Here is a 115,343-nt window from a genome sequence, read left to right as displayed (position 1 = left end):
CCGAGCATCGGCGTATTCAATCTGTTGAGGAAAGCCGGCTGCCGCCGAAGTGCCGAGTTTGTCGACTTCGACAATATAGGGCACAAGCTTGACCTGCGTGCTGAGATACAGTGCATAGGCAAAGCCGATCACGGCCATGGACAATCCAAGAATGCCGACGATCCGCCATGCACGCGCGGCATGGACATAGGATCCGTATCGTTCCGTCCACTCCTGGCGTGCAGCAAGGTAGGGATTGTCGGGTGGGCGGTTTGCTGCCATTGCCGTCTGCCTTCCTGATTACAATTTGTGATTTCGTTTGGAAGGTGGTGCTGGGCTTTTCTGCCCGGTGCGGCTCTGATCAAGCTTGGCATTGGCAAGTCCCATGATCGAGCCGGCATAGGCTCCGGGCGATCCGATTACCTTTTCCTTTGCTGCCGCGCCGGTGGCTTTCCCGGCAGAGCCCACCCCCGCCCACGCTCCGCGCAATCCAGCGCCCGCCATCGAGGAGCCCGCGGCTCTTGCGGATTGGGCTGCCGCTGCGGCCGCTCCAGCAGCCGCAGCGGAAAGAAATGCGCCACCGGCCACAAACGACGCACTCTGACCGCTGTGCCGGATCACTTCCATACCGCCGGAGACCGAGACACCCTGGACCACACCCTGGATAATGTTGGGTACATACATGGCGATGATGAAGACCGCGACCGCGATGCCAGAGATTGCAAGGGCCCTTTGGAACTGATCACCGACATCGGGCCGGTTAGCGAGGCCAATCAGTACTTCGGAGCCAATCCGCGAAATCATCACCAGCGCCATCAGTTTCATTCCCACGGAGAATGCGTAAATCAAATATCGGACAGCAAAGTCCTTGGTAAACGAGGAGCCACCCAGGCCCAGCATGATCATTCCTGCGAGCAGGCCAAGATACATCTCGACCATCACTGAAACGAAAATTGCGGCAACCAGTGAGAATGCAATCACTGTCAATACCATCGCGAAAGCAGCAGAGATCGCGAGCGCATTGTCCTCGAACAAGCCAAATTGCACCTTTTCTGACATTTTAGTTGCAACTGCCAGCCCGGCGTTGAAGACATCAGCAGGCGATGCTGTTGTGCCATCCGCGCCTATCTGGAACAGACTATCGACAATCGCCTTCGCAAAGGTTGGTCCCTGCATGAGGACAAAGGCAAAAAAGCCTACGAACATGATGCGGCGAACCAGTTCCGCGAACCAGGTGTCGAGTGATGCGGCCTGGAGCGCCAACCATATGGCTGCGATGCCGATCTCGATCCCGGCGAGAATCCAGAACAACGATCTGGCTGCATCCATGATCGTGCTTTCCCACCCTTTGGCTGCTGTGGTGATCTCGTTCTGGAGGGCAGTGAGAACCGAGCCTTCTTGGGCGATTGCTGGCTGGAATGACACGATAACGAATGCCACGACCATCATTGTGCTTCTGATCTTGTGGAGCTCAACTGTCATTGGATTACCATTCGATTTTCATTTTCTCGCCGCCCGCCGCCGGATAATCCCGCGTCGATCCGAAGAACTTTTCGCGCCGCTCTTGCGCCGCCCGTCTCTCTGAAGTGATGAACCACAGCCCTGTTCCTCCGAGCGACAGGAGGGCGGCGACAAGGGTGATGATCAGTTTCGGTTTCACCACTCTATCCTCATTCTTTCGCCACCAGACGTGGATGGTGCTGTTGCCTTGAAGAAATCCTCACGGCGAGTTTGAGCCAAGTCCTTGTCCGTCTGTTCGGTCTGGAGCCAGGTTCCCATCATCGTCGTCTGCTGGGACACCAGACCGCGAAGCTTCTGCATTTGCGAGACCTGCTGGGCCGCAATCTGGTGTCCGATTTGAAGTGCTTTCATCTGGCCGTCGGCCGTCTCGGACAGCGATCGTAGCGAATTCATGGTTTGCTCTTCCGTATTGAACTGATCCGCGGTCAGGCTCGCCGCCTTCAGCGTGCCGCCGATCGTATGCCGGTTTGTGTCCGACCAGATCTGGTATGTTTCGGAAAAGGAATCCCCTTCGGGTAGGTTGGTCTTCAGATCGGCGTAACTTGCGAACCGCTGCTGCAGAATGTCGTCTGCATTCCCCATGGCAAACGAGATACTCCGTCCCTGATCGACAATGTTTCGCAATCGGTTGAGGTCGCTCTCGACTTGCCCCCAGATATGCTGCGGAAGCTGTGCCGTGTTCTGCACCATGTTTTCGTAGATTCTCAGCTGGTTCTCGATCTGCTCTGCCAGCTGCGTAATCTGAGTCAATTGATTATCGACCTGCAGCCCGGAGCTTTTGAGAAGGTCGACAAGCTGGGCGTTGTTGGCGAGCTGCGTCCATTCGGTGGCCGCGCCTGTTGCAGATCCTGCATGGAGGGCACCAGAGGGCGTCGATACGATCAGCGCCGTCATCACCGGTACAATCCATTTATTTGATGTTGAGCAGAGACGTTGCATCTTGAACTCCTCTCGTCTCAAGCCAATGGGTGGGCCAGGCCTGGCCATGTTGGACGCTGAGCGCCCGGATACGCTTCAGGTCGTCCTTTCCTGAAGCGCCGACAAAGCTCAGCGCCAGTGGCCCAAGCGACATATCGAAGAGCCGCCGGCCGTCGGGCGTTGCAACATAGTATTCGCGCTTGGGGATTGCGTTTGAGACGATGTCGATCTGGCGCTCGTTAAAGCCAATGCGCTCGTAGAATTCGCGCGTTCCCGGTTCGCGTGCAGCTCCGTTGGGCAGGCAGATCTTCGTAGGGCAGGATTCCTTCAACACATCGATGATGCCGGACCGTTCGGCATCCGAAATCGATTGGGTTGCCAGAACGACGGCGCAGTTGGCCTTGCGGAGCACTTTTAACCATTCGCGGATCTTGTCGCGAAACACAGGGTGCCCGAGCATCAGCCAGGCTTCGTCGAGAAGGATGAGGCTGGGGGAGCCATCGAGACGTTTTTCGATGCGGTGAAAGAGATAGGTGAGGACAGGCACGAGATTGCGTTCGCCCATATTCATGAGCTGATCGATCTCAAAGCACTGGAACGCCCGCAAGGTCAGGCCGTCCTCCTCCGCGTCGAGAAGCTGACCCATCGGGCCGTCGACGGTGTAATGATAAAGCGCGTCCTTGATCTCCCTTATCTGGACGCCACTGACAAAATCGGACAGGGATTTGCCGGGAGCGGTCGCCATCAATCCAATCTGGCGTGAAATCGCATTGCGATAATCGGGTGTGATTGCCACACCCTGCAGTGCAACGAGTACCTCGATCCATTCTGTTGCCCAGGCTCGATCGCTGTCGGTGGATAAATCGAACAGTGGGCAGAATGCCAGCGCCCTCCTCGCCTCCCGATCTTGGTCGTTACCGATCTCATAGTGATCACCGCCGGCCGCGAGCGTCAAAGGAAGCAGGGAGTTGCCCTTGTCGAATGCGAAGATCTGAGCGAATTCGTAGCGTCGAAACTGTGCGGCAATGAGCGCGAGCAGGGTCGACTTGCCGGAGCCGGTGGGGCCGAATATCAAAGTGTGCCCGACGTCATCGACATGCAGGTTTAGGCGGAATGGCGTCGATCCGCTGGCCACTTGCATCAATGGCGGCGACGCCGGCGGATAAAACGGGCATGGTGCGGTCGGATGACCCGACCAGACCGAGTTCAAAGGTATCAGGTCCACCAGATTGTTCGTATTGATCAACGGCTCCCGAATATTGGCGTACCAGTTGCCCGGAAGGCTGCCGAGAAACGCATCCGTTGCGTTCAATGTCTCAATCCGAGCCCCGAACCCTTCTGCCTGAACAAGCCGGCGAACGCCCTCAGCCTTTTCCTGCAGCGCCTCACGGTCCGCGTCGAAGAGAATGACGACAGGGGTGTAGTAGCCATATGAGACGAGCTGCGATGACGCCTGCGCGATGGCATCCTCGATTTCGGCAACCATGGTCATTGCATCCTGATCGACCGATCGGCTCTGGGTCTGGAAGAGCTGGTCGAAGAAGGGTCGGACCTTTTGCTGCCATTTCTTGCGCGTTCGCTCGAGTTTCTGTCGGGCTTCCTGCGCATCAAGAAATATGAACCGCGACGACCAGCGGTAGGATAAGGGCATCAGATCGAGATTGTTGAGGATACCCGGCCAACTTTCCGCCGGTAGCCCGTCAATGGCGACGATGCCAAGGAACCGGTTCTCGACCTTTGGGGTCAGGCCATGCTGAAGCTCTGCCGTGGCCAACCAGTCGAGATACATGGGAACGTCCGGCAGCCGAACCGGATGGCTCTCTCCGGTGATGCAAAAGCGGATGAATTGCATAAGCTCGTCATAGTAGGCGGTTCTGTCGCCTCCCCGTTCGAAGACCTCGCGTGTCCGCATGCGGGAGATGGATAGCGTGTTCGCCAGATATTGCTCGATCTCCCGGATTTCATTGCGGAACATTAACAGGGCAGTGTCCGCATAGGACTTTTTTCGGCTTTCTTCATCTGAGTAGATATATTTGCTCAGTGCGGTCTTCTTCGACTCAAGCGGGCAATAGGTGAGAATGATCGCATGCTTGCTTTCGAAGTGGCCATGGATGCGGCCGAAATGGCTCCTGCGTTCCGCATCGATCGCGCGTGTTACCGGATCTGGAAAATGACACTGTTCCGGCGAGGCGTAGTCGACGGTCGGGACGCGGATCGCCTCGACATGGATCATCCAGCCCGTTCCCAGACGTGACAGGATCGCATTGATCTGACGGGAAAGTTCGTTGCGTTCGCTATCGGTAGCGCTTTCAGTATCCGGACCAGCGAAATACCAGCCAGCCATCAGGCTCCCGTCCTTCAGCAGCATGACCCCGTTGTCGACCAATCCGGCATAAGGAACCAGATCTGCGAAAGAAGGACCGGTCGCGCGAAATCGTTTGAGGGCAGCCATCACGTACTCCTCAGTACTTGCGCCACGGCGCTGCTGTCGGCCGATAGTATGGCTTGTAGGAAATGTGCCGGGTATAGACCTGCCGCATGAGCGGATCGGACTTGGCCATCACGCGAAGCAGGCCGATGATGATGATCCAGACTGCCATGCCGAAGAGCGCCGAAAAGACCGTCAGCACGACGAAGATGAGGATTGTTGCGGCAAGTCCGGTAATGAGGACGAGTTCCCGGTCGGCGCCCATCAACAGGTTCGGTCGAGACAATGCTCTGTGGATAGGGCTGCGGTGGAGGGTCATAAGGTCTCCTCCGTTTCCCGGGTCAAGCCGAGCTTTGCGATCTGGTCGGTTGACAAGCCGATCGAGGCGCCGGTCGCACCAAACAGGCCGACAATGGTCGTTGCGCCGAGCAGGATGCCTGCAACCAGCACCACGTACATCAACCTGCGGGCAAAATCGTTGAGTTCGCCACCGAAGATCAACATTCCGCCGGCAATTGCCACCGCCGCCAACGCTATGTAGCCAGCGACGGGACCGGTAATTGATTGCTGGATCTGTTCGAGCGGCGCTTCCCAGGGAAGGCTTCCGCCAGAACTGGCGAAGGTCGGTGTCGAAAAACCGATAGCGAGCAGTAAACTCCCGATCTGGATAGTTGTGGCGCTGTCAGGCCGCATTGCGTGATACCTCATTGTAAGGCTCGGTCTGATATGCGCCACCAGCGAAACCTTTAACCTGCAGGATCTCCGTTACCCCTCGTCCCGTCGGCGTTCGCTCGATTGATATGATGAGATCGATGGCGTCGCCGATAACGCTGCTCATCGGCTGTTGGCTTGCCTCGGCGGTCAGCTGCTCCATCCGGCGCAATGCGGATGTCGCCGTATTGGAATGTATCGTGCAAACACCGCCCGGGTGGCCGGTATTCCACGCCTTGAGCAGCGTAAGTGCTGCGCCATCGCGAACTTCGCCGACGATGATCCGGTCCGGCCGAAGGCGCATTGTGCTTTTCAGGAGGCGGGACATATCGACCCCGTCACTTGTGTGAAGTGCGATGGAATTGGTTGCCATGCACCTGATCTCTGCGGTGTCTTCGAGGATGACAAGCCGCTCTCCTGGTGCGTTGGCGACGATCTCGGCAATGATCGCATTTGCAAGTGTCGTTTTGCCCGAGCCCGTTCCTCCCGACACGACCATATTCAGTCGGGATTGCACGGCACTGCGGATGAGCGACGCCTGCTTGCGCGTCATGATTTTTGCGGCGACATAGTCATCGATAGGAATGAGCCTTGATGCGCGCCGTCTGATCGTAAAGGACGGTCCTGCGACAATGGGCGGCAAAAGGCCTTCGAACCGGTGGCCGCCAACCGGCAATTCGCCGGATACGATCGGATGCCCGTCATCGACCTCGCAACCCAGGAGGTGCGCCACGCTGCCAATGACTATTTCCGCTGAAACCGCTGTCATTTCGCCTGCTTGAGTGATGCCGTATCCCAGGCGCTCGATAAAGAGCTTTCCATCGGGGTTCACCATCACCTCAACAACGTCAGCCTCGTCGAGGGCCGTGCAGATGCGTTTTCCCAAGGCCTCCTGGAGCTTCCGAACAAGGCGTGGCAGAGAACGGGTCTGGTTCATGGAATGGCCCCTCAGGCAGGACCGGCCGACGTGGCGAAGCCCGTCACGGGATATTGATGGTGGTCTTTATCCATTGGTAAAGCTCCTCTTCAGGTTTGCCCGAGAAGCTTTGCCTGATGAGGCGTGACTGCTCTACTGGCAAAAGTGTCAGTAACCAGGACGCGGTAAGCCGCGCCCGGTCCACCCGACGGGCTGACCCTGAGAGAGCCGGCCTGCCCCGGTTTCGTTTGCCTCTAACTCCGGCTGGTGGCTGAAAATGCAATCACCCTGCATTCTTTTCGGTGGCCGCACCTGGGAGGCTTGAAGGATTATTGTCGAGGGAATGGCGGAAATGGACGTTCAGATCACCTGATCGGCGCTCTTCGATTCGCGCCCTGTGCAGCAGGATGTTCCCTTCGTCCCTGCAAAAAGAAGCCCCGTTCGGGCGCGGATCAGTAGCAAAAGTGCTAGTAGGCGGCTTCGGTTCTGCTATGATGAACGGAGACCAAGCTAATGATTATAATAGGAAAAATGAAGATATGCGGAGTTTCGTCAGGCGGTTACGTTAAGGGTTCGTTAACCCTATTCAGCTGGACGTCCGGGCAGAATCGTGATGTATGTTTGGCGGATGAAGGTCGGCAAACCGGTGGTAGCCCGCCAAGAGGAGATTATGGCGATAGCGGAACGAGCAGAAACGGCAATGGGTCAGAAGGAAGACGCAGGCAACAAGATTGCGCGCCATGCCAGCCTGTTGTCGCAACAATTGCAGGAGCTTCGCACCCGCATGTATCCTCCGAAGTCGGAGAAAAGCCTGCGGCCGTTCCTGACCAACGAAGTCTCCAAGCTTACCTCCATACCCGATTCTACCCTGAAACTCATGTCGAGCGAAGGGCGCGGTCCCATTCCTGGCCGTCTGGAAAACAATCATCGCGTCTATACGCTCGCCCAGATCAACGAGTTGCGGGCATTTTTTGCCAGCCAGAAGCCTTCAGAGGCGCTGAGATTCTTGCCGCGTCGGCGCGAGGGCGAGCATCTTCAGGTCGTTGCCATCGCCAACTTCAAGGGCGGCAGTGCCAAAACCACGACCTGCGTTCACCTTGCGCATTATCTCGCGCTGCAGGGTTACCGTGTCCTTGCACTCGATCTCGATCCGCAGGCGTCGCTTTCTGCTCTGTTCGGTGCACAGCCTGAATTTGACGTTGGCGCCAACGAGACGATCTATGCGGCACTTCGGTATGACGACGCCGAGCGCAGGCCGCTCCGTGACATTATCCGCAAGACCTATTTTGACGGGATAGACCTGATACCCGGCAACCTCGAGGTCATGGAATACGAGCACGAGACGCCCCGTGTCCTTGCACAGAAATCAGCATCAGGTGCGATCTTCTTCGAGCGTCTTAAACTCGCGCTCGCAGAGGTAGAGCAGGACTACGACGTCGTTATCCTCGATACACCGCCGTCTCTGGGATTCCTGACGCTGAGCGCTATTTATGCGGCGACCAGCATGATTATCACCGTGCATCCGGCGATGCTCGATGTCGCCTCGATGAGCCAGTTCCTTTTGATGATGGGCGATCTGATCGGCGTGCTGAATGAAAACGGTGCCCAGCTTGACCAGGACTTCATCCGATATCTGGTTACCCGCCATGATCCGAATGATGCACCGCAGTCCCAGGTCGTTGCAATGATGCGCCATCTGTTTGGAACCGATGTACTGCTGCCGACGCTGATTGAAAGCACGGCTGTGGAGGCGGCGGGGCTTGCAAAACGCTCGATCTACGAACTTGAAATGGGCCAGATCGGCCGGGATACGCATAAACGCGCCCGTGAGGCGGTCGACGCCGTCAACGAGGCCATCGTGAAACTTATCAACACCAGTTGGGGACGCACATGACCAGCAAGTCATCGCGTAAATCCATCGTTGCAAATTTCGGTCTGCTGTCGGCGGAGCTTGAAAACCGGCTGTCGTCCGATGCTCCGGCCGTCCCGCAACAACCGGCGCCAGCTTCGCGCGTCGGTGCGGGCGTTATTGGGGCGGCCCACAGGGCGATCGATGACATCAAATCGGAGCGTGACCGTCTCAAAGCCCTTGTTGAATCGGGTGGTGGCGCGATCAGGGAACTCGATCCGTCGAAGATTGATCCCTCTCCGTTTCCTGATCGTCTTCCAGACGACCTCGCATCGGACTTCGAGACTTTCCGAAACTCCATTCGGTCCGAAGGACAGAAGGTCCCGATCCAGGTCCGCAAATCACCATTGTCACCTGATCGCTATCAGGTGATCTACGGCCATCGTCGGCTGCAGGCTGCCAGAGATCTCGGGATTCCGGTGAGGGCGATCGAAGTCGAGATTTCCGATGTCGAACTCGTCATTGCGCAGGGTATCGAAAATGCCGACCGCCAGGATCTGACTTGGATCGAGCGCGCCCTGTTTGCCCGCCGCATGGACGATGCCGGTGTGAAGCCTCGCGATATCAAGGCTTCATTGTCGATCGATGATCCGGAGCTTGCCCGGATGCGGGCGGTTTATCGCGCGGTTCCGGCTGATGTTATCGAAGCGATCGGGCGGGCAGCCAAGGTCGGGCGTCCAAGATGGGCAGAGTTCGCAAAAGCTTTTTCAGAACAGGCTGGCCTGCATGCGGAACTGCGCAGGGTGCTGGCGGCCGCTAGAGAAAAGCGGCTCGGTTCTGACCAGAAGTTTCTGGCAGCTTTTAATGCGTTGAAACCTGCAGCACCGTCCCACAAGCCTGGCCTTAAGATTTTAGGTGCGGCGGGCGAGCCGCTTGGCACTGTCTTGCGCACGGCAAAGGATATTCGCATTTCAGCAGAGACGCCGGCCGGAACAGAATTCCTGCGCTTTGTCGAAGCGGAGCTGCCGACGCTGGCTGAGCGGTTCACGCACGAGAAATCAAAGATTTAAACCGAAGCCGTCAAGCAGACTTCGAACAATTCTACGGAAGGAAAACGCGCAAAAGAAAAAGGCCCCCGAAACGTTGCCGTCATGGAAGCCCTTCTCGTCGTGTGAGAACTAGAGAATCGCATTTCCATGAATCCCAGTCAAGAGTGTTTGGCACCCTTTTGGTGAGCGTTGTTCTTTTGCCCTTTTAAAGAGGCGATGACATGGAAGGTGGACAAGTGACGACGCCCTTTGGGCGGCGGCCGGTAACTCTTGCGCTTGTGAAGCGGCAGATTGCCACGAGCAGGATCAAGGAAGGAAAGTCGGCAGACAAATGGAAAGTCTTCCGAGATGCGTCGGAGGCGCGAGAGGTGCTCGGTCTGCAGGACCGCAGCCTTGCGGTGCTTGATGCGCTTTTGAGCTTCTATCCGGAGAATGAACTGCGCCAGGAGGCCCAGTTGATCGTTTTCCCGTCAAACATCCAGCTTTCAAACCGGGCGCATGGCATTGCGGGTGCGACCCTGCGCCGGCATCTTGCTCTCCTGGTCGAGGCGGGGCTGATCATTCGCAAGGATAGCGCAAACGGCAAGCGTTATGCTCGAAAGGATGATGAGGGATCTATCGAACACGCTTTCGGCTTTGACGTATCGCCACTGCTGATGCGTGCCGAGGAACTGGCATGCCTTGCCCAGCAGGTTTCTGCCGACCGGATTGCATACCGCAGGGCAAAGGAGAACCTGACGATTTGCCGGCGGGATATCCGCAAGCTCATCACGGCAGCCGTTGAAGAAGGCGCAGCAGGTGATTGGAACGCGGTAGAAGAGCGGTATCTGGCGCTTGTCAGAAGGATTCCGCGAACCCCAATCTTGGACGATCTGAAGCATTTGGGTCTTGAGATGGAAATCTTGCGACAGGACATCCTCAAGCTCCTGAATTTCGATGATTTTTCTTCAAAAATGATCAGCAATGATGCCCAAATTGAGCGTCACATACAGAATTCAAATACCTACCCCCCTAATGAACTTGAACCTAGCTCTGAAAAGGAGCTGGGGGCGAAGCCGAGCGAAAATAGGCAGGCTGAACATGTGCCTGTTAAGGCTTTTCCGATTGGTCTCGTGTTGCGGGCCTGCCCGGAGATTTCGAACTACGGACCAGAGGGGCAAATCACAACCTGGCGCGAATTGATGACGGCCGCGGTGGTTGTCCGGTCGATGCTGGGGGTCAGTCCGTCGGCCTATCAGGAAGCGTGTGAAGTGATGGGGCCGGAAAACGCAGCGGTGACGATAGCCTGTATTCTTGAGCGCGGTGGTCATATCAATTCGGCCGGCGGCTATCTGAGAGATCTTACCAACCGCGCAAAGCGGGGCGAGTTTTCGCTGGGACCGGTGCTTATGGCACTATTGCGGGCAGCCGGGCATGCGGTGAAAGCAACCGGGTGATGTTAAGGTATTTCTTAGTGCGAGGGGCAGCCTTCTTTTGAAAACAGCAGTGCTCAGGCTGACTTTTCTACGATTTGTCGGAAGCTGCTTCCTTTTCCAGTCGTTTCAGGTGGTCTTCACATACGGTTTTCACAAGCTGAAGCAGGTGAACCGTTCGTTCGACGAGCCAGGTCAACGCTTCGTCGCTGATTTCGAAATGCTTGGAATAGCGGGCTTTGACATAGGCTTCGTTGACAGTGTTGAACCAGGAGCGTTGGCGATGATGATCGCGGGGAAAGACGAGCCATTTGCTCGTCCGTCAGCCTTAACCGCGTCCGCTTTTGGGAAGACTGGCTCCTCCCTGAGTGGCGGAAAGGAGGGCGCAAAGCAGCCAGGTCCGGCACTTCGCTCCAATGTTGGTTCAAACTTCAGGCCACATTCTAGGAAATCAGATTCGTTGGCTTGACGGGATCTGAACTCGGCGCTCCATTTCAAACTCGTTCGATAACAGCCAGCGGCCTTATGGCTGCGGCGACCAACCCCTGCAGCCGGAAGGCCTCGGAGCATTTCAGGGGTCACGAGCACTATCCCGACTTGCGCCAGATATTCACTTCCTAAATAAGTTCATACGTATGTCATTGTCGAAGAACCCGCCCTGCTTCCACGACGAAATGAACCCTCGACTCTTCAACCACGTAGCAAATTTCAGGTTCGCTTCGTTGCCTTGAAGCTTCGGCGTTACCCATCCCGGCTTGATCTCGGGTAGTGGGTCCGGAAGCGCTTTCAATATCTCCCGCACCTGGTCGTCATCGAATTTCTCATGAAGCATATTGAACAACAGTATCTGGGTCTCGAAAGGGTGGGATTTCAGGATAACCTCACGGGCGGCGTCCATTCCCAAGTTCTCCGTAACAATTCCAGTGCGAGACAGAATCTTTCCAATAAGCGCTGCACGGGCTGGTGCTCCAGCCAGTAAACTCAGGTTCATCGCGCGAATTATTTTTAGTCGACTTTCGTCGGTCAGGTTTGATTCTAACAACTTTTCTCGGAAGTTGTCCTCCAGTTCGCACTCGTCCTCGACCTTAAAGAATTCGTCGATGTTGTTCGCCGCGAATTTGACGCCCAACGAAAGGTCGTTGCCGAGATGGGAGAGATTCTTGGCTGAAAAGCTTACGCGTTTGCAATCAACCAAGATTCCTGTCTTTTCCGCGCCAAGATGTTTTGGGAATGCGCTGAAGGTCCTCGGGAGAGCCCCGACGTAAGAGGCATAAGCTTGCGCGCTCAGATGATCATTCTCGATGATGAAGTTGCGCAACGGGCGCGCCTGGTCCCCATCTGGAACCTCGTGATCCGCAAGCGCTGCCAACGTGGCGGGTCTGTTTAAGAATTGCGTGAGGATATCTGCGTCGAAGCTTTCGCTACCGAGGAAAGACAGGCAATTGCCCCAGGTCGGCTCGATCTTCTCGATCCTGAAAAGCACCGCATGGAGATTCGGGGGAACCTGATCCAATATCGGTAGTAAAACCGCCTGCTTTTCAAGGAAGGCTACCACCGGCTCATGATCGACATCTTCTCGACCAATGACACCTAGAATGGCCGAAACGCTTTCAAAGCGATTGTCCGGCAGACGAAGGAGAACATTTTCCAGATAGTTACCGAAATGGCCGTTTACCTTAGCTAGAAGCGGCCCGCTGTCTGCCTCAAGCATCAGGGTATAGCTCTGCTCCCGTGCCCTGGCATCAGCCTTAATACCGAGGACGGTTCGGAATATGAAATCTAGGTTTTCGATGGATAGCTCATAGAGCCCCCGGTCGAATATCACGCGTATGAAACCGGGATGACGGTCTATCGCAGACAGATCGGTGGCTTCAATTCCGAGAAGCTCTAACCGTTCAGGGGGAAAATCGATCCCGAGAGCCAAAACGTCGGGCAGCTTCGTAGACACAAATTCAGCCAGCGCTGGATTTTTGCCAGCGATACTCTTTAAATTGGTTTCAGTCAGATGGGTTATGATGCGGGCCACATGTGTAAGGTTGGCGGAGCTCTTTATCGCAGCCGTCACGAAATCTGGCCACGATCGCGTGAGCCTCGTGATCAGCGTTGGCACCCCGCGCCCGCGGCTATAGTAGGCCGCAAAAAAATCCCCGCAGTCGTCAAAATCGGATGCGATGAATCCGAGCAGCTTTTTTGTTTGCGTCTCATACAACAATGGATCAGAAAGCAGGCAGTCGACGACCTCAACGTTAAGCACGTAGTTCCGGCTGAAGTCCTCGTCGCGCATTGCGGCAATGACTTCCTTAGGGTTATCAATCTGAAAATCAGGATCCGGATTACTGAAGCTACGAATCCGGATCAGAAACTTATTGTCGCTCGGCGAAAGGCGTCCCGAGTGGAATAACGACGTATATTGGTAGTAGGTATCGTCCAAGAATCCTTCGAGAACTAGAAACCGAGCCAATTCGGAGCGATCCCCAAAAACTCCAAAAATGTCATCCAGTTCGTCCAAACTCTCCCGAACTATTTCATTAAATTTTGCCATCCGAACATTAGCAAGCTTGGCCCGTAGATCCTGAAGCTTCTTGGACGCGGCGCTCCTAAATGACGCGGCTTTATTTTCGACATCTTTCTTTCGCTGCTGAAATGTCCTATTCGGATTCACGTCGTTCTGGAAACCAGACAGCGATACTTTCTGCTGGTATCCGCTTGGATTTCTAACGAAAACTTGGTTCGCATTAAGGAAATCCTCAAGTCGCTCGTGTTTGACCAAATCAGCTACTGGAATGTAGTTGCTTTGATCTGACGAGATACTTCCATAGTTCGCAGGAAGCTGCTCTATTAAAGCCATCGCATAAATCCTGCGTAATTCGTTCAGGTCGGCTGGCAGTTGTTTTTCGCTCACGTCCACGAGTTTCTCAATCTCGGAGATCTCAGCGGCATAGCGGGCTTCGCTAGCAGCGATGTAGCGATCGTGCCTATGAAGAACTTGTGCAAGGTTGCCTTTGCCGCGGTGGAGTTTCTCAAAATCACTGGGGAACACGTTCTTGTAAATCAAGACTGCTAGCAGCTTGTTCGCGTTTAGATTGACTTCGTCATCTGTCTCGAGGCTGGCTGCGTATATTGCATATTCGTTGAATATGTTTTGAATTAATCTGAGATCATCTAGGTATCTCGAAACTTCCCGCAGAAATTGTTTGTCTAGCCTGCTGTCGAGCGACAGCCGCTTGCCCTGCTCCAATACCATATCGATAGAATTCGAACTGTTGATGATAGGTATGACAGGAATTATGAATTCGAAGAACTTTGTTCTATCCGTATTGACGAATATGTCATCACGAAGAGCGTAAAGGAAACGGACTTTTCTCTTCTTGCCTAAATTGGTATTTACCAGGCTGTTGATCTCGCGAAGAGTAACGAAAATATCGGCATTGTTAAATCTATCGAGATCTTCGATGACCACGAGGTCATATTTCGTCGACTGGAAAAAGTATATTATCTCGTCCATGTGACGATTTAGAATTGATTCCTCACTCGCCGCCTTAGAGGTGATTTCGATATCCTTGAGCGAGATGCTTTTGAGTGAAATCCCGAAACTCGCGACGTAGATATGGTGGAAGACAAGCCATATAAACGCTCCGCCAACCGCAAAGGTTGCCAGATTAAACCAGTTAGTCAAATCAAACGGGCGGAAGTAGTCGCCGGCTATGATTGCGTCGCGCTTCTGTATCAGGTGCCAGCAAGCGAACACGCCTAGGACGATGAAAAGTGAAGCAACAATCGACCATCGGCCAGGCGACTGGATACGCTTGAACCTAGACAGCGGCAGCCGGTTCGCGTCGGCGCCGTAGAGCATTTGTTGGAGTATGCTTCGTTCAATCTCCTGTTTGCTCACTCCGCCGCCCGTGGTTACGGCTTCGGGCAGAAATGCCGCGAGGGAGATCTGCAGAACCGGGCGCCTGTAGAGCTTTAGGAACGACTTAATTATACTGCTCTTCCCGGACCCGTACGGTCCAGTGAGAGCGATATTCATCACACGAGGATTCTCGGTCGCCTCGATCAAGGCGCTTGAATACACACCGGCCGGATCTGCTTTATCGGTTGGAGCAAGATCAACGAACCTTGGTATGTCACCTTGGTCGTTACGGTGTCGAGTAAATCTCGATGTGATCGCAGCGAGTGTCCTTGCAAATTTTATAAGATAACCAACCAAGCTCTTAAGGCTCCCAGTTCTCAAAGAGAGTATTCGCAAGATGCCGCGCGAATGAATATCAATAATTTATTTAAAGTTGCGGGAAAAGCAGCATTTTTTCCAGTGATGCCATTCTTGTTGATGGCCCTCGAAGTTTCCAACGGCGTCCGAGCAACGGATACGAAATATCCTCAAGAATGGAGCCAACGGATCAAACGCAGCAAGGGACACCTTTCAAATAATCCCCCATGCCCGAAACCTCCCCCTCCCCGTCATCTCCCGCAGACCCAGCTCTAAAACAATCCGCCGCGCCGCCTGCGGCGTCACCTCGAGCGTTTTCGCTACCATGTTTGCCGACACCAACGGTTTTGCCATCACTAGCTCAACCAGCGCCGGCAATTTTGAGGAGGTCCGTCGCCCGTCCAGCTTTCGCTCCATCATCGTCTTCGCCAGCGTCAGCCGGTCATGCTCCTTAAGCCCGATCTCGGCCGCCGCGAGAAATCCGTGGGCGATGGCGAGCAGGCGAGTCTTGCGATCGCGGCTCCGGCGCCGATCGACGGGGATGGTTTTGAGACCCAGATTGATGGCGGCGAGGTGGGCACCGGTGGTGATGCCGGCTTCCCGTAGGATCGACACAGCCAACAGCCGGCCAAGCCAGGGGGCGTGCTGCAGGACTTGCAAAGAATTCCAGGCATCGAGGGCGACGATCGCCTGCAGCATCACGGGCAGATCTTCGGCCTGGCGCAGCACGCCGCGCCACTCCTCCAACCGGGCATCCTCGTCCCAGTCGAGATCATAGACGAGAGCGTCTCGCTTGCGGTTATCGGCCACCGTCCGACCGGGCCGCTTCGCCTGTTCGATCGCTGCCTCGGATCGAGCGAGCAGCGCATCGATGGCGGCATAATCAACGCCGGGCAGATCTTTGGCGTCAAACCCTACGTCCCCCTCCCCTTCCCGCTCGACGATACTTGCGGGCCAGACACCGCTATCATCCGCGGTGCTGTCAGGACCGCCTGATGGTCCAGACCACGCCTGGGTCTGTCGCAAGGTCCGGAGACCGTCGAGCGATAGTGCCCAGTCGGGCGACTGACCGGCAATGCGCCGGCGCGTGCGGAGAACGTCGCGGGCGATAGTGAGTTCGTGGGTGGGGGTGCGGGTATCGCGAAAGGCGTCGTGGAGGACGAGGTCTTCGAGATGCACCAATTCACCGTCGATCCAGAGGGAGGCACAGGCGTCGGCGAAATTTTGCCTCTCGAGGAAGCCGGCGCCGACGGTCGAGCGGGCAATGCGCTCATCGAGACGGGCCAGCGCGACACCGGCGTCAAAAGCCGGCCGCATCAGGTCACTCATGCTGATTTCCGAAAAATCGTAAGCCATTGAAATCATGGTAAATGATTTACTAAAGGAACTCTAGTTAAATATTAGAGTTCTTCACATGGTACCGTTTTAGGTTGGACTATCTACCATCGATAAGTATCCCTTATCGATGGTAGATCGACAAAGCCAGCAAATCCAGCTAATCTGGGCCAAGTCACACTCAGCTAAGGCTCTGAAACATGGAAGATCACGTCCGCTTCGCCCTCGAAAAGCTGCTCAACGTCGCCCACCAGGATACCGGCCAAGGGTGGGCGCGTCGCCAACTTTTTGCTCGCCTAGTGGAATCTCGCCTGGTGGAATTTTGAGGTTTTGGGCGGTTTCGATCTGACCGATCTCGCCAATGTCGATCGCGAGGTCGCCGACGGCATGGCGACGGTTTTTACCTTTCTCGCCCGTGAAGACGATCTCGTTCACTCCGACGCCTACAAGCCGGAGATCATTCAAATCATTCGCCGCTGGCGACCAAATGTCGAGATCGATTGATGTCCAAGTCGCGCAAACCAACTTCCCTCTCCGACATCGAACGGCGCGCCGTCGAGCTCGACACCATCGCTTCGGTGCTGCCACTCGAGCGTCGCGACGAACTTGCCGAACTGCTGACCGACCAGGACGTCGAAACGCTAAAACATCTCGTCAACCAGGGCATGGGCGACAACACGCTGCGGGCGCTGACCTCCGATCTGGCGTATATCGAAGCCTGGGGATTGGCGGCGACCAAAAAATCCCTGCCCTGGCCGGCGCCCGAGGCGCTGCTGCTGAAATTCGTCGCCCATCATCTGTGGGATCCGGAAAAACGCCAGAACGATCCTGATCACGGCATGCCTGCCGATGTCGATCAACTGTTGCGAGATCAGAGCTTTTTGAAATCCACGGGCCCGCACGCACCCGACACCGTGCGGCGCCGGCTGGCCAGTTGGTCGACGCTAACAAAATGGCGCGGCCTCGACGGCGCATTCGCCTCCCCTGCCCTCAAGCAGGCGATCCGGCTGGCGGTGCGTGCCGTCCCCAGGCCGCGTCGTCGCAAAAGTGCCAAGGCGGTCACCGGCGATATTTTGGCCAAGCTGCTGGCGACCTGTGAAAGCGAAAGTCTGCGCGATCTGCGCGACCGGGCGATCCTGATGGTCGCCTTCGCCTCCGGCGGCCGCCGCCGCAGCGAAATCGCCGGATTGCGGAAGGAGCAACTGAGCATCGAGGCGCTGATTGAAGTCGAAGATGGCCCTCCCCTCCCCTCCCTTGCCATTCACCTCGGCCGGACCAAGACGACCTCGGGCGAAGAGGACGACATCGTCTATCTCACCGGCCGGCCGGTCATGGCGCTGAATGCCTGGATGTCAGCTGCAAAAATTGAGAGCGGCAGCGTGTTCCGGGGGATTGGTCGCTGGGGGACGGTCTCACGGCGGGCGCTCGATCCGCAGTCCATCAATGCGATCATCAAGCAGCGCGTGGAGATGGCTGGTCTCGAGCCTGGAGAATTTTCTGCGCACGGGCTGCGCTCGGGTTATCTCACTGAAGCCGCCAACCGCGGCATTCCCCTGCCCGAAGTTATGGAGCAGTCGCGTCATCGGTCGGTGCAGCAGGCTTCCGACTATTATAACAATGCGGCACGGCGTAGCGGGAGAGCGGCACGCCTATTTACATAGTAGGAATATCCCTGCAATTCTGGAGAAGATATCCATAAATGCAAGGATGATCAGAAGAAGAATTGAAGCCAGGCTCCTCGAACTCATTGATGGCAGCCCGGCAGTCGCCCTGCTCGGGCCTCGTCAGGTTGGCAAAACGACCTTGGCTATAGATAGCAGCAAAAGCCGCCCTTCTCTTCTACCTGGATCTCTAATCAGACGCAGACGGGGCCAAGCTGTCCGAACCGGAACTCTATCTAGCGGGTCATGATGACAAACTGGTTATCCTTGACGAGGTTCATCGCCTGCCAGATCTGTTCCAAGTCATGCGTGGCTTGATTGATCGCAACCGCAGGCTCGGACGGCGCGCCGGCCAGTTCTTGTTGCTCGGCTCGGCCTCCATCGATCTTCTCAAACAGTCAGGCGAAACGCTGGCCGGTCGCATTGCCTACCTTGAATACAGCCCCGTCGATGGATTGGAAGTATCCCCAGATACTCTCGCTATGCTTTGACTGCGGGGCGGCCTTCCCGATAGTTGCGCCCAGTGACCACGGGAGCATGCGCTGGAGACAGGACTTCATTCGCACTTATCTCGAACAAGATATTCCATTATTGGGACCGCGCATTACCGCTGAGACATTGCGACGGTTCTGGAGCATGCTGGCACACCACCAGTCCGAGCTTCATAACGCAGCCGAACTCGCCCGCTCCCTTGGGGTCGATGGAAAAACCGTTGCGTCCTGTCTCCATCTTCTCGTGGACCTGCTTGTGGTACGCCGCCTCGAACCCTCGCACGCTAACGTCGGTAGGCAGTTGGTCAAATCACCGAAGGTCTATGTGAGGGATAGCGGTATCGCGCAAGCACTTCTTGGACTTGCAAGCGCCGAACAACTCCTCGGCCATCCGATTGTCGGCGCGAGCGGGGAGGGATTCGTGATCGAAACATGATGGCCGCATCGCCTGACGGTACAGCAGCCAACTTCTACAGAACCTCTGCTGGCGCCGAAATCGATCTTCTACTCACCCCTTCAGGCCTAAAGCCTTGGGTGTTTGTTTCGTTCTCATCGGCGAGCACCGCCAACGCTTGGGCGCTATCGAGACGGTCCGTGCCCTGCGCGGCCAGACCAAGCCAGGCCATGAATAAACTCAAGCTTGATCGCAGGAAGGCCGGTGATTTGGGCGCCATTTCTCGCGGCGCGGACTTGTATCGCCGCTCTAAACTGCGCTTGGCAAGGATCGTTTGTCCTTCTCTTTCCTATTGAAAAAATGCCGCTTTCGACGCGTTGGTCAGAACCAATTTTAGTACGAATGCCTGTCTGGTATCAAATTTTTTGGGTACGGATTGGTTCGTGGGAAGAGCGTCTGGTGTTTCATTGAGCTGCGGAACTGGTCGAGCCAGCAATTGCAATCAACGACTGGCACCCCTCCCCTGTCTTACCATCTCTCCGCACCACACAACTCGACGGGCGGTGTGGTGAGAGAAGCCCTTTGTCTCACTTACCGCCGTCTCGGTGGGCATTGTGCCCGGTTCTTACTCACGACGGATGCCCTCGGGTACGTCGTGGTGCAGGGGAAATCGTTCGCATGGAACCGCAAAATGTTAGGTGGCTGGCACGCCTATTGCCGGAAAGCGGATGTGCGACTGGCGAGGAGTGTCGACCGTCGTTGCAGGTGGTGCCTAAACCTTGGATACGATCTTTCTCTCCCGCACAGCCAGACCTTGTCAGCTGACAAGGTTTGTGTGCGACTATTTTTCCAACGATTGGAAAAGATCCATCGCAGCGGATCGTAGGACTTGACGGACGTCGAAGTCATACCCGATGAGTAAGTTTAGACGTGAGAATAGAACTCGAGCCGGGTTTGGGCGGTTCCCGTTTCGATGTCCAGAACCTTGTCAGCTGACAAGGTTTTATCCCCGATCCGCAAAAGTTCGATATCCCGACTGGCACCACTCAACCGTTGAAGACCACGCCACGGCGGCGCCCCGCGCAACGGCGCCACGATAATTCCCGGTGGAACATCGCGCCCCACACGTGTCGACTGCGGGGGAGGTCAGTGTCGCGGAAATCCAGTTAGGATGCCGCGGGCTAGGAAGAATCGTCACAAAACTCAATGACGCCAAGGATTATGTCTGCTGGATGTTTAGCAATGGTTGCCGGTTATTACGACAACAGTCGCGGGGCGTAGGTCAATATCGGAGTTGAAGCTCCAGGCAAAAATACAGCTTTCGATTTTGGGACGATGATTTCATTTGCGAACAGGGGAGGGGCCTCTCCTGATTAGATCCTTGTATTGTGATGGCAATCCACCATCAGGAGCCAAATATTGCAATGCCTATTCAGCTGAGAAGGCGGGCAGGGCTAACGCGAAGCCCACCGAGGAACGGCAGGCGAAAGTGGCTTTTACAGCACGGACAGCCTGCCCGTCACACGAGCAAACGCATGTGTGGAAGCTGGCTCACGAGACTGATGCTGACAAGGCTGTATCTAGCGACCTGCGCCCATTACCAGCAAGCCAGGACGCGAAAGTCAGCAGGTCGGGGTTGATTTCGCGCATGAGTTTCAGATCGACCTGCTCGGCGAGCGGTCCGTCTACCAGGCTCTCCGCCATATGTGCGAGATCAGCGTTTGCAGCCAGAACATCGTCTGGAAACCGTTCATAGGTTACCGGCCGGCCGGCTGCTTCGCTGAAGGCGAACTCGAGTTCACGCCCGGTCAGGCGGTCGCTCGCGACCTTAAACGTTGTGCCGCCAAAGCGGGACTTGTCGGCAAACACGGCAGCAACAAACCTGCCGATGTCTTCCACGGCAGTTAGCTGAATGGAATGGTCCGGCCGGATCAGGGATATCAACCGGCCCTCATCCAGACCGAAACCGGGTCGCACCAGCATTTCCATGAAAATCATCGGCCGGATGATGGTCGTAGTCATGTCGAGCTGTCGAATATGGGCTTCGATACGAGGCTTGGCGTCGAAACGCGGAACGCCTGTCAGTTCATTCCCCACACTGGCGCCCGATGAATAAACAAAATGGTTGATACCGGTTTCGGCAGCGATATCCGCAATCGATATACCATGACTGACTTCGTCTTCGGCAGCCAGGTTGGCGGGCAGTACGCTAAAGACGCCGTAAGCGTCTTTCATCGCTGTGCGGATGACATCGGTCTCTTCAAATGAACCCTGCACAAGCTCGATGTCCGCATTCCGCAATTGCAGAGATGCAGCTTTGGTGGAATCCTGAACGAGTGCGCGAACAGGCCATCCCGCCTTCAACAAGGCTTTGGCGACGGATCCTCCCTGCCTTCCGGTAGCGCCGAAAACCAGAATGGGGTGCTTGCTATTGGTCACTTGAAGCCCTCGCGTTAAACAAGGACCATCTATATATATGAATGTAGTTTCGCCGGAAGACGGCACATTCTTTAGCATCAGGCACAAGGACGGTACCCTTGGACGAACAGATCGATGCCGGCACATCGCGCGGATCAGAAAACGACAGACACTTCAGGCCCATACCGCCAAACGGGGTCTGCGGCCTGCTGAGTGACAAATGGACAGTGCCGGTTCTTTGGCGTCTTTCGCTCGCTGCGGATCATCGGCTCCGCTTTTCAGCCTTGAGAAAAGAGGTCGGCGAAATCACCCAGCGCATGCTGACGCTCACCCTGCGCAATCTCGAGCGTGACGGATTCGTTATACGCCACTATTTCCCTGAAGTGCCGCCGCGTGTCGAGTACGAGCTAACAGAGATCGGCCACGGAGCTTTGCGCGCCCTTGAGGGATTTAACTTCTGGGTCCACGACAATCTGAACGTCATCAAGGCGCGCCGGCGCGCTTACGACCAAGGGGAGTTGTAAACCCAAAGCCAACTAGTCGAGAAAGAACCTTTCCGTCGTGGAGGGCCTCCTGGTCAGCCTCGAGGTGCACCCATATGATGAATTCGCGGCAAGCTATACGGGTTAATTGCGAGCAGAATTGGCCCGGAGTGGAACTCCGATCAGCACATCAATTGATTGCAGGACATGCGCGCTCGCATGGACTGATAATGGTTGTCGATAATCGCTATGAATTTGATCGCGTGGTGCAAGAATCTATGCGAAGTCGGTCGGCATCCCTGCGTCTGCGAGGGGTGGGGGAGTTCAGATGCAAATGCGTAGTTTGAACCGGGCCAGTATATTGCCTTCACACCACATCGGAAAATTGGTGCCCCACTTATTATTGTGCAAATTGAAGCGGATGCCGTCGGCGAAGCTCGGGCGTTCCCGGCAGAACGCCATGAAATCCCAGCTTGCGGGTGCAACGAGTGGCGTATCCAGGGGCTCGATGGTATAATGCGTCCCGTCCGGCAATACTGCGCGAGCAGCGGTGACCGCCTGGAGCTGAGCGCCACCGTTCTCGGCAGTATTCTCCGCCTTGTAGGGGATCGAACCAGCGACCCGCGATAGGCATGGTGGCAATGGCCAGATGGAGGGGCGTAGATTATCGCACCAATTGGTGCTATGAGCGTATCAACATCTGGGAGCTAGCTATGCGATCAACTATCAGTCTTGACGACAATCTCATAGAACGGGCCAAGTCCCTTACAGGCACAAAGGAAACGGCGGCTCTTGTGCGTCAAGCACTCGAGACTTTGGTACGAGTCGAATCCGGCAAACGGCTGATCGCCCTTGGGGGCACTATGCCCGAGGCGGAGGTAGCGCCTCGCCGCCGGAGCGAAGTGGGCAAGTGATCCTTGTCGATAGCTCAATCTGGATTGATCATTTTCGACACGGCGACTCGGAGATGATCGGTTACTTTGCCACGCTTTCATTGTCGGCGAACTGGCCCTAGGCAGTCTGCGAGATCGGGATGCGGTATTAGCATTTCTTGCAGCTCAGCGTGAGGCAGTGGTCGCGACCCATGCAGAGGTAATGACCGTCATTGATGGCTATTCAATATTCAGCATGGGGATCGGCTATACTGATACACATCTGTTGACTTCAACCCTCCTCGATCGACGATCAAGCTTGTGGACGAGGGATAAACGCCTGGCGGCTGCGGCTCAGAAGGTTGGCGCGGCGCTTTATCCTTCCGCGAATATTCCTCACTAGACATCCAGCGAGGAGCTTTCGAGCGCTGATAGCTGCTCCTGATGGGAATCGAACGAGCAACGATCAATTTCCAAATCGACTCGCTCTTGAATCGCCGACTCCGTAGTTCGTTGGGTTTTGTCGGCAGCACCTTCCCGATCCGGGCAACAGTTTGGTTGCCGGAGTGGCCTGCTTGAGGCCGGTCGCAGACTATCCGGTCCTGGAAGCCGAGGTGAGGTTGCTGCCATAGAGCGCGGGCACCTCCATGACCACTTCCGACGCCGTTGCGGCCGTTCGATGACAGGAGACGAAGACGACTAAAGCGGCCCATCTAGGGCCCCTTCAACTTGAACAATTTCTGCCACAGGTTTCGGGATTTTTTTGCGACAACTTACAAATTGCCCCCTGAAAGCCGAAACCACCAATCTCAGCCGTCACGTTTCGTTAAGTACGAATCCATTCGATAAAATTTTAGTCTTAATGCCGCGCGGGTACGCCATTAGTGGTCGACACCATAGTAATCTCAAGCGCGGAGACTTCACATGCGACGATGTTTTTTGAATATCTTGCGAATAGCTGTCATCGCCGGCTTCAGCGTTCCTAGCGCTCCGACGCACACGTACGCTCAGTCGACCCCAAAAGCTCAGTTAGGAGAGGGGCGTGCATACGAGATCATCGATAGCGAAGTCTGGGATGTGCCCGATCCGGTTTCCGGTCGCACTTACCAAGTCTTCGTCGCTTTACCACCGTCCTATGCGAAGGAACCTCAGCGGCGCTATCCGGTGCTTTACGTCACCGATGCTGACTACGCTTTCCCGATCATCCGACAAATCGGCCGCCGTCTGAACGTCGAAGGGCCCCGGATCGAGGAGTTCCTTCTCGTCGGTTTGTCTTATGGAAAGGGTGAGGACGGCAAGGTCAGCCGTCAGCGCGACTACACTCCCACGGCAAACGGTCCAAAGAGCGCACCGGCTGGTGCGATCCATGGGCACGGACGGGCCTATCAGCGGTACTTGGGTGAACAGGTGAAACCATTTATCGCTGCCCGCTATCGGACCGATCCCGCCAGGTCGCTCTTCCTTGGCCACTCCTACGGTGCTTTGCTTGGCGCACAGATCCTGTTTACCGAACCTGGCTTGTTTAGCGGCTATATCCTCGGTAGCCCCTCTCTCTGGTATGACAAGCGCCACACCTTAAAGCTCGAAACGGATTACGCCGCGCAGAACAAGGACCTGCCGGCAAAGGTCTATCTTTATGTCGGCAGCTATGAGGCGCAGCGCAAAGGCGACCGTCGCTACAACCAGACGGTAGATATGGTCGCCGACAACCGGGCTTTGGAAGCAGCGTTGCAGAGCCGAAAGTATCCGAACCTGCAATTGAAGTCTGCAGTCTTGGACGACGAGGATCACCTCACCGTCGCACCACGTGGCTTCACGCAGGGCTTGGAGTACCTTCTGAGAGTGCACTGACAAATCGCATCGAAAACTGGAACGAAGCTGTCGCACAATTCCCCAGTTTTGCGAGCAGGCCAGTCGCGCTGGATTTTCAGTAGAATTTCCGTCGCAAAGGTCAGGTGCAAAAGTCAGTCCTATGCGGCCGACCTGCCGCCTCCGGCGCCGGTCTGTCAAAGACCTTCCTGCCAAAGCTGTTGGCCGCAGAAGGCGATAGCCTGCTCCTCGCCCTGCCGACGCTCGCTACGGCCGAATATGGCGCGCCGCCGACCGTCTCGATGCGGATGGCACAGGATCAGGATGCATTGCTGCTGACATTCGTCCTGCATGAAAAACCTGCCAACCGCATGCCCGAGGCAAGTTTCCTGTCGTTTACTCCGAAGGGTGATATCGCCTGGAACCTCAAGAAGATGGGCCTTTGGCACAAGGCGGGAGAACGGTCATAAAGCTTGCCGCTTCCCCGACATTTAATTTCCGCTCATAGTTTCCGGACAGTCGCCGCCTTGGATCGGGTGGCGTGCGAACTGAATATCTTCGGCGTCAGGCTATCGGTCGCTTTTCGGACATTTAAACGATCTTACGCATACTCGTACGGCCCTCTACATTTTGAAGATATGCGCAAAGCATGTCGGACATTTGATCCACAAAAGCCTCGATCTCAGCGTTAGTCCGCGATGTCTCCGAAAGCTCCTTTCCAACAGACGTAATTGTCATGGTGATCAGTTCACCTGAAAGCTGTCGCACTTTCTCTGAACTATTTGGAAGCACCTCGCGCATAAATGCTTCGATGATGCGATCGCCTTCATCATGGATCTCCTGTGCCTCCGGGGCATCCCGATAGAGTGGCGCCGCGTCGTCGAGTGCCACCCTCAGCGGCGCTTCGTCAAACTCCGATCGGATGAAGGTGTCTACGAGGTGGCGAAGCCGCGCAAGGGGCGGGCTTGAGCTGTCGCTTAGGATCATCCGCCATTGCTCCGTGGTCTGCTTCCACTCGTCGCTTTGCAGTCGGAAAAGGATAGATGCCTTGTTTGGAAAGTATTGGTAAAGCGACCCAACGCTCACTCCGGCCCTCGCAGCCACTCGTGCAGTTGTGAATCGCTGAGCGCCTTCTTCCGCCAGAACGCGAATAGCGGCCTCCAAGATCGTTGATACGAGAACGTTCGATCGCGCCTGTTTGGGGCTCTTTCGTGAGGAAATATAAGGCTTTGGGCGGTCAACCATCGAGGTTCATTCCAACGCGAATTGAGAAATGCGACGAATTAGTCATATTTTGTCTGCAACGAAAACGCAACTCGCTAACGATTGGACTGCAATGACTACTTTGGAAAATAAGAGCGTAGCTGCCTTGCTTGACCGCCTCTTTGCGGAAGCCGAGAAGGCGACCAGCCCGGCCACGAATAGGCTTTCACGTAGCGAGCGAGACCGTCTTCTAAGCAGCAAGAAGGAATACCTGGAGCTTTACACGCTCATGAAAGATCTTTGGCTTCCGGTTTCGCGTGAGACCGGCACGCTCCTTTACTTGCTGGCGCGCAGTTCCAGTGCAAAGACCATTGTCGAATTCGGTACGTCTTTCGGTATTTCCGCATTGTATCTGGCGGCTGCCCTCCGCGACAACGGCGGCGGGCACCTAATCACCAGCGAGTTCGAGCCGTCCAAAGTGTTGGGAGCGACCCGGCACCTTACCGAAGGCGGACTGATTGATCTCGTCGAAATCCGGGAAGGTGATGCGCTCAGGACCTTGAGTGTGGACCTTCCTGAATCAATCGATCTCCTCCTGCTGGACGGGGCGAAGTCACTGTATCCGGAAATACTGGATCTGGTGGAACCAAGTCTGCGGCCTGGTGCGCTGATTGTCGCTGACAACGCCAACTACTGCCCGGAATATCTGGCGCGCGTGCGCTCGAAGGGCGGTCCTTACCTCTCGGTACCGTTTGCCGAGGACATCGAACTGTCGATCCATCTCTGAGATAGCCGGCATACCGGCCAATTGACCATCCCTACAAATCAGAAGGAAACCATCCGTGATCGTTATCACCGCTCCAACCAGCCAGATCGGCAGCAAGGTTGTCGACGCTCTTGTGAAAACGGACGAGCCCTTGCGCCTGATCGTCCGTGACGCCACGCGGTTCGGCAGCGCCGTCCGCGAGCGCGTAGAGATCATCGAGGGGTCACATGGCGACGCCTCGGTCGTCGATCGTGGCTTTGAGGGCGCAGATGCCGTCTTCTGGCTGGCCCCGCCGCCGTGGAAGCAGACGCTGAAGCAGGCATACGTTGACTTTTCAGGTCCTGCTGCAACTGCAATCCGCCGTCACAACGTGGCCCGTGTCCTTTCCATTACGGCGCTTGGTCGCCGGACAGCCTGGCAGGATCGCGCTGGTGCCGTTACAGCCTCCATTGAGATGGACAACCTTCTGATGGAAACCGGGGCTGCGTTTCGGGCCTTGGCGATGCCGTCGTTCATGGAGAACACTGCCAGACAGGCGGCGGTCATGAAGGACAAGGGAATGTTCTTTGGCCCCATTCGCGGCGACCAGAAGCTACGGTTTACCGCAACAAGCGACATGGCAGCCGCTGCGGTACGTTTCCTTTCGGATCCCTCCTGGACCGGACAAAAGGAAGCGCCGGTGTTGGGCCCTGAGGACCTGTCCTTCGATGATCAGGCGGCGATCATCTCGGAAGTGACAGGCCGCCCGATGCGTTACCAGCAGATCTCGTACGAGCAGTTCAAGCAGCAATTTCTCGATCGAGGCACGAGCGAGTCAGTCGCCCAAGGCTATGTCGACATGTATCGCGCCAAGGACGAAGGGATCGACAACGTCGCGGAAGGCACTTCGAAAAACACGGGCTCGACCAGTTTCCGCGCTTTCTGCGAGCGGTATCTGAGGCCAATCCTGGCCGCTTGAAATACGACCTTACAACGAATCCGATGACCTTCTTCTGTCTCATCAAGACGATGCCGGAGTGGCTTGCCTTGCCTCCCCATGGCGACGATGGCAATTTGCCTTCGGCAAACAGGTTCTCGATCCAATCCTGGCTCGCTACACGGCGGCCCGGATGGCTTTCTACGACTCCGGCGCATTCACGGCCGACTGTACCGACGTCATGGTTTGGACCGTAACAAGCCTGGACGACTACAATGGCGCGGTCAACGATTCGCGTGAGACGAAGTTCGGAGCCTCTATTTTATGATCGAGAACGAGTACGCGAAGCAATACAACGCCCCCATTCTCGGTCAAGGATACTCAACCGGTATAGTCAAACTCACTTGCAGGTCGGCTCCTGGCCGGCGGTAGCCGTAAGCGTTCACGTCAACCAACGCACTTTTATACTCAAAATGGAGTGCGTCCCATGACGTCATCACAGCAACCCGACCTGGCCATGCGCCGTGTAATCGGTCTGACAGCCTCTCTTTTTCTATCCTATCTTACCGTCGCCATGTCATTGCCGGCAGTGCCAGTCCATGTCGTGGAAACCCTTGGCTTCGGTAACGCGTGGGGTGGCCTCGCGGTGGGGATCGCTTTCCTTTCAACAATCCTGACACGGGGGCGCGCCGGTGTCTGGTCCGACAGGGTTGGTGGGAAACTCACGATGGAGCGTGGCCTGTTGGTCTACGCTGCGTCTGGTGTGATCTGCCTGGCCGCAGCCCTGCCGGGATTATCTGCTTCAGCAAGCTACATCGTGCTCATCGCCGGCAGACTGCTGCTCGGACTCGGCGAAAGCGTCGCATTGGTGGGAATGATGAGCTGGGCGATTGGCCTCATGGGGCCCGCTCGTTCCGGCAGGGTTATTTCTCTCGTCGGTATGGGCATGTACGGAGCATTTGCCGCAGGCGGACCCCTCGGGTTGGCGCTTCTTGAACAAACCGGATTTGTCGGGCTGATGGTTGCCTGCACAGTCCTTCCCCTCATTGGTCTAGTTGCGATCCATTGGCTTCCCGCCGTTCAGCCTCATGTCGGGCCTAGAGAATCCATCTGGAGAGTTGTGGGGCGCATCTGGCGTCTGGGCGCAGCCGTCGGATTGCAGGGTATTGGTTTTGCCGCATTGGGCGCGTTCTTCCCGCTGTATTTTCTCCGCCAGGGCTGGTCACATGCAGGACTGGGCCTGAGTTTCTTCGGTGTGGGCTTTGTTGCGATGCGCTTGATTTGCGGTCACTTGCCTGACCGGATCGGGGGTAGGCGCATCGCGGTTCTTTCGCTTATCGTGGAAGCATGTGGACAGTTTTTGATATGGCTTGCGCCTGGACCATACGCGGCACTTGCCGGCGCGTTCCTGACGGGTATTGGCTGTTCAATGGTGTTTCCATCGATGGGAGCTGAGGTGGTAAAGCGTATCCCCCCACATCTGCGGGGAATTGCAATCGGCGGGTTTGCCGCTTTCCAGGATCTCGCATATGGGGCCACCGGCCCGATCGCTGGCGTATTGGCCGATCACGCAGGTTATCCGTCAGTCTTTTTGGTTGGCGGCATTGCTGCGACTCTCGGTCTTTGTATGGCGATGTCATCCAGCTCCAGGATGTCGAGTGACGTCGACAATTAAGGCAAGCCACAGGAGGCGACTTGAACCGCCCCGGGTTTGCCGGAGACCCCAACTCGTGAGAAGTAGGGTCTATGACGAGCAAAACGACGAACAAATTTTCTCCTGAAGTCCGCGCCCGCGCCGTTCGAATGGTGACGGAGCATGAAGCCGAACATCCCTCCCGCTGGGCGGCGGTATCATCGATAGCGGCCAAGATCGGTTGCTCTGCGCATACGCTGCATGAATGGGTGAAGAAGGCCGAGGTCGACAGCTGTAAGCGTGCAGGTTTGCCAAGTGACGTGGCGGAGAAAATGAAGGCTCTGGAACGGGAGAACCGTGAACTTCGTCAAGCGAATGAGATTCTACGCAAAGCCTCGGCGTATTTTGCCCAAGCGGAGCTCGACCGCCCACTGAAGCGATGATTTCCTCCATCGACGAACACCGCTCGGTGCTCGGCGTCGAGCCGATCTGCAGACTGCTGCCGATTGCCCCGTCCACCTATTATGAGGTCGTCGCCAAGCGCACGGACGTGGGTCGGCTATCGGCCCGCGAACGCAATGATATTGCCATGAAAGTCGAGATACGCCGGGTGTTCAACCAGAACTTCCAGGTCTATGGCGTGCGGAAAGTGTGGCGACAGTTGCAGCGAGAAGGCTTCGATATCGCTCGCTGCACCGTTGCAAGGGTCATGAGAATGATGGGTCTTCAAGGCATCATTCGTGGCAAGCCCATCAAAACCACCGTATCGGACAAGTCTGCCCCGTGTCCGCTCGACCGCGTCAATCGCCACTTCAAGGCTCCCGCGCCGAATATGCTCTGGCTTTCTGATTTCACCTATGTCGCGACCTGGCAGGGCTTCGTCTACGTGGCCTTTGTTATCGATGCCTTCGCCCACCGTATCGTTGGCTGGCGGGCCAGTCGAACGGCGCACGCGGGCTTCGTCCTCGATGCTCTCGACCAGGCAATCCATGATCGGCGGCCCGTCAAGCGTGGCGGGCTGGTTCATCATTCCGACCGCGGCTCGCAATACGTGTCCATTCGCTATTCCGAACGGCTGGCAGAGGCGGGCATCGAGCCGTCTATCGGAAGCGTTGGCGACAGTTACGACAACGCTCTCGCCGAAACGATCAACGGTCTTTACAAGGCCGAGGTCATCCATCGGCGAGGACCATGGCGCAACTTCGAAGCTGTGGAGTTCGCCACACTGGGATGGGTCGATTGGTTCAACCACCGCCGTCTTCTGGAGCCCATCGGAAACATTCCGCCCGCCGAGGCCGAAGAACGATACTACGCCATGCTGGACGCGCCAGCCATGGCGGCATAACTTAAACCATACGGTCTCCGGTAAAGCCGGTGCGGTTCATGGCGTTCTTGCGGGTGTGCTTTTGAGTGAAATGGAGTTTTCAGAAAAGGTGATCAGCATCGTCACGACACATGCGACGGATGCGCCGTCGGATTATGGCGTATCGGATTTGGTATGACGCGAGACGCGCATATGCTCAATGATGTGCGCGCCCGAACCGGAGACATGTTTGGCGATGGCAGCCGATGCAGCCTCCGCATCATGAACCTTCAGGCAACGCAACAATTCCTTATGTTCGTTCATAACATCCCGCTGACGCTTCACAGAGGTGGAAAACTGGCGGCTGATCGCCCCTAGAATCTGGCGGTGACGCACCCAAAGATCGACAGCGTGCCGGTTATAATGTCGATCATACATGAGCTGATGGAATTGCAGATCGAGGTCTGAGTGCCTGGCTTCATCCGCAAAGTCGAGCTCCTCGATCCGTTGCTGCAAGTCCTCGAGCGCATCGATGTCCGCCCTGGTGGCAATTCCCACAAACCAGCGCGTCAAAGCCGGCTCAATCAAAACCTCGATCTCGCAGATGTCGCGCACGAAGTCCTCGTCTATCGGGCGCACGCGCGCGCCACGGTTGGGCGCCATGACGACGAAGCCTTCGCCGCGCAATTGCTGCAGGGCTTCGCGGACCGGATTGGTCGAGGTGCCCATTCGGTTCGCGAGGTCCGTGACCTTCAACCGCTCATTTGCCTTCAGGCGCCCGTGAATAATGTCGTCGCGCAGGCGCTCATAGACCGAAAATTCGGCCTCATCGCCCGCTGTCTCGGGATCCGGGGTGTGTGACGAAAGCTTTGTTATGGTGCTCATAAGGTTGCATTTAAGGTATTTTCCTCCCCTTTGCCAATAGGAAAACATCCTGTTCATACATTTATGTTGACAAATAATGTACGATCTGGAAGTTTTTGTGCGCAAGACGGCGAGGAGACGCCGTTTTCAGGGAGGATGCCGGTGGTGGAGCCGGCAATCGGAGGAGAAAAAATGAATTACCGGTTCACACCGCGTCGCTTTGGCCTGTCAGGCGCGCTACTTACGACTGCACTTCTTTGCGGAACGGCCCCCTTATGGGCTGCCGATTACAAGCAGGCACCTGCGCTTGATGAGCAGGTGAAAGGCGGCAAACTGCCGGCCGTCACCGAGCGTCTGCCAGAGACGCCATTCGTCGAAACCATGGTGGATGGTGTCGGCAAATATGGCGGCACGCTGCGCACGACCATTCTCGCCAATGGCGACCAGTACAACCTGACGCGCACCATTGCCAACGAGCTGCTGGTTCGCTGGGATCCGCAGTGGAAGAAGATCATGCCGTCCCTTGCGGAGGAGTTCAAAGCATCGGACGATGCGACGACCTACACATTCAAGCTCCGCAAGGGCCTGAAGTGGAGCGATGGCCAGCCCTTCACGGCCGATGACATCATGTTCTGGTATGAAGATGTCTTCATGAACCCGGCGCTGTCTCCGGCAAAGAACCCGACCTTCACGGTGGGCGGAAAGCCGGTGAAGGTCACGAAGATCGATGATCTCACCGTCGAGTTCAAGTTCGAGTCGCCCTATGGCCTGTTTCTGCAACAGCTAGCCTACGGTCAGGGGCATCTGCCGGTCATTTACCCCAAGCACTATCTCAGCCAGTTTCATGAGAAGTACAACAAGGATGGCATTCCAGCCATTCTGAAGTCCAACCCGGCTGCGGGCGACTGGGTCGCACTGTTCAACTCCAAGGTTTCGCTGACCTTCCAGCCCGCTTATTGGCAGAATCTCGAGCTGCCGACGATGAACCCGTGGGTGCTGACGGTGCCTTACGCGGATCAGGACCGCGTGGTTGCCACACGTAACCCGTATTACTGGAAGGTCGATACCGCCGGCAATCAGCTTCCCTATATCGACACGATCACCTGGGCCAAGCTCGACGATCCGCAGTTGATGGCGCTGAAGATGACGTCTGGCGAGTTCGATTTCGCGTTCCGCCACATCAACAACGCGACATTCAAGTCGGTTCTGTTCGATGGGCAGGAGACGGGCAATTACAAGTTCGTGGATGTGAAGGATCTGCCGGCAAACGATGCCACCATTCTGCTGAACCTGAATTCCACCGATCCGGTCAAACGCAAGATTTTCCAGAATAAGGATTTTCGTATTGCGCTAAGCCAGGCCATCAACCGTCAGGAAATCATCGATCTGGTCTATGTGGGGCAGGGCACACCCGCGCAGGTGGCGGTGCAGCCCGAACACGAGCTCTACAACGAGCGCGAGGCGACGCAGTACACGCAGTTCGACCCCAAACTCTCGGCCGAGATGCTCGACAAGATATTGCCGAAGAAGGATGCGGAAGGTTTCCGCCTGGATGAAACCGGCAAGCGGCTGACGATCAACTTCATGGTGGCGGATGTCTTCGGTCTGTCCTACCCCGATGTCATGCAGATGGTTCAGCAATACGCCAAGGATGTCGGCATCGATATCCAGCTCAGAACCACGGACCGGGCGCGATTGAACACCATGTGGTCGGCGAACGAGCAGGACGCCTATATCTGGAACTGCGTCGGCGGCCTTTCCGAGGTCTATACCGACCCGCGCTGCTACATGCCATTCCAGAAGGCGGATATCTTCTTCGCCATGAAGTGGAGTGAATGGTACGCCAACCACGCCACCGGCGAGGAGCCTCCGGCCGAGATCAAGGCGCTGATGGCTTCCTACGATAAGGTCAACGCGGCCGTGACGGATGATAATCGTCGCGACAAGATGAAAGCGTTCCTTGAGCTTTCAGCCGATAACTTCCTCAATATCGGTATTTCCCGGCCCAAGCCGAAATACATGATGACATCGAAGAACCTGAAGAATGTGGTGAACGGCATCCCGATCACCGGCAATCTCTGGCATCCTGCGCCGACGCTGACGCAGTGGTATTTCGACAAGCCTGCTCAATAAGGCTCTTCCCGCCGGCAGTGGCGTAAATGCCGCTGCCGGTCCCTTCGATCCATTTCACGTCGAACGGCGAGATCCATGTTTCGTTTTATTCTTAAGCGGCTGGTGTTTGCGATACCGACACTGTTTGCCGTCTCCATCATCGCCTTCATCATCATCCAGCTGCCGCCCGGTGACTACCTCACGACGCTGATGGCGGATTGGGCCAGTCAGGGCGGTGCGGTGGAAGCGGGAACGGTAGAGGCCATGCGCGAGCGTTATGGTCTCGATCAGCCCATGTATTTCCAATATTACAAGTGGATCTGGGGCATCCTCACGCAAGGCGATTTCGGCATTTCCTTCGAGCTGGGACGTCCGGTGACGGAACTGATCTGGAGTCGTCTCGGCTTCTCGCTTCTGCTCTCGTTTCTGACGCTGTGCTTCGTATGGGCAATCGCCATTCCCATCGGCATCCTGTCGGCCGTCCGGCAATATTCGATTTCCGATTATTCCGCGACTTTTCTCGCCTTCTTCTTTCTGGCCGTGCCGGACTTCCTGATGGCGCTGTCTGCCATGTACGTCATGTCCGCATGGTTCGGGCAAAGCGTCGGCGGGCTGTTTTCACCCGCATTTGTCGATGTGCCCTGGAGCTTCGCAAGGCTGATCGACTTTTCCCAGCATGTCTGGCTGCCGGTTATCGTCATCGGGCTCGGCTCGCTTGCTGCCCTCGTGCGCATCATGCGCGCCAATCTGCTGGATGAGCTTTCGAAACCCTATGTCACGACGGCTCGCGCCAAAGGCATGTCGGAATTCGAATTGTTGATGCGTTATCCGGTGCGGCTGGCGCTCAACCCGCTGATTTCCACGCTGGGCTGGATTTTGCCGGCGGTGATCTCAGGCGAAATCATCGTCTCCGTCGTCATGAGCCTGCCCACCACCGGGCCGCTGCTGCTGCGCGCGCTGCTTGCCCAGGACATGTATCTCGCTGGCTCGCTCATCCTGCTGATCTCGGTGCTGACGATCATCGGCACCCTGATTTCGGACATCCTGCTTGCCATCACTGACCCGCGGATTCGGCTGCAATGACAGATATCACTCATCTTCCGCCGGATACCGGCCCATCGCTCGATCTTCACAACAAGGACATTGCCGTTGCCGGACAATGGCGTCTCTTCTGGCTCAAGTTCAAAAAGCATAAAATCGCCCTTGTGAGCCTGGTCGTGATCATCGTCATGTATCTCGTGGCGGCCTTTGCGGATTTCATCGCCCCGGTTGATCCCAACGCCACCAATGCCCGCTTCACCTATGCGCCGCCGCAATGGATATCGCTGATGCATGACGGCTCTTTCAAGCCGCATGTCAGCCAGTTGAAGATGACGCTGAACACGGAGTCCATGCGTCGGGAATTCACGCCCGATCCGGCCAAGCCGCTCACTGTCGGCTTCTTCGTCAAGGCTCAGCAGCCCTATCATCTGCTCGGCTTCATTCCGATGGAAACCAAGCTGTTCGGTCTGACCGACCCCAAGCCCGGCGACAGTCTCTATATCTTCGGTGCAGACCGTCTGGGGCGCGATATCTTCAGTCGCGTCGTCCATGGCGCCCAGATATCGCTGTCCATCGGCCTCGTCGGCGTGTTCATGAGCCTCATTCTCGGCGTCACAATCGGTGGTATCTCCGGCTTTTTCGGCGGATGGCTCGATCTCGTCATCCAGCGTGCCATCGAGTTGCTGCGATCCATTCCGACGATCCCGTTGTGGATGGGGCTTGCCGCCGCGATTCCGATCGGGTGGCCACCGCTTCGAACTTATTTCATCATTACCCTTATCGTCTCATTGATCGGCTGGACCAGTCTGGCACGCGAGGTGCGCGGCAAGTTCCTGTCGTTGAGGAATGAGGACTTCGTCATCGCCGCACGGCTGGACGGGATGAGCGAATTCCGCATCATCTTCAGCCATCTCGTGCCGTCTTTCATGAGCCATATCATCGCGACGCTGACGCTTGCCATTCCGTCGATGATCCTGGCTGAAACCGCATTGTCGTTCCTCGGTATCGGCCTTCAGCCGCCGATCATCTCCTGGGGTGTTCTCCTTCAGGAAGCGCAGAACATCCGCGCGGTGGCGCAGGCGCCCTGGCTGCTGTTCACGCCCGCCGCCGCGATCGTGATCTCGGTGCTTTCCCTCAATTTCCTCGGCGATGGCCTTCGCGATGCCGCAGACCCATACGAGTCCGTATCATGACCAGCAGTGACGACACGATCCTCAAGGTCGAAAATCTCAAGACCTATTTTCCAACCCGCACCGGCATCTTCAAGGCCGTGGATGGCGTTTCCTTCGAGCTGAAACGGGGTCAGACGCTCTGCGTCGTCGGTGAGTCCGGCTCGGGCAAATCGGTGACGGCGCGCTCGATCCTTCAGATCGTCGACAGGCCCGGACGCATCGAATACGGCCATATCCTGCTGAAACGGCTGGATGGCAGCGTGACCGATCTTGCAACGCTCGATCCGCGCGGCAAGGAGATCCGCTCGGTGCGTGGTAAAGAGATCGCCATGATCTTTCAGGAACCGATGAGTTCGCTGTCTCCGGTCCACCGCATCGGCACGCAGATCGGCGAGGCGCTTCGCATCCATTTCGGAACGTCAAAGAAGGAGCAACGCGCCCGCGTCATCGAATTGCTCAGGCAGGTGGAAATACCGAGACCCGAAACGGCGATCGATCGCTACACGTTCGAATTCTCCGGCGGCATGCGCCAGCGGGTGATGATTGCCATGGCGCTTGCCTGCAATCCATCCGTTCTGATCGCCGACGAACCGACGACGGCGCTCGATGTGACGACGCAGGCGGAAATTCTCGATCTCATCAAGAAGCTCCAGAAGAGCCATGGCATGGCGGTTTTGTTCATCACCCACGATATGGGCGTGGTGGCGGAAATTGCCGACGAAGTACTGGTGATGTATCGCGGCAAGGTGATGGAGAAAGGCTCGGTCGAGCAGATTTTCCACGCGCCGCAGGATGATTATACCCGCCGGCTGATCGGCTCGGTCGTCAAATTGGAGAAAAAGGCGGAGGTGCGGCTGAGCCGCCCCGCGATACCGACTGAGACGCCGCTGCTTCTCGATGTCAAAAACCTGTCGCTCACCTTTGCGTCGGGCCTGAAGGCTGTCGATGACGTGTCCCTGTCGGTTCGTCCGGGAGAAACCCTTGGCATCGTCGGCGAATCCGGGTCCGGCAAGACGACCATGGGCCGCTGCCTCCTGCGCATTTACGATCCGCAGGCCGGGACGATCGGCTATCGCCGCCCGGATGGCAGCACCGTCGATCTTCGCACCGCCGGCAAGTCGACGTTGAAGGACGTCCGCCGCGAGGTTCGGACGATCTTTCAGGATCCCGTTGGTTCGCTCAGCCCGCGCAAAACCGTCGGCCAGATCATCGCAGAACCTTTGAAACTTGCCGGCATGAAAGGCGCCGAGGTCGAAGATCGCGTTGCCGAATTGATGCAGCAGGTTGGGTTGGAACCCGCATGGCGCGAGCGCTATCCGCATGCTTTTTCCGGTGGCCAGCGCCAGCGTATCGGCATTGCAAGGGCAATCGCGGTCAAGCCGCGCCTCATCGTCGCGGATGAGGCGACGTCTGCGCTCGATGTTTCGCTTCGCTCGCAGATGCTCGACCTGATGATGAGCCTTCAGGACCGGCTAGGTCTTTCCTACGTCTTCATCTCTCACGACATGTCCGTCATCCGCTACATGTGCGACCGCGTTGCGGTCATGTATCGCGGCAAGATCGTGGAGATGGGCGACACCGATCAGGTCGTCAACGATCCGCAGCATGACTACACGCGATCGCTGCTGTCGGCCATTCCCCATCCAGATCCGCGTGAGAGACGCCTTGCCCAGCGCTTCCGCTACGATCCCACCCGTACCCTTTCCACCATTGGATAAGTCATGAAAATTACCGACGTTAAAATCATCGTTTGCTCGCCCGGCCGCAATTTCGTGACGGTGAAGATATTCACCGACGAAGGCCTGACCGGCGTGGGTGACGCGACGCTCAACGGCCGTGAAAAGGCGGTCGTCGCTTATCTTCAGGATCATCTGGCGCCGCTGCTGATCGGCCGCGATCCCTCGCGGATCGAAGATATCTGGCAATATTTCTACAAGGGCGCCTATTGGCGTCGCGGTCCGGTGACGATGGCCGCCATTGCCGGCATCGATACCGCACTTTGGGATATCAAGGCCAAAGCTGCGAATATGCCGCTTTATCAGCTCTTTGGCGGCGCAAGCCGTGAGAAGATACTCTGCTACACCCATGCGCAGGGCACGGATATCAATGAAGCGGTAGAAGCCGTCGGCAAACGGATCGATCAGGGCTACAAGGCCGTTCGGGTGCAGGTCGGCATTCCCGGTCTGCCCGGCGTTTACGGAACCGGAGCGAAATCCGTCACCAACAACGCTGTCGATGACGCTGTTCCGCATGAGGAAGTCTGGTCGACATCGAAATATATGCGGCATATCCCGAAGCTTTTTGAAGCGGTTCGTGATGCCTATGGCGATGACATTGAACTGCTGCACGACACGCATCACCGCCTGACGCCCATCGAGGCGGCGCGGCTCGGCAAGGATCTGGAATTTGCGCGGCTGTTCTGGCTCGAGGATGCGGTTGCTGCCGAGCATCAGGAAGGCTTTCGCCTGATCCGCAAGCATACGACGACGCCGCTGGCCGTCGGCGAAGTGTTCAACACGATCTGGGATGCCCGGCTGCTGATCGAAGAGCAGTTGATCGACTATATCCGCATGACCTCGGTCCATGCGGGTGGTATCACGGCGCTTCGCCGTGTGATGGATTTTGCCGGTATCTATAATGTCCGCACCGCCTGCCATGGCGCGATGGACATGTCGCCGATCTGCCTTGGCGCCAATCTCCATCTTGACCTGTGGGTGCCGAACTTCGGTATTCAGGAATATTCCGGTTATCTGCCGGAAATCCTCGAGGTGTTTCCAAGCGCATGGAGTTTGAAGGACGGCTATCTGCATCCCGGTGATGCCATTGGCCATGGCGTCGATATCGATGAGAAACTCGCAGAGAAATATCCGTATCAGCGCGCCTATCTGCCCGTGAACCGTCTGGAAGACGGCACGCTCTGGCATTGGTAAGGGGGAGAGACGATATGAAAATCACAGCGCTCAAGAGCTACGCCGTCAAGGTCGGTATCCGCAACCAGCTTCTGGTGAAGATCGAGACCGATGAGGGCATTTTCGGCTGGGGCGAAAGCGGTCTCTCCGGCCGCGAAAAGGCGGTTGTCGGCGTGCTCGAGCACTATGCCGAATTCCTGCGCGGCCGCGATCCCTTCAAGATCGGCGCGCTCTGGCAGGAAATGTATCGCAGCCAGTATTTCGAAGGTGGCCGCGTCTTGCAGGCGGCAATTTCCGCCATTGATATCGCCCTGTTCGATATCAAGGGAAAAGCTCTTGGCGTTCCGGTCTACGATCTGCTCGGGGGCAAGCAGCGCGACCGCATTCCGACATTCGCCACCACGTTCGCAGCCCCCGGTGAAGCGATGATCGAACAGGCGCAGATGCTTGTCGAACATGGCTGGACCGCCATGCGTCTCTCGCCCGACGGCCACGAGAACAAGGAGATTTACGAGCCGCGCGAACACATCGCCACCACTGCGAAATGGTGCGTGAAGGCGCGCGAAGTGCTGGGCGACGATGTGGTGCTCGGCATTGATTATCACCACCGCCTGACGGTAGCGGAGGCGGCAAGCTTCTGCCAGAAAATGCCGAAGGGTACGCTGGACTTTCTCGAAGAGCCTATTCGTGATGAATCCCCCGGTGCCTACGAGGCCTTGCGGCGTCTCACCGACGTCCCCTTCGCCATCGGCGAGGAGTTCTCATCGAAGTGGCAGTTCCAGCCTTACATCGAGCGGGACATCCACCAGTTCAATCGCCTCGATGTCTGCAATGTCGGTGGTTTAACGGAGAGCATGAAGGTCGCCGCATGGAGCGAAACGCATTATGTGGACATGATGCCGCATAATCCGCTCGGGCCGATCTGCACCGCCGCGACGATCCATTTTTCGGCGACGGTTGCCAATTTCTCCTGGCTTGAAACCCGCGCCAGTCCCGCCGAAACCCATCTCGGTTTCGATAATTCCGAATTCTTCCCGGTTCAGCCAAAACTTGAGGGGCCTTTTTACCCGGTTTCGGATGCACCCGGTCTTGGCATCGAGGTGAATGAGGAGCTGATCGCACGGCAAAGCTTCGAGTTCTGGGAAGCGCCTCACCTCAAACGTCGCGATGGGTCCGTGACCAACTGGTGATGTCACAGATGCGTATCGCTCGGATAACAGTCGGCGATACGCAGTTTTTTGCCCGGAAGATTACTTTTCAACGGAATCAGATGGTTTGCGGACACGTGACAAGGCGTCCGTCATCTCGCTTCGTGCAACACCAATAAGCCGCTCCATCGCTTGGCGAGCCGCATCCGGACGCCGCATCCGTATCGCTTCAAGCACGTCCTGATGTGTTGAAATGGCCTGTTCATGGGACTGGCTGGCGCGATTGGTCAGGCGGAAGCTTGCAAGCAGGGCGGCGCGAATGGCGGTGGCGAACTGGCGGTAGACCCAGTTGCCGCTGGCATTGATGATCGCTGTATGGAAATCCAGATCGGCACGGCTCCAGTCTTCGGTATCGCGGGCATTGGCCTCCACCATGTTCTCGAACGCCCTGGAAATATGGTACAATTGCCGGGCATTGGCATTTGCCGCCGCCTGCGCTGCCGCTGCCGGTTCGAGTAACTGGCGGGCATCGATGAGCGAGGCATAAAAGGCGTCGTCAGCGCCTACCGACAGCATGACATCCAGCACGATCGGATCAAGATAGTTCCAGTTCTCACGCGGCAAAACGGTTGTGCCTGCCCGCGTTCGCGACCGCACCATGCCGAGCGCTGAAAGATATTGCATTGCCTCCCGCAGGCTGGTGCGGCTGACGCTGAACCTTTCTGTCAGTTCGGCTTCGTTTGGAAGCGTCGAGTTCTCTGGAAAAGCGCCTGAGACGATCAACTCGACAAGACAGTGGAGCAGCATTTCCCGCACGCTGCGTTTCCCGTGCTGGGCAATCGGCGTGCCGTGCTCCGTCAGCACTTGGGTAATGGGGCCGCTTTTCACGGTGCTGATATCCTTCTGTTTCTTTTCCCGACATGCGTGAAAAGCCTGCTCGCCTCGACCCGCAACCGAAAATTACGAAGGGACTCAATCGATAATATGAATGATCCTGACAAAACGATCAAATCGAAAAATAAATCGTATTTAAGTTGACATTTATCCGACTTAAATTAAGGTTTCGTTGTGCCGAATGGTGGAGAGAGACACCGGCAGTCGGGTTTTTATCAGGGAGAGAGCAGATGAAGCTCATTAGACACGTGGCACTTCTGGCTGCGGCAGCATGTGCGGGCGCAACGACCGTTGCCGCGCAGGAAGATCTGAAAGTCGGCGCAATCTATATGGATGCGCAGGGTTTTTATGCGGGTGTGCGCAAGGGCATCCAGAGCGGAGCGGCGGAAGCCGGCCGCAAGCTTGATGTTGTCGAGACAAACGCACAGGGCGATGTCAGCAAGGAATCCTCCTTCATTGATTCCCTGATCTCCGCTGGCGTTCAGGCCATTATCGTATCGCCTGTTTCAGCCGATGGCTCTTACCGGGCAATCCGCCGTGCGCATGACGCGGGCATTCCGGTGGTCTGCTACAACACATGCCTCAACGACGCCGAAATGAAGGAATATATCTCGGCTTATGCGGTCGGCGATCCATTCGATTTCGGTCGCAAGCTCGGTGATGCGGCCGCAGACTATTTCATCGCCCAGAAAAATGAAGCACCGAAGATCGCGGTTCTGAACTGCGAATTCGTCGAAGTCTGCGTTACACGCAGAAAGGGCTTCGAAGAGGCGTTGCAGGCCAAGGTGCCGGGTGCGAAGATCGTTGCCAACCAGGAAGGAGCGATCCTCGACAAGGCAGTTTCGGTCCCCAGCACGATGCTTTCCTCCAACCCGGATATCGACGCCTTCTTTGGTGAGGCGGGTGGGGCCACGTTGGGTGCGGCCCGTGCGGTTAAGAGCCAGGGCAAGACCGGCAAAGTGGTTGTCTTTGGCGGTGACATGACCACCGAAATTGCCCAGGAACTGGCTGACTTCTCGGTCATCAAGGCTGTTGTCGATATTTCCGGCCAGGGTCTCGGCAGGCTGGCGCTTGCTCAGGCGATCAAATCCATCGACGGTCAGCCGCCAGAGGGCATCAAGGTCGCTTACGATATCGATCTCTACAAGTCGTCCGAAGATGGCAAGGGCTGGCTGAAGGCACATGCTGACGGCATCCCCTGATCAACCTTTGGTCGCCGCCGCTCCGTGAGCGGTCCGCCAGATAGAGCCGCCGGGCGATCGGCGGCTTCAACAGCAATGGAAAGACCCATGACATCTGTTTTCCAGAACAGTCTGCCAGATATTTCGGCCGTCGCCTCGATCAAGGGATGTACGCGGCGTTACCCCGGTGTACTCGCTCTTGACGATGCCACATTCGAGGTGGCGCCGGGGGAGGTGAGAGCTTTGCTCGGCAAGAACGGCGCCGGTAAATCGACCCTGATCCGCATGCTGACCGGTGCCGAGACACCGGATACCGGAAGTGTATCGATCGGCGGCTCCGAACTATCGTCGTCCGGCTCTGTGCGGGCGCAGGAATCCTTCAAAAAAGGCGTGCGCGTCGTTTATCAGGAGCTCAGCCTCGTACCCGGCATGACGCTTGCCGAGAACCTGTTTCTCGGGCGCTGGCCGCGCAAGGGTGGTGTCATCCAATATGCAGCCATGGAAGCCGAAGCCGCAGAAGCGATGGCAAGCCTTGGCCTTGATCTTCCGGCGGATCGTATCGTAGCGGGCTTGAGCCCTGCGGAGCGGCAATTGCTTGAAATCGCCCGCGCCATGGTGGGCCAGCCCAGGCTTATTATTCTCGACGAGCCGACAAGTTCCCTGGCCGCAGCGGAGGCTGAAAAGGTCATGGCTGCCGTCAAAAATGTGGCAGCGAAAGGGATCGCGGTCATCTATGTCAGCCATCGCATGAATGAAATTCGCCAGATCGCTCATTCCGCGACGATCATGCGTGATGGCCGTATTATCGATACGGTCGACGTAAAAGGCGCCGATACGCGCGAGATCGTCAGGCTGATGCTCGGTTCCGAAGCCTCCCAGGCCGCGGCGCTTGAAAACCATGCGTCTTCCGATGTGGTTCTGGAGGTGCGGGATCTGGCGCTGGCCCCGAAGCTTTCGTCGATTTCCTTCGCCCTCCACAGGGGAGAGGTGCTCGGCATTGCCGGTCTGCTTGGCGCGGGCCGCACGGAGCTGCTGCAAGCCATCATGGGCGTGCGCGATTTCGACGACGGTGATGTTCTAGTGGATGGACGCTCGGTCAAGTCGGCCGGTTACAAGCAGATGGTCGGTATGGGCTTCGGCTATACGCCGGAGAGCCGCAAGGAAGAGGGGATCGTGCCGCTGCTTGGCGTTGACGAAAACACGCTTTCCACCAACTTCTCGGGCGTCAGTCGTAACGGTATCCTCTCGGCCAGCCGCATGGCGCAGGCGACACGCGACATCATTGAGCGTCTCCACATCAAGACGGCCAGCACCGACACGCCAATTGGTACACTTTCGGGCGGAAACCAGCAAAAGGTCGTCATCGGCCGCTGGGTCTATGCCGGAAGCCGCTTTCTTCTTCTCGACGAACCAACGCGCGGCGTGGATATCGAGGCGAAAGCGCAGATCTACGCCATTATCCGGCAGCTCGCCGCGGAAGGTCGCAGCGTTATTTTCGTTTCCAGCGAAATCGAGGAACTGCCGCTCGTCTGCGACCGCGCACTCGTTCTTCGTGATGGTGCGCTACGCGAAGAGTTCAAATCACCCAACATAGATCAGGACACCTTGATGGCTGCCTGCATTACCGGACATTGAGGGAGACAGACCATGTCACTCGATCAAACTGCCAAAAAGGCTGTTTCACAGAAGACTGCAAGCCGGGGCTTTGCCCTCTCGAAGCATATGAACGAGCTTAGCCTGTTCTTTGCCATTGCCGTTCTTTACGTCGTTTTTTCATCGACTGCGCCCGGCTTCATGTCGTTCAATAACCAGGTCAACATCCTGCGTGATGCGGCGACGATCGGCATTGCCGCCTGGGCAGTGACGCTCATCATTATTGCCGGTGAAATCGATGTCAGTGTCGGGCCGATGGTGGCTTTCATCTCGGTCGAGCTTGCATTTCTTCTGCAATGGGGTGTTCCCACACCCGCGGCCTTCGTGCTGGCGATTGCGTTCGGAGCGTTGCTCGGCTCCATTTCCGGCATTCTGCGCGCCTATTTCGATGTGCCGTCTTTCGTCGCCACGCTCGGCATGTGGAGCGCGTTGCGCGGCATCGCGCTTTTCGTAACCGATGCGCTGCCGGTTTCCATCGGCCGCAACGACATGCTGGATGCGCTCGACCGCTCGGTATTCGGCATTCCGCCCGCCGCCATTATCATGCTGGTGCTGTTTGCGATTTTTGCTTTCGTCAGCAGAAAAACCGCCTTTGGTCGGTCGGTTTTCGCTGTTGGCGGAAATGCACATGCAGCCTTCCTCAGCGGCATCAACGTCGCACGCATTCGTGTGGCGCTCTTTGCCATCGGCGGAGCGATGGCGGCCATATCAGGCATTCTTCTTGTTTCGCGTCTTGGTTCGGGCAATGCAACGGCGGCGAACGGTCTTGAATTTGACGTGATCGCGGCAGTGGTCGTGGGTGGGACCGCGCTTTCCGGCGGCCGTGGCTCTATGCTGGGTACGCTGCTTGGCGTTCTCGTCATCACGCTTATCGGCAATGGTCTTGTTCTCCTCGGCATCAATCCGTTCTTCCAGCAGGTAGTTCGCGGTCTCATCATCGTCATCGCCGTGCTTGCCAATATTCAGGCGATCAAGCGCAGCCTGTCGCGCAACAGGGGATGACGCGGCATGGCCATGATTGATCTGAAATCGGGACCGTTATCGCTGCGCATCTCGACGCAGTGCGGTATCATCCTCGGCTTCTGGAAGGATATCGACGTTGGCCGCGTGCCGTTGCTGCGTCCGGCAAAGTCGGACGATGCGGATGCCCTTGGTTCATCCTGCTATCCACTGGTGCCTTTCGGGAACCGTGTAAAAGACAACAGCTTCGAGTTCGATGGCAGGGCCTATACGCTTGCTGCCAACACTGCATGGGATCCGCATTACCTGCATGGCGAGGGCTGGCAGGCCGAGTGGTCCGTGGGTAAAAGAACGCCGACATCCGTCGAAATGAGCTTTACCTGCCACGGGTCGTCCACGCCCTATCATTATCGGGCGGTGCAGACGTTCACGCTGGAAGATGATCGCCTCGTGCTGACCCTTGCCGTGGAAAACATGGGGGAGCGCCCGATGCCCTTCGGGCTTGGCTGGCATCCCTATTTCCCCCTGACGCCGAAGACGACGCTGCACGCTCCTGCCAATTACTTCTGGACGGAAGTCGAGGGTTGGTTGCCGGGCGAACGAACAGTGATACCAGCCGATCTGGATTTCAAGGAGCCTGCTCCCCTGCCGGAACGCTGGGTCAATAATGGTTATGAGGGATGGACGGGAGAGGCGACCATTGTCTGGCCGGAGCGCCATGCGCAATTGCTGCTCACTGCCGATCCGATTTTCAGGCACGCCTTTATGTTCGTATCCGACACCACATTCGATCCTTCTTTTGAGCGGGATTATTTCTGTTTCGAACCGATGTCGCATCTGGCGAACGGGCATCATCTTCCCGGCCTGGGAGACCTTAAAGTGCTGGCGCCCGGCGAAAAACTGGCGGGCAGCTTCAGGCTTGAGCCGCGGGATCTATGAATATGCACATGCATCTGGAGATTAAAAATGCCCGATAAGCGGTTCGACTATATCATCGTCGGCGGTGGCAGCTCGGCATGTGTCGTCGCCGCGCGTCTTGTCTTGTCCGGGGCGCGGGTGCTGTTGCTGGAGCGCGGGCCGGCCAAAGCCAGCCCCATCATGCACTTTCCGGCGGGTTACATGAAGTTCCTGGCGAAAGATACCTATCTCGCCATGCACAGCACGAAGCCGCAACCGCAGCTCGATGGTCGCGGACCCATCGTGCCGCAGGGCAAGGTGCTGGGCGGCGGAAGCACCGTCAACGCCATGGTCTATATGCGCGGGCAGGCGGCGGATTTTGATCTCTGGAATGAACTCGTCACGACGCCCGGTTCTGACAATGACGGTGCATGGTCCTACAGTGACCTTTTGCCCTATTTCAAGGCGCAGGAAGACAACGACCATCTGGCGGGCGAATATCACGGCGTTGGCGGACCGCTGAAGATTTCGCATCTTGGTCACACAAGTCCCATGACGCGCACCTACGTCAAAACGCTTCAGGGCATGGGCATTCCCTATAATCCCGACTTCAACGGCGCCGAACAGTTCGGTGTCGGCTTCATGCAGCACACCATAGACTGGATGACCCGCAAGCGTTCCAGCGCAGTCGACGCGTTTCTGGCGCCGGTCATGAACAATCCGAAGCTAACCATCGAGACCGGCGCCACTGTCACGTCGATCCGCATGGATGGGAACCGTGCCATTGGCGTCGACTATGTCGAAAACGGCGCAAGAAAAACAGCCGATGCCGGCGTCGAGGTCATCCTCGCGGCGGGGGCCTACCAGACGCCAAAGCTCCTGATGCTGTCCGGTATCGGCCCGGAAGATCATCTCCAGCAACACGGCATCGCAACGAAAATCGCGCTTCCCGGCGTGGGCAAGAACTTGCAGGATCATTATGAATGCCCGGTCGTCGCCACGACAAAAGGGGCGTTCGGCTATTACGGGCAGGATCGTGGCTGGCCGATGATCAAGGCCGGTTTGCAATACCTGATGTTCAAATCCGGCCCTGCCTCCACCACAGGTGTCGAGACATGCGCTTTCTACGATCCGGACGGCAATAATGACCGTCCTACGATCCAGATGTTCTGTGTGCCTACCGTCTATCTGGATCGCGATGTCATGGGAACGGAACCAGGTGACGGCGTGACGATCAATTCGTTGCTGCTTCGCCCGAAAGCCCGAGGTTCGGTCACGCTTTCCTCCAGCGATGCCTCGGCAGATCCAATCGTCGATACGCAGATATTCGCTCATCCCGACGACCTGAAGCTGACCATGGCCGGCTTTCGTTTTGCGCGTCGGGTGCTTGCGGCCTCACCCATGCGCGACCTGATCGACAGGGAAATCTTCCCCGGTGCCGAGGTGACGAGTGATGAGGCGATCGCGGCCCATTGCAGGCGCACCGTGAAGACCGGCTATCATCCTGTCGGCACGTGCAAAATGGGCCATGACAGTGACCCGGAAGCGGTTCTGGACGCCACGCTCGGGGTGCGCGGCACGCGCTGCCTTCGGGTCGTCGACGCCTCGCTAATGCCGGCAATCGTCAGCGGCAATACCAATGCCGCCGTTCTTGCTGCCGCTGGCAAGGCAGCTGATCTTATTCTTTCTTGATTGGACTGATCTCATGAAAATTACCAGGCTGACCACCTACATCGTCCCGCCACGCTGGCTCTTCCTCAAGATCGAAACGGACGAAGGTATCGCGGGGTGGGGCGAACCCGTCGTCGAAGGCCGCGCGCTGACTGTCGAGGCGGCAGTGCAGGAAATGGCGGATTATCTCATCGGCAAAGATCCGTTCCTCATCGAGGATCACTGGACGGTGCTTTATCGTGGCGGCTTCTATCGCGGTGGCGCCGTGCACATGTCCGCGCTCGCCGGTATCGATCAGGCGTTGTGGGATATCAAGGGCAAAGCGCTCGGCCAGCCGGTTCACTCGCTTCTCGGAGGCCAGCTTCGCGACCGTATCAAGGTCTATTCCTGGATTGGCGGCGATCGGCCCTCAGACGTCGCGCAAAATGCCAGAGACGTCGTAGCGCGCGGTTTCAAGGCCATCAAGTTGAACGGCTGCGAAGAGATGCAGATCGTCGATACCAACGAAAAGGTCGAGAAGGCTGTCGAGACGATTGCCATTATCCGTGAAGCAGTCGGTCCGCATATCGGCATCGGCGTCGATTTCCACGGTCGGGTTCACAAGCCGATGGCAAAGGTGCTCGCCAAGGAGCTTGAGCCTTACAAGCTGATGTTCATCGAAGAGCCGGTGCTTTCCGAAAACAAGGAAGCGCTGAAAGAGATCGCCAACCATACCTCGACGCCGATTGCGCTGGGTGAGAGGCTTTATTCACGCTGGGACTTCAAATCCGTCTTCGAAGGCGGCTATGTCGATATCATCCAGCCGGACCTGTCGCACGCCGGCGGCATTACCGAATGCCGAAAGATCGCCGCCATGGCGGAGGCCTATGACGTGGCGCTCGCGCCGCATTGCCCTCTGGGGCCGATCGCACTCGCCGCCTGCCTGCAGTTGGACGCCGTATCCTATAACGCGTTCATCCAGGAGCAGAGCCTTGGCATTCACTACAACAAGAGCAACGACATTCTGGATTACATCTCCAACAAGGATGTGTTCCAGTATGCGGATGGCTTCGTCTCTATCCCGCAGGGGCCGGGCCTTGGTATTGAAATAGACGAGGCTTATGTCATCGAGCGCGCCAAGCAGGGTCACCGCTGGCGCAACCCGATCTGGCGTCATGCCGATGGCAGCTTTGCCGAGTGGTAAGTGGGGTGAACAGCATGGTTGGAAGGCTTTCCGGCAAACGCATCTTCATAACAGGCGCGGCGCAGGGTATCGGCCTTGCTCTTGCCAAGGCATTTCTTCGCGAAAATGCCGCCTTGTTCCTGATTGATCGCGACGCCGATCTCCTCGAACGCGAGGCGCGCGCACTTCAAGATGGCGGGGGCAAGCTCGGCTGGATGGCGGCGGACATTACGGATGCAAAGGCGATTGAAGCGGCTGTAGAAAAAGCGGCAGGTGGGATCGGTCGGATCAACGCACTCGTCAACAATGCCGGGGTCAACGTCTTTGCCGAGCCGCTGGAAACCAGCGACGAGGAATGGCAGCGCTGCTTCGATATCAATCTCAAGGGGGCGTGGTATTGTTGCCGGGCGACGCTTCCGGGCATGATACAAGCGGGCGGTGGCGTGGTGCTGAACATCGCCTCGACGCATGCCTTCACGATCATTCCGCATACGTTTCCCTATCCGCTGGCAAAGCATGCGCTTATGGGCATGACCAAGTCGCTTGGCATCGAATATGCGTCCAGAAATATACGGGTGAACGCGCTGGCGCCCGGATATGTCGCGACTCAGAAGGTCATCGATTACTGGAATAGCTTCCCCGATCCCGTGGCGGCGGAGGCGGAGACCATGAAGCTTCATCCCGGGGGTCGTATTGCCACTCCGGACGAAATCGCAATGGCAGCCGTCTTCATGATCTCCGATGAATGCCCTTTCATGAACGCGACATGCCTGACCGTCGATGGCGGCCTGGGCATTCAGCAACATCCTGCGTGATCGTAAGCAGACGATCCATCTTAAGAGGACTGCGGTTTCGAAACCAAGCAGCTTGAGGACCCAGCCCCGACTAAAGGCTTCCTCGAAGCTCAACCCGGGGTGGCATTGCCAAGTTGTTTGACTTGACTGTTTCGGGTATCGATGCCGCATGAAATTACCCAGTTCTTTTCCCCGGTTGAAGGGGTTTCGATTTCCGCGTGAGATTGTTGCTTATGCGGTATGGGCCTACTACCGGTTTGCGCTGAGCACGGCCGATGTTGAAGACCTGCTTGCTGAGCGTGGCGTGATCGTCAGCCGGGAAACCGTTCGCCTTTGGATCAATCGCTTTGGCCGCCATTTTGCCAATTGCATTCGCAAGGACCGGCCAAGGCCGAATGACAAGTGGCATATGGATGAGGTCGTCATCACGATCAGCGGGAGGACATTCTGGCTCTGGCGCGCAATTGATGCGCAAGGCGATGTTCTCGACATCCTGGTTCAAGCACGCCGCAATACCAAGGCCGCCAAGCGTTTCTTCTCCAGACTGGTCCGATAATTTGGCCAGCCTCGCGTCGTCGTGACGGACAAGCTTGGCAGCTATGTTAAGCCGATACAGGCTATCGCGCCAAATGCCGATCATCGTGCTCATAAGGGCTTGAACAATAGAATTGAAAACTCACACCGTCTAACCCGAAAACGGGAGAAGATCATGGGGCGGTTCAAGTCGGCGAAACAGGCGCAAAGGTTTCTTTCCGCTCATGATCAGATCAACCTGATTTTCCGCCCTCGTCGCCACAAACTCACGGCTGTCTCCTATCGTCATGCGCGCGCTGACGACTTGATGCTATGGCATGACTACACTGCCGAAATGGCCGCCTAACCGCTGGCTTGCTATTATCGTCAGACCTGATTCAAACAACTTGGCAGTACCTTCACGCGCATCAATTCCAGGACCATTGGGCCCGGCCAACGCCCGGCACTCGCAAATCCCATGGCTTGCCGCTGACCCGCCCCCGCGTGGTCGACGCCGTGGACTGACCAAGATCACTCGCCTCGGTCTGCCATTACGACGGTAAGCGCCAAACTTTGCCAAAAATCCCCAATAATTAGAAGATTTTTGCTTTCCGGATTTCCGCTTCTGTGTTTCTTATAATGCTTAAATAGAATTTTTAACACCTATTAATTCAGAAATAACATGATGGAAGATCGCAAAATCGAGGCAGTGTCTGTGAATGCGGGCGGCTTGCCCGCGCTGGAGGCGAGGCTTGCGCAGGAACTCGCCCTGCTTGAGCGACCGGCAAAGCCGTGGGTGCCGCGCACCTCTCTCAACGGTTCCGAAGTGCTGGATGTCGCCGTTATCGGCGCCGGGCTCTGCGGGCTGACCGCGCTTGCTGCTCTTTCATTTGCCGGGATCGACAATATCCGCGCTTTCGACAGGGCGCCCAGCGGGCGGGAGGGCCCGTGGGTCACCAGTGCGCGCATGGAGACATTGCGTACCCGCAAGGAACTGGCCGGGCCGGCGCTCGGCATACCCTCCCTGACATTCCGCGCATGGTTCGAGGCGCAGTTCGGTGTACGCGCTTATGAGGACATGCATCTTATACGGCGTGAAGCGTGGATGGCTTACATGGTGTGGTATCGCAATGTGTTGGCGCTGCCGGTGAGCAACGACACCGAACTTGCCGGCCTCGGTTTGCGTGAGGATGGTCTGCTCGATCTTGAGTTACAGGGGCCGGAAGGCCGTAGCAATGTTCTGGCGCGTCGGGTGATTTTGGCAACTGGGCTGGATGGTCTCGGTGCGCCGCGCCTGCCGGATGTGGCGAAAATGGTGCCCGCCCGCTTCGTGCGCCATAGCGGTGATATATTTGACGTGAGCGCACTGCGCGGCAAGCGTGTTGCTGTGGTCGGCGCCGGGGCTTCGGCGATGGACAATGCGGCCGCAGCGCTGGAAGCGGGGGCCGCCCGTGTCGATCTTTTCATTCGCAGGCCCGATATCCCGCGCGTCGAAAAATTCGGTGGCATCGCCAGCCTTGGTATGACCCATGGTTATATCGGCCTGCCCGATGCCGACCGCTGGGCCTTCATGGTCGAGGCGGAGCGCACACAGATCCCGCCGCCGCGCCATAGCGTCCTCCGGGTCTCGCGCCATGACAAGGCGTTCTTCCATCTCGGCAGTCCCGTTCTCAGCCTGACGGAAGTGGGTGATGCGGTGGAAATCGAGACCCCGAAGGGGCGCTATTTCTCCGATCTCATCATTTTCGCCACCGGCTTCGATGTCGATTTCGCCCGGCGGCCGGAATTTACCGCGCTGAACGACCGCGTCCTGCTCTGGCGCGATGCCTATCAGCCGCCCGCCGGTGAGGAGAATGACGCGCTGGGGTCCTATCCCTATCTCGGGCCGGCCTTCGAGTTTCTGCCGAAACCGGATCTGCCGCCCGCCAAGGCGGAGGCGATTTCCCTCATCCATTGTTTTGCCTATCCGGCCGTTCCCTCCCACGGGAAAATCACCAGCGGCATTCCGGCCATAAGCCCGGGGGCGGAGCGGCTGGCGCAGGGCATCGCGCGGTCTCTCTTCGTCGAAGATCGCGCCCGTCATTTCGATACTTTCATGAACCACGACGCCGCTGAAATCACCGGCGATGAATGGCGCGACGCGGACGCGCAGGACAGGATCAAGGAGCATGCCAATGGCTGAAGCGGCGCTGAAACTGGAGATATTTTACGGGATTTCCTCGCCATGGGCCTATTTCGGTGCGCCACGGGCCGTGGACGTCGCCCGCACGCATAGTGCCGAAATCGTCCTGCGGCCCATCCGCATCATCGAGGCCAATGGCGGTATTCCGCTGCGCAGCCGCCCGGATGCCCGGCAGAGCTATCATGCCGTGGAGCTGGACCGGTGGCGTCGATATCTCAACATGCCCCTCAACCTTGCGCCGAAATTCTATCCCTGCGCCACCATCGAACGGGCCGCGCAGCTCGTCATCGCCGCGCAGAAGGCCGGGCTCGATGCGATCGGCCTGTCCTTCGCCATCCAGCGCGCCTTGTGGAGCGAAGATCGTGACATTGCCGATACCGAGACGCTCCGCGCCATCGCGCAGGCGGTTCTCGGCTCGGAAGGCGCTGCCCTCGTGCGCGATCCGCAACGGCAAGACATCGTGGCGGAATGGCAGGGAAATCTGGCAGAGGCCGAACGCCTCGGGATTTTCGGCACGCCGACCTATGTGGTGAACGGCGAACTCTTCTGGGGGCAGGACCGTCTGGAATTCGCAAGCCGCGCCCTTGGGGCGCTCAAGCAGCAGCTTTCACAATCCGCAGTGAGGACATCCGCATGACCGATGCCGCAAAACTTCACAATGAGGCCATCGTCATCGACGGTCTGCAAACCTGCCAGTGGAGCAGGTCCATATTCGAGGACATGCGCGCCGGCGGCCTCACCGCCGTCAATGTCTCCAGCGTGATCTGGGAAAACTTTCGCGAGGGCATCGGTTATGTCAGCGAATGGAAGCGTTTCCTGCGGGAAAACGACGACCTGATCCGCCCGGTGCGCACGGTTGCCGATATTCATGCGGCCAAGGCCGAAAACAGGACCGGCATCATCATCGGCTGGCAGAACACCTCGCCGCTCGAGGACAAGCTGGATTATGTCGAGATTTTCAAGGATCTCGGCGTCGGCATCATGCAGCTGACCTACAATACCCAGAACTATTCCGGTGCCGGTTACCTTGAAGAAAACGACAGCGGCCTGACAGGCTTTGGCCGCGAGGTGCTGGCGGAGATGAACCGCGTTGGCGTGCTCTGCGATCTGAGCCATGTCGGTGACAGAACCACGGCGGATGTCATCGCCCGCTCGCAAGCGCCGGTCTGCATCTCGCATGTGCTGCCGCGGGCGCTGCGCGACGTTAAGCGCAACAAGCCGGATGAACTGTTCAAGGCCTGCGCGGAAAAGGGCGGCATCATCGGCATCAGCCTTTTTGCGCCGGGACTTGCGGCCGGAAACGACGCCACGGTCGAGGATTATCTCGACGCCATGGCCTATGTCATCGATCTCGTCGGCGAGGACCATGTCGGCATCGGCACGGATTTCTCGCAGGATCGGCCGCGCCCCGGCCCCTGGCAGCTCTGGGCCAACCGCGACAAGGGCACGGCCCGCACGCTGACGGAATTCGCGACCGTCAAGATTTCCAAGCCGAAGGGCATCGAGCGCATCGGCGAGGTGCCCAACATCACTGCCCGCATGCTGGCGCGCGGCTGGAGCGAAACGCTCGTTCTCAAACTTCTCGGCCAGAACTGGCTGCGTGTGCTGGATGCCGCCTGGCGGCCCGCAAATTGACAATATCAAAAAAAACGGAGGCAATCGAAATGAAAAATGCTCATCAGCGCCGCAAGGCCGCTCTCGTCGTCGGCATCGTTGCCGCCGGGATCGCATCGCTCTCGGGAACCGTCTTCGCACAGGATGCGACGAAGGGCACCGTCAACATCGTGGGTTTCTCCGGCGTCTTTGCCGATAACTATCAGAAATTCATCATCGACGCCTTCAAGGCCAAACATCCGGGCATCGAGGTGAATTATCAGCAGAGCAAGAATTCGGCCGAAACGCTGGCGCTTCTCACCCTTCAGCGCGCCGAGCCGAAGGTCGACGTCGCCCTGATCGATGTGTCGGTGGCAATCAAGGCGAACAAGGAAGAGCTGTTCACCAAGCTTGATTCCGCCAAGGTGCCGAACCTTGCCGAACAGCCGGAATGGGCGCGCATCGACGGTGACCGCGCCGTCGCCTTCTCGCAGGACAATCTGGCTATCCTCTACAATACCGACGCGGTGAAGGAGCCACCGACAAGCTGGGCTGATCTCGCCGATCCGAAATACAAGGGAAAGATCGCCGCCAAGCTTTCCGATACGCGCGGCGTCATCCTGCTGCCGATCCTCACCAAGCTGAAGGGCGGGGACTACAAGACCTCCGTCGATCCGGCCATCGATTTCCTGAAGGAAGTTGCGTCGAGCGTCTCGACCTTCGAACCTGCGCCGGATTGTTATGCGGTGGTGCAGAGCGGCGAAGTTGATCTCTCCATCTGCTGGAACGGCCGCGCGCAATATCTGCACGACACGCAGGGCGGCAAGATCGGGATCGCCCTGCCGAAGGAAGGCTCCATCGGCCAGACGAACACGATCGGTCTTGTCGAAGGCTCCGCCAACAAGGAGGCTGCCGAGCTTTTCGTCAATTATGCGCTGAGCGCCGAGGCACAGGCGACCTTTGCCGAAAAGAGCTTCTACGGTCCGGTCAACAGCAAGGTCGCGCTCAGCGAACCCGTTGCCGCCCGCATCTATGGCAGCAAGGAGGCCCAGGCCGCGCAGTCTTCTCTCGACTGGAACTTCGTGGCGGACAAATATTCGGCGTGGATACAGCGGATCAACCGCGAGGTCATCGCGGCGAATTGAGACAGGAAGCAGAGGACGCCATGGCCGATCATCATGTCGAGATCGACAATCTCGTGAAGACCTATCCGGGCGCCCTCAAGCCCTCCGTGGATCACGTCAGCCTTTCCCTGCCACGCGGGGAAATGCTGGCGCTGCTGGGGCCTTCCGGCTGCGGCAAGACGACGATCCTGCGCATGATCGCCGGCCTCATTCCGGTAACATCGGGTGAAATCCGGCTGGACAGTCGCGATATTTCTGCAATCCCGGTCCACAGGCGCAATATGGGGATGGTGTTTCAGGCCTATGCCCTGTTTCCGCATATGAATGTTGCCGAAAATATCGCCTTCGGGCTGGAAATGCGCGGCATCGCAAAATCCGAGCGCAAGGAGCAGGTGGCGAAGGCGCTCGATCTGGTCAAGCTTTCCGGCTTCGGTGAAAGGCGCGTCTCCCAGCTTTCCGGCGGCCAGCAGCAGCGGGCGGCGATTGCCCGCTCTCTCGTCATCGAACCCGCTCTGCTGCTGTTCGATGAGCCGCTTTCCAATCTCGATGCCAAGCTGCGCGACGAGATGCGCGATGAAATCCGCGATATCCAGAACCGCACCGGTGTCACCAGCATTTTCGTCACCCACGATCAGGACGAGGCCCTGTCCATGGCCGACCGGCTCGCCGTCATGTCTGAAGGCCGGCTGGAGCAGATCGGCACGCCGCGCGAGATTTTCGACCGGCCGAAAACGGATTTCGTCGCCTCCTTCATCGGCGCCGGCTCGTTCCTTGCGGGCACCGTGGTTGCGCCGGGACGCGCCGAGATTCCCGGCCTCGGCTTCCTGCATTTCTCGGGCACTGTCCCGGTTGGCCAAAAAGCGCGGTTTCTGGTCCGCCCGCATCGCTTTCTCCTTGGCGATGGCGTCAATGCTTTCTCCGGCATCGTCGAGCATGTCACCTATCGCGGGCAGATGCTGACGCTCGGTGTGCGCGCCGGCGATCATCGCCTTCAGGCCGATCTGCCCACCCATGCCGCCGCTTTGCCGGCGAAGGGGGAGCGCGTGACGCTTTCCGTTGCGCCGGAGGATGTGACGCTGATCGGGGAGGCGGCCTGATGGCGGCGGCAAGCCATGCTTCCGGTGGCGGGACGTCGCATCGCGGCGTTTTGCTTCTCCTGCTTCTGCCGGGCCTCATCGCGCTGCTGACCACGTTTCTGTTGCCGCTCATCTGGCTGGTGCGCGCCTCATTCGCATCCTCGTCCATGGCCGCACTTCGTGGTGGTGACTGGACGCTCGAATCCTACAGAACCGTGTTGTTCGATCCGTTTTACTGGAAGATCGCCTGGAACACGCTTTATCTCGGCGTGAATGTCGCCATTTTCGCGGTCGTTCTTTCCTATCCTATCGCACTTTTCCTGGCCCGTACCCAAAGCCGCTGGCGCGGGGTGCTGACGGCACTTGCCGTTGCGCCGCTTCTCACCTCCTCGGTGGTGCGCACCTATGGCTGGATGGTCATTCTGGGGGACAGGGGCGTCATCAACACGGCGCTGCAATCCTCCGGACTGACGGACGGCGTCATCCGTCTGACCAATAATTATTTCGGCGCAACCGTCGCGCTGATCGAAATCCTGATGCCCTACGCGATCCTTGCGATGCTGAGCGGCTTCGGCCGGCTGAACACACAGCTGGAGGAGGCCGCCGCCATGCTGGGCGCAAACCGCCTGCGCGTCTTCACCCGCATCGTGCTGCCGCTTTCGCTGCCCGGCGTTCTCACCGCCGCACTTCTCGTTTTCGTACTGGCGATTTCCTCCTTCGTCACGCCGCGCCTGATGGGCGGCGGCCGCGTCTTCGTCATCGGCACGGAGGTTTATAACGAAGCGACGGTGACGCTGAACTGGCCGCTGGCGGCTGCACTTTCGGTGCTTTTGCTCGTGCTGTTCGGCAGCGTGATCGTGATTTACCAGCGCGCCATGCGCGCGCTTGAGACGTGAGGCCGGCCATGGACGCAAAATTCGGACGCCTCGCCCACGCGCTTCTGCTGACACTGCTCTATCTGTTTCTTCTGGCGCCGATCATCGTCGTCCTGATTATTTCCTTCGATACGCGGCAATATCTGGCTTTTCCGCCGGAAAGCCTGTCCTTCGGCTCCTATGCCAAGGTTTTCGCCAATGCCAAATTCATCGGTGCCTTCTGGCGCAGCCTCGGCATAGGCCTGCTTGTCGGTTTCGTCTCGATCTTTGCCGGGCTGCTTCTTTCGCTGGCGCTGTCGCGGCACGAATTCCGCGGCAAGGGCGCGATCAACTTCCTCATCCTCGCCCCCTTCCTCGTGCCGCATATCGTGCTTGCTGTCGGCGTGATGCTGGTGCTTGGGCCGCTTGGCCTGCTCGACAGCTATACCGGCATTTTCCTCGCCCATCTCGGCATCACCACGCCCTATACGGTGCGCACCATCACCATGAGCCTGATGGCGGTGGATCGCCGTATCGAGGAAGCGGCGCGCGTTCACGGCGCATCGCCCGCCATGGTGCTGTGGCGCATCACACTGCCGCTGGTGCGGCCCGGCCTCATCGCCGGGGCTGTCATCGCCTTCCTGATTTCTTTCGATGAAGCGACGATCTCGCTCTTCATCGTTTCGGTCAAATCCTCGACGCTGCCGACGGAAATCTATCACTATCTGGAATACTCCACCGATCCGCAGATTGCCGCTCTCTCCGTCATCCTCATTCTGATTTCGGTCATCGTCGTGGTGGCGGTCGAGCGGTTGATCGGGTTGCGCAAGGTGTTTTGACATGACGATGGTAAAAATCGCGGCCGGTGCGCTGCAGGGTGTCAGGGAAAACGGAATTCACGCCTTTCTCGGTGTGCCCTATGCCGCGCCTGTCACGCCGGAACGCCGCTTCGAAGCTCCGCAGCCCGTCCCGCCATGGCAGGGTACGCGGGACGCCACCCGGCTTGGGCCCGTCTGCCCGCAAATTCCCACTTACGGTCCGGTAGGCACCGCCGCCACCTCGAAACTGGCCTTCGGCGAGGATTTTCTCACCGTCAATATCCGCACGCCCGATCCGGCGGGCAGGGTGCCCGTGCTGTTCTGGATCCATGGCGGCGGTTACGCGGTCGGTTCCGCCAATGAACCAGTGCTGCAGAGCGGCGCTTTTGCGGCAAGCGGCGTCGTTGAGGTCACGGTCAATTATCGACTTGGCGCGCTCGGTTTCCTCCATCTTGAAGGCAGGCCCGACAATCGCGGTCTGCTCGATCTTGTCGCCGCACTGGAATGGGTGCGCGACAATATTGCTGCCTTCGGTGGCGACCCGGACCGGGTGACGTTGGCCGGGCGCTCGGCAGGCGGCTTTGCGATTGCGGCGCTGATGGCCATGCCGGGCGCGCAGGGGCTTTTTCACCAAGCCATGCCGCAGAGCGGCGCAAGCACGGGCATCGCCTCCATGGAGGAGGCCGCCAAACTGACGCGCCGCTTTCTCGTGGCCGCAAATGCCGATGAGGCTTCGCTTGCAGCCCTGCCCATTCACCGGCTGCTCGAAATTCAACGCGATCTCTGCAACCAGTCCTATGAGCAGCATGATTTCGCCCGCGACGGCGCAGCCTCGATGCTCGGCGTGCCCTTCGTCCCGGTCATCGATGGGGTAAAGCTGCCGGAACATCCGGAAACTGCCGCGCGCGGAGGCCGCACCGCCGCCGTGCCGATGATGATCGGCTGCACGACGGGAGAATATGTGATCCATGCGACAGCGCAGCCGAAAATGGATTTCGCGCTTTGTGCGGAATTGTTGCATGAGCGGGTTCTGCCGCGTGGCCTCACCGGCTCCCTTATTGTCGAGCGTTATCGCAGGGCGCTGCCGAGCCACAGCCCGCGCGGCATCTGGCGCGCGGTTGCCGGCGATCTGGTCTTTCAGCTTCCGGCGATGCGTTTCGCCAGGCTGCATGCCCGTTTCAATCCGGTCTATAAATATCTCTACGGCGCGCTGGAGGCGGATGAGCTGGGTGCGCCGCACGGGGCGGAGGTCGGCTCGGTCTGGTATCGCGATGGTTCGAATGGCCGCGAACTGCCCGAGCGCCAGCGGGTGGCGGATGGGGGCTTCGCAAGAGCGATCCACGATCTGTGGGCCTCCTTCATAAAAGACGAACGGCCCCGTGCCCCGAATGGTGAGTGGCCGCTATATCATGCCGAAAAACCAATGGTTCTGCGGGCGGGTCCGGCCGGGTTTGGCGCTACTCCCGATCCTTTCGACGGGCGCGAGGCGCTTTGGCTGCCGGCTGGCCATGAGGATCGCGGGCCGGTATAGCGCTTGGTGACGACGAGGCAGAAACACAGGTCTTGAACACAGGTCTTGGGGCGGAGTGGAAAATGGCGTCTGACTATCTCGATACGCGGCAGCTCGAGGCTTTCGTGGCCGTGGTGTCTATCGGCAGCATCACCGGCGCGGCAAAGGCGCTGGGCAAGTCTCAACCCGTCGTGACGCGCCTCATTCAGGACCTTGAGGGCGAGATCGGCTTCGCGCTGCTGCACCGCAACGGCCCCCGCATCACGCCAACCGAAAAGGGGGTCGCCTTTTTCGCGCAGGCGGAACTGTTCCTCGGCGGTCTCAGAACGATCAGCGAAAGCGCAAGGCGCATTCACGCGGCACGCCGCACGGCTATCGAGGTCGCCTCCATTCCGGCGATTGCCGCAAGCCTCCTGCCACGGGCGCTCGCCGCCCTGCCGGCTGACCGGTTTCCCGATCATGTGCATCTCCAGAGCATTTCTTCGGAAAATGTCGTGCAGGCGGTGATGGCCGGCACGGCGGATCTCGGCGCCGTCAGCCTTCCGCTCGACAATCCCGGTGTCGATATTCACTGGCTGGGAGAGGTGCCGTGCGTGGCCGTGGTGGCGGAAGATCATCCGCTCGCCGGGAAAACGGTCATCTCGGCCGAAGACCTTGTTGGAAACCGGCTCATCGCTTCGGCGAACCCCTTCCGCCTGCGCATGCGGATCAACGATGTGCTTTCCAGCCTCGGCGTCGACCTTTCCTCCGTGATCGACAGCAATGCGACCTATGTTTCGCTTTCGCTGGCGCGCATGGGTCTCGGTGTCGCAATCGTCGAATCGATTACCCTCTGGGGCCTGCCGGTGGAGGGTGTTCGCGTCATACCGCTCGCGTTCCACATCCCGTTCCAGTGGGGCCTCGTGACGGCAGCGGGCCGGCCGGTCATCTTCGAGGTGGAGCAGCTTGTGGCCACGGCAAGACGGCTGGTGGCGGATATTCCCCAGGCGATTGTTTACGATAAAATATCGCAAACTCAGTCATTCGATTGATTTATGCGGCTGGTTCCCTGCCAGACACCTCTAAAATCATCGCCTTCAGTGGCGCGAGGGACAGCATGCGGCGGCCGGGGAAACTCCACCTCCAATCCCGCCATTCGACATCATTTGCATCAGCGTAAGGACCGGAAAGATGAGCGGCACACCTGCCAAAGTCAAGGTCCCAAGAAAACTGGTGAGCACCACAATGTTGCCGGCCTATGTCGGATCCTGGCGAGCTATCCAAGGTGCGCGCCTGACATTTGCGGTCCGCGCCGACACTGGTGACTGGTTTGCGAGAATGAGGCAACATAACCCGGACGTTCCGGGCCGTCTTCAGGCACGGTTTCCTGGTCGGACCGAGCACTCAACGCAGCCACCTCCGTCTCTACGATTTTCCAGCGCGATCAGATAGTCTCCATGCAGATCGTCGGCGCGTAGGATGGCTTCCTCCCACATCTGCCATTTTTCTCGAAACAGCTTAAACATTTGAAAATCATGGTAAATCGGCGCTTGCATGGCTTGGGCCTGAACTCGATTATTTTCAGGGCACATTCCAGTCACCCTGCTGTGCCTTGCTCCCAAAGCCTTCCTCAAACCATGTAACCGTGACCCGGTGAAGGGTTTTCTGGTCTGCGTAGGTTGATCATTGCGCCCACACTGCAGTTCGCTTCCCATCGAGAGTTCGATATTTCTTTTGAATGTTGCGGAGGGGCGAGTTTACAGCGCGAACTCGGGCGGAAGCGGAAATCAGTCGCAAGCTCTAAAAACAAGATTGTAAGAAACGACACCGAATATGATATTTCGCAATGCAAGTGGATGGTTGGAACCATCGACGTCTTTCCCGGAACGCTTTTGCGCTGCGGTTTGAAATAGGCTGCTTTGGCCGTCGGCCGTAAGAGATTTGAGTAAAGCATGGGTCGGTTGCGATGTCGCAGGTAAGGATGGGTGCGTGCCCCCTCAACCAGAATTTACGAACATATAAAAATAGCCGCCCTGATGGGCGGCTATTTTGTTTTCGGGTCAGCTAATTCTTGCTTTTAACGTTCGCAAGCTATAGCGCGGCGATCAGTATGTGGCGCGGGCGACAATCAACATGATACCTCTCATCTAGATTGTCGCCCGCGCCACATACTGATCGCCGCGCAGCAAGCCAAGCGCCCCGCCACGCAAGCCAATCAACCCGTACTCACTGGGTATCCCTGGCCAAACAAGCTGCTGTTTTTCTGGCTGGCACTCACGACGGAGTTTATTTGATGCCGAAACCGAGACGGCGCAATGTCTGGCTCAGTTCCGCGCGGCCCTTGAGCGCGGCGGCGTTCTCCACACGCTGGGAAATGGGCGCTGTCCAGCCGTTTTGCGGCAGACCCTGTTTTTCCTGAAACGTCTTCAAGACCTCGTCATAGGAATCAAGATCATCCCGTGCCGCTTGCGAATAAGTTTCACGAAACAGGATGGATGATTGGGGCAGGCGCGGTTTGACGTCGGTCTTCACGGCCGGGTCGGGATAACCAACGGTGAGGCCAAAGATGGCAATCGTCTCGGAAGGCAGGTTCAGTTCACGGGATACGTCTTCCGGCCTGTTACGAATGCCGCCAACGTAGCAAGAGCCGAGACCGAGTGAATCGATTGCGGCAACCGCGTTCTGCGCGGCCAGCGCCGCATCGATGGCGCCGATCAGGAAGCTTTCCAGATAATCCAACCCTTCTCCGCTGTTGCCGTGGTTTGAAGCGACGGTTCGCAGCCGCTTCAGGTCGATAAGCCAGATGAGGAAAACAGGTGCATCCTTTATATGGGCGTTGCCGCCCGTGAAGCCCGCCAGACGCGCCTTTCGCTCCTTGTCCTGCACCGCAACCACGCTCCACGCCTGCAGATTGGAGGATGTGGGCGCAGATTGTGCCGCTGCGACCAGAAGTTCCAGGCTGCCCTCCGGCAGAGCTTTCGGCAGATAGGCGCGGACGGTGCGGTGGTTCAGCAAGGCGTCGATCGTGTCATTCCAGAAAGGCGGAGAAAAATCTGCCTGCGTTCCGTAGCGGGCCTCGACACGCTGTTGCGGGATTTCCAGTTTGGCGATCGGACTGGACAGGGTCATCGTATAAAGCTCCGTAATGTTGGGAGTAAAGGGCAGGTCCGGATGAAGATTTGAAGGCTGAGATGCCTTCCACTTGATATGCTTTGCCTGTGCCTGTGCCGAGCAATGTCTTACTCATTGGCGATTTTTCAGGGAAACAACTTTTCCATAAGACGTCCGAAAGTCACGCAGTCGAGATTTCCCTTTATCTCGCCATGTTGCGAAGAAGCGCAACGGCGGCTCAGGGCAGTGCAGCAATTCAGCACAAATTTTGGTGCCTGGTTGCCTACGTATTGGAATAAAATTCTGCAAGAAATGTTTTCTTTGCTGATCGAGAAGAATTTTCTTCTTAAGAACGTGCCGCTTTGCCCCGATGCTTTCACGATCGAAACAACGTTTTCAAACGGGGATTTTCATGACGATAGGACGCCGCCAGTTCAACAAGATGCTTCTTCTGGCAACGGCAGGAACGGCCCTGCCGGGTTCGCTATTCGCCGCAAGTGGCGATGCGAGCCGGCCCGTCCCCGGCGGCACGCTCAAGCTGCTTTATCGTGTCGATCCCGGCAACGCACTTTTCGCCATCAACACATCGTCGGGAACGGGGCAGGCAATCGGCCCGAAGATCGTTGAAGGTCTTCTGACATTCGATTTCGACCTCAATCCGCAGCCCCTGCTGGCAACGGAGTGGTCCATCTCGGATGACCACCTGCGCTATACGTTCAAACTCCGGCCGAATGTGAAATGGCATGATGGTCGGGATTTCACCTCGCAAGACGTTGCCTTTTCGATTTTTCGTCTCAAGGAAGCTCATCCGCGCGGCCGCATTACCTACCAGAACGTTGAGGTAGTGGAGACGCCGGATCCCCTGACCGCCATTATCGTGCTGTCCAAACCGGCGCCGTTCCTGATTGCCGCGCAATCGAGTTCGGAATCGCCGATCGTGCCAAAGCATATTTTCGAAAAGCTGAAACCAGCTGATGGGCAGACGCTGCAGACTGCAATTGGCACCGGTCCGTTCAAGCTGACAGAATGGACGCCAGGCAGCCATCTGATCTTCGATCGAAATCCCGACTACTGGGATGCCGGCAAACCTTATCTTGATCGCATCATCCTGCGCATCATCACTGACCCGGCCGCGCGGGCCGTAGCGCTGGAAACGGGTGAGGTCGATATTGGCGACAACCCGGTCCCGTTGGCGGATCTCGAACGGTTGAAGCAGAACCCCAATCTCGTTCTGGATACGAACACCTATGCCTATGCGGGTCCGCAGCAACAGTTGTTCTTCAATTATGACAACGAAATCTTCCGCAAGAGAGACGTTCGGCTGGCCATTGCGAAGGCGATCAATCTCGATGAAATCGTCAACGTGGCGCTCTTCGGTTATGCGCAGATATCGCCGAGCCCCGTCAGCACCGCCCTGCCGAACTGGTATGACGCTTCGGTCAAGGCCCATGCCTATGATGCCAAGGAAGCTGAAAGGTTACTCGATACAGCCGGATATCCGCGCAAGGAAGACGGCAAGCGTTTTCCGGTGCGCTTGACCTACAATTCTTATCTGACACCCGGCTTTGCCGATGTCCTTCGCAGCCAACTTGAAAAGATCGGCATCGCCGTTGAAATCCGCAAATACGACCTGCCGACTTACCTCAAAACTGTCTACACGGACCGCGCCTTTGATCTAGTGGTGGAGTCCCTCTCTAATACCTTCGATCCGTCACTCGGCATCCAGCGCGCCTACTGGAGCAAGAATTTCAAGATCGGGCTGCCCTTTTCCAATGCGGCCAACTACGCCAATCCAGAGGCGGATGCGCTTCTGGAGGCGGCGGCGATCGAGCCGGATTCGAAAAAGCGCTGGGTGACCTGGAGCAAGTTCCAGCATCTCATCCATGACGAAGTCGCCTCTGTCGATCTGGTCGCGGCGGGAAGCCAGATCGTGGCGCATAAGCGGGTCAGGAACTACGTCACCGGCGCACAAGGGCTGAACTGGAGTTTCGGCGATCTGTGGCTCGACCCGACCGCGTGAAACCCTAAGTAAAAATCAGGATCTTTCAGGAGGATACGTGATGTCTCTACATGCTGTAACCAAAGATCGTCTCATCGAATGGCTGGGAGATGGCAGGGAACTTGCCGTCCTCGATATTCGGACGGCGGAAGAGGTCGGATATGCTTCACCGCTGTTTGCAACCAACGTGCCGGCGGAAAGACTGGAAGCGCAAATCGACCGTTTCATTCCGCGCCCTGTCGTGCGAACCGTGCTGGTGGATGACGGAAAAGGCAGCGCGAAGCAACTGGCCGAACGGCTTGCCGCCAAGGGTTGGACCGATGTTCATTTTCTGCGCGGGGGAATCCCGGCATGGATCGAAGGCGGCGTCGACGCCTTGCCGACCTTTGATATTCCCGGCGTGCCTTTCGTCCAGAAGGTGCGAGGCGAAAAAAACACGCCCGTGGTCTTTGCGCGTGAGCTGAAGGCCTGGCAGGAAGCCGGCGAGGATGTTGTCGTCATCGACACCCGCACAATAGCGGAATACGAAAAGGCGCACGTGCCGGGCGCCATCGGCTTACCCGGTGCCGAACTTCTGCTGCGTTTTTCCGACCTCGTGATATCACCCAAAACACGTGTTGTCGTCTCCTGCGCGGGCCTTCCCCGCGCAATCCTCGGGACGCAGACATTGATCGACGCCGGTGTTGAAAACGATGTCAGCTATTTGCACGATGGTACGCGCGGCTGGACGGATGACGGGTTTGAACTGGAAACAGGGCGTTCGCAAACATATCCGCCCGCCAGCGACGATGCGAAAAATATCGCGAAGGTGCGTCTGGAGACCTTCTCCCGGCAAGACGATCTGCAGTTCATCGATCGCGCCACGGCCGAGACATGGCTGCGGGACACAGCGCGAACGACCTATTTTCTCGATGTGAGAACACCGGAAGAATTCGCAGCCTCCCACCTTAAAGGTTCGATTTCCTCGGAAGGCGGCCAGCTTCTCGGTGTCGCCTATCGCACCATTGCCGTGCGCGGCGCACGGGTCATTCTGGTGGATGATCTGCTGGGCGCCCGCGCGAGGGTCGTTGCCCATTGGCTGAAACGCCGGGGCTTTGAAATCGCTCTTCACCTGCACGACTTCGAGCAGGATGCCGAGGCGGCAGCCGCATAGGCCGGCCGGGTATTCGTCAGACTGCTCCACAGACAGGAACTTGCAATGACCAATGCCAGCCATGCCTGGGGTTCTGCGCCCAGCAAACGTTTTGACGCGATCGCCGAGAGGTTTCGGGGAATTTTTGCCGAAATTGGCGAAGATTCAATACGACACGATCTGGAACGCGAGCTTCGTTTCGACGACTATGAAGCTTTGAAAAAGGTCGGCTTTTCCAGACTGCGCCTGCCGGAGAAATTTGGTGGTCTGGGCCTGACGCTTCCCGAGCTTTTTGGCTTGATCATTGAACTCGCGCAGGCGGATCCCAACCTCACCAATGCTTACCGCAGCCACCTCGGCTTTACCGAGGATCTGCTGAATGCACCACCTTCGCCATGGCGGGATGCGTGGCTGGAGCGGATCGGGCGTGGCGAAACCATTGGCAGCGGTTTTTCGGAAATCGGGGATGCCAAGCTTGGAACGTATTCCACCCAGCTCACACGGGATGGCGGCGGCTGGCGGTTGAATGGCGAGAAATATTATACGACCGGCTCGCTCTATGCCGACTGGATCACCCTCGGAGCCGTGGATGGCGACGGTGTACCGGTTGGTGCGCTTGTTCCCACAAAGGCCGAAGGCGTCGAGATCCTCAACGACTGGGATGGTTTTGGACAGGCGCTGACGGCGAGCGGTACGGCACGTTTTACCGACGTGGCTGTTTCTGAAGACCTCATCAAACCCAGTGCTCTTCGCTTCAGCTATTCAGGCGGTTTTTTCCAGCTTGTCCATCTGGCCTCGCTTGCCGGGATCGGCCGCGCGGCCGCTTTGGAAATCGCCCGCCATGTCGCAGAGCGCAAACGGGTCTATCAGCGTAGTAACGCTGCGCGTTTTTCCGAAGACCCACAGGTGCTTCAGGTCGTGGGGCGGATCAGAGGTGCGGCCTATAGCGCCGGCGCCATCGTGTTAAAGGCCGCAGAAGCCCTGCAGGCTGCCTATGATGCCAATCTGTCTGGAGACGAGGAGCACATTGCATCTGCGAACCGTGACGCGGAGCTGGAGGTCAGCCAGTCGGTTACGGTGGTCAGCAACCTGATCCTGAATGCGTCCACTGACCTGTTCGATGCGCTTGGCGCTTCTGCAGCAAAACGCAGCCATGGTCTCGATCGTCACTGGCGAAACGCCCGCACGATAACTTCGCACAATCCCCGTATCTATCACGACCGTATCGTTGGAGATTTCGCTGTGAACGGCGCCTCACCAGCGCCAAATGGAGGCGTGGGGATAGCACCGCAAACGCAAACGCAAAAATCCGAAGCATGATCAAAACATGCGGTACGACGGGCGATACGCATCAGAGCCTGTCGTTCGGTATCCTCGCAGTGCAAACAGGATAGTGAAATTGGGCAGGATTTATCAGGATTTCACAGAGCTCGTCGGCAATACGCCGCTGGTGGAACTCGCCAGAATTCGGGCGAAATACGATCTCCAATCGCGCATCCTTGCCAAGATTGAGTACCTCAATCCCGCAGGCAGTGTCAAAGATCGCACGGCTTGGGGCATCATAAGTGAAGCTGAGAAGAGCGGCCGATTGAAACCGGGTGATCTTCTTTTCGATTTGACCAGTGGCAATACAGGCATCGGAATTGCGGCGGTTGCCTCCGCACGCGGCTATCGCACGAAATTTTACCTTCGCAATACCATCAGCGAAGACAAGATCAACATCCTCAGGCAATTCGGCTCCGAGATCGAACTGATCGAAAATGAGGAGCTCTTCCAGCCGGATGCCATCCATCGCATCATAGACAGGATCAAAGCTGAAAATCCGGATGCCTTTTACACCGGCCAGCGTTCCAATGATGCCAACCCGCAGGTGCATTTCGAGACGACGGGGCCGGAAATCTGGCGCGATACCGAAGGTGACATAGATATCCTGGTCGCAACCGTTGGTACGGGCGGCACCGTTTCCGGTGCCGGACGTTTCCTGAAGGCGCAAAAACCGGAGATAAGGATCGTTGTTGCCGAGCCGACGCCGCAATCCGTTCCATCCCCCGAAAACCCCGACGCTTCCACGATCGAAGGCGTCCACAAGGTCACCGAGGTGGAGGAAGGGACCTTACCGGAAACCTACGACAAGAGCGTCGTGGATGAAGTCATCGCCGTTACCACCGAAGAGGCGCGGCGGGGAGCGCTTGCGGTGGCCAGAGAGGAGGGCTTCCTTGTGGGAACCTCATCCGGTGCGGCCATCGTTGCCGCGATCGAGCTTTCGCGCCGCGCGGAAAACAACGGAAAGACGATTGGGGTCGTCTTTCCGGATAGTGGCGAACGCTATCTTTCGCTCTTTGACGCCCTCGACTGAGCAGACTGCTCAGATGGTTCGCGGCTGGGTATTGGAGGCGCTCGTCTGAGCACGGGCGCCAGCAAAAAAGGGCATCACGTTCGTTTCGGGATTTCGCGATCACGGGCGGCGTTTTCGCAAGGGCCAGAGAGTTGAAACATTCAGTGCACCGCGAGGCCGAGATTGCCCCGCAATGTCTGTGTCTGATAATCTCTACGGTAAACGCCCCATTCCTGAAGATAAGGAATGACCTTGTCGACGAAATCGTCGAAGCCCGTTGGTGTCAGATGTGGAGCAAACACAAAACCGTCGGCGGCATTTTCCTGAACATAGTTGTTGATCTGTCTCGCCACCGTTTCCGGTGTGCCGATGAAATGCTGGCGTGCCGTAACCTTGATGATGAGCTGCCGAATGCTCAATTTTTCACGATTTGCGATTTCCCGCCAGGTGCGAGCAGTTTCGAGCCGGTCGTCGATGCGGCTTGCGCGTCCCTGAGCAAGGGCGGGGGAGGAGACTTCGGGATCGATCTCAGGCAGGGGGCCGTCCGGATCATAAGAGGACAGGTCTCGGTTCCACACCTGCTCCAGAAAAACGATCGCGTTTTTCGGGCTTACCTGCTGCAGACGAATGGCGCGTTGTCGCTCCTCTGCATCTTCCTTGCTGTCACCGAGAACGAAAGCCGCGCCAGGCAATATTTTGAGGTCGTCAGCGGCGCGGCCATATCTGGAAAGCCGCGCCTTGACATCCTGGTAGAAGGCCTGCCCGTCCTCAAGCGTGCCATGGCGGGAATAGATGACATCGGCATGGCTGGCCGCCAATTCGCGCCCGGTCTCGGAATCTCCGGCCTGCGCAATCACGGGTCCGCCCTGCGGTGAGGGCGGCAGATCGGAGCGGCCGGCAATATCGAAGTGCTTGGACTTGAAAGAGAAGTCGCTACCTTTCCAGATCGTCCGCGCTGCCTCGATGAATTCCTTTGCGCGCTCGTAACGCTCGGCAAACGGCAAATGGTCTCCCCTGCGGAAATTCGCGCCCGTAAAGGCTCCCGGTGAGGTGACGACGTTCCAGCCGGCTCGACCATTTGAAAGTATATCGAGCGTAGCAAGCTGACGGGCGAGCGGATAGGGTTCATTGAAGGTCGTCGTCAGTGTTCCGATCAGGCCAACATTGCGGGTGACGGCGGCGATTGCCGTCAGGATCGCCAGGGTGTTTGGTCGTCCCACGACATCCAGTTCGTGGAAGCGGCCCTTTTGCTCGCGCACCCGAAGCCCTTCTGCGAGAAAGATGAAATCCAGCTTGCCCCTTTCGACAGTCTCGGCGAAATGCCTGAAGGACGAAAATGCGATCTGGCTGCCCGCCGCCGGATCGCTCCAGACCGTGAAATTGTTGACGCCCGGATACTGGGCTCCGATGATGACTTGTTTCTTCGACATGATGTTATTTCCGATGGTGTTCAGGCGGCCGTGCCGACGTAGCGGTTGGCGGCGGCGGGCAGGGACAGGCGTTCACGCAAGGCCGACCCAGGTCGTGGCTGGAGAAGGCCAGCTTTCCGGATTACCGGCAGGACGTGTTCCACCAGAGGCGCCAGGTCCCGTTCCGGTTCGCGGGGCAGGAAGCGGATCCCGTCCAGACCGGCGCTTGCCAATCTCCGCGCGCTCGTGATCGCAGCGTCGACGTCTGCGGCCCTTACCAGGATCGTTTCCTTTCCGGACCAGCCGGCTCCGAATTCGACGTCGGCAAAAAGCCGCAGTTCCGGATGCCTGGATTTGATGTCTTTCACCAACGATGGAAGCTGTTCGCCGCTTGCGCGCACAAAGGCAAGGTCGATTGAGGAAGCAAGAGAAGCGCGGTTTTCCGGCTCTATGATGGCCGCTATGACCGGCTGGCCCTGTGGAGGCCGCGGTGTGATCGAAGGGCCAAGGACGTTGAAATTCGTACCTCTGAAATCGACATAGCGCAATTTTGCTCCATCGATGAAGCGTTGGCTTTCCCGATCGCGGATAACGGCGTCATCTTCCCAGCTGTCCCAGAGCCGGCGGATAACGTCTATCGCTTCGTTGAAATCCTGTTCGAGCGCCTCGCGGCTGTCATCAGGATAGCCGTTAACTTCACCGGTTGCGCGTCTTGCAGCCGCCGCGCGGCTGTCATCAAGCGGCTGCGCAAGCAGGCCGGCACGACCTTCTGTAACGTAGTCAAGCGTGGCGATGGCCGTCGATACATGGAAGGGTTCAAGAAAATTGACGGGCGCGCCCGCAAGGATACCGGCGTGGCTGGTTCGCGCGCCAAGCCAATTCGCGAACAATATGCCATCGAGGCCATCGCCCGTGGGGAGGGCAAAGCCGTCTTCGAGGGTGATGAGATCAAAACCTTCGTCAAGCTGCTGAAGCAGCACTTCCGATCTGGCGTCCTGCGTGAGTACATCATGTGAAGGCAGGCCGAGATCGATGCTCAAATGAAAATTGGTTGCTGAAGTCACGTTGCGCTCCTTGCCGAGATCTCGGCGGTGCGGGCTGACAGCGCACCTTGATAAGATAGTTCGTCGACGCTCGTCTCGGCCTGTGCGGCGCCGTGTCCGGCAAAGCGCGCCAGGATTTTCGCCTCCTGCCCTTCCTTCAACGCCTTCACCCGCAGGGTTGCCTCTTCGAAGGAGGCGGCAGGCGGATAGACCGGCGTGGTTCCTCTTAGGTCGGCCTTGGTGCCGATGTGCTTTTCGAAAGGAAGCGAGCGATAGAGTTGAGGATCGGCGGTGGTGTCAAAAAGCGGGCGATATCCGAGACTGAGATACAATGCGACGGCTTCCGGTTGGCGGAAGCCGGTCGAGAGATAGGTGCGGGTATAACCGAGCGCCGCAGCGCTTTCCTCCAGTGCCGACATGATGGTGCGGGCAAGCCCCTGCCTTCGCAATGAAGGGTCCGTCCATATCCGCTTTATTTCCGCCGTTTCGTCGTCATGGCTCATGAAGGCGCCGCCGGCGATGGTTTTGCCATCCCTTTGCACCAGCAGGAGGTCACCCAGCGGCGGAGAATACAGTCCTTCCGGATAGCGGTATATCTCGCCGCGAGCGCCACCCGGGCGATCTCTTGTGCCATATCGCCCGTCATATTCGACGATCAGGCCTTCGATGAGGGGTTGGGTTGAAGGATGCAGTAGAGAGGAATGAATAATCACATCGGGCATGGCTTGTCTCGCTTGGGCACGATAGCCGGCTGTCCGAGCGGTGTGTGTCAATCGTTGGATTTGAAAGCCTGCACCGGCCTCAGCCGCGGCAGAAGGATGGCGCAAGCCGGACCGCTTTGGCGCGGCATGATCTTTTATTGTGCAACTGAATAAGGAAATATCATTGCTCGATTAATTACATCACTAAAAATATAGATTTTATCAAATCAATTACAGGTTCCTCAGGGAGTATCGATGACCTTTGGTTTGAGTTTTCTCGACAAGAGCCCTATCCATCAGGATGAGAGTGCCACGGCGGCGCTGCGGCGCACTGTTGCGCTTGCACAAAAAGCCGAAGCACATGGCTTCCGCCGCTTCTGGGTTGCCGAGCATCATAACTCGCCGAAGCTGGCGAGCTCGTCTCCAGAAGTGCTGATCGGCTTCCTGTTGGCCCAGACACAGCGGATCAATATCGGCTCCGGCGGCGTCATGCTGCAGCACTATAGCGCCTATAAGGTCGCCGAAAACTTCAAGCTGCTTTCCGCTCTTGCGCCCGATCGTGTGGATCTCGGCATCGGCAAGGCGCCGGGCGGACTTCCGCTGTCAACGCGTGCCCTTCAGGGCGCCTATGATCCGGCGCGCAAGCCCTCCTTCGAAAGGCAGCTTGAGGATCTCGACCGGTTTGTCCGTGACGAAAAGGCAGACAACGGGGATGAAGACAAGCTTGCAGCCTACCCCCTGCCGCCTTCGCCGCCAAACCGCTTCCTGCTGGGGGCGAGCCCGGAAAGTGCCCGGCTTGCCGGCAGGTTGGGATGGAACTTCGTTTACGCCGGCCACATCCATGGCAGGGAGTCCGCGATTTCCGAGGCGCTGAACGCGTTCAGGGAAGCGGGCGGCAAATATGCGGCTCTGGCGGTCGCCGTGGTGGTTGCGGAAACCGACCAGGCTGCGGACGCGCTTCCGGTCGAAGGTCGCCGCTTTCGTGTCGAGATCGAGGGTGGACAGGGTGTGAATGTCGGAAGTGAGGAGCAGGCGCTGGAATATGTCCGTCAGGCAGGCGCCACGCATTATCGCATCGAAGAGCGCAGCCCACTGATCCTTCGCGGCTCCCCTTCCACGGTCCGTGCCGCATTGCTTCGGCTTCATCAACATCACGGCATCGACGAGTTCATCGTGGAGTGCCCTGTTTCCGAAGGCGCGCACCGCCTGAAGACGATCGAATATCTGGCTGCGGCCAACCGCGCACTCGCCGCGTGATGGCAGGCGTCGGGCACAGGGGATTGGATATGGTAACCAGACGTCATTTCATTCTGGCAACGAGTGCCGCAGCGATTTTTGCCAGCAGCCGGGTCGCTTTCGGTGCCGGAGATGCCACGCAGACGCCAACAAGCGGCGGTTCGCTGACCTGGGCTGTGGAGACCGAGCCGAGCACGCTCAACCCGCATCTGAACGGGCAGGCCAAGGCAAAGCTCATTCTGCGCAATGCTTATGAATCGCTTCTGGCCCGCACGCCTGATGGCGGTTATGCGCCATGGCTGGCCAGGAGCTATTCTATCTCCGATGATGGCAGGCAGTATACGTTCACACTGCGCGACGACGTGACCTTCAGCGATGGCGAAAAGTTCAATGCTGCCGCCGTCGCGCTCAACTTCACCAAGCTGAAAGAACCGACCTATTCCGGCAGCATCAGTGCCGGTCATCTCTCCCATGTTACCGAAGCGCTGGCAGTGGATGACCATACGGTCGTGATCAAGCTCGGGCGCGTCTATGCGCCTTTCCTTGACGGTGCCTCGGGAATTGAAATCCTGTCGCCGCGGGCGTTCTCTTCACCGCAACTCAAATCCGGCGGTTCGGGTATCGCCGGTACCGGCCCGTTTGTCCTCGACCGTTACGTCAAGGGCCAGGAAATCCGCTTCGTCAAGAATCCCGGCTACGACTGGGCGCCGGCGACCGCCGGTCATCAGGGGCCAGCCTATCTAGATGAGGTGATCTATCGGTTCCTACCGGAATCGGCCGTGCGCAGCGGGGCTCTCTCTTCCGGGCAGGTGCAGGTGATCGAGGGGATCCCAGGTAACGATGCCGGTCTCTTCCGGGACGACTCGGAATTTTCCTATCAGACGGCCATCAATACCGGCACGCCCTATACGCTCTATCTTAACGTCAATCAGCAGCCGACCGCCGACCTCAAAGTGCGCAAAGCGTTCCAGGCGGCGGTGGACGTGGACCAGATACTGCAGGCAGTCTATCGCGGCGAGCGTCAGCGTGCCTGGGGTATTCTTACCCCGGCGGATACGGATTTTTACGACAAGAGTATCGAAAAGGCTTACGGCTTCGACCCCAAGCTTGCTAACAGCCTGCTTGACGAAGCCGGCTGGTCCGCCCGCGATGGCGATGGTTTCCGCGTGAAGGACGGCAAGCGATTGACGATCGAGGTCGTACAATCGCAATCGACCGTGCGTGACCAGCGCGACATTCTTCTGCAGGCGGTACAGGCGCAGGTTCGCCAGCATGCCGGTATTGATCTCGCTTTGCAGTATGTCGATGCGGGGACCTATTCGAGCCGTCAGAAAGACGGTCAGTACGGCATCATTCCGAACTCGACCACGACACAGGAAAACGGCGTCACCATCTATTTCCACTATCGGCCACGCGACAAGGGCGGATCCATCAATTACAGCCGCACGGAAGCGCCGGAAATATCCGCCTGGCTGGACGAGGCCGCATCCACGCTCGATCAGAAAAAGCGCTTCGATATCTACGCGAAACTGCAGCGCTATGCGCTTGTGGAGCAAGCCCTCGGTCTGCCGCTTTATGTGCCCGATGACCAGATCGCGGCCGCAGTCGCGGTCAAGGGCGTCGGCTTCAGACCTTTCAAACGCCTTCCCGACAACGCCTACGATATCTGGCTTCAGCAGAACGCCTGATCTGTCGGTCATTCATTTTTTATGGAGTTTAAGCATGCTTAATCGCAGACAGTTCGTTCTTGCCGGCACCGCGTTGCTGGCAATCTCGGCCTTCCCGGTCCTTTCCCTGGCGGAAGAAACCAAGCCGGTCAGTGGCGGCACATTGACCTGGGGTGTGGAGACCGAACCGGCGACGCTCAATCCGCAACTGAACGGTCAGGACAAGACCAAGCTGCTGCTGCGAAACGCCTATGAATCGCTGCTGGCGCGAACGGCGGACGGTGGATATGTGCCGTGGCTTGCAACGGGCTATAGCATTTCCGAGGACGGCAAGACCTATACGTTCAAGCTGCGCGACGACATTACCTTCACCGACGGCCAGAAATTCGACGCGCAGGCTGTCATCGCCAATTTCGAAAAACTCAAAGATCCGGCTTATTCCGGCAGCGTTAGCGCCGGCCCGGTGTCGCGTATTGGCGAGCTTAAGGCCATCGACGGCCATACGGTATCCTTCACGCTGAAAGATATATACGCGCCCTTCCTCGATTTTGTCGCCGGCCTTGAAATCCTCTCGCCGACTGCTTTTTCGTCGTCGCAAATCAAGTCCGGTGGACCGGAAGTTGCCGGAACCGGTCCTTTCATTCTCAAGCGTTACGTCAAGGGCCAGGAAATCCAGTTCGAAAAGAACCCGGCTTATAATTGGGCGCCAAAGACCGCCAAACATCAGGGCCCAGCCTATCTCGACCAGATAACCTATCGGTTCCTTCCGGAATCCTCGGTAAGGACCGGTGCCCTGACCTCCGGACAGCTTGATGTGATCGAAGGGATTTCGGGCAACGACGCCGCACTCTTCAAGGACAATGCGGACTTCACCTATCAGACGGCGCTCAATACCGGCACGCCATACTCGCTTTTCCTCAATGTCACCTGGGGTCCGACGCAGGATGTGAAGGTGCGCAAGGCACTCCTCGCCTCGGTCGATATCGACAGGATTCTGCAGGCCGTCTATCGCGGCGAACGCACACGCGCTTGGGGCATCACGTCGCCGATTGATCCCCAATTCTATGACAAGAGCATTGAGAAGACCTATGGGGCAGATGCAGGCCTGGCCAACAGGCTGCTGGATGAGGCGGGCTGGAGCGAAAAGGATGCGGACGGGTTTCGGATCAAGGACGGCAAGCGCCTGACCATCGATGTCGTGCAGGCACAAGCGACCGTGCGCGACCAGCGCGACGTTCTCTTGCAAGCTTTGCAGGCGCAGGCGCGACAGGTGGCGGGTATCGATCTTGCCATTAACTATGTCGACGCCGGCACTTACACCGATCGACGCAAGACCGGCCAGTTCGGGTCGATCGCCAACTCCAACACGCCGACGGACGCGATCGATATCGAATACCATTATCTGCCGCTTCAGAAGGGTGGCACCATCAACTACAGCCGCGCTGAAGCGCCCGAACTGGCGCAGTGGCTGAACGAGGCGGCATCGACTCTCGATCAGAAAAAGCGTTTCGAGATTTATGCAAAGCTGCAGCGTTTTGCGATCCTCGATCAGGCTTACGCCATTCCGCTCTACGAGCCCGAAGACCAGGTTGCCGCCGCAAATTATGTGAAGGGCATTACCTTCCGGCCGTTCAAGCAATTGCCGGAAAATGCCTATGACCTGTGGCGCAGCGAGTAATTTTTACGGCTGGTGAAGATAACAACGGAAGGTGGACGCCATGACCGCTGATAACGTGACATCGCTTGGCCAGGCGCCAGCGTCCTTTTTCCGTCGTCGGCGCTTCCGGCGGCAAAGCGGCCTGCTATTGCAGGTTCTCGGCCGCGTCGGCTCCGGCATACTTGTCCTGTGGGCAGCGGTGACCCTGAGTTTCATCAGCATACAGCTTGCACCCGGAGATATTGTCAGCCTGTTGATCGGCGAACAGATCCGCACCCCGGAAATCGAAGCCGCCATCCGTTCGGAATGGGGACTGGATCAGTCCATCCCCGAGCAATATCTCGCTTATCTGACGCGATTGCTGCACGGTGATTTCGGCCGTTCCTATATCCTGCAAACCGATATATCGAGCCTCGTCACAACGCAGATGCTGCCGACCCTGAAGCTGACAGCCGCCGCGCTTGCAGTGGCCATCATCTTCGCCGTTGCGAGCGCCGTTTTAACCGCCGGCAAACCCGTCGCGCGCGGCATTGCAGGCGGTCTTGAGCTGACCCTGATTTCCACGCCGACATTCTGGCTGGGTATCCTGCTGCTTTACATCTTTTCATTCACGTTCAAAATCTTCCCGGTCTCCGGAGACCGCAACCTGTCGGCGCTGGTGCTTCCGGCGCTGTCACTGGGCCTGTCGCTGGGGGCCGTCCTCGGCCAGGTGCTGCGGGAAGGTCTGGAGCGCGCGCTTGAGGAGCCCTTTGCGCTGACCGTTCGCAGCTGGGGCGCCAGCAATCTCGTCCTCAGGCTGCGTCACGGTTTGCGCCATGCCGCGCTGCCGACCGTGACCCTTGCGGGCTGGCTGGTCGGCAATCTCCTGTCCGGCGCCGTCATCACCGAAGCGGTATTCGGGCGGCCAGGGCTCGGGCGGATCACGGTTGATGCCGTTCTTGCCCATGATATGCCGGTTGTGCTGGCGGTCGCCATCCTTTCCGCGCTCATCTACGTGCTGATGAGCACGCTCGTGGATATTCTGTACCTTTTGCTTGATCCCCGATTGCGCAATGAGGGCGGGAGGACGAGGTCATGAGCATTTCCTACGATGCTCCGGTGTCTGCAACCGGTCGTTCGCGGCAGGTGGTAGCGGCGCTGCTTACAAGGCCGGCGCTCACTCTTTCATCGTTGTTCCTGCTTTTTGTGGCGGTGGCAACCATATGGCCGCATCTTGTGACCGCCGCCGATCCCCTTCTGGCAGACCCGCTTAAGGCGCAGCTGCCGCCTTCAGTCGAACATTGGTTCGGAACCGATCATCTGGGCCGTGATGTCTTTTCACGGGTTGTCTATGGCGCCCGTTATTCGATCCTGATCGGCGTCAGCGCTATCGCCATCGCCGCGCTGGCCGGTTCCGTTCTCGGGCTTGTTGCCGGTCTGGCACGCGGGGCAATCGACGAACTCATATCGCGGTTTCTCGATGTCGTATCGTCCTTTCCGGATTTGCTCCTGGCGTTGGTGCTTATCTCGTTTACCGGGCCGGGAACGGTCAATCTGATCTTCGCACTCGGTGTGGCTTCCGTACCGCGTTTTGCCCGCGTCGTGCGCGCGCAGACATTCGTCATTGCGAGAAGCGGTTATGTTGAGCAGGCGAAAACCTTTGGCCTCAGCCGCTTCACGCTGGTCACCCGGCACATCCTGCCACATGCGATAGCCCAGGTTCCCATTCTGGCGACGATCGGCCTCGGCTCGACCATTATTCAGGCGGCGGGCCTGAGCTTTCTGGGCATGGGGCCGCAGCCGCCGACGCCGGAATGGGGTGCAATGCTGGCGGAGGCGCGCAACTATCTGCGTGTCGCGTGGTGGATCGGTATCTGGCCGGGCCTTGCCATCACACTCACCGTCATCGCCATCAGCATTCTTGGAAAGCGCTGGCAGTTCGCATTTGAAGGCAGGAGGCAGGCATGACGCCGCTGGTGGAAGTGCGTAATCTGAAGATCGGTTTTGCGCAGGGGAACCGCGAAAATACCGTTGTGCACGGGATCGATATTGCCATCCACCGCGGCGAGACCGTTGCGCTTGTCGGGGAATCCGGTTCGGGAAAATCGGTCACGGCCCGTTCCTTGATCGGGCTTGCCGGAAATACCGCCAGGGTGACGGCGGACAGATTCGAGATAGCAGGGGAAAATGTGCTCGGCCATCGCGAAGCTGACTGGCGGCGTCTCCGCGGGCAGAAGATCGGTTTCGTCTTGCAGGACGCGCTGGTTTCTCTCGATCCGTTGCGCCGTATTTCGCAGCAGCTTTCGGACGCCGCGGGTCGCCGGACGCTGTTTTCCTGCGCGCCTGAAGGTTTTGACAGCCACGCGCTGCTGCAATCGGTCGGCATTCCCGATCCCGTCCGGCGCTTGCGGCAATATCCCCACCAGCTCTCTGGTGGATTGCGACAGCGCGCCTTGATCGCGACAGCGATCGCTCGCAATCCGTCGCTGCTGATCGCCGATGAGCCAACCACAGCGCTTGATGCGACAGTGCAGAAGCAAATTCTTGACCTTTTGGCCGAACGCCGGAAAGCCGGGCACACATTGTTATTGATCAGCCATGACCTAGCCGTGGTTTCGCGCCTTGCCGACCGGGTTCTCGTGATGAACGAGGGTCGGATCGTCGAGGAAGGGGCAACACAAGAGTTGCTGCATCGGCCGAAGCATCCATATACGCGGCAATTGCTTGATGCCGTGCCCTCGGCTGGATCGAAAGGCTATCGGCTTTCGGCAACGGTCTCGCCGCCGGTCGAAGGTAAGGGAACGCCGGTTGCGGAGCGTGTGCCGCTGCCGCCGAGGACGGTCCATCCCGGCAGGCACGTGCTGTCAGTGCACAATCTCGTCAAGCATTACGGCGGGCTGGAAAATGCGCCTGTCGTCAATGATGTATCCTTCGATCTTTCGGCGGGGCAAGCACTCGGTATCGTGGGTGAGTCCGGCTCTGGAAAAACCACTGTGGCCAAAATGGTCCTCGGGCTGGTTGAACCCGAACAGGGCGAGGTTTTCATCGAGGGGCAGCCGTGGAGCAATATCGCGGAAAGCTTGCGCAGATCCCGCCGCAGCAGCATGCAACTGATCGCCCAGGACGCCTTCAGTTCGTTTGATCCGCGTTATACGGTCGAAAAGATCGTTGGCGAGAGCCTCGATGTTACCGGCCTTCGCGGGGCCGAGCGTCGAGACCGTGTGCTGGAGGTTCTCGAAGCCGTCCGGCTGGGCGGTGATTTTCTCACCCGTTATCCCCGCGAGCTTTCAGGCGGGCAGCGTCAGCGCGTGGCTATCGCCAGGGCATTCGCTCCACGTCCGCGCCTTCTCGTCGCCGACGAGCCGGTGAGCGCGCTCGATGTTTCCGTCCAGGCCCAGGTTCTCGATCTCCTGGCGGAACTCCAGGCGGCCTCCGGCACGTCGCTGCTGTTCATCTCCCATGATCTCGGCGTCGTGCGTCACCTGACGGACCGGGTGCTGGTGATGAAGGACGGCCGGGTCGTCGAAAGTGGCGAGGTTGACGAGGTATTTTCCGCTCCACGGCACGGTTACACGAGAAAACTGATCGATGCCGTTCCTGCGCTTGCATGAAACCGCCGTTTGCCTGCCATCCGGCAAGAAACACGAACCAGCATTGAAGAGGAAACGATCATGGCGCTGACCCGCCCCCGACGTCTGAAAACACTCACCGGTGCCAGCAGCGTGGTTGCCGCATCGAACGACCCCGTTGCGACAACCGGCATCAAACGCGCGGTGGAGCTGGCGAAAAAGGCCGAAGCCGAGAAAATCACCGGGCTGTTCACCGCTGATCTTCTCCATATCGATCCTGCCGGACTTGCGGGTACTGCCGGTATTCAGGAACCGATCGTGACCCTGTCGGCGCTTAGTCAGGCGACATCGCGGATCGGTTTGATTGCCACCATTTCCACCACGTTCCACCACCCCTATAATCTTGCTCGCCAGATCGGCACGCTGGATCATCTCAGCGGCGGTCGCGCCGGCTGGAACGCGGTTACCTCTTCGGTGGGCGAAGAGAATTTCGGTGAGCAGTTGCCGAGCCCGGAAGAGCGCTACGAGCGAGCGGCGGAGTTCATCGAAATCGTCAATGCCCTTTACGATGCCAACGAGCGGGATGCGGCCCAGCGCAAAGCCTCCGGCGCAGTCGCGGTGGATCCCGCCAAATTCCACCCGATCGACTATAAGGGACGATATTTCAACGTGCAGGGACCGCTCAATGTCCCGCCCCTGCCGCAGGGCCGGGCCGTGCTGTTTCAGGCGGGCCAATCGGAAGCGGGTATTACCGTTGGCGCCCGTTATGCCGAGGTCGTCTATACGTCGCAGCCGCGTTTCGAAGATGCCGTTACCTTCGCGACCGAACTGCGCCGCCGTGCAACAGCTTTCGGTCGTGCCGGCGGCCTGCCTTTCATCATGAATTCCTTCCATTCGGTCATTGGCGAATCCGATGCGGATGTCGCACGCCGGCTGAAGGAAAAACACGAGCGTATCGACTATGAGCAAGGTCGCCTGAAACTCGCTGATATGCTGGGTGGCGACCTCGACCTGTCCGAGCTGCCGCTGGATCAGCCTCTGCCGGATACGTTGCTGCCTGATGTGACGAGCATCAACCGCCGGCGCGGCCGGGTGGAGGTGTTCCGCAGATACGCCAAACAGGGACTGTCATTGCGCGAGCTGATTATCCAGGCGCAGGAAACCGGACATTGGTCGGTGGCGGGTACACCTGAAAAACTCGCCGACGCCATTGAAGAGCGCTATCGGGCGGGAATTCTCGATGTGCTCTCTCTTCACGGATTTGGCAATCCCGATCAGGAGGATCTGCTGGTCAACGGACTGCTACCGGAACTGCGCCGCCGCGCCATAATCGATACGGATTATATCGGCGACGACTTCCGCACCAATCTGCAGCTTCCGGGATTTTCGACCTCCAACGATGTCATCGGTACACGGACGGCTTAGGTCTTGCGGCAATCAGAACCGGTGGGACAAAGGATAAAAGCCTGATGAAATGAGTTGCGGTTCCGCTTGTTGGCGGAACCCAATCAAACCCATCCGCCGGCTTAAAATTTTTCCCCATCGGCCCGCATTTGGAAAATCCTGTCTGTCGGCGGCAGATTCCATATTTTATTTATGGATTATATCTATTTTGGGGACGCACATGACAGAAGATATTTTCTTTTCCGGGTTCAATCGCCGCAACCTCCTGAAACTGGCGGCGGTCGCTACCGCAGCCGTTGGTACGCAGGCGGTTTCCGGTTCGCGCGCTTTCGCCGAGCAGGAGCTTTCCCTGAAAGGCAAGCGCATCGGCATCAGCGCCACGGGTACGGACCACTTCTTCGATCTGCAGGCCTACAATGCCCAGATCGAGGAAGTGAAGCATCTCGGCGGAGAACCGATCGCGGTTGACGCCAGCCGCAATGACGGCAAGCTGGTGTCGCAGCTCCAGACGCTGATCGCCCAGAAGCCGGATGCGATCGTGCAGCTTCTTGGAACGCTGAGCGTCATCGATCCCTGGCTGAAAAAGGCGCGCGATGCTGGCATTCCCGTCTTCACCATCGATGTCGGCTCGACCAATTCGCTAAACAACGCCACATCGGACAATTGGGGCATCGGCAAGGATCTGGCGCTGCAGCTTGTTTCCGACATCGGAGGTGAAGGTAATATTGTCGTATTCAACGGTTTTTACGGAGTGACGCCCTGCGCTATCCGTTATGACCAGCTCGTCAACGTCACAAAATATTTCCCCAAGGTGAAGATCATCCAGCCGGAACTGCGCGACGTCATTCCGAACACGGTGCAGGATGCCTTTACCCAGATCACCGCAATTCTGAGCAAATATCCGGAAAAGGGCTCGATCAAGGCGATCTGGTCGGCCTGGGATATTCCACAGCTTGGGGCAACGCAGGCGCTGGTTGCGGCGGGCCGTACGGAAATCAAGACCTATGGCGTTGATGGCAGCCCAGAGGTTCTCCAGCTTGTTGCCGATCCCAACTCTCCCGCTGCGGCCGATGTCGCCCAGCAGCCAGCCGAACTCGGCAGAACGGCCATCCGCAATGTCGCGCGTTATCTGGCTGGCGAAACCCTTCCGCGCGAAACCTACGTACCGGCGCTCATCGCCAACAAGGGGAATGTCAGCGAGGTCTCCAAAAAGCTCGGCGTTGGCTGAGGCGTGAACCCGCAAGGCGCGATGCAGCCGCTTCGCGCCTTCCGGCTCTGGTTCGGATGATCTGAACCGCCGTGCATGGAGAATTTGCCGTGGCTGTCGCAACATATCCGGACCATCCGGTCGAGGCTCGCGAGACGGACGACATCATTCGTCTGCGCGATATTACCAAATCCTTTGGCGGTGCCCAGGCTTTGTCCGGTGCATCGCTTGCCGTGCGTCGCGGCACTGTTCATGGTCTTGTCGGCCAGAATGGCGCGGGAAAATCGACCCTCATCAAGTTGCTGGCCGGCTTGCACGGGGCGGATGGCGGTTCAATTGAGATCGATGGACAATCCTACGATCGGTTGACGCCGCATCTCGTGGAAAAGCTCGGCATCCATTTCATCCATCAGGACCGGTTGCTGGTGCCGACATTCACGGTGGGCGAAGCGCTTTTTCTGGCGCGTGAACCGCGGATCAAAGGGACACCGTTTCTTGACCGCACCCTGATGCGCCGTCGTGCCGCCGAGGTGCTTGAGCGCTATTTCGGTTTGCACCTGCCGAATTCGGCGCTGATTTCCGATCTTTCGGCAGCGGAAAAACAGATTATCCAGATCACGCGCGCGCTCATAGACAATCCCAAGGTGCTGGTGTTCGATGAACCCACCGCAGCCCTTGTGCGGCGGGAGGCGGAACTCCTGTTCTCGCTGATCCGGCGGCTGCGGGAGGACGGCATAACGGTGATCTATATCTCGCACTACCTGGGTGAGATCGTCGATATTTGCGACACCGTCACTGTCCTGCGCAATGGCCGTGATGTCGCAACCCTGCCTGTCGCCGATACGTCGGCCGCTGAAATCGGCGCGCTGATGGTGAACCGCGACATTGCCGAACTTTATCCCAAACCCAAGCTTGTTTTGGGGGAGCCGCTCCTGACGGTGGAGGGGCTGTCGCTTCCCGGAAAATATTCGGACGTTGGCTTCACCTTGAGGAAAGGCGAGGTGCTCGGCATGGCCGGACTTGTCGGTTCTGGCGCCAAAGAGGTCATTCGCACTCTTTTCGGGCTGGACACGCCGTCGTCGGGTACAATCGAGGCGGGCGGGCAGACTATATCGGCATCCAGCCCTGCAAGCGCGGCGGCGCGGCGACTGGCGCTCGTTCCGGAAGATCGGCGTCGTGATGGCGTCGCGCTCGACCTCAGCGTTGCTGAAAACACCACTCTTGCCAGTCTTGGGCGTTTTTCCCGCCTTGGCTTCCTCAAAAAGGCAAGCGAGAAGCGGCAGACCCAGGATTTGATCGAACGATTACAGATAAAGACGGAAAGTCCGAACGCGCTGGTCAGAACGCTGTCCGGCGGCAACCAGCAGAAGGTCGCAATTGCGAAGTGGCTGAGCCGCCAGTCGGAAATCTATCTTCTCGATGAACCCTCGGTCGGGGTCGATATCGCCGCCAAGGTCGAGATCTACACGCTGATCGGCGAACTTGTCGAGCGTGGCGCGGGCGTCATCGTGCTGTCGTCTGATATCGAAGAGCTTTTGGGCATAACCGACCGCGTGCTGGTGTTCTTCCGCGGCAGGATCGTGCGCGAATTCACCTCAGCCGCCACACGCCAGGAACAAATTTTATCGGAGGTCACAGGTGCTTCGGACGCCAATATTATCAACGGCTGAAATTGAGACCACCGCGCCTGCCGATATAAAATTCGAAAGGCAAGCACCCTTGCAGCTTCCTTCTGAAAACAGCATCAATCGCGCGTTTGCCACCTTCGTGCTGCGCGGCGGAGCACTTGCGGTTTTCATCGCGGTATTCGCTTTCTTTTCAATTGCAGCGCCGGTTTTCCTGTCGGTAGGCAATATCGGCAACGTGCTGGCGCAATCCGCCATTGGCGGTGTCCTCGCCATCGGACTGACGATTGTGATCATTGCCGGTGGGTCCAATGTGGTCACCGGCGGCATCGATCTGTCGCTTGCGGCCAATATGGGGTTGAGTGCGGCGGTTTACGCGACATTGACGCAGGCCGGATACGGCGATGCGATAGCGGCGGCGGGCGCGCTTGGCACAGGTGCGGCGATTGGCGTGGTGAACGCACTGGCCGTCACGGTTGTCGGCATCGTGCCGTTGCTGGCGACGCTGGCGGTGATGAATGTCGTGGCCGGGCTTGAGCTTGTTCTGACGCAAAATACCGTCATCCCGGCCTCCACCGAGCTTCTCGCAGCACTCTCCGCCAACGGCCCGGCCGGAATACCGGTGCTGGCCTATGTGCTGCTTGTCTTTGCCGGGCTGACGGCGGCCGTGGTGCAATACACCCCTTTTGGGCTGCGTCTCTACGCTGTCGGCGAGTTTCCCGAAGCGGCGCGGGCCGCTGGTCTGCCGGTAAAATCCTTCGTCGCCGGCGCATTCGTGACAAGCGGGCTGTTCGGCGGTTTTGCGGGCATACTTTCGGTCTCCTATCTCAGCGGCAGTACAACCGGTTCCGGTGAAATGCTGCTGCCGGTGGTCGTCACAGCACTTCTGGGCTCGGTCTTTTCACGCCGTCTGGTGCCAACGGTGACCGGCACGCTGCTTTCGGCCCTCTTTGTTGGTTTCCTCGTCAACGGTTTTCAGCTTCTCAACATTTCCAGCACGCTGGTGAGCGGCGTGCAGGGGCTGCTGATCCTGCTTGTCGTGTCCGCCACGACCCTTCTGCGCCGGGAGAACCGCTAATATGTCGTCAGTCGCCATCGCCTCTCCCGATAAAGCCAGACCTTCGTCAATCATGCGCGCTGCCGCGCGCTTTGCCTTACCCTCGGCGCTATTGATCGTTTTTGCCCTGTTCGCAGGGCTTGCACCCGGATTTCTAACCACAACGAACCTCGTCAGCGTGCTGGTCAACAATTTCGTATTGCTGGCAATCGTCTCCATCGCCATGACCTTCGTCGTCGCCTCCGGTGGCATCGATTTGTCCGTGGGCGCGGCGATCGATTTTGCAAGCTTCGCATTCGTGTCGCTGGTCCTTGCCGGGCAACCCGTGGCAATCGCGGCGCTGGCGGGGCTTGCTGCCGGTGCGCTTGTCGGCGTTTTTAACGCTATCCTCATCGCCGGCATCGGCATTTCACCCTTCCTTGCCACACTCGGTACCCTGTTCGTCGGCCGCAGCATCCAGCAATTGCTGACCAATGGCGGCAATCCCGTTTATCTGTCGCCAGCTGGAATTTCCGACGCATTTCGCTTCCTCGGTCGCGGAAATCTGTTCGGCGTCTCCGTTTCGCTGGTCGTCGCGATTGTTGTGATCGTCGTGGCGTGGGTGATCCTGTCCGGCACACGTTTCGGTCGCGTCGTCGTCTCCTCCGGCATTCAGGCGAGTGTCGTGCGCTACTCGGGCATCCGGCTTTCCGGGCACGTGGCGGCAACCTACGTGCTTGCGGGCTTTATCGCCGCCATTGCAGGGCTGATCATTACATCGACGGTTACCGTGTACATCCCTTCTTCCGGCAATGCCTTTCTGCTGAATGCGATCGGCGCCACTTTCATCGGCACGACCCTTGATCCAAGGGGACGTCCGAATGTGCCGGGCACCGTTCTCGGCGTGCTTTTGCTGAGCATCGTCGCCAACGGCCTTCTGCTTTCGGGCTTGAATTTCTACTGGCAGCAGGTCGGCACGGGATTGTTGATCTTTCTTGTCCTGGCCATCGGTTTCGCCAATCGCAAGGCAGCAGCAGGCACATGAGAAACCGCCCCCGCGAAACAGGGGCGGCGCAACTGGATAAAACTTCTGCCTCGCCGTGGGAGTCGCCTGAAAAGCGACAGCCTCGTTCAGATCGCTACGCTCCTTGGTGCCGGGTTGGCTGCTTCAGCTTCTTCCCGTTTAACGGCTTCAATGTCGCGGAATCGATTGGCGGGATGGTTGGTCGCCAGATAATCGCCATCCCCGAAAAGCTTTTCGCGCAGGGTGCCGGGCTTGTAAGCCGTGGGATAGACACCGCGTTTCTGCAGTTCGGGCACGATGTAACCGACCACATCTTCGAAACTGTCCGGCGTCACCGCATAGGCAAGGTTGAAGCCGTCGACATCCGTGTCATCCACCCATTCCTGCAAGATATCGGCAATGCGGGAGGGTGACCCTACGAAGACCGGCCCAAGCCCGCCGATGCCACCGAATTTCGCCAGTTCGTCGATCGTCCAGGATTTGTCGCCGCCGGCGATATGCTCGACAAAGGAGTGTATCGCATTGGTTTCGACCTTTTTCACCTGATCGGTCGGGGCGTATTGGCCGAAATCGATACCACTCCAGCCGGACATGAAGACGAGGGAGCCATCATAGGACACGTAGTCCCGGTACTCTTCGAACTTCTTTTGCGCCTTCTCGTCCGTCTCGTCGGTGATGATGGTCACCAGCGTGTAGATATAGACCTTCTTGGGGTCGCGGCCGGCTTCGGCGACGCGGCGGCGGGTTTCCGCAACGTGCTGTTTCAGGACTGATTTCGTCGGGGCGGCGACGAAGATGCATTCCGCATGGTCGGCGGCAAACGCCTTGCCGGGGCCGGAAGCGCCGGCCTGATAGAGAACTGGTGTGCGTTGCGGTGAGGGTTCGCTCAGGTGGTAACCCGGAACCTCGAAATATTTGCCCTTGTGGCCGATTTCGTGGACCTTGCTGGGATCGGTGAAGATGCGGCGGTCACGATCGCGCAGAACCGCGCCTTCTTCCCAGCTTCCCTCGAAAAGCTTGTAGAGCACTTCGATATATTCGGCGGCGACTTCATAGCGGTTGTCATGACGGCGCAGCCCGCCCTGACCTATATTCTTGGCCCCGCTTTCCAGATAGGAGGTCACGATATTCCAACCGATCCGGCCTTTGCTATGGTGATCGGCAGTCGAAAGCCTGCGGGCGAATGTGTAGGGGTGTTCGAACGAGGTGGAGGCGGTAATGCCGATACCCAGATGCTCGGTTGCGAGCGCGATGGGAGCGGCAAGCTGCAAGGGGTCGTTGACCGGTATCTGTGCGGCCTGATGAAGGGCGTGATAATTGGAACCCTTGTAGACGTCGTAATAACCGATGACATCGGCGATGAAGATGCCGTCGAACACACCGCGTTCAAGCGTGCGCGCCAAATCCTGCCAGTAGTCTAGGTCTTTGTATTTCCATGATTTATCGCGCGGATGCGCCCAGAGGCCGGGCGACTGATGACCGACACAATTCATGTCGAAGGCATTAAAGCGGATCGTTTTGCTCATGCTGAACTCCAAATCTGTCGCGTCCGAGAATAGAGGGGGCATGAACCGGGATACAGTTTCATGATATTTTTTATAGACTAAGAAGAGGAATAAAATTGCGCGTTGACCGGAGTAGGCAACAGCCCCGTCTCAACAGCTTTGGCAAGCGTGGAATAGGCGCCGGAATAAAAACGGTGCCGCCCGACAGGCGTCGCGGATGAATTTTTCGCCCCACCCGCGAAAATTGGAAGTTCGTAAGGCTACTAAATCGACAAATCTTGTAGATTTTCCGTGCAGGCCGTGTGCCGACGAAATCACATGAGTTGAAATGTCAGTTAACCGAAAGATTGCCATTGTCGCCATTATTGGCGGTGGATTTAGCGGGGCAGCGATTGCTGCTCATCTCCACCGCGCAGCGGCGGCGTTGGAAGATTTGCGGATTATCGTGTTCGAGCCAAGAGCGACGCTGGGCGCCGGGCTCGCCTATTCCACGCTGGAGCCTGCCAACAGGATCAACGTGCCGGCCGGGCGGATGACGCTTTATCCCGACGATCTGGACAGTTTCATCCACTATCTCGAGAGAACGAACGCTTTGGCAGACGATGCGGCGGCGGTGTTCCCGGATGGCCAGGCCTATCCGCAGCGCAGGGTGTTCGGTGCCTATGTTGCCGCCGAGATCGCTCCTTTGTTGGCGGCTGGCATCGTTCAGCACAGGCGCAGCACGGTGGAACATGTGGTCCGCCATGCGGATGGCTGGGAACTGCGCACAGCGGAAGGTGCCAGTCATGTGGCGGATGTCGTGGTGGTGGCCACCAGTCATCCGCCACCGGCGCTTCCGCAGGTGCTGAAACCTCTCGCCGGTCATCCCAAACTGGTGGCTGATGTGAATGCGGAGGCGGCGCTGGAAAACATCACGGCACAAGACCGTGTTCTGATTGTCGGCAATGGCCTGACCGCTGCGGATGCGTTCGCCGCGCTTAAGCGACGTGGCCATCATGGGCCAGTCGTTTCGCTGTCGCGCCGTGGCCTGCGGTCCCGCGGTCACCCGGTACTGGCGCAGGAACCTTTCGGCGATTTTATCGATCCGCCGTCCCGGCGCGCATCGGAATTGCTGCGCCGTATCCGCGCAGCGCTGCGGACGTCACAAGCCGGCGGCGCGACGTGGCATGGCGTTTTGGACGCCGTTCGCCTGCAGGGGCGTGACATATGGCGCAATCTTCCCCTCGTCGAACGGCGCAGGGTGGTGCGGTGGCTGCGGCCTTTTTGGGATGCACATCGGTTCAGGATCGCGCCACAGGTGGAGACGCTTCTCGACGATGCAATCGTTTCGGGCCAGTTGCAGATCGTCGCCGGGTCGCTTGTGTCGGCCCAGGCTGACGAAAGCGGTTCATTGCATGTCGATTGGCGGCAGCGTGGCAAAAAAGACGTCACGGGGATCGACGTCGATGCGGTCATCGTGACGACCGGCCCCGCCCATGGTGGGATTTTGAGATCGCAGACCTTTCTTTCCGATCTGGAACAGGCGGGTCTTTTGACCCTCTGCCCAACCGGGCTCGGCATCCATTGCAATGAGCGATCACGCGCCATCGACAGCCACGGACAGGCCACCGAAACGCTGCTGATCGGCGGTCCGCTGGCGCGCGGAACCTTCGGGGAACTGATGGGCCTGCCGCAGGTCACCGAACACGCAATTTACGTGGCAGAGGAGATCGCGGGCAGTCTCGTTTCAGCGGCACGGCCCCAGCTTGAATCGAATTGACGCATGGCTCTGGAGCCGGCGGGAGACAACACGAAAGGACAAGCCAGATGGCGAAAACAGACGCTCCACTTGATTTTTTATGGTTCATCCCGTCATCCGGTGACGGTTCCTATCTCGGCTCGGACGATCTGTCTCGCCCCTCCGATCCCGGATATTTCCGCGAAATCGCGCAGGCGGCGGATCGGCTCGGTTATTCCGGCGTTCTCATTCCCACTGGCGTCGCCTGTGAGGAATCTTTCATTCTTGCGGCCAATCTTGCGGCTTATACCGAAAAGCTGAAATTCCTCGTCGCCATCCGTCCGGGCGTTGCTTCGCCGGCCTATTATGCCAGGCTGGCTTCCACCCTCGACCGGGTTTCCCATGGCCGGCTGCTCCTCAACATCGTGGTCGGCGGCAGCCAGCAGGAACTGGCGGGCGACGGTATTTTTTTGCCTCATGATGAGCGTTACGATCACGCCGACGAGTTTTTTCAGGTGTTCAATTCACTGATCGAAACCGGCAGGGCAAGCCTCGACGGCAAATACATCAAGGCGCATGAAGCAAGGCTCGGCCTGCCGCCGCTGCAGGAACCGCGCCCGCCGATTTATTTCGGCGGCTCTTCCGATGCCGGCATCGAGTTTTCGGCCGGAATCACCGACAAATATCTGACCTGGGGCGAGCCGCCGGCGCAGGTGGCGGAAAAAATCACCAAGGTTCGCGCCGCTGCCGCCAAAAAGGGCCGGGAAGTTACTTTCGGTATCCGCCTGCATTTCATCGTTCGTGAAACCGACGAGGAAGCCTGGGCCGATGCCGACAGGCTGATTTCGAAGCTTTCCGATGAGACCATCGCTTCCGCCCAGGAAGTTTTCTCCAAGGCGTCGGATTCCGTCGGACAGGCGCGAATGCAGGCGTTGCACAATGGCAGACGTGACAAGCTGGAAGTCTCCCCGAATCTGTGGGCGGGCATCGGGCTTGTCCGTTCGGGTGCCGGTACGGCGCTGGTCGGTTCGCCGAAGACGGTTGCCGCGCGGCTGCGGGAATATCAGGCATTGGGCATCGATACCGTCATCGCGTCGGGTTATCCGCATCTGGAAGAGGCCTATCGCATATCCGAGTTGCTGTTTCCGGAAATCGGGCTTGGCGGGCTGCGAGACCAGATCCGCTCTTCCTTCGGCACGAAACAGGTTTTCGGCGGTGGCGGACACGGTGGCAACGTCAAGGTTGCATCAGGCTCATGAGCAAAATGACTGGCGGGAAAAACGTTTCCCGCCAGTCGGCAAGGGAGAGGCTTCAATACATATTTCAGTCATTTCAACGCTCCGGACCGTTAACGCGGTCTTCTGTTTTTTCCGGAAAACGGAGAAAAACCTTCTCCCTTTTAGAATATAAAAAACATAGAATTACTGTTCACTAGCGATCCTTGTGCGATGCTCACGCCAACCATTCACAGCGTTTGCGAGGCGTCCCATGGGCACGATTTCCGAGACCAAGATCGACTATAGTGTTCATCCGCGTGTCAATTCCACCGACCCGATTGCGCCTCGGCCGCGCCCGGCAAAGCTCGCACATATCGTTTCGTCGGACGCCGAAGCGATAGAGATCGCGCAGCGGCTGGCGGAAAAATTCAAGGTTGGCGCAGCCCTGCGTGACCGTGAAGGCCTGTTGCCGATCGATGAGCTGGACGAATATTCCCAGAGCGGTCTCTGGAGCATCAATGTTCCCAAGGCCTATGGCGGGCCGGAAGTGTCTTACGCGACGCTTGCGAAGGTCATTGCCACGATCGCTGCGGCCGATCCCGCGATTGCCCAGATCACCCAGAACCATCTGGCAATCGTTGCCACCGTCGATCTGGACGGCACGGAAGACCAGAAAAAGCTGTTTTTCGGCTGGGCGCTTCAGGGCATTCGTTACGGCAACGCCTTTTCCGAGTTGAAGAGCAAGACCGTCGCCGATTTCGAGACGAAAGTGGTCCATGACGGCGACAGCGTCATCGTCAATGGCGAGAAATTTTATACGACCGGAGCCCTTCTCGCGCATATCGTGCCGATTGTCGCCCTAGATGAAACGGGGCAGGGATATCTCGTTTTCGCCGACCGTGACGCCCAGGGCCTGACGGTGACCAACAACTGGTCGAGCTTTGGCCAGCGCACCACGGCATCGGGATCGGTGAAGATCGAAAATGTCCGCGTTCCCAAGGAGCGGGCGGTAAAGGTCACCTCTTTCGATCACCCCACCGTCGGCGGCCCGGTCTCGCAGATCATCCAGTCGGCGATCGACGTCGGCATCGCGCGCGGTACGATCGAAGATACCATCACCTTCATTGGCAAACATAGCCGTCCCTGGCTCGACAGCGGCAAGCAGACGGCGGGGGAAGACCTGTTCACCATCGCCGCCATCGGCGACCTGAAAATCCGTCTGCATGCCGCCGAGGCGCTTCTTGAAATTGCCGGTCACAGCATCGATGCAGCAAAGCGGAACACGACGCTGGAAACCGTTTCGGAAGCGACGATCAAAACCGGGGAATCGAAGGTTCTGACCACCGAAATCGCTATTCTTGCAACCAACAAGCTTTTCGAACTTGCCGGCACCCGTTCGACGCTTGCCGAACATGGGCTGGACCGGCACTGGCGAAATGCCCGTGTCCACACCCTGCATGATCCGGTGCGGTGGAAATATTTCCATGTCGGAAACTATTATCTGAACGGCGCGCATCCCCCGCGCCATGCCTGGAATTGAGGCCGTTTCCATGACAACGACTGACCGAAAGCTGCATCGCGAGGCCGCGTTGACCTCGGGAAAACCTGCGCCACATATCCCGCCGCGCCGGACGAAGGCTCACATCATAAGGGACGATGCCGAGGCTATTGCCGTTGCGCAGGAGCTTGCGCGCGGTTTCGCCGCCGGAGCGGCGGAACGCGACAGGGAGCGGCGGTTGCCGCTCGCCGAAATCGAGCGTTTCTCGCAAAGCGGGTTGTGGGCCATCACCGTGCCGAAAGACCATGGCGGTGCCGGTGTTTCAGCCGTAACGCTTGCGGAAGTGACCGCGATCATTTCCGCCGCCGATGGCAGCATCGGGCAAATTCCGCAAAACCATTTCTACATGGTCGAGGCCTTGCGGCTTGCCGGCAGCGAAGAGCAGAAACGGCGTTATTTTAAGCGCATACTCGACGGAGACCGGCTGGGCAATGCCTTCACCGAAATCGGCACGAAAACCCCGGTCGATTACAAGACGCATTTTGCCGAGCGGGATGGCAGGCTGCTGCTGAACGGACAGAAGTTCTATTCCACCGGTTCTCTGTTTGCCCACATCATCGTTGTCGTCGCCAAGGGGCCGGATGGGCGGGTGAACATCGTCTTTATCGATCGCGCAACGGCTGGGCTTTCGCTGGTCGACGACTGGACGTCCTTCGGCCAGCGCACGACAGGCAGCGGCACTGTCACCTTCGACGATGTTGAAATCACGCCGTTCCAGATCGTGGATCACGATGTCGTCTTCGAGCGGCCGACGGCAATGGGACCATTTGCGCAGATCATTCACGCTGCGGTTCAGGTCGGCATTGCACGCGGTGCTCTCGCGGAAACGATCTCCTATGTTCGCGCCCATGCCCGCCCATTTTTCGAGCTGAGCATCGAGCACGGTTATGAAGACCCGCACACCATCCATGCCGTTGGGGACGTTTCCATCCGCGTGCACGCGGCCGACGCGCTTCTCGCAAGAGCCGGCCGCATCCTCGATAGTGCGAGTGCGGCACCGGACGAAAAATCGGTGGCTGCGGCCTCCATCGCGGTGGCGGAGGTTAAGTCGCTCGGTACGGAAGCGGCTCAACTTGCGTCTACGAAGCTCATAGAACTCGGCGGGGCGCGCTCCACGCTGGAAAGCTATGGGCTCGACCGTTTTTGGCGCAATGCCAGAACGCATTCGCTGCATGATCCCGTCCGCTGGAAATACCACCATATCGGCAATTTCTATCTGAACGGCACGCTGCCGCCGCGTCACGGGGCCATCTAGCGTCCGGTTTCAAATCACAAATTTCTCACCCGAACCGGCGATCACCGATCGTCGGACGACCAGTCAACGCCACCAGGAAACAGCGCCCATGACGTACCATCCAGATTCCAACCGCTATGAAGATGCCACCTTCCGCCGTGTCGGGCGCAGCGGCCTGAAACTGCCGGCGATTTCCTTCGGCCTCTGGCACAATTTCGGTGATACGACGCCGCTCGAAACCCAACGCTCCATTCTTTTCAAGGCTTTCGATCTCGGCATCACCCATTTCGACCTCGCCAATAATTACGGCCCGCCCGCCGGCAGCGCCGAGGCGAATTTTGGCCATATATTGAAACAGGATTTCGCCAATTACCGCGATGAACTGATCATCTCCACCAAGGCCGGTTAGGACATGTGGCCCGGTCCCTATGGGCGTGGCGGCGGCTCGAAAAAGTCGCTGCTTTCCAGCCTCGATCAAAGCCTGACGCGGCTGGGGCTGGACTATGTCGATATTTTCTACTCGCACCGTTTCGACGCGGAAACGCCGTTGGAAGAAACCGCCGACGCATTGGCGCAGACTGTTCGCCAGGGCAAGGCGCTTTATGTCGGCGTCTCGTCCTATTCCGGCGCCAAGACGCGGGAAATCGCGGCGCTGCTGCAAGAGCGCGGCGTGCCGCTGCTCATCAACCAGCCTGCCTATAATCTCTTCAATCGCTGGGTCGAAAAAGACCTGCTTGACGCGACTGACGAGGTGGGCGCAGGCATTATCGCCTTCACGCCGCTGGCGCAGGGATTGTTGACCAATAAATATCTGAACGGCGTGCCGCAGGATGCGCGCGTCAATCGCCCGGGCGGGGATTTCCTGCGGCCGGAGCATCTGAAGCAGGAAAATATCGAGCGTGCGCGCGCGCTCAACGAAATCGCCAGAAATCGTGGCCAATCGCTGGCGCAGCTGGCCATTGCCTGGGTCTTGCGCGACAAACGCGTCACCTCGGCGCTGATCGGCGCAAGCTCGGCCAAACAGGTTGAGGAAAACGTTGCGGCGCTCAATAATCCGTATTTCACGGCGGAAGAATTGGCGGAAATCGACCTTCACGCCGTAGAAGGTGGCATCAACCTGTGGGAAAAACCGTCTCACGACGAAGCGGTCTGATCCCGCTGCTTAAAAGGAAATCGCCCGGTCTTCCCGGGCGATTTTTCGTTTATATCACACTGTCTCAACCGCCATATTCGATGATTTCCAGCCCGGCATTGTAGTCGGTCGCGTAGATCAGGCCGTTGGCGTCAACAAAGACATCGGCCGACTGGATGACCTTCGGCCGGCCCGGACGCCGGTCCGTCATCGTTGTCGGTCCCGCCGGAACGAGGGCGCCGGTTTCAACGGGGCGATAGGGATCGGAAATATCGAAGGCACGGATGCCGGCATTCTGCCAAGTGGCAAAGATCAGCGTTTCCGACACGAAGGAACCGGGCCGGTTTTCATGCAGGTTATGCGGGCCAAAATGCCCGCCCTTCTTGGCGTAGTCGATCTCGTTTGGGATCGGGAATGTCGAGATGCTGACCGGATTTTCCGGCGCGCGGATGTCGAAAATCCAGGTGTGCTTGCGCCCGTCTTCCTCATTATCAAGCACCGCCTCGTCGGCGACGACCAGGAGGTCGCGGCCGGGCAAGGGCAGGGGAGAATGGGTGCCGCCGCCATAGGGCGGCGACCAGTTGCGGTGGGTGATGAGTTTTGGCGCTGAATGATCGCTGACGTCGAGCAAGGTCAGGCCGCCATCGCGCCAGCAGGCATAGGCGGTGTCGCCGTGCACCAGCGCATGATGCAGGGCATAACGTTTTCCTTCACCCCAACCGGGCTTTTCACCCTCTGCCAGGTTCATGCCCGGCAACCACCAGCGGCCCAGCAACTGCGGTCTTGTTGGATCGGTAAGATCGATGGTGACGAAGATGTAATCGGAAAAGCCGTCCAGCAGGGCGGAAGCATAGGCGTAACGTCCGCCGACATACCACAGGCGATGGAAGCCGATGCCCTCGACATCCAGCTGGCCGATTTTTTTCGGCTGATCGGGGGTGGAAATGTCGAACACGGTCATGCCTGCAGTCCAGACCCGTTGCCGTTTTTCTGCGGCAACTGTCTCACCGACCGATTTGGTGTAATAGGCCTTTTCGTCGGTGAAGGATTCAACATCCGCAAAGAGGTCCAGCGCATTGATGACCAGCAGCAGGTCGTCATGCGTCTGGAGATGAATGTTCCAGGTGTTGGCCGGGGCCTGCATATAATTGACGGTTTTGGGATGTTTCGCGTCCCGCACGTCGATGATCGAAAACCCTTGCGACCACGGATGCGCCACATAGGCATAACCGCGATGGACCATTAGTTGCAGCCCGTCACCGCGCCCGCCGATATCGCTGTGGCCGATGAGTTTCATGTTGCGGGAGAAGTCGGGCGTGGGAAGGTCTGGGGCAGTCATGGGACTTACTCTTCTGTGCAAATGGAAAAGCGCCGCCTTTTATGGGCGGCGCGTCTTGATGACGGCGATCAATGCTTGACGGCAGGAATCCACGTAGCGGTCGCGGCGTCACTCTTCAGAAAGGCGGGGAATTTCTTCTGCAAATCCTCGATGGTGCCGATCTCGTTCTTAACCAGATCGTCACGGGTGATGAGGGTCGGCTGTAACAGGACCGACCGACCGGGGAACTGCCCGGCGATCGAAAGCGAGACGGCGCGGACCGACACTTCGCCGACGACGGCGGCGTTTGTTGCGGCGGTGGCGACCCAGGCGCTGTCTGGCTCGGTGATGAGCTGGATGTCGGCGGTCGAAATATCGACACCATAAATCTTCACCTGCTGTGAAAGGCCGAGTTCGTCGATGGCGAGCTTTGCGCCCTTGGCGAATTCATCCCAAGGGGTGAAGATGACGGAAATATCCGGATTGGCGCGCAGCACGGCTTTCGTCTGGTCGGCAACGGAGGCCGGAACGGTGTCATTGACGACGCCCCAGACGGCTTTTTCCTTCAGATTGTGTTTGGCGGTGAAGTCTTTCCACACGGCGTAACGCCGGTCGAGCGGCGCGAAGCCGGCGACATAGACCGCCCCGCCGACAAAGCCGTCGCCCTTGTCCTTCACGGCCTGGTCCAGCACCAACCTCGCCATGTCCTTGTCGCTCTGCTCGATCTGCGGGATTTGCGGGTTTTCGAGGTCCACGTCATAGGCAACGACCTTGATGCCGTTGTCGAGCGCCTTTTGCGCCACGTCCTTCAGCACTTCCGGACGGCCGTTATTGATGATGATGCCATCGACGCCGAGATTGATCGCCTGTTCGACGAGGTTCCGCTGCGTGTCGTTGTCGTTGCGGGCCTGGGAGACGGTGAGCTTGACGCCGAGCGTGTCGGCCTGTCGCTTCACGCCGGCCTCGAACGCCTGCAACCAGTCGCCGCTGCCGAGGAAGCTGATGACGGCGATGTTGACCGTCTTCTTGTCGAATGGGGCCGGTGCGCCCTCGATGCCGGCGGAAAAGGCGCTGGTGGAGAGCAGCGTGAGGGAAATGACGGCCGCAGCCATTTTCTTGATGGTCTTGAACATGGTTTTCACTTTTTTGGAGAGAGATTTAGAAGGTCAGTTTTTCGCGCGGGCAACGCCATAGGTCAGCGCCAGTGCGCCCACCAGAACCGCGCCCTTGATGAAGTCCTGCGTATAATAGGGCGCATTCAGCATGGTGAGGCCGTTGAGCAGCACGCCAACGAAGACGGCGCCGACGAGGGTGCCGAGCACGTTGGGGCGGCGCAGCGCCAGAACCGCAAAGCCGATCAGCGCGGCCGCAACCGAATCCATCAGCAGCGATGCGCCGGAGGAAACATCGCCACGGCCGACGCGGGCTGCAACGATGATGCCGCCCAGCGCTGCAAGCGTGCCTGACAGCACGTAGGCGAAGGTCTTGATGCGGTCGACATTGGCGCCTGCAAGCCGCGCGGCGGTTTCATTGCCGCCGGTGGCGTAGATCAGGCGGCCAAGTCTCGTCTTTTCGGTCAGGATGAACAGCACAACGGCGACGATGACCATCAGCACGACGGGAAGGGGAATGAAGCCGAACAGGCTGGAACGTCCGATGGTCAGAAAAGCGGGGTCGTATTTGCCTGATGCCGTCGAGCCGTCGGGCAGGATGAGGCCGACCGAGATGGAGCGGCCCGCTGTCGGGATAAGCTGAAGGCCGGTCAGCAAAAACATGGTGGCGAGTGTGGCCAAGAGATCCGGCACCTTGAGTTTGACGATGAGAAACGCATTGGCAAGCCCGACAAACGCACCGAAGGTCAGTACCAGCGGCACCGTCTGCCACACGTTCAAACCGAGCACGATCATCGCATAACTTGCAGCCATGACGCTGGATGCGGCGACGGCCCCGACCGACAGGTCGAAACCGTTGATCGCAAGCGTGATGCTGACGCCCGCGCCGATGATGGCGACGACGGAGACGGCCTGCAGGATGCTCATGAGATTGTTGATGTTGATGAAGGCGGGCTGTGCGAGTGAAAAGCCGAAGACCATTGCCGCTAGCAAGAGAAAAACCGCCCCGCGTCTTATCGCGTTTCGCAGGTTTTCCCATGTTGCCGTCTGTTTTGATTGTTCCGAAATGTCTCGGGTGCCGTCGACCATCAGGCGGGTTCCTTGTGAAGATGCGGCGTTCCGGCATCGTTGGTTTGTTCAAGAAGGGTGTGGCCGTCCATGACCAGAACCCGGTCGGCCACTTCATAAGCCTCCTCGGGGTCTGAGGTGGCGATGAGGGTGGCGCGCCCCGAATGGCGGCGGATGGCGGCGATGATATCCTGCCGCGCGCCGACATCGACGCCCTGGAACGGCTCATCCAGCAACAGCAATCGGCTGGGTTCGGCCTCCCACCGGCCGATGACGACCTTTTGCTGGTTGCCACCGGAGAGCGACCAGACGGAGGCATCCGCCGATTGCGCCTTGATTGACAGGCGCTGGATCGCTTTCTGCCCTTCCTCTTTTTCCCGGTTGGATAAGAGGAAGCCGGAGGGATACCATCGTTTCAGGTGCGGCAGGCTGATCGTGGCGGCGATGCTTTCACCGGGCCAGTCGGCATGGATGAAGGAAGACCGGTGGCGATCCTCGGCGGCCATTGCCACGCCGGCGGAGATGGCTTCGGCCGGACTGCCCGGTGCGTGGGTCTTTCCGTCGAGAATTGTTTCGCCATCCGCAAAGGTGCCGAGGCCGAACAGCGCAGATAAAAGACGGCTTTTGCCCGCGCCGAGAGCGCCGGTAATGGCGACGACTTCTCCTTCGCGGACGGAAAGGGAAAAAGGGCTGCTTTCTTTCAGCAGGCGCGCGTTTTCAAGCCGCAGAACTGTCTTGCCGAAATCGGTTCGCCGGTCTGGTCGCGCGGCGTCCAGCGAGCGGCCAATCATTGTTTCTATCGCCGCGTTGAAATCCACCGGCCGGGTAAAGCTGCCGGCATTGCGCCCGCCGCGCAGGATTTCGACCCGGTCCGCGAGCGCTTCGAGGTCGGCGGTCCGGTGTGAAATATAAAGCACGCCAATGTCGCGCGCCTTCAGGGAATGGACGAGATCATAAAGACGAGCCGATTCCCGGGCGGAAAGGCTGGCTGTCGGTTCATCCATAATGATCAACCGGGCTTTGTTGGCGAGCGCGCGGGCAATGGCCACCTGTTGACGATCGGCCGCGCTCAGCGTTTCGAAATCCCGGTCGAGCGGCAGATCGAAGCCGGTTTCGGCAAGTATCGCCGCCGCCTGCCGGCGGACTGATTTTTTTGACAGAAAGAAGGGATGACGACCATCGACGAAATGGTTGAGCAGCAGCGCATCCGCCACCGTCAGGCCAGGAATGCCAACAACATCCGTCGATTGATGCACTGTCACGATGCCCTGCGAGGCCGCATCTGCCGGGCTTTGTGGCGAAAACGGCTTACCTTGCCATATCATCATTCCGGCATCGGGCCGATAAAGCCCGGATAGGATTTTGACGAGTGTGGATTTTCCAGCGCCATTCGCACCCATCAGCGCAACGACTTCACCCGCCTCGATCGTAAGGTGCGCATCGTTGAGGGCTTTGGTGGAGCCGAAGGCATGGGAGATGTTTTGAACGTCGAGAATGGGCATGTCTGGAAGGTCCATCGTGTAACAATTCATTTTCGTAATACTTTTGCGATGGCAAACAAGAATGGCCCTTCTATTGTGTCGCCAAGGGTTGGAATAAATTTCCCCGGCCCCGCGCGGTCGCTGCAAGGTTTTGAAATCAAACATGTTTAAGCGATGCGGATCGGTGGAATTCCGCTCTTCGGGAAAGCGTCATGGGACGGCCCCGGCTTTTCTGGCGTGAGCAAAACCTGCCGTTACGCGCGCTTTAGAGACAAAAGAAAACTCGTTTCTCCGATCAAAATAGCAATATTAAACCCATAAAAACGATAGATTATATGCTCATAATTTGATGGTTCTGCGGCCGCTATCAAATTGGAGAAATGTCCCGATGTCGTTCAAACCCGGTTATATCGCCCTTGCGCTTTTGCCTTCGCTTCTGGCCGCCGGGGTGGCGAGCGCGGAAGGATTGAAAGGCGCGCCTGATCCCTTCGACAAGGGTGGCGTCAAAATCGCTCTGATCAGCTATATTTCCGCCGGCGATTTCTTCCAGGCCTATCAGTCCGGCGCCGAAGCACAGGCTAGGGCGCTGGGCGCCGATCTGCGGATATTCCCCGGCAGACAGGATGCGGCGCAGCAGCGCGAGCAGATCCTGCAGGCGATCAATCTCGACGTTCAGGCCATCATCATCGATCATGGCCAGCCGGAATCGCTAACGGATGTGGTTCAGCAGGCGCTGGACAAGGGCATCAAGGTCGTTGCTTTCGATGTGAACCTCAACAATCCGAAGATCCCACAGGTCGAACAGTCGGATCATCGCCTCGCCGAGCTGGCGCTTGATCAGGCGCTGAAGGACAATGGTACGAAGTTTGAGGCCGGTTATGCCTATGTGGCGGGCTTCGCGCCGCTCGACCGCCGCAACGAAGTATGGGAGAAGGTAAAGGCCGCCAACAAGGGCATTGTCGAGAAAGCCCGTTTCGGAACGGTCAGCGATACGACCGCAGCGGCGACGGCGGATCAGGCCAAGGCCGTTCTGCGCGCCAATCCGGAAATTTCGGTGATTTTCGCACCCTATGACGAATTTGCCCGCGGCGTGAAACTGGCGACGGCCGATCTCGGCACTAGCGATAAAATCAAGATTTATTCCGCCGATATTTCTACGGCCGATATTCAGGAAATCGTTGAGCCGGGCAGCCCCTGGGTCGCAACTGCGGCGACCAACCCGGCTGTCGTGGGGGCAGTGTCGGTGCGCGCCGCCGCACTCGAAATCGCTGGTGAGAACGTGCCGAGAAACATCGTTGTCGATCCGGTTCTTGTTACGCAGGAGCAGTTACGGTCGGCAGACGTGAAAACCATCGAAGACCTTGCGAAGAAAATTCCCGCCTTCTCGACTAGCACAGCCGCCACAGCGAGCTGGATACCAGCCGCAGCCTTTTAAACTGCCTGGAAACACGGATATCGGAACCGGCCCGTCCCGGCCCGGCCCGCCTCGCCGTGCCGGTTTCATTTCTGGATATGCCATGAGAGAGCGCCGTCCGCTATCGGCCGAGACGACGCCGTGAGTACGTCGAGGTCATTGCGGAAGTCGGAAGTGATCATCGATGTGGCGGCGTTGACGCGTGTCCTTGTGCCAGCCGATGGCCTTTCTGTAACTGCCGAAGAGATTACTCGCCCGCACGCTGTCCAGTGTCAGGCCGTGTACGGCCTCAGCATCCGGATCGACGTAAAGCGCATCCACCGGGCAATAGGCCTCGCACATGAAACATGTCTGGCAGGAATCCTGCCGCAGTATGACGGGCGGGCCTTCCGGCATCGCCTCGAAGACATTGGTGGGGCATATCTGAACACAGAGATTGCAGTCTGTGCAGGCGTCTTTATCCAGAACCTCGATCATTATTCCGCCGCCTCCTTGTAAATGCCGGGATCAACGGTTTCCCGCCGGATGGCGATTGCATCGAGGCCGCTGAGAATGAGCCGGTGATGCTGGGCGGGATCCTGCTTCGGAAAATCGTCGCGCCGGTGCATGCCGCGCGTTTCCGTGCGTGCCAGAGCGGCGTGATACATGAAGCGCGCGGTAGCGATCATCGCCTGCGCCTGATGCAGCGACAGTATCTGGCTTTCGTCGGTCACCGTAGCAGCGGCGGTCTCTATCCATAGGGCGTCAAGCCGCGTCAATGCTGCTGAAAGGCCGGAATGCGTGCGGAAATAATTGATTTCGAGGGGAAAGACCTCGTCCTGTACTGCCTTGATGATTGCTGCGGGGTCGACAGTCTCCCGGTACGCTGTGGTTTTCGTGATCGGTTGCGGAAGATCGCTCCCCGATAGCGCCACCTTTTCGCGGGCGAAGGCCGCGGCCGAGGCGCCGGCGAAGGCGCCGGTGGAAATTGCCCAGGCTGCATTGTGGCTGCCGCCGCCGGTGAAACCACCACAGATTGGCTCGCGGGTGGCATTGTCGCCAGCGGCATAAAGGCCGGCAACCGTTGTTGCGCAGTCGAGCCCGGTCAGCCGCAGTCCACCGGTGCCGCGCACCGTTCCTTCCAGCCGAAGCTTGACTTCAAAGAACGCGGTGAAGGGATCAATGCCGCGACGATCGAACGGCACGAAGAAATTTGGCTGGGCACGTCGCAGGATAGCCTTCACTTCGTCGGTTTCGGCAAGGTCGAGCCGGGCATAGACGGGTTGCGAAAGCAGGGTGCGGGCGATGATCGAGCGACCCCTGGCGGAGCCTGCGCCTTCTATCAGGCTGTGGTCCTTGTGATAAAACTGCGCGAAACGGTAGAGGGCTGTTTTTGTGATCGAGGCGAACGCGGGTGAAATCGCATAGGCCGAGGAGAATTCCATGCCGGAAAGTTCTGCACCCGCCTCGGCGCCCATCAAGTAGCCATCTCCTGTCAGGACATCGCAGCCGAGCGCCTTGCTCATGAAGGCACAGCCGCCCGTTGCAAGCACCACCGCTCCGGCGGCGATACGCCACTGTCCGCCCTGTTGCCGCCGCAGGCCGGTTGCGCCAACGACCCGCGCATCCGCCGTCAGTAGGCCCGTTGCGGGGTGGTGATCGAGAATGGTGACGCCGGCGTTTTTCACCCGGCGACGCAAAAGCCGCATATATTCCGGTCCCTGAACGGAGATGCGCTGTTGTTCGCCTTTGTCGTCACGGGGGAAGGGGTAACCCCAGTCGGCCAGCCGGTTGACGCTTTCGAAAGTCTTGTCGAGGACCGGCACCATCCATGATCGTTCGGAAAGATAACCGCCCATCGCCTCGCGACTTGCCATGGCGGCTTCCCGCGCGTCCTCATCCGGCGGGACATACCATATCTGTGTACCAGCCGAGGCGGTTGCGCCGGAACTGCCGCAATAGCCTTTGTCCACCAGAACAACCCTTGCTCCCGCACCGGCGGCTTCCATCGCCGCCCAGCAGCCGGCCGGGCCGCCGCCGATGACAAGCACGTCGCATGCGATATCGGTTGCGGCTGAGGGCGACGAATGTGCCTCTTCCAAAGGCAGGCTCATGGCAGGTTTCCTTTCCACGAAGAAATCGCATTGCGCTTTAAATCTATGTATTGCATAGGTTTTTGAGTCGCTTCTCCGGAGTTCCGCCCATGTCGCTCGCCAGCCTTGCCATGTATGCCAGCCCTTCGCCGGTCAAGGAGGCAACGACGCTGTTCTGGGCGGCGCTGGGCAAGCGTCTTCGTGCCGGTGGCATTGATGCGCCGGAGGCTCTGGATGATAAAATCCGCTATGATGAGGCTTGGTTGCGGCCGGATCTGCTGTTCGGCCAAACCTGCGGCTATCCCTATGTGCGACACCTGCGTGGCAAGGTACAATTGGTGGCAACCCCGGTCTATAATCTGCCCGGCTGCGACGGCCCGCTCAAATGCAGCTTCATCATCGTCAATGCGGCGTCGCCGGCGCAGTCGATCGAAGAGCTGCGGGGCGCCCGGGCTGCCATCAACGAGCCGGGCAGTAATTCCGGCTATAACCTCTTCCGTGCTTTCGTGGCGCCACATGCCAGGGACGGGCGGTTTTTTTCTTCCGTGCAGGAAACCGGCGGTCATCTGGCAAGTATCGATGCGGTTTCCAGCGGAAAGGCCGATATTGCTTCCATAGACTGTGTCACCTTCGGCAGTACCCTGCGTTTCGATCCGAAACGGGTTGCAGGGGTGCGCATCCTTGCCGAAACTGCCAGGGGACCGGGCTTGCCCTTCATCACGGGCGCTGCGACGCCGGCAAGGGAGCTGGTGACCCTGCGGCGGGCGGTGGCGGAGACCATTGCCGATCCCGAACTTGCGGGCGTGTGCGATACGCTCTCCCTGCGCGGCATCAGCCTGCTCGGGGATGCCGACTATGAGGTGCTGGCTGAGCTCGACCGGGATGCTGCGCGTCATGGTTACCCCGTTATCGCCTGAGGCAGGTTTTCTGCTTCCGCGGTGAGCGGAAAGTGACAGGCGATGCTGCGGCCGGATGAGCCGGCGGAGAGAAGCAGTGGAACATCGGTTGAACAGCGTGGACGTGCCAGCGGACAGCGTTTGTGAAAACGGCAGCCGGAGGGCGGGTTGCCCGGGCTTGGCAATTCTCCGGAAAGCACGATGCGAGCACGCTGGCGGCTGGGATCAAGCGTGAGATTGGCGGAGAGCAGCGCCTGCGTATAGGGGTGCGCGGGACTACGGAACAGCTCGGATGTCGGCCCGCTCTCGACGATCTGGCCAAGATACATCACCGCGACGCGATCGGTAACGCGGCCGACCACATTGAGATTGTGGGAGATGAGCAGATAGCTGAGCTTCAGACGATCGCGAAGCACGCGCAGGAGATTGAGCAATTCGCCCTGAACGGAGATATCGAGGCCAGCCGTCGGTTCATCGGCAACGATGATCGAGGGTTCGGCGGCAAGCGCCCGCACGAGCGCAACGCGCCGGGCCTGCCCGCCGCTCAGCTGATGCGGATAGCGTGAAAGAAGTTGCTCGCCAAGGCCGATGCTTTCCGCCAGCGCAGCTATCCGCGCCCAGCTTTCGGCCGAATGCACTTTGCGGATTTTAAGTGGTTCGGCCAAAAGCGCGCGCACCTTCATGCGGGGAGAAAGCGAGGCGGCGGGGTCCTGGAATAGCAGCTGAATGCGGCGCTGCAGATCGTTACGTCGGGTCGCCGTCACTTTGGCGAGCGTTTCTCCCGCGATGGAAAGCGTGCCGGCGGCAAGCGGCTGAAGTCCGACGATGGCCCGGGCGAGGGACGATTTGCCGCACCCGCTTTCTCCGACAAGGCCGAGGGTTTCGCCGGAAAACAGATCCAGTGACACGCCATCGACGGCGGTCAGTCGATCATAGCGGATCACCGCGTTCTTCAGGGAAAGGGCAGGGGTATTCATCGTGCCGCCTCCAGCCAGCAGAAGAAGCGCTGTCCGGTCTTTGCCTGCCGACGCGGCGGTTTTTCGCTACAGCGGTCATGGCGGGAGGGACATCGCTCGGCAAAGATGCAGCCTTGCGGTCGATTGGCTGGATCGGGAACGGTGCCGGGAATAGTGGCAAGATCCTGCTGGCGGTCGAACGCGGCGTAAGGGTCTATCTCGCAGTTGAGCAAGGCGCGGGTATAGGGATGGTGCGGATGATGCAGGACGTCCGTTACCTTGCCGTTTTCCACCACCGTTCCCGCATACATCACGATGACGCTGTCACAGAGTTCGGCAATCAGCCCCATGCTGTGACTGACGACCAGCATGGAAGCGACAGTTCGCTGTCGCAGCCGATGCAGCATCTCCACCACCTGCGCTTCCACAGTGGCATCGAGCGCGGTCGTCGGTTCGTCGGCAATCAACAATTTCGGCTCGACCAGAAGCGCCATGGCGCTCACGACACGTTGCCGCATACCGCCTGAAAATTCGTGCGGATATCGATGCATGCGCTGCGCCGCATCCTGCAAACCGACATCGGAGAGCACCGCTTCGGCCCGTGCCCAGAGCGCCCGACGGCTTTCCTTCGGGAACCGCCGGCGCTGGATGTCGACGAGCTGGGTGCCGATCGTGAACATCGGGTTCAGCGCGGTCATGGGGTCCTGAAACACCATCGCTATATCGGTGCCGCGCAGCTTTGCTGTTTCCGCTGATGTCAGGTTCGTCCCGCGTCCGTCGAAAGCCGCACGGTTCACAGAAATTTCCGCATTATCGGCAAGCAGGCCGAGCAGGGTGAAGGCGACCGTCGACTTGCCGCTGCCGCTTTCCCCGACGAGGCCGACGGACTGGCCGCGGCCAATGGTGATATCGACGCCGTCGATAATATGCGCTTTCTGCCCGGCGCCCCTGTAAGACACGTTGAGATTTTCGATGAGGACGAGAGCGTCTGTCACAGGCTTTTCCTCAGTTTCGGGTCAAGCGTGTCACGCAGGGCTTCACCGAGAAGCGCAAAACCGAGTGTTGCGAGGATCAACGCCAGACCGGAAAAGGTGGCGAGCCATACCGACTGGTCGAGATAGGTGTAGCCGTCATTGAGCAGGTTGCCCCAGCTTGAAAGCGGCGGGCGCACGCCGAGACCGAGAAAGCTCAACCCCGCCTCGATGGTGATGACGACAGGGATATCCATGCATGCCAGCACGAAAATCGGGCCAATGATGTTGGGCGTGACATGATGCAGGACAACCCGCCACGTTTCCGCACCGAGAACCCTTTCCGCCTCGATGAAAGGGCTGTTGCGGATCGCGATCGTCTGGGCGCGGGCGACCCGGCCGAAATGCGGGATGAAGACGATGCTGACAAGCAAGACGACATTGCCGAGACCAGGGCCGAAGACCGCGACGAGCGCGAGAGCGAGGATGATGCTTGGAAACGACGTCACGACATCGAAGATACCGACGATGAAGAGATCAACGACGCGTGAGGAGAGGGCGGCCGCCACACCAAGTGCGACACCCGTTGTCAAAGAAATGGCGATGACGGAAAGAGAAATGCCGAGTGCGACCCGTGCGCCGTAGATAAGTCGGCTTAATATGTCGCGCCCGAGATGATCGGTTCCCAGAAGATGTTGCAGTGACGGGTCCATGAACCGGCTGGACGGCGCGATTGCGTTCGGCCCATAGGGCGCGATCAACGGCGCAGCGATTGCCACCAGACAGAGCAGCGTGACCGCAAAGAGAGCGAAGGGGCCGCCGGGCCGGCGGGAAAGGTCATGGAGGACGGTCATTGCTGTTGCCTTCCGGACAAGAGCCGGCCACGCTCGCGCGGATCGAGCAGGCTCTGGGAAAGGTCTGCAATGAGATTGGTCAGGACATAAAGCAGGACGATGACAAAGACGCCGCCCTGAACCACCGGATAGTTACGCGTGCGGATGGCGTCATAGATCAATGAGCCGAGACCGGGACGGTTGAAAATGACTTCGGCAAAGACCGCTCCGCCAAGAAGTTCTCCAAAACCCATGCCAAGCACCGCGACAGTGGGCAATATCGCCGGTTTGAGGGCATATTTCACTAGGATTTTTGTCTCGCTGACACCATAGGCCCGCAGCGTGCGGATCTGGTTTTCACCCAGCACTTCCAGCAAGGAGGCGCGCAGCAGCCGGGCAATGTAACCGATCCAGCCGGCGGCCAGTGCCACCGTCGGCAGGGCGAGATGCCAGAGCTGGTCGCCGATATCGCCGCTCTCTCCGGCGCCCAGCACCGGAAACCAGCGCAGCTTCACCGAAAACATCATCAGGAGGAACACCGAGACGACAAAGCTCGGGGTCGAGATGAAGCCGACACTCAGAAAGGCCACGAGCCGGTCCCTCCTGCCGCCCGGCCAGCGCGCGGAGATGAGGGCTAGCGGCACGCCGAGCGTGATCGCACAGAGCATGGCTGAAACGGCCAGCGCCACCGTATTTGGCAACGCTGACGCAACAAGGTTAAAGACCGGCCGGCCATTAAAGACATCTTCGCCGAGATCGCCGGAAACAAGCCGACTGAAAAACCTGAACACCTGCTCGATCAGCGGCTTGTCGAGATCGATGCGGGCATTGAGTGCGGCTACCGCCTCAGGCGTTGCGCGTGAACCGAGAATTACCGTTGCGGGGTCGCCGGGTATCAGCCGCGTGAGCGCCATCAATAAGATAACGGAGCCGGCCACGGCGAGAAGCGCCGTAACCAGCTTGAAGGCAAGATGAATGTGCAGGGATGCGCTCCTCATCGCAGCGCATCCCGGTCTGTCATTGAGAAAACACGCACCGGATCAGGCCGTCGCTTCCGTAAAACCCGTATAGAGCCAGTTGTTGCCATTCGGGAGAACACCGGGCTTCAGCCATTTGCGCGAGGCAAAAGCATTCAGATTGTGCGTGATCCAGATGAACGCTGCGGATTCGTCGAGCAGTTTCTGGGCTTCGATGTATATCTTTTCACGCTCGGCGGGATCGACCGTGACACCCCCCTTTTCGTGCAGCGCATCGTAATCAGCGTTCTTCCAGCGCTGCCAGTTCCATTGGCCGACCTGCGCCGAGGTGAACCACTGTGTCTGGAAGCCGGGGTCAAACTTTCCGTTGAATTTGACGAGCGACAGCTCGAGATCCTTGCTGGCGTCGTTTTTGCCAAGCGCCCAGTAGGCAGCGGATTCCAGCGCCTCGATCTCCACCTCGATGCCGACCTCGGAAAGGTTGGCCTGAATGATCTGGGCAATGGCCTCATAACGTGCCGTCGCTTCGATGGTGAGCTTGGTCTTGAAACCGTTCGCGTGGCCCGCTTCGGCGAGCAACGTCTGCGCCTTTTCCAGATCCCGTGCATAGACGGGCGCTTCTTTCCAGTATCCGAGCAGGCTTGGCGCAAGCAGCGAATTGGCGCGCGGATAGATGCCGGAATAGGCACCCTCAAGGATCGCGTCGATGTCTACAGCATAACGGATCGCCTGGCGGACGCGGATGTCGTTAAAAGGAGCCTTCTCGATATTCGGCCCGAACCAGACATAGTCGATGGCCGGAATCTCTGTAACGCTCGCATCCGGAAGCTTGGCCAGGGCCTTTCCATTTTCGGGATCGATCGCGGTGAAGTCGATCTCGCCGGACTGGAAGGCAATTTCCGAGGTCTTCTGTTCTCCGATCGGTCTGCCGATGATCTGCTGGAAATGCGGCTTGATCGGTCCCTTGTAGTTGGGGTTGATTTCCAGCGTGAAATGCTCGCGCGGAACCCATTCCTTGAGAACATAAGGGCCGCTGCCGATCAGTTTCGTGGCAATATCCTTGCCCAGTGCTTCGAACGCCTTTTTCGAAATGATCCGGCCAGACCCATCGGCGAGTGCGATCGTATAGAGCGCCGGTGCCGGCTGCTTCAGGATGATGCGGCCTTCGAGCGGGCCGGTGACCTCGACGCGATCAAGGGCCGACCAGTCCTTGGCATAGGTAACGGGCTTGCCTTCGGCATCGGGCTTGAGGAAACGCTCGAAGGAGAATTTCACGTCTTCGGCGGCCAGTTCGCCATAACCGTCGGTAAAGGTGAGGCCACTGCGCAGTTTGAAACGGATTTCGGTGTCGCTCACCTGTTCCAGTTCTTCGGCGGCATCGAGTTCCCAGTCCGTCGAGCCCGGCTTGAAGGAGATCAGGCCCTGCTGCACCGACCAGAGGACGTTGAGATCGATCGGGCCTGAACGATTGGCAGGATCGAGGTTGGAAAGGTCTTTCTCGACGCGGACGACGATCCTGGTGCGGTCGGTATTGGCAAAAGCGGCATGAATGCCGCCAAGAGCGGCAAGACCCACAATGGAGGCGCCGCCGACGAGCACCTGCCGGCGTGTGGTGTTGAATGTCACGTAATTTCCCTCCGCGTACGGAGCACCTCCCCGCACGATGCGGGTAGCGCTCAGCAATTCGATGGAGGGATTAAAGCCAATAACCTACAAATTTTATAGAATAAATATTTTCCGTAGAACCCTGTTGCAAAACCATTTTTCCCTTTTTGGCGTCGCGGCTGCAAAGCCGTGCGGCGCGGTCGCCAGCGCTCGGCCTTATAGTGGGGCGCGAAACCTGTCTCAGCCGGAACCTGCTTCATGTCCCGCCTTCCATCTCCTGATCTCTTCTCCTCGCCCTCGTCTCTGGCCATTGCCCGCATCGAATGGCAGACGGTGGTTCTGGCGGTGGTCATCTATGGCGGCTTTTTGGGGGTAACATGGTTCTGGCAAGCTTTGCCGGTTCTCGTCGTGATTGCCATTGGCGGATGGCTGGTCGCCTGGCATGGGTCACTCCAGCACGAGGTCATTCATGGTCATCCGACGCGCTATCGCACCATCAACGATGCAATCGGCTGGCCGCCTTTATCCCTGTGGTTGCCCTATGCAATTTACCGGGAAGGGCACCTGACTCACCATCGCGACGAACACCTGACCGACCCGATCGAAGATCCGGAATCCTCCTATTTCACCCAAGCGGCCTGGGAGAAAATGGGAGTGATCGGCCGATATCTGGCGCTTTGGAACACCACCCTGCTGGGACGGCTGACCCTTGGCCCGCTGGTCATGATCGTTAATTTCCTGGCGCAGGAGGCGTCTCTTGTCTTCAGGGGCGACAGGACACGGGCAGCGCTTTGGGCGCGACATGCGGTCGGTGTTGCGGGTGTTCTGATCTGGGTGGTGGGAATTTGCGGAATGCCGCTCTGGCTCTATCTCTTGGGTTTCGTTTATGTGGGCGCGGCGCTCAGCAGGTTGCGGTCCTATGCGGAGCACCGTTATGCTGACCATCAGGATGAGCGCACCGCGATCGTCGAGAACAGCCCGCTGTTCGGGCTGCTGTTTCTCTATAACAATCTGCATGTGCTGCATCACAAATTGCCTGCCGTCCCCTGGTATAGTATCCCGGTGCTCTACCGTCGCCATCGAACCGCTCTCGTTACGATCAATGGCGGTCTGGTCTATAACGGCTATCTCGATGTTGCCCGCCGCTTCTTCCTGAAGCCCCATGACGATCCCCGTCATCCTCGCCATCTTGACGCATTGTCCGTGGATGCCGCGACGAAGGATGTTTGATTCGTAACGGGTAAGAGGAAAGACCACCTTACTCCCGGCAGGCGGCATCGAAATCAATGCGCCCCATTTGAGCCTGTCGCCAGGGATTAAGCGAGCCGAAGTGGTCTCCGACATCAACCGGACTAAGCGGTTTTGTGTTCCGGCGGCAGAAGATCGGCGTGGTGCGCGAGCGCGACGTCGGGATGCGAGCGCAAACGGCTCTTCAGGTGGTTCTGCCCAACCTCCCGGAAAATCGGGTTCAGGGGATCAACGGTGATGCCCCGTTCGGAGCGCTTCAGTTCGTCCGGCAAGTCGATGACCGGTATGGTCGCGTCATAGCGGGAGCCGAGGAAAAAGGCGACGGAGAAGCGCTCCACACCCGCTGGCGGCGCCACGACGTCATGCACATCTGCGCGGACGAAGCCGTTGGTGGCGAGTTCCAGCAATTCACCGGTATTGATGATAAAGGTTCCGGGCACTGGCGGAGCGTCGATCCAGTCCCCTGTCTCGGTGCGAACCCGTAGTCCCGGTGTCTTGTCCTGTAGAAGCACGGTGACAAAACCACCATCCTTGTGAGCGCCGACACCCTGATCGGTTTCTGCGACATCCCGACCGGGGTAGCGGATGATTTTGAGTAGCTGCGTCGGCTGTGGCTCGTAAATCTCGGCAAAGACATTTTCCGGCTGCCCGAGAGCGGCGGCAATCGCCTTGAGGAGATCGATGCCGACCCGCGTCACCTCCGCCTGATATCGCAGCAGCAACGGTTTGAGTTCGGGCAAAGCCTCCGGCCATTGATTGGGTCCAAACAGCCGCTTCCATGACGGCGAGTCCGGACCGATCTTTGCCGGTTCGCCTTCGGTATTGATATCGAGCTGTTCACGCCAGTCCTGTTCGCCCCGCGTGCGTTCCTGACCGGCCCGGTTATAGCCACGGAAATGCGGTGATTTCACCATCTCGATCTTGAGCTTTTCCTCCAGCGGCAGAGCGAAAAAACGTTTCGAGGTCGACAGGACATCTTCAATCAGCCGGGGATCGACACCGTGGCCGGTGAGATAGAAAAAGCCATGGTCATGGAGCACGTTGCGCAGGTCGCTGACAAATTCACTGCGTTCTTCCGGCGAATGAAAACGCGAAAGGTCGAGTGTCGGCAGCAAAGCCGCGTTTTCGATGAGGGCGGTTTGAAATACCATGTCCAGTTTCCGGCTTTTGGATGGTTTCTTATTACTCACGCGGCCAATATCTGCTCGCCGTGCAGATGCGCCCGGATGGCCGACTTCAGCTCCGCGACGCTGGAAAACTGCCGGTTGTCCAGATCGATGACGTGGAATTTGACCGCGATGAATCGCAGCTTGTTGTTGTTCGGGATAGCAATGCCGACGGGCAGTCCCTGATATTCGATCGTTTGTCTTTGCATTTCGCTCCTCTGCCAATCTGGGCTTTGTGGGTTTGTTCGGTACGGACCGTCTTTCGACGGCGCCCGCATTCGGGGCAGAGAGAGGCGACAACAGGGTCTGGAGCGACGGATATGACTTGACGTCGATGCAGGCGAAGCGGATGCAAAGGCCATTTCCGAAGTTCCTTTTTACGATTATTTTCTACAAAAAATATATACTACATTGAGCAATGGAACCACCGATTTTGACGCCAGATCGGAAGAAAAATCTATGCTTCCCCATAATGGCGGGTATACGTAGATAATTATCTTAGAAATGCCCGGCTGGGGAATTGTCATTCCCCTGGGGTTGGTCTGTTTCGCAGCAGGCGCTCCAGCCATAGGCTGTACCGGGACGCGCCAAAGCAGATCGCGAAATAGACAAGGGCCACAAGCAGATAGGCTTCGTTGTAAAAGCCGAGCCAGCCCGGATCTGTTGCGGCTGCGCGGGCGGCGTTCAGCAGGTCAAAAACGCCGATAACCGCGAGCAGGGATGTTGCCAGCAGGAAACCGATTGCCAAATTGACCATGCCGGGAATGACGATCCGCAATGCCTGGGGCAGAACGACGAGATGCATTGTCCGCCAGTACCCGATACCCAGCGCAGTGGCAGCCTCCTGCTGGCCGGATGGTATCGCCTGCAGGCCGGCACGCACGACTTCCGCCATATAGGCCGCCCAGAAAAGAGTGATCATGATCATCGCCCGGATCATCTTGTCGAACTGTGCTTCCGGCAGCGCCATGGGCAGGATCAGCATGGCGACATAGAGGATCGCGACCATGGGCGTGCCGCGCATCACCTCGATGTAGACGATCGAAAGGGTACGCAGTCCGCCAAGGCCCGAACGACGGGCGAGTGCCAGAAGGATCGCAATCGGTGTCGCGGCCGCAAAGCAGATGGTCCAGACAAACAGCGTCACCGGCAGCCCGCCCCATTGGTTGGACGGAACTGAAGAGCCGCCCGGACCACCGGTCAAGAGCATCCAGCAAACCAGAGCCGCAACCGGCCAGACGAGCAGCAGTTCCCTGCGCCAGAAACGCGGGAGTGCGCTGGTGACGAGCAACGCCATGAGGATCAGAATGACGAGTGCCGGACGCCATTGCAGGTCCGGCGGGTAGAAAGCGAACAGGATGAAACGCAGCTTGGCGGCAATGAAGGCCCAGCAGGCGCCCTCGCGCGCCGCACAGTCCGCGGAGGTTCCGCTCCATGTTGCGTCAAGCAGGGCCCACCGGAACAAGGGCGGCAGCAGCCAGGTCAGTCCTGCCAGTGTCAGAAGAGTGATCGCGCTGTTGGAAAGCGTGCCGAAGAGCCCGCTTCGCAGCTTGCCGAGAGGCCCATGAAGCCGATTGGCGGAGATGTTTCCGGCATGCTTTGTCATCGTGCCGTTCCCTTCAGCGCAACCCTCTTGTTGTATTGGTTCATGAGGGCAGAAACGACCAGATTGATGCCGAGGTAGGTGCCGATGAGGATCATGAGGGCCTCCAGCGACTGACCGGTCGTATTGGCGGTTGTGTTGACGATGCTGACGAGATCCGGGTAGCCGATTGCGACCGCCAGGCTGGAATCCTTCGTCAGATCGAGGTAGCTCGACGTGGCGAGCGGAGTGATGACGCGCAGCGCTTGCGGAAGCACGATCAGCCGCATGATCTGTCCATTGTGCAGGCCGAGCGCGCGGGCGGCCTCCCACTGGCCTCGATTGACTGACTGGATGCCAGCCCGGACGATCTCCGCAATTGCGGCGGAGAACTTTACGATCAGACCGGTTAAAAGCGCGGCAAATTCCGGTGTCAAATTATACCCGCCCCGGAGGTTGAAGCCCGCCAATACGGGCGTTTCAAACGTGAGCTTTGCTCCTGATGCTGCGAATGCGGTGGTCGCGGTTGCGAGAATGGCAATTGTGGCAATAGCGACGGTTCGCCCGTTCAGCCGTTTCAAATGGGACAGCAAGACGAGCACAAGGCCAAGGGCAAAGACGATAAGGGTCACAAACACTGGTCCGGTGACCGGAAGGCCATCCAGGGAGACGGTTGGCATATAGACGCCACGATTGGTCAGATAGACTGATCCGAGCAAGGCGCCTGCCTGGCGCGGTGCCGGAAATGCCTTGGCGAGCGAAATCCAGAAGAAAAGTTGCAGCAGGAGCGGCGTATTGCGGATCAACTCCACATAACATCGCACAAGGGAGGCGAGAAGCAGGTTTCCTGCCAGGCCTGCGACGCCCACGGTTACTCCGAGAATAGTCGCGAAAATGCAGCCGATCAGCGAGACTTTCAGCGTGTTGAGCAGTCCTGCGAGCATGGCGCGAAGATATGGATCACCGGCCGCGAAAGTGATCGGACTTTCGCCGATTTCGAAGTTGGCCGAACGCCAGAGAAAATCAAAGCCCGGTGAGACGCCGATGCGTGCCATCGTCGTCGTGACATTGATCCCGAGATAAACGAGCAATGAGACAAATGATGTGATGACTGCCAGTTGAGCGATGGGGCGATGGCCCCACCACATGAGGAACCGACGATGGATGCCGGGCCTGCGGGGGCCCGGCGTTGCGATTGAGGACATCTTTAGAAACTCGGCCGTCTCAACGGAAGGGGGGCGAATAAAGCAGGCCGCCATCGGTCCAGAGGCGATTGTAGCCGCGCTCCCAGCCGAGCGGCTTCAGATGCCGGTCGAAGATTTCACCGTAGTTGCCGACCGTCTTGATGATGTTGTAGGCCCATTTCGGATCAAGGCCGATGGCCTCGCCAAGGGAGGGATCAACGCCGAGGAAGCGCTGGATCGCCGGGTCAGGAGACTTCAGAAACTCATCGACGTTCTTGGAGGTAATACCCCATTCTTCCGCCTGGATGGTGGCGTTGACGGTCCAGTTCACGATTTCCAACCAGCGGTCGTCACCGCCAGCAATGGCGGGTGCCAGCGGCTCCTTAGACAGCCGCTCTGGCAGGACAATATAATCGTCGGGTTTCTTCAACTGGGTGCGCTTGCCGACAAGATCGGAGGAATCCTGTGTGATGGCGTCGACCCGTCCGGACTCCAGCGCTGCGATAAACTGCCCGGTATCTTCGATCGTGACCGGCGTGAATTTCTTGCCGGTCTTGCGGAAGAAGTCGGCAACGTTGAGTTCGCCGGTCGTGCCGCTCTGGGCACCGATGGTGGCGCCGTCCAGATCAGCGGCCTTGGTGACGCCAAGATCCTTACGGACGAGAATGCCCTGACCGTCATAGAAAATCGTCGGACCAAAATGGAAGCCGAGCTTGAAGGCGCGGGTAACGGTTACTGTGACACCGGAAAGTAGGACATCAAACTCACCGCTCTGCAGCGCAGGCAGGCGCTGCTGGGGAGAAGAATTGGTGAATTCGACCTTGTCCGGGTTGCCGAAGACGGCGATGGAAAGCGCGCGGCCGTAATCGATGAAGAAGCCTTGCCAGCGGCCGTTGCTGTCCGGGGAGAAAAAGCCCGGCGTCGTGCCCACCCCGACCTTGATCGTGCCGCGCTGATTGATCTTGTCGAGTGTTGGGCCGGCATGGGCTGTGCCGGAGAGTGCCGCGGACGCGAGCAGCGTCGCGGCGATGGCCGATCTGACGAAGCCGCCGATAAATCCCTGAGATGACATCTAAAAATGCTCCTGATGAAATGATCAGGTTTACCGCTCACCGATTGATCCCCCGGTGGTCGGAACCTAGTAGTATAGTAATTTTATGTAATATATAAACGAGGGATCGATTGCCCGAAATGTAAGCTTTTAGAAAAGGCAATTGCTTATTTTTCGCATTGTCGGCACGGCGGTTCTCCAAGAAGAAAGGAGAGGCTGTCTGGCCTTCCTCTTCCATGGAACGAGGATCCGCCCCAAAGCAGGGCGAGATCTTGCACACTTCTGGGGCACTAGCGCGCTGGGCGCGCGCTATGACGTAACATCACCATTTCGACATTCTGTGCCTTCATCTGCTCCTCAACCACAAGAATGGCGGCGCCCATGATGCCTGCGTCCGGGTCGGGGGGCGAGATCACCAGTTCCAGCTCCCTCGTCGCCAGGGGAAGCGAGCGCTTGTAGACCAGCTCGCGTATGCCTGCCAGAAGGTGGTCGTTGGCGATGGCCAGTGTCCCGCCGATCACGATCATCTGCGGGTTCAGGATGCTGACGAGGCTTGTCATGACCTCGCCGAGAATGCGGCCGGATTCCCTGACGAGGTGAATGGCAAGCGGCTGTCCAAGTTCGACCAGCCGGGTCACGTCACGGGCGGTGTGCGCCTCGATCCCCTCTTTGCGCAACTCGCGTGCGATTGCCCAGCCGGCGGCGCGCGCTTCGACGCAGCCGATCTTGCCGCAGCGGCAGAGCGGTGCGGGTTCACGCGCGAACTGGATATGGCCAATATCGCCCGCCGCACCTTGCGCACCGCGATAAAGGCGGCCTTCCGTAATGATGCCGCTGCCGATGCCCGTTCCGACCTTGACGAACACCATTTCGCTCACATTCGTCCGCCGCTGCCGATGGTCGCTCAACGCCAGAAGGTTCACGTCGTTTTCGGCGTAGACGGGAACACCGAATCTTTCTTCAAGATGTTGCCTGATTTCGAAATTGTCCCAGCCGACCATCACGGAAGGACCTACGACCCGGCCGTTGGCGTAATCGACAGGGGCAGGCAGGCCAATGCCGATGCCCAGCACATTGGCGGTTGTTTTGCCAATCTTCGATAAAAGCGCCTCGAACTGCTCTTCGATCCAGTTGAGAACCACAGCGGGGCCGCGCAGAATATCGAATGTTTCCCAGATTTCCGTCAGGATTCGCGGCTGCAGGTCGGTGACGGCGACGCGGATATGCTGCTCGCCGATATCGGCGGAGAGGACGACAGCAAAGTCGCGGTTCAGATCAAGGGCGCGTGTAGGGCGTCCGCCGCTCGGAAGCGTTTCCTCTGTCTCGCGGATCAACCCCGCATCGATCAGGCTCGCGAGCTTCTGGTGTACGGTCGCCCGCGAAAGGCCGGAAAGTTCGGTCAGGGCGCTGCGCGAACGGGCGCGACCCGATCCGACAAGCGACAAGAGGGCTGCGCTTGCCTTGATCGCGTTGAGATCGCCTTGCCATGCGCGAGCTGTCGACCCTTGTCCGGAGGTTGTGCTTGCCAT

General features: G+C 58.3%; 97 protein-coding genes, 6 pseudogenes and 1 other annotated feature (1 of these 104 running past the window's edge). Of the genes and pseudogenes, 63 read left to right on the top strand and 40 right to left on the bottom strand.

Features of this window, described 5'->3' with window-relative positions; genetic code table 11:
- The 8 genes in view from QSV77_RS24080 to trbB are tightly spaced (at most 18 nt apart) and all read right to left on the bottom strand, a layout consistent with a single transcriptional unit that may run on beyond the window.
- Nucleotides 1-261, bottom strand: partial view of a conjugal transfer protein TrbF gene (locus QSV77_RS24080; RefSeq protein WP_302735389.1) — the 5' portion only. Its footprint begins 402 nt before the window's first position; only the first 261 of its 663 coding nucleotides appear in the window; the start codon lies at nt 259-261; its stop codon lies beyond the left edge, outside the window.
- 18 nt (nt 262-279) lie between these two features.
- Nucleotides 280-1,461 carry a P-type conjugative transfer protein TrbL gene (gene trbL, locus QSV77_RS24075; RefSeq protein ID WP_302735388.1) on the bottom strand — a complete coding sequence of 394 codons (1,182 nt, stop codon included), beginning with the start codon at nt 1,459-1,461 and terminating at the stop codon, nt 280-282.
- Nucleotides 1,462-1,465: 4 nt separating this feature from the next.
- Entirely contained in the window at nt 1,466-1,639 is a 174-nt protein-coding gene (gene trbK, locus QSV77_RS24070; RefSeq protein WP_368045865.1) for an entry exclusion protein TrbK, read from the bottom strand.
- On the bottom strand, nt 1,636-2,394 hold the full coding sequence (gene trbJ / locus QSV77_RS24065) for a P-type conjugative transfer protein TrbJ (RefSeq protein ID WP_302735386.1): 759 nt from the start codon (nt 2,392-2,394) through the stop codon (nt 1,636-1,638). Before trbJ ends, trbK begins: the two co-directional genes overlap by 4 nt.
- A 16-nt stretch (nt 2,395-2,410) precedes the next feature.
- Nucleotides 2,411-4,870: a conjugal transfer protein TrbE gene (locus QSV77_RS24060; RefSeq protein WP_302735385.1), complete on the bottom strand. Its 2,460-nt coding sequence runs from the start codon at nt 4,868-4,870 to the stop codon at nt 2,411-2,413.
- Nucleotides 4,871-4,880: 10 nt separating this feature from the next.
- Nucleotides 4,881-5,165 carry a conjugal transfer protein TrbD gene (locus QSV77_RS24055; RefSeq protein WP_302735384.1) on the bottom strand — a complete coding sequence of 95 codons (285 nt, stop codon included), beginning with the start codon at nt 5,163-5,165 and terminating at the stop codon, nt 4,881-4,883.
- Nucleotides 5,162-5,539 carry a TrbC/VirB2 family protein gene (locus tag QSV77_RS24050; RefSeq protein WP_302735383.1) on the bottom strand — a complete coding sequence of 126 codons (378 nt, stop codon included), beginning with the start codon at nt 5,537-5,539 and terminating at the stop codon, nt 5,162-5,164. Before QSV77_RS24050 ends, QSV77_RS24055 begins: the two co-directional genes overlap by 4 nt.
- Entirely contained in the window at nt 5,529-6,494 is a 966-nt protein-coding gene (gene trbB, locus QSV77_RS24045) for a P-type conjugative transfer ATPase TrbB (RefSeq protein WP_302735382.1), read from the bottom strand. The genes QSV77_RS24050 and trbB overlap by 11 nt, the downstream gene beginning before the upstream one ends.
- Before the next feature lie 649 nt (nt 6,495-7,143).
- Here trbB and repA point away from each other — a divergent pair.
- The 3 genes from repA (at nt 7,144) to repC (ending at nt 10,807) form a co-directional block, all read left to right on the top strand.
- Entirely contained in the window at nt 7,144-8,367 is a 1,224-nt protein-coding gene (gene repA / locus QSV77_RS24040; protein ID WP_302735534.1) for a plasmid partitioning protein RepA, read from the top strand.
- Entirely contained in the window at nt 8,364-9,392 is a 1,029-nt protein-coding gene (repB, locus tag QSV77_RS24035; RefSeq protein ID WP_302735381.1) for a plasmid partitioning protein RepB, read from the top strand. Before repA ends, repB begins: the two co-directional genes overlap by 4 nt.
- Before the next feature lie 200 nt (nt 9,393-9,592).
- Complete coding sequence (repC, locus tag QSV77_RS24030) at nt 9,593-10,807, top strand: plasmid replication protein RepC (protein ID WP_302735380.1); 1,215 nt, start codon at nt 9,593-9,595, stop codon at nt 10,805-10,807.
- A 67-nt stretch (nt 10,808-10,874) separates the two neighbouring features.
- Here the strand turns inward: repC and QSV77_RS24025 are convergent.
- The 3 genes and pseudogenes from QSV77_RS24025 to QSV77_RS24015 form a co-directional block, all read right to left on the bottom strand.
- A pseudogene (locus QSV77_RS24025) lies at nt 10,875-11,084 on the bottom strand (nucleotidyltransferase); the annotation flags it as partial.
- A gap of 309 nt (nt 11,085-11,393) precedes the next feature.
- On the bottom strand, nt 11,394-14,993 hold the full coding sequence (locus tag QSV77_RS24020) for an ATP-binding protein (protein ID WP_302735379.1): 3,600 nt from the start codon (nt 14,991-14,993) through the stop codon (nt 11,394-11,396).
- A gap of 213 nt (nt 14,994-15,206) precedes the next feature.
- Complete coding sequence (locus QSV77_RS24015; protein ID WP_302735378.1) at nt 15,207-16,358, bottom strand: RHE_PE00001 family protein; 1,152 nt, start codon at nt 16,356-16,358, stop codon at nt 15,207-15,209.
- Nucleotides 16,359-16,658: 300 nt separating this feature from the next.
- On the opposite strand from QSV77_RS24015, the gene QSV77_RS25845 reads away from it, so the two are divergent.
- From QSV77_RS25845 to QSV77_RS23995, 4 genes are all read left to right on the top strand, one after another.
- A complete protein-coding gene (locus QSV77_RS25845) occupies nt 16,659-16,832 on the top strand; it encodes a hypothetical protein (protein ID WP_368045864.1) in 174 nt (57 codons plus the stop codon).
- On the top strand, nt 16,832-17,989 hold the full coding sequence (locus QSV77_RS24005; protein WP_302735377.1) for a site-specific integrase: 1,158 nt from the start codon (nt 16,832-16,834) through the stop codon (nt 17,987-17,989). The genes QSV77_RS25845 and QSV77_RS24005 overlap by 1 nt, the downstream gene beginning before the upstream one ends.
- A gap of 215 nt (nt 17,990-18,204) precedes the next feature.
- Nucleotides 18,205-18,480 carry an AAA family ATPase gene (locus QSV77_RS24000; protein WP_368045868.1) on the top strand — a complete coding sequence of 92 codons (276 nt, stop codon included), beginning with the start codon at nt 18,205-18,207 and terminating at the stop codon, nt 18,478-18,480.
- A gap of 46 nt (nt 18,481-18,526) precedes the next feature.
- Complete coding sequence (locus QSV77_RS23995; protein ID WP_302735376.1) at nt 18,527-18,916, top strand: DUF4143 domain-containing protein; 390 nt, start codon at nt 18,527-18,529, stop codon at nt 18,914-18,916.
- Between the two features lie 1,509 nt (nt 18,917-20,425).
- Here QSV77_RS23995 and QSV77_RS23990 read toward each other — a convergent pair.
- Nucleotides 20,426-21,313: an NmrA/HSCARG family protein gene (locus tag QSV77_RS23990; protein ID WP_302735375.1), complete on the bottom strand. Its 888-nt coding sequence runs from the start codon at nt 21,311-21,313 to the stop codon at nt 20,426-20,428.
- 98 nt (nt 21,314-21,411) lie between these two features.
- On the opposite strand from QSV77_RS23990, the gene QSV77_RS23985 reads away from it, so the two are divergent.
- Nucleotides 21,412-21,816, top strand: a complete 405-nt coding sequence (locus tag QSV77_RS23985) for a helix-turn-helix domain-containing protein (RefSeq protein ID WP_302735374.1) — start codon at nt 21,412-21,414, stop codon at nt 21,814-21,816.
- 282 nt (nt 21,817-22,098) lie between these two features.
- On the opposite strand, the pseudogene QSV77_RS23980 reads toward QSV77_RS23985, so the two are convergent.
- Nucleotides 22,099-22,383: pseudogene (locus tag QSV77_RS23980) on the bottom strand (DUF5054 domain-containing protein); the annotation flags it as partial.
- 104 nt (nt 22,384-22,487) lie between these two features.
- Here QSV77_RS23980 and QSV77_RS23975 point away from each other — a divergent pair.
- From QSV77_RS23975 to QSV77_RS23960, 4 genes and pseudogenes are all read left to right on the top strand, one after another.
- A complete protein-coding gene (locus tag QSV77_RS23975) occupies nt 22,488-22,688 on the top strand; it encodes a type II toxin-antitoxin system VapB family antitoxin (protein ID WP_302735373.1) in 201 nt (66 codons plus the stop codon).
- Nucleotides 22,685-23,049, top strand: a pseudogene (locus QSV77_RS23970) (type II toxin-antitoxin system VapC family toxin). The gene QSV77_RS23975 and the pseudogene QSV77_RS23970 overlap by 4 nt, the downstream one beginning before the upstream one ends.
- A 521-nt stretch (nt 23,050-23,570) precedes the next feature.
- Nucleotides 23,571-24,497: an alpha/beta hydrolase gene (locus QSV77_RS23965; RefSeq protein ID WP_302735372.1), complete on the top strand. Its 927-nt coding sequence runs from the start codon at nt 23,571-23,573 to the stop codon at nt 24,495-24,497.
- A 104-nt stretch (nt 24,498-24,601) separates the two neighbouring features.
- Nucleotides 24,602-24,925: a hypothetical protein gene (locus QSV77_RS23960; RefSeq protein ID WP_302735371.1), complete on the top strand. Its 324-nt coding sequence runs from the start codon at nt 24,602-24,604 to the stop codon at nt 24,923-24,925.
- A gap of 121 nt (nt 24,926-25,046) precedes the next feature.
- On the opposite strand, the gene QSV77_RS23955 is transcribed toward QSV77_RS23960, so the two are convergent.
- Nucleotides 25,047-25,700 (bottom strand): TetR family transcriptional regulator, encoded by a 654-nt coding sequence (locus QSV77_RS23955; RefSeq protein WP_302735370.1) that lies wholly within the window; start codon nt 25,698-25,700, stop codon nt 25,047-25,049.
- 91 nt (nt 25,701-25,791) lie between these two features.
- Between QSV77_RS23955 and QSV77_RS23950 the strand changes: the two genes are divergently transcribed.
- The 5 genes from QSV77_RS23950 (at nt 25,792) to QSV77_RS23935 (ending at nt 30,318) form a co-directional block, all read left to right on the top strand.
- Entirely contained in the window at nt 25,792-26,445 is a 654-nt protein-coding gene (locus QSV77_RS23950) for an O-methyltransferase (protein ID WP_302735369.1), read from the top strand.
- Nucleotides 26,446-26,500: 55 nt separating this feature from the next.
- The gene (locus tag QSV77_RS23945; protein ID WP_302735368.1) at nt 26,501-27,382 is read left to right on the top strand and encodes an NAD(P)H-binding protein; all 882 of its coding nucleotides are present in this window, start codon (nt 26,501-26,503) and stop codon (nt 27,380-27,382) included.
- Nucleotides 27,383-27,440: 58 nt separating this feature from the next.
- Nucleotides 27,441-27,668: a darcynin family protein gene (locus QSV77_RS25840; protein ID WP_368045863.1), complete on the top strand. Its 228-nt coding sequence runs from the start codon at nt 27,441-27,443 to the stop codon at nt 27,666-27,668.
- Nucleotides 27,669-27,827: 159 nt separating this feature from the next.
- Nucleotides 27,828-29,015, top strand: a complete 1,188-nt coding sequence (locus QSV77_RS23940) for an MFS transporter (protein ID WP_302735367.1) — start codon at nt 27,828-27,830, stop codon at nt 29,013-29,015.
- A gap of 71 nt (nt 29,016-29,086) precedes the next feature.
- A protein-coding gene (locus tag QSV77_RS23935; RefSeq protein WP_302735366.1) for an IS3 family transposase occupies nt 29,087-30,318 on the top strand; the annotation gives its coding sequence in 2 pieces (ribosomal slippage) (nt 29,087-29,378 and nt 29,378-30,318; 1,233 coding nt in all).
- Nucleotides 29,371-29,487 (top strand) — a sequence feature (AL1L pseudoknot). It overlaps the preceding gene by 117 nt.
- 132 nt (nt 30,319-30,450) lie before the next feature.
- Here the strand turns inward: QSV77_RS23935 and QSV77_RS23930 are convergent.
- A complete protein-coding gene (locus QSV77_RS23930; RefSeq protein WP_302735532.1) occupies nt 30,451-31,161 on the bottom strand; it encodes a GntR family transcriptional regulator in 711 nt (236 codons plus the stop codon).
- A 171-nt stretch (nt 31,162-31,332) separates the two neighbouring features.
- Here QSV77_RS23930 and QSV77_RS23925 point away from each other — a divergent pair, with 171 nt between their 5' ends.
- The 6 genes from QSV77_RS23925 to QSV77_RS23900 all read left to right on the top strand — a co-directional run bounded on the left by QSV77_RS23925 (nt 31,333) and on the right by QSV77_RS23900 (nt 39,564).
- Nucleotides 31,333-33,273 (top strand): ABC transporter substrate-binding protein, encoded by a 1,941-nt coding sequence (locus tag QSV77_RS23925; RefSeq protein WP_302735365.1) that lies wholly within the window; start codon nt 31,333-31,335, stop codon nt 33,271-33,273.
- Between the two features lie 75 nt (nt 33,274-33,348).
- Nucleotides 33,349-34,335, top strand: coding sequence for an ABC transporter permease (locus tag QSV77_RS23920; RefSeq protein ID WP_302735364.1), 987 nt, complete (start codon nt 33,349-33,351; stop codon nt 34,333-34,335).
- Nucleotides 34,332-35,486 carry an ABC transporter permease gene (locus tag QSV77_RS23915; protein WP_302735363.1) on the top strand — a complete coding sequence of 385 codons (1,155 nt, stop codon included), beginning with the start codon at nt 34,332-34,334 and terminating at the stop codon, nt 35,484-35,486. Before QSV77_RS23920 ends, QSV77_RS23915 begins: the two co-directional genes overlap by 4 nt.
- Nucleotides 35,483-37,183, top strand: coding sequence for an ABC transporter ATP-binding protein (locus QSV77_RS23910; RefSeq protein WP_302735362.1), 1,701 nt, complete (start codon nt 35,483-35,485; stop codon nt 37,181-37,183). Before QSV77_RS23915 ends, QSV77_RS23910 begins: the two co-directional genes overlap by 4 nt.
- A 3-nt stretch (nt 37,184-37,186) precedes the next feature.
- Nucleotides 37,187-38,395, top strand: a complete 1,209-nt coding sequence (gene manD, locus QSV77_RS23905) for a D-mannonate dehydratase ManD (RefSeq protein ID WP_302735361.1) — start codon at nt 37,187-37,189, stop codon at nt 38,393-38,395.
- Between the two features lie 14 nt (nt 38,396-38,409).
- On the top strand, nt 38,410-39,564 hold the full coding sequence (locus tag QSV77_RS23900; protein ID WP_302735360.1) for a mandelate racemase/muconate lactonizing enzyme family protein: 1,155 nt from the start codon (nt 38,410-38,412) through the stop codon (nt 39,562-39,564).
- 60 nt (nt 39,565-39,624) lie between these two features.
- On the opposite strand, the gene QSV77_RS23895 is transcribed toward QSV77_RS23900, so the two are convergent.
- On the bottom strand, nt 39,625-40,329 hold the full coding sequence (locus tag QSV77_RS23895) for a FadR/GntR family transcriptional regulator (protein WP_302735531.1): 705 nt from the start codon (nt 40,327-40,329) through the stop codon (nt 39,625-39,627).
- Nucleotides 40,330-40,646: 317 nt separating this feature from the next.
- On the opposite strand from QSV77_RS23895, the gene QSV77_RS23890 reads away from it, so the two are divergent.
- The 8 genes and pseudogenes from QSV77_RS23890 to QSV77_RS23855 all read left to right on the top strand — a co-directional run bounded on the left by QSV77_RS23890 (nt 40,647) and on the right by QSV77_RS23855 (nt 49,614).
- Nucleotides 40,647-41,618, top strand: a complete 972-nt coding sequence (locus tag QSV77_RS23890; RefSeq protein WP_302735359.1) for a substrate-binding domain-containing protein — start codon at nt 40,647-40,649, stop codon at nt 41,616-41,618.
- Nucleotides 41,619-41,705: 87 nt separating this feature from the next.
- Nucleotides 41,706-43,232, top strand: coding sequence for a sugar ABC transporter ATP-binding protein (locus tag QSV77_RS23885; RefSeq protein WP_302735358.1), 1,527 nt, complete (start codon nt 41,706-41,708; stop codon nt 43,230-43,232).
- Nucleotides 43,233-43,244: 12 nt separating this feature from the next.
- Nucleotides 43,245-44,252: an ABC transporter permease gene (locus tag QSV77_RS23880; protein ID WP_302735357.1), complete on the top strand. Its 1,008-nt coding sequence runs from the start codon at nt 43,245-43,247 to the stop codon at nt 44,250-44,252.
- Nucleotides 44,253-44,258: 6 nt separating this feature from the next.
- On the top strand, nt 44,259-45,149 hold the full coding sequence (locus tag QSV77_RS23875) for an aldose 1-epimerase (RefSeq protein WP_302735356.1): 891 nt from the start codon (nt 44,259-44,261) through the stop codon (nt 45,147-45,149).
- A gap of 27 nt (nt 45,150-45,176) precedes the next feature.
- Complete coding sequence (locus QSV77_RS23870) at nt 45,177-46,799, top strand: GMC family oxidoreductase (protein WP_302735355.1); 1,623 nt, start codon at nt 45,177-45,179, stop codon at nt 46,797-46,799.
- A gap of 13 nt (nt 46,800-46,812) precedes the next feature.
- Nucleotides 46,813-47,961, top strand: a complete 1,149-nt coding sequence (gene dgoD, locus QSV77_RS23865) for a galactonate dehydratase (protein WP_302735354.1) — start codon at nt 46,813-46,815, stop codon at nt 47,959-47,961.
- 14 nt (nt 47,962-47,975) lie between these two features.
- Nucleotides 47,976-48,755: an SDR family oxidoreductase gene (locus QSV77_RS23860; RefSeq protein WP_302735353.1), complete on the top strand. Its 780-nt coding sequence runs from the start codon at nt 47,976-47,978 to the stop codon at nt 48,753-48,755.
- A gap of 148 nt (nt 48,756-48,903) precedes the next feature.
- Nucleotides 48,904-49,614 (top strand): annotated as a pseudogene (locus tag QSV77_RS23855) (IS6 family transposase).
- 73 nt (nt 49,615-49,687) lie between these two features.
- Here the strand turns inward: QSV77_RS23855 and QSV77_RS23850 are convergent.
- Nucleotides 49,688-49,795: pseudogene (locus QSV77_RS23850) on the bottom strand (damage-inducible mutagenesis protein); the annotation flags it as partial.
- Between the two features lie 134 nt (nt 49,796-49,929).
- Here QSV77_RS23850 and QSV77_RS23845 point away from each other — a divergent pair.
- From QSV77_RS23845 to QSV77_RS23805, 9 genes are all read left to right on the top strand, one after another.
- Nucleotides 49,930-51,429 carry an NAD(P)-binding domain-containing protein gene (locus tag QSV77_RS23845; RefSeq protein WP_302735352.1) on the top strand — a complete coding sequence of 500 codons (1,500 nt, stop codon included), beginning with the start codon at nt 49,930-49,932 and terminating at the stop codon, nt 51,427-51,429.
- Complete coding sequence (locus QSV77_RS23840; RefSeq protein WP_302735351.1) at nt 51,422-52,066, top strand: 2-hydroxychromene-2-carboxylate isomerase; 645 nt, start codon at nt 51,422-51,424, stop codon at nt 52,064-52,066. Before QSV77_RS23845 ends, QSV77_RS23840 begins: the two co-directional genes overlap by 8 nt.
- Nucleotides 52,063-53,064 (top strand): dipeptidase, encoded by a 1,002-nt coding sequence (locus tag QSV77_RS23835; protein ID WP_302735350.1) that lies wholly within the window; start codon nt 52,063-52,065, stop codon nt 53,062-53,064. The genes QSV77_RS23840 and QSV77_RS23835 overlap by 4 nt, the downstream gene beginning before the upstream one ends.
- A 29-nt stretch (nt 53,065-53,093) precedes the next feature.
- Entirely contained in the window at nt 53,094-54,167 is a 1,074-nt protein-coding gene (locus QSV77_RS23830) for an ABC transporter substrate-binding protein (protein WP_302735349.1), read from the top strand.
- 20 nt (nt 54,168-54,187) lie between these two features.
- Nucleotides 54,188-55,243 (top strand): ABC transporter ATP-binding protein, encoded by a 1,056-nt coding sequence (locus QSV77_RS23825; protein WP_302735348.1) that lies wholly within the window; start codon nt 54,188-54,190, stop codon nt 55,241-55,243.
- A complete protein-coding gene (locus QSV77_RS23820) occupies nt 55,243-56,118 on the top strand; it encodes an ABC transporter permease (protein ID WP_020811707.1) in 876 nt (291 codons plus the stop codon). The genes QSV77_RS23825 and QSV77_RS23820 overlap by 1 nt, the downstream gene beginning before the upstream one ends.
- An 8-nt stretch (nt 56,119-56,126) precedes the next feature.
- Nucleotides 56,127-56,915 (top strand): ABC transporter permease, encoded by a 789-nt coding sequence (locus QSV77_RS23815; protein ID WP_302735347.1) that lies wholly within the window; start codon nt 56,127-56,129, stop codon nt 56,913-56,915.
- A gap of 1 nt (nt 56,916) precedes the next feature.
- On the top strand, nt 56,917-58,425 hold the full coding sequence (locus QSV77_RS23810; RefSeq protein ID WP_302735346.1) for a carboxylesterase/lipase family protein: 1,509 nt from the start codon (nt 56,917-56,919) through the stop codon (nt 58,423-58,425).
- Between the two features lie 62 nt (nt 58,426-58,487).
- On the top strand, nt 58,488-59,435 hold the full coding sequence (locus QSV77_RS23805; protein ID WP_302735345.1) for a LysR family transcriptional regulator: 948 nt from the start codon (nt 58,488-58,490) through the stop codon (nt 59,433-59,435).
- A gap of 321 nt (nt 59,436-59,756) precedes the next feature.
- Here QSV77_RS23805 and QSV77_RS23800 read toward each other — a convergent pair whose 3' ends face one another.
- Together QSV77_RS23800 and QSV77_RS23795 are read right to left on the bottom strand one after the other, a co-directional pair.
- Nucleotides 59,757-59,975, bottom strand: a complete 219-nt coding sequence (locus QSV77_RS23800; RefSeq protein ID WP_302735344.1) for a hypothetical protein — start codon at nt 59,973-59,975, stop codon at nt 59,757-59,759.
- Nucleotides 59,976-60,669: 694 nt separating this feature from the next.
- Nucleotides 60,670-61,512, bottom strand: coding sequence for an NADPH-dependent oxidoreductase (locus QSV77_RS23795; protein WP_302735343.1), 843 nt, complete (start codon nt 61,510-61,512; stop codon nt 60,670-60,672).
- A 394-nt stretch (nt 61,513-61,906) separates the two neighbouring features.
- Between QSV77_RS23795 and QSV77_RS23790 the strand changes: the two genes are divergently transcribed.
- The 4 genes from QSV77_RS23790 (at nt 61,907) to QSV77_RS23775 (ending at nt 66,981) form a co-directional block, all read left to right on the top strand.
- Nucleotides 61,907-63,514: an ABC transporter substrate-binding protein gene (locus QSV77_RS23790; RefSeq protein ID WP_302735342.1), complete on the top strand. Its 1,608-nt coding sequence runs from the start codon at nt 61,907-61,909 to the stop codon at nt 63,512-63,514.
- Between the two features lie 40 nt (nt 63,515-63,554).
- Entirely contained in the window at nt 63,555-64,646 is a 1,092-nt protein-coding gene (locus tag QSV77_RS23785) for a rhodanese-like domain-containing protein (protein WP_302735341.1), read from the top strand.
- A 45-nt stretch (nt 64,647-64,691) separates the two neighbouring features.
- Complete coding sequence (locus QSV77_RS23780; protein ID WP_302735340.1) at nt 64,692-65,945, top strand: acyl-CoA dehydrogenase family protein; 1,254 nt, start codon at nt 64,692-64,694, stop codon at nt 65,943-65,945.
- A 73-nt stretch (nt 65,946-66,018) separates the two neighbouring features.
- The gene (locus tag QSV77_RS23775) at nt 66,019-66,981 is read left to right on the top strand and encodes a PLP-dependent cysteine synthase family protein (RefSeq protein WP_302735339.1); all 963 of its coding nucleotides are present in this window, start codon (nt 66,019-66,021) and stop codon (nt 66,979-66,981) included.
- A 140-nt stretch (nt 66,982-67,121) separates the two neighbouring features.
- Here QSV77_RS23775 and QSV77_RS23770 read toward each other — a convergent pair whose 3' ends face one another.
- From QSV77_RS23770 to QSV77_RS23760, 3 genes are read right to left on the bottom strand one after another with little or no spacing between them, the layout of a single operon-like run.
- Nucleotides 67,122-68,390 (bottom strand): LLM class flavin-dependent oxidoreductase, encoded by a 1,269-nt coding sequence (locus tag QSV77_RS23770; RefSeq protein ID WP_302735338.1) that lies wholly within the window; start codon nt 68,388-68,390, stop codon nt 67,122-67,124.
- A gap of 20 nt (nt 68,391-68,410) precedes the next feature.
- Nucleotides 68,411-69,433 carry an LLM class flavin-dependent oxidoreductase gene (locus QSV77_RS23765; RefSeq protein ID WP_302735337.1) on the bottom strand — a complete coding sequence of 341 codons (1,023 nt, stop codon included), beginning with the start codon at nt 69,431-69,433 and terminating at the stop codon, nt 68,411-68,413.
- Nucleotides 69,430-70,134, bottom strand: a complete 705-nt coding sequence (locus QSV77_RS23760; RefSeq protein ID WP_302735336.1) for a GNAT family N-acetyltransferase — start codon at nt 70,132-70,134, stop codon at nt 69,430-69,432. The genes QSV77_RS23765 and QSV77_RS23760 overlap by 4 nt, the downstream gene beginning before the upstream one ends.
- A gap of 234 nt (nt 70,135-70,368) precedes the next feature.
- On the opposite strand from QSV77_RS23760, the gene QSV77_RS23755 reads away from it, so the two are divergent.
- From QSV77_RS23755 to QSV77_RS23705, 11 genes are all read left to right on the top strand, one after another.
- Nucleotides 70,369-71,370 (top strand): MsnO8 family LLM class oxidoreductase, encoded by a 1,002-nt coding sequence (locus QSV77_RS23755; RefSeq protein WP_302735335.1) that lies wholly within the window; start codon nt 70,369-70,371, stop codon nt 71,368-71,370.
- Between the two features lie 29 nt (nt 71,371-71,399).
- The gene (locus QSV77_RS23750; RefSeq protein ID WP_302735334.1) at nt 71,400-73,037 is read left to right on the top strand and encodes an ABC transporter substrate-binding protein; all 1,638 of its coding nucleotides are present in this window, start codon (nt 71,400-71,402) and stop codon (nt 73,035-73,037) included.
- A gap of 34 nt (nt 73,038-73,071) precedes the next feature.
- Nucleotides 73,072-74,694 carry an ABC transporter substrate-binding protein gene (locus tag QSV77_RS23745; protein ID WP_302735333.1) on the top strand — a complete coding sequence of 541 codons (1,623 nt, stop codon included), beginning with the start codon at nt 73,072-73,074 and terminating at the stop codon, nt 74,692-74,694.
- 40 nt (nt 74,695-74,734) lie between these two features.
- Nucleotides 74,735-75,751, top strand: coding sequence for an ABC transporter permease (locus tag QSV77_RS23740; RefSeq protein ID WP_302735332.1), 1,017 nt, complete (start codon nt 74,735-74,737; stop codon nt 75,749-75,751).
- On the top strand, nt 75,748-76,620 hold the full coding sequence (locus QSV77_RS23735) for an ABC transporter permease (RefSeq protein ID WP_302735331.1): 873 nt from the start codon (nt 75,748-75,750) through the stop codon (nt 76,618-76,620). The genes QSV77_RS23740 and QSV77_RS23735 overlap by 4 nt, the downstream gene beginning before the upstream one ends.
- Nucleotides 76,617-78,263: an ABC transporter ATP-binding protein gene (locus QSV77_RS23730; RefSeq protein ID WP_302735330.1), complete on the top strand. Its 1,647-nt coding sequence runs from the start codon at nt 76,617-76,619 to the stop codon at nt 78,261-78,263. The genes QSV77_RS23735 and QSV77_RS23730 overlap by 4 nt, the downstream gene beginning before the upstream one ends.
- A 60-nt stretch (nt 78,264-78,323) precedes the next feature.
- Entirely contained in the window at nt 78,324-79,646 is a 1,323-nt protein-coding gene (locus QSV77_RS23725) for an NtaA/DmoA family FMN-dependent monooxygenase (protein ID WP_302735329.1), read from the top strand.
- Nucleotides 79,647-79,845: 199 nt separating this feature from the next.
- Nucleotides 79,846-80,853 carry a sugar ABC transporter substrate-binding protein gene (locus QSV77_RS23720; protein WP_302735328.1) on the top strand — a complete coding sequence of 336 codons (1,008 nt, stop codon included), beginning with the start codon at nt 79,846-79,848 and terminating at the stop codon, nt 80,851-80,853.
- Nucleotides 80,854-80,942: 89 nt separating this feature from the next.
- Nucleotides 80,943-82,502 (top strand): sugar ABC transporter ATP-binding protein, encoded by a 1,560-nt coding sequence (locus tag QSV77_RS23715; protein ID WP_302735327.1) that lies wholly within the window; start codon nt 80,943-80,945, stop codon nt 82,500-82,502.
- Nucleotides 82,503-82,551: 49 nt separating this feature from the next.
- A complete protein-coding gene (locus QSV77_RS23710; RefSeq protein ID WP_302735326.1) occupies nt 82,552-83,535 on the top strand; it encodes an ABC transporter permease in 984 nt (327 codons plus the stop codon).
- Nucleotides 83,536-83,587: 52 nt separating this feature from the next.
- Nucleotides 83,588-84,538 carry an ABC transporter permease gene (locus QSV77_RS23705; protein WP_302735530.1) on the top strand — a complete coding sequence of 317 codons (951 nt, stop codon included), beginning with the start codon at nt 83,588-83,590 and terminating at the stop codon, nt 84,536-84,538.
- Nucleotides 84,539-84,624: 86 nt separating this feature from the next.
- Here the strand turns inward: QSV77_RS23705 and QSV77_RS23700 are convergent, their stop codons facing one another.
- The gene (locus QSV77_RS23700; RefSeq protein WP_302735325.1) at nt 84,625-86,043 is read right to left on the bottom strand and encodes an LLM class flavin-dependent oxidoreductase; all 1,419 of its coding nucleotides are present in this window, start codon (nt 86,041-86,043) and stop codon (nt 84,625-84,627) included.
- A 307-nt stretch (nt 86,044-86,350) separates the two neighbouring features.
- Here QSV77_RS23700 and QSV77_RS23695 point away from each other — a divergent pair, with 307 nt between their 5' ends.
- From QSV77_RS23695 to mgrA, 5 genes and pseudogenes are all read left to right on the top strand, one after another.
- Nucleotides 86,351-87,781 (top strand): FAD/NAD(P)-binding protein, encoded by a 1,431-nt coding sequence (locus tag QSV77_RS23695; protein WP_302735324.1) that lies wholly within the window; start codon nt 86,351-86,353, stop codon nt 87,779-87,781.
- Nucleotides 87,782-87,828: 47 nt separating this feature from the next.
- Nucleotides 87,829-88,998 (top strand): FMNH2-dependent alkanesulfonate monooxygenase, encoded by a 1,170-nt coding sequence (ssuD, locus tag QSV77_RS23690; RefSeq protein WP_302735323.1) that lies wholly within the window; start codon nt 87,829-87,831, stop codon nt 88,996-88,998.
- A gap of 229 nt (nt 88,999-89,227) precedes the next feature.
- A complete protein-coding gene (locus tag QSV77_RS23685; RefSeq protein ID WP_302735322.1) occupies nt 89,228-90,496 on the top strand; it encodes an SfnB family sulfur acquisition oxidoreductase in 1,269 nt (422 codons plus the stop codon).
- 10 nt (nt 90,497-90,506) lie between these two features.
- Nucleotides 90,507-91,769 carry an SfnB family sulfur acquisition oxidoreductase gene (locus tag QSV77_RS23680; protein WP_302735321.1) on the top strand — a complete coding sequence of 421 codons (1,263 nt, stop codon included), beginning with the start codon at nt 90,507-90,509 and terminating at the stop codon, nt 91,767-91,769.
- 88 nt (nt 91,770-91,857) lie between these two features.
- Nucleotides 91,858-92,901, top strand: a pseudogene (mgrA, locus tag QSV77_RS23675) (L-glyceraldehyde 3-phosphate reductase).
- A gap of 64 nt (nt 92,902-92,965) precedes the next feature.
- Here the strand turns inward: mgrA and QSV77_RS23670 are convergent.
- From QSV77_RS23670 to QSV77_RS23655, 4 genes are all read right to left on the bottom strand, one after another.
- On the bottom strand, nt 92,966-94,219 hold the full coding sequence (locus QSV77_RS23670; RefSeq protein WP_302735320.1) for an LVIVD repeat-containing protein: 1,254 nt from the start codon (nt 94,217-94,219) through the stop codon (nt 92,966-92,968).
- Nucleotides 94,220-94,287: 68 nt separating this feature from the next.
- Nucleotides 94,288-95,331 carry a substrate-binding domain-containing protein gene (locus QSV77_RS23665; protein ID WP_302735319.1) on the bottom strand — a complete coding sequence of 348 codons (1,044 nt, stop codon included), beginning with the start codon at nt 95,329-95,331 and terminating at the stop codon, nt 94,288-94,290.
- A 33-nt stretch (nt 95,332-95,364) separates the two neighbouring features.
- Nucleotides 95,365-96,399, bottom strand: coding sequence for an ABC transporter permease (locus tag QSV77_RS23660; protein ID WP_302735318.1), 1,035 nt, complete (start codon nt 96,397-96,399; stop codon nt 95,365-95,367).
- Nucleotides 96,399-97,880 carry a sugar ABC transporter ATP-binding protein gene (locus tag QSV77_RS23655; protein ID WP_302735317.1) on the bottom strand — a complete coding sequence of 494 codons (1,482 nt, stop codon included), beginning with the start codon at nt 97,878-97,880 and terminating at the stop codon, nt 96,399-96,401. Before QSV77_RS23655 ends, QSV77_RS23660 begins: the two co-directional genes overlap by 1 nt.
- 367 nt (nt 97,881-98,247) lie before the next feature.
- On the opposite strand from QSV77_RS23655, the gene QSV77_RS23650 reads away from it, so the two are divergent.
- Nucleotides 98,248-99,294 carry a substrate-binding domain-containing protein gene (locus QSV77_RS23650; RefSeq protein WP_302735316.1) on the top strand — a complete coding sequence of 349 codons (1,047 nt, stop codon included), beginning with the start codon at nt 98,248-98,250 and terminating at the stop codon, nt 99,292-99,294.
- 135 nt (nt 99,295-99,429) lie between these two features.
- Here the strand turns inward: QSV77_RS23650 and QSV77_RS23645 are convergent, their stop codons facing one another.
- The gene (locus QSV77_RS23645; RefSeq protein ID WP_302735315.1) at nt 99,430-99,750 is read right to left on the bottom strand and encodes a ferredoxin family protein; all 321 of its coding nucleotides are present in this window, start codon (nt 99,748-99,750) and stop codon (nt 99,430-99,432) included.
- Nucleotides 99,750-101,366, bottom strand: a complete 1,617-nt coding sequence (locus tag QSV77_RS23640; RefSeq protein WP_302735314.1) for an FAD-binding protein — start codon at nt 101,364-101,366, stop codon at nt 99,750-99,752. The genes QSV77_RS23645 and QSV77_RS23640 overlap by 1 nt, the downstream gene beginning before the upstream one ends.
- 89 nt (nt 101,367-101,455) lie before the next feature.
- On the opposite strand from QSV77_RS23640, the gene QSV77_RS23635 reads away from it, so the two are divergent.
- A complete protein-coding gene (locus QSV77_RS23635) occupies nt 101,456-102,262 on the top strand; it encodes a phosphate/phosphite/phosphonate ABC transporter substrate-binding protein (protein ID WP_302735313.1) in 807 nt (268 codons plus the stop codon).
- Here the strand turns inward: QSV77_RS23635 and QSV77_RS23630 are convergent.
- From QSV77_RS23630 to QSV77_RS23610, 5 genes are read right to left on the bottom strand one after another with little or no spacing between them, the layout of a single operon-like run.
- Nucleotides 102,244-103,218: an oligopeptide/dipeptide ABC transporter ATP-binding protein gene (locus tag QSV77_RS23630; RefSeq protein WP_302735312.1), complete on the bottom strand. Its 975-nt coding sequence runs from the start codon at nt 103,216-103,218 to the stop codon at nt 102,244-102,246. The two genes, QSV77_RS23635 and QSV77_RS23630, sit on opposite strands and share 19 nt — an antisense overlap.
- On the bottom strand, nt 103,215-104,192 hold the full coding sequence (locus tag QSV77_RS23625; RefSeq protein WP_302735311.1) for an ABC transporter ATP-binding protein: 978 nt from the start codon (nt 104,190-104,192) through the stop codon (nt 103,215-103,217). The genes QSV77_RS23630 and QSV77_RS23625 overlap by 4 nt, the downstream gene beginning before the upstream one ends.
- Nucleotides 104,189-105,022 carry an ABC transporter permease gene (locus QSV77_RS23620; RefSeq protein WP_302735310.1) on the bottom strand — a complete coding sequence of 278 codons (834 nt, stop codon included), beginning with the start codon at nt 105,020-105,022 and terminating at the stop codon, nt 104,189-104,191. The genes QSV77_RS23625 and QSV77_RS23620 overlap by 4 nt, the downstream gene beginning before the upstream one ends.
- Nucleotides 105,019-105,999 carry an ABC transporter permease gene (locus tag QSV77_RS23615; RefSeq protein WP_302735309.1) on the bottom strand — a complete coding sequence of 327 codons (981 nt, stop codon included), beginning with the start codon at nt 105,997-105,999 and terminating at the stop codon, nt 105,019-105,021. Before QSV77_RS23615 ends, QSV77_RS23620 begins: the two co-directional genes overlap by 4 nt.
- 42 nt (nt 106,000-106,041) lie before the next feature.
- A complete protein-coding gene (locus QSV77_RS23610) occupies nt 106,042-107,604 on the bottom strand; it encodes an ABC transporter substrate-binding protein (protein WP_302735308.1) in 1,563 nt (520 codons plus the stop codon).
- Between the two features lie 237 nt (nt 107,605-107,841).
- Between QSV77_RS23610 and QSV77_RS23605 the strand changes: the two genes are divergently transcribed.
- The gene (locus tag QSV77_RS23605) at nt 107,842-108,813 is read left to right on the top strand and encodes a fatty acid desaturase (protein WP_137454616.1); all 972 of its coding nucleotides are present in this window, start codon (nt 107,842-107,844) and stop codon (nt 108,811-108,813) included.
- 122 nt (nt 108,814-108,935) lie between these two features.
- On the opposite strand, the gene QSV77_RS23600 is transcribed toward QSV77_RS23605, so the two are convergent.
- The 6 genes from QSV77_RS23600 to QSV77_RS23575 form a co-directional block, all read right to left on the bottom strand.
- On the bottom strand, nt 108,936-109,982 hold the full coding sequence (locus tag QSV77_RS23600; RefSeq protein WP_137454617.1) for an isopenicillin N synthase family oxygenase: 1,047 nt from the start codon (nt 109,980-109,982) through the stop codon (nt 108,936-108,938).
- A gap of 35 nt (nt 109,983-110,017) precedes the next feature.
- A complete protein-coding gene (locus tag QSV77_RS23595; protein WP_302735307.1) occupies nt 110,018-110,206 on the bottom strand; it encodes a hypothetical protein in 189 nt (62 codons plus the stop codon).
- A 314-nt stretch (nt 110,207-110,520) separates the two neighbouring features.
- On the bottom strand, nt 110,521-111,603 hold the full coding sequence (locus QSV77_RS23590; RefSeq protein WP_302735306.1) for an amino acid ABC transporter permease: 1,083 nt from the start codon (nt 111,601-111,603) through the stop codon (nt 110,521-110,523).
- Nucleotides 111,600-112,784 (bottom strand): amino acid ABC transporter permease, encoded by a 1,185-nt coding sequence (locus QSV77_RS23585; RefSeq protein ID WP_302735305.1) that lies wholly within the window; start codon nt 112,782-112,784, stop codon nt 111,600-111,602. The genes QSV77_RS23590 and QSV77_RS23585 overlap by 4 nt, the downstream gene beginning before the upstream one ends.
- Nucleotides 112,785-112,803: 19 nt before the next feature.
- Nucleotides 112,804-113,835: an amino acid ABC transporter substrate-binding protein gene (locus QSV77_RS23580; RefSeq protein ID WP_302735304.1), complete on the bottom strand. Its 1,032-nt coding sequence runs from the start codon at nt 113,833-113,835 to the stop codon at nt 112,804-112,806.
- Nucleotides 113,836-114,104: 269 nt separating this feature from the next.
- The coding region (locus tag QSV77_RS23575; RefSeq protein ID WP_302735303.1) for an ROK family transcriptional regulator at nt 114,105-115,343 on the bottom strand (1,239 nt) is incomplete at its 5' end.

Origin of the sequence: Agrobacterium sp. V1, assembly GCF_030518355.1 — a bacterium.
GTDB lineage: Bacteria > Pseudomonadota > Alphaproteobacteria > Rhizobiales > Rhizobiaceae > Agrobacterium > Agrobacterium cucumeris.
Note: the sequence above shows the minus strand (reverse complement) of the source record. Positions and strands in the feature narration are given on the sequence as shown.

Excerpts from the sequence above, each read along its gene's own strand:
- QSV77_RS23940 (WP_302735367.1), top strand. The coding sequence starts at position 27,828 with ATGACGTCATCACAGCAACCCGACCTGGCCATGCGCCGTGTAATCGGT.
- QSV77_RS23820 (WP_020811707.1), top strand. The coding sequence starts at position 55,243 with ATGGCGGCGGCAAGCCATGCTTCCGGTGGCGGGACGTCGCATCGCGGC.
- QSV77_RS23995 (WP_302735376.1), top strand. The coding sequence starts at position 18,527 with ATGCGCTGGAGACAGGACTTCATTCGCACTTATCTCGAACAAGATATT.
- QSV77_RS23730 (WP_302735330.1), top strand. The coding sequence starts at position 76,617 with ATGACGCCGCTGGTGGAAGTGCGTAATCTGAAGATCGGTTTTGCGCAG.
- QSV77_RS23810 (WP_302735346.1), top strand. The coding sequence starts at position 56,917 with ATGACGATGGTAAAAATCGCGGCCGGTGCGCTGCAGGGTGTCAGGGAA.
- QSV77_RS24050 (WP_302735383.1), bottom strand. The coding sequence starts at position 5,539 with ATGCGGCCTGACAGCGCCACAACTATCCAGATCGGGAGTTTACTGCTC.
- QSV77_RS23740 (WP_302735332.1), top strand. The coding sequence starts at position 74,735 with ATGACCGCTGATAACGTGACATCGCTTGGCCAGGCGCCAGCGTCCTTT.
- QSV77_RS23920 (WP_302735364.1), top strand. The coding sequence starts at position 33,349 with ATGTTTCGTTTTATTCTTAAGCGGCTGGTGTTTGCGATACCGACACTG.
- QSV77_RS23580 (WP_302735304.1), bottom strand. The coding sequence starts at position 113,835 with ATGTCATCTCAGGGATTTATCGGCGGCTTCGTCAGATCGGCCATCGCC.
- QSV77_RS24015 (WP_302735378.1), bottom strand. The coding sequence starts at position 16,358 with ATGATTTCAATGGCTTACGATTTTTCGGAAATCAGCATGAGTGACCTG.
- QSV77_RS23860 (WP_302735353.1), top strand. The coding sequence starts at position 47,976 with ATGGTTGGAAGGCTTTCCGGCAAACGCATCTTCATAACAGGCGCGGCG.
- dgoD (WP_302735354.1), top strand. The coding sequence starts at position 46,813 with ATGAAAATTACCAGGCTGACCACCTACATCGTCCCGCCACGCTGGCTC.
- QSV77_RS23685 (WP_302735322.1), top strand. The coding sequence starts at position 89,228 with ATGGGCACGATTTCCGAGACCAAGATCGACTATAGTGTTCATCCGCGT.
- QSV77_RS23630 (WP_302735312.1), bottom strand. The coding sequence starts at position 103,218 with ATGAATACCCCTGCCCTTTCCCTGAAGAACGCGGTGATCCGCTATGAT.
- QSV77_RS23645 (WP_302735315.1), bottom strand. The coding sequence starts at position 99,750 with ATGATCGAGGTTCTGGATAAAGACGCCTGCACAGACTGCAATCTCTGT.
- QSV77_RS23900 (WP_302735360.1), top strand. The coding sequence starts at position 38,410 with ATGAAAATCACAGCGCTCAAGAGCTACGCCGTCAAGGTCGGTATCCGC.
- QSV77_RS23770 (WP_302735338.1), bottom strand. The coding sequence starts at position 68,390 with ATGTCGAAGAAACAAGTCATCATCGGAGCCCAGTATCCGGGCGTCAAC.
- QSV77_RS23700 (WP_302735325.1), bottom strand. The coding sequence starts at position 86,043 with ATGAGCAAAACGATCCGCTTTAATGCCTTCGACATGAATTGTGTCGGT.
- QSV77_RS23605 (WP_137454616.1), top strand. The coding sequence starts at position 107,842 with ATGTCCCGCCTTCCATCTCCTGATCTCTTCTCCTCGCCCTCGTCTCTG.
- QSV77_RS23745 (WP_302735333.1), top strand. The coding sequence starts at position 73,072 with ATGCTTAATCGCAGACAGTTCGTTCTTGCCGGCACCGCGTTGCTGGCA.
- QSV77_RS23930 (WP_302735532.1), bottom strand. The coding sequence starts at position 31,161 with ATGAGCACCATAACAAAGCTTTCGTCACACACCCCGGATCCCGAGACA.
- QSV77_RS24005 (WP_302735377.1), top strand. The coding sequence starts at position 16,832 with ATGTCCAAGTCGCGCAAACCAACTTCCCTCTCCGACATCGAACGGCGC.
- QSV77_RS23655 (WP_302735317.1), bottom strand. The coding sequence starts at position 97,880 with ATGCCCATTCTCGACGTTCAAAACATCTCCCATGCCTTCGGCTCCACC.
- QSV77_RS23620 (WP_302735310.1), bottom strand. The coding sequence starts at position 105,022 with ATGACCGTCCTCCATGACCTTTCCCGCCGGCCCGGCGGCCCCTTCGCT.
- manD (WP_302735361.1), top strand. The coding sequence starts at position 37,187 with ATGAAAATTACCGACGTTAAAATCATCGTTTGCTCGCCCGGCCGCAAT.
- QSV77_RS23670 (WP_302735320.1), bottom strand. The coding sequence starts at position 94,219 with ATGACTGCCCCAGACCTTCCCACGCCCGACTTCTCCCGCAACATGAAA.
- QSV77_RS23595 (WP_302735307.1), bottom strand. The coding sequence starts at position 110,206 with ATGCAAAGACAAACGATCGAATATCAGGGACTGCCCGTCGGCATTGCT.
- QSV77_RS23965 (WP_302735372.1), top strand. The coding sequence starts at position 23,571 with ATGCGACGATGTTTTTTGAATATCTTGCGAATAGCTGTCATCGCCGGC.
- QSV77_RS23910 (WP_302735362.1), top strand. The coding sequence starts at position 35,483 with ATGACCAGCAGTGACGACACGATCCTCAAGGTCGAAAATCTCAAGACC.
- repB (WP_302735381.1), top strand. The coding sequence starts at position 8,364 with ATGACCAGCAAGTCATCGCGTAAATCCATCGTTGCAAATTTCGGTCTG.
- QSV77_RS23830 (WP_302735349.1), top strand. The coding sequence starts at position 53,094 with ATGAAAAATGCTCATCAGCGCCGCAAGGCCGCTCTCGTCGTCGGCATC.
- QSV77_RS23895 (WP_302735531.1), bottom strand. The coding sequence starts at position 40,329 with ATGCTGCTCCACTGTCTTGTCGAGTTGATCGTCTCAGGCGCTTTTCCA.
- QSV77_RS23600 (WP_137454617.1), bottom strand. The coding sequence starts at position 109,982 with ATGGTATTTCAAACCGCCCTCATCGAAAACGCGGCTTTGCTGCCGACA.
- QSV77_RS23780 (WP_302735340.1), top strand. The coding sequence starts at position 64,692 with ATGACCAATGCCAGCCATGCCTGGGGTTCTGCGCCCAGCAAACGTTTT.
- QSV77_RS23800 (WP_302735344.1), bottom strand. The coding sequence starts at position 59,975 with ATGTGCCCTGAAAATAATCGAGTTCAGGCCCAAGCCATGCAAGCGCCG.
- trbL (WP_302735388.1), bottom strand. The coding sequence starts at position 1,461 with ATGACAGTTGAGCTCCACAAGATCAGAAGCACAATGATGGTCGTGGCA.
- QSV77_RS23835 (WP_302735350.1), top strand. The coding sequence starts at position 52,063 with ATGACCGATGCCGCAAAACTTCACAATGAGGCCATCGTCATCGACGGT.
- QSV77_RS23760 (WP_302735336.1), bottom strand. The coding sequence starts at position 70,134 with ATGCCCGATGTGATTATTCATTCCTCTCTACTGCATCCTTCAACCCAA.
- QSV77_RS23660 (WP_302735318.1), bottom strand. The coding sequence starts at position 96,399 with ATGGTCGACGGCACCCGAGACATTTCGGAACAATCAAAACAGACGGCA.
- QSV77_RS23585 (WP_302735305.1), bottom strand. The coding sequence starts at position 112,784 with ATGTCCTCAATCGCAACGCCGGGCCCCCGCAGGCCCGGCATCCATCGT.
- QSV77_RS23845 (WP_302735352.1), top strand. The coding sequence starts at position 49,930 with ATGATGGAAGATCGCAAAATCGAGGCAGTGTCTGTGAATGCGGGCGGC.
- QSV77_RS23755 (WP_302735335.1), top strand. The coding sequence starts at position 70,369 with ATGACCTTTGGTTTGAGTTTTCTCGACAAGAGCCCTATCCATCAGGAT.
- QSV77_RS23885 (WP_302735358.1), top strand. The coding sequence starts at position 41,706 with ATGACATCTGTTTTCCAGAACAGTCTGCCAGATATTTCGGCCGTCGCC.
- QSV77_RS23665 (WP_302735319.1), bottom strand. The coding sequence starts at position 95,331 with ATGTTCAAGACCATCAAGAAAATGGCTGCGGCCGTCATTTCCCTCACG.
- QSV77_RS23825 (WP_302735348.1), top strand. The coding sequence starts at position 54,188 with ATGGCCGATCATCATGTCGAGATCGACAATCTCGTGAAGACCTATCCG.
- QSV77_RS23680 (WP_302735321.1), top strand. The coding sequence starts at position 90,507 with ATGACAACGACTGACCGAAAGCTGCATCGCGAGGCCGCGTTGACCTCG.
- QSV77_RS23890 (WP_302735359.1), top strand. The coding sequence starts at position 40,647 with ATGAAGCTCATTAGACACGTGGCACTTCTGGCTGCGGCAGCATGTGCG.
- QSV77_RS23925 (WP_302735365.1), top strand. The coding sequence starts at position 31,333 with ATGAATTACCGGTTCACACCGCGTCGCTTTGGCCTGTCAGGCGCGCTA.
- trbJ (WP_302735386.1), bottom strand. The coding sequence starts at position 2,394 with ATGACGGCGCTGATCGTATCGACGCCCTCTGGTGCCCTCCATGCAGGA.
- QSV77_RS23870 (WP_302735355.1), top strand. The coding sequence starts at position 45,177 with ATGCCCGATAAGCGGTTCGACTATATCATCGTCGGCGGTGGCAGCTCG.
- QSV77_RS23795 (WP_302735343.1), bottom strand. The coding sequence starts at position 61,512 with ATGACCCTGTCCAGTCCGATCGCCAAACTGGAAATCCCGCAACAGCGT.
- QSV77_RS24055 (WP_302735384.1), bottom strand. The coding sequence starts at position 5,165 with ATGACCCTCCACCGCAGCCCTATCCACAGAGCATTGTCTCGACCGAAC.
- QSV77_RS23635 (WP_302735313.1), top strand. The coding sequence starts at position 101,456 with ATGTCGCTCGCCAGCCTTGCCATGTATGCCAGCCCTTCGCCGGTCAAG.
- QSV77_RS23950 (WP_302735369.1), top strand. The coding sequence starts at position 25,792 with ATGACTACTTTGGAAAATAAGAGCGTAGCTGCCTTGCTTGACCGCCTC.
- QSV77_RS23880 (WP_302735357.1), top strand. The coding sequence starts at position 43,245 with ATGTCACTCGATCAAACTGCCAAAAAGGCTGTTTCACAGAAGACTGCA.
- QSV77_RS23650 (WP_302735316.1), top strand. The coding sequence starts at position 98,248 with ATGTCGTTCAAACCCGGTTATATCGCCCTTGCGCTTTTGCCTTCGCTT.
- QSV77_RS23840 (WP_302735351.1), top strand. The coding sequence starts at position 51,422 with ATGGCTGAAGCGGCGCTGAAACTGGAGATATTTTACGGGATTTCCTCG.
- QSV77_RS23695 (WP_302735324.1), top strand. The coding sequence starts at position 86,351 with ATGTCAGTTAACCGAAAGATTGCCATTGTCGCCATTATTGGCGGTGGA.
- QSV77_RS23735 (WP_302735331.1), top strand. The coding sequence starts at position 75,748 with ATGAGCATTTCCTACGATGCTCCGGTGTCTGCAACCGGTCGTTCGCGG.
- QSV77_RS23720 (WP_302735328.1), top strand. The coding sequence starts at position 79,846 with ATGACAGAAGATATTTTCTTTTCCGGGTTCAATCGCCGCAACCTCCTG.
- QSV77_RS23805 (WP_302735345.1), top strand. The coding sequence starts at position 58,488 with ATGGCGTCTGACTATCTCGATACGCGGCAGCTCGAGGCTTTCGTGGCC.
- repC (WP_302735380.1), top strand. The coding sequence starts at position 9,593 with ATGGAAGGTGGACAAGTGACGACGCCCTTTGGGCGGCGGCCGGTAACT.
- QSV77_RS23590 (WP_302735306.1), bottom strand. The coding sequence starts at position 111,603 with ATGACAAAGCATGCCGGAAACATCTCCGCCAATCGGCTTCATGGGCCT.
- QSV77_RS23790 (WP_302735342.1), top strand. The coding sequence starts at position 61,907 with ATGACGATAGGACGCCGCCAGTTCAACAAGATGCTTCTTCTGGCAACG.
- QSV77_RS23975 (WP_302735373.1), top strand. The coding sequence starts at position 22,488 with ATGCGATCAACTATCAGTCTTGACGACAATCTCATAGAACGGGCCAAG.
- QSV77_RS23955 (WP_302735370.1), bottom strand. The coding sequence starts at position 25,700 with ATGGTTGACCGCCCAAAGCCTTATATTTCCTCACGAAAGAGCCCCAAA.
- QSV77_RS24060 (WP_302735385.1), bottom strand. The coding sequence starts at position 4,870 with ATGGCTGCCCTCAAACGATTTCGCGCGACCGGTCCTTCTTTCGCAGAT.
- QSV77_RS23725 (WP_302735329.1), top strand. The coding sequence starts at position 78,324 with ATGGCGCTGACCCGCCCCCGACGTCTGAAAACACTCACCGGTGCCAGC.
- QSV77_RS23815 (WP_302735347.1), top strand. The coding sequence starts at position 56,127 with ATGGACGCAAAATTCGGACGCCTCGCCCACGCGCTTCTGCTGACACTG.
- ssuD (WP_302735323.1), top strand. The coding sequence starts at position 87,829 with ATGGCGAAAACAGACGCTCCACTTGATTTTTTATGGTTCATCCCGTCA.
- QSV77_RS23875 (WP_302735356.1), top strand. The coding sequence starts at position 44,259 with ATGGCCATGATTGATCTGAAATCGGGACCGTTATCGCTGCGCATCTCG.
- QSV77_RS23750 (WP_302735334.1), top strand. The coding sequence starts at position 71,400 with ATGGTAACCAGACGTCATTTCATTCTGGCAACGAGTGCCGCAGCGATT.
- QSV77_RS23640 (WP_302735314.1), bottom strand. The coding sequence starts at position 101,366 with ATGAGCCTGCCTTTGGAAGAGGCACATTCGTCGCCCTCAGCCGCAACC.
- QSV77_RS23915 (WP_302735363.1), top strand. The coding sequence starts at position 34,332 with ATGACAGATATCACTCATCTTCCGCCGGATACCGGCCCATCGCTCGAT.
- QSV77_RS23785 (WP_302735341.1), top strand. The coding sequence starts at position 63,555 with ATGTCTCTACATGCTGTAACCAAAGATCGTCTCATCGAATGGCTGGGA.
- repA (WP_302735534.1), top strand. The coding sequence starts at position 7,144 with ATGGCGATAGCGGAACGAGCAGAAACGGCAATGGGTCAGAAGGAAGAC.
- QSV77_RS23705 (WP_302735530.1), top strand. The coding sequence starts at position 83,588 with ATGCGCGCTGCCGCGCGCTTTGCCTTACCCTCGGCGCTATTGATCGTT.
- trbB (WP_302735382.1), bottom strand. The coding sequence starts at position 6,494 with ATGAACCAGACCCGTTCTCTGCCACGCCTTGTTCGGAAGCTCCAGGAG.
- QSV77_RS23615 (WP_302735309.1), bottom strand. The coding sequence starts at position 105,999 with ATGAGGAGCGCATCCCTGCACATTCATCTTGCCTTCAAGCTGGTTACG.